Annotated in this window: 106 protein-coding genes, 2 tRNA genes and 4 pseudogenes (1 of these 112 only partly in view); 55 read left to right on the top strand and 57 right to left on the bottom strand. The window is 63.0% G+C overall.

The features are described from left to right. Positions 1-262, top strand: the 3' portion of a protein-coding gene (locus U4Z64_RS27535) for a xanthine dehydrogenase family protein molybdopterin-binding subunit (RefSeq protein WP_321821630.1). It extends 2,021 nt beyond the left edge of the window; 262 of the gene's 2,283 nt are visible here — the last part of the coding sequence; the start codon falls outside the window, past its left edge; its stop codon occupies positions 260-262. 36 nt (positions 263-298) lie between these two features. Here the strand turns inward: U4Z64_RS27535 and U4Z64_RS27530 are convergent, their stop codons facing one another. After that, on the bottom strand, positions 299-745 hold the full coding sequence (locus tag U4Z64_RS27530; protein ID WP_044843888.1) for a MarR family winged helix-turn-helix transcriptional regulator: 447 nt from the start codon (positions 743-745) through the stop codon (positions 299-301). Positions 746-1,279: 534 nt separating this feature from the next. Here U4Z64_RS27530 and U4Z64_RS27525 point away from each other — a divergent pair. Both U4Z64_RS27525 and U4Z64_RS27520 read left to right on the top strand, forming a co-directional pair. Next, the gene (locus U4Z64_RS27525; protein WP_044843887.1) at positions 1,280-2,587 is read left to right on the top strand and encodes an MFS transporter; all 1,308 of its coding nucleotides are present in this window, start codon (positions 1,280-1,282) and stop codon (positions 2,585-2,587) included. Between the two features lie 454 nt (positions 2,588-3,041). Next, positions 3,042-3,806 carry a DUF4397 domain-containing protein gene (locus tag U4Z64_RS27520; protein WP_321821629.1) on the top strand — a complete coding sequence of 255 codons (765 nt, stop codon included), beginning with the start codon at positions 3,042-3,044 and terminating at the stop codon, positions 3,804-3,806. A gap of 59 nt (positions 3,807-3,865) precedes the next feature. Here U4Z64_RS27520 and U4Z64_RS27515 read toward each other — a convergent pair whose 3' ends face one another. Beyond that, a complete protein-coding gene (locus U4Z64_RS27515; RefSeq protein ID WP_044843885.1) occupies positions 3,866-4,432 on the bottom strand; it encodes a DUF3005 domain-containing protein in 567 nt (188 codons plus the stop codon). A 190-nt stretch (positions 4,433-4,622) separates the two neighbouring features. Then, positions 4,623-4,880, bottom strand: a complete 258-nt coding sequence (locus tag U4Z64_RS27510; RefSeq protein WP_082088451.1) for a hypothetical protein — start codon at positions 4,878-4,880, stop codon at positions 4,623-4,625. A gap of 256 nt (positions 4,881-5,136) precedes the next feature. Here U4Z64_RS27510 and U4Z64_RS27505 point away from each other — a divergent pair, with 256 nt between their 5' ends. The 3 genes from U4Z64_RS27505 to U4Z64_RS27495 are packed head-to-tail and all read left to right on the top strand — an operon-like array spanning position 5,137 to position 8,617. Further along, the gene (locus tag U4Z64_RS27505; RefSeq protein WP_321821628.1) at positions 5,137-6,669 is read left to right on the top strand and encodes an NCS1 family nucleobase:cation symporter-1; all 1,533 of its coding nucleotides are present in this window, start codon (positions 5,137-5,139) and stop codon (positions 6,667-6,669) included. Between the two features lie 22 nt (positions 6,670-6,691). After that, the gene (locus U4Z64_RS27500) at positions 6,692-7,420 is read left to right on the top strand and encodes an aspartate/glutamate racemase family protein (protein ID WP_321821627.1); all 729 of its coding nucleotides are present in this window, start codon (positions 6,692-6,694) and stop codon (positions 7,418-7,420) included. A 24-nt stretch (positions 7,421-7,444) separates the two neighbouring features. After that, complete coding sequence (locus U4Z64_RS27495) at positions 7,445-8,617, top strand: LysR family transcriptional regulator (protein ID WP_321821626.1); 1,173 nt, start codon at positions 7,445-7,447, stop codon at positions 8,615-8,617. Positions 8,618-8,707: 90 nt separating this feature from the next. Here the strand turns inward: U4Z64_RS27495 and U4Z64_RS27490 are convergent, their stop codons facing one another. Further along, the gene (locus tag U4Z64_RS27490; RefSeq protein ID WP_321821625.1) at positions 8,708-10,276 is read right to left on the bottom strand and encodes an MFS transporter; all 1,569 of its coding nucleotides are present in this window, start codon (positions 10,274-10,276) and stop codon (positions 8,708-8,710) included. Between the two features lie 100 nt (positions 10,277-10,376). Here U4Z64_RS27490 and U4Z64_RS27485 point away from each other — a divergent pair, with 100 nt between their 5' ends. Together U4Z64_RS27485 and U4Z64_RS27480 are read left to right on the top strand one after the other, a co-directional pair. Continuing rightward, positions 10,377-11,255 carry a LysR family transcriptional regulator gene (locus U4Z64_RS27485; protein ID WP_321821624.1) on the top strand — a complete coding sequence of 293 codons (879 nt, stop codon included), beginning with the start codon at positions 10,377-10,379 and terminating at the stop codon, positions 11,253-11,255. A gap of 131 nt (positions 11,256-11,386) precedes the next feature. After that, entirely contained in the window at positions 11,387-12,376 is a 990-nt protein-coding gene (locus U4Z64_RS27480) for an ABC transporter substrate-binding protein (RefSeq protein WP_321821623.1), read from the top strand. Between the two features lie 30 nt (positions 12,377-12,406). On the opposite strand, the gene U4Z64_RS27475 is transcribed toward U4Z64_RS27480, so the two are convergent. Next, positions 12,407-12,781 (bottom strand): phage protein NinX family protein, encoded by a 375-nt coding sequence (locus U4Z64_RS27475; RefSeq protein WP_321821622.1) that lies wholly within the window; start codon positions 12,779-12,781, stop codon positions 12,407-12,409. Between the two features lie 289 nt (positions 12,782-13,070). Here U4Z64_RS27475 and U4Z64_RS27470 point away from each other — a divergent pair, with 289 nt between their 5' ends. Further along, entirely contained in the window at positions 13,071-14,147 is a 1,077-nt protein-coding gene (locus tag U4Z64_RS27470; protein ID WP_321821621.1) for a glycosyltransferase family 2 protein, read from the top strand. A 16-nt stretch (positions 14,148-14,163) separates the two neighbouring features. Next, a complete protein-coding gene (locus U4Z64_RS27465; protein ID WP_321821620.1) occupies positions 14,164-15,426 on the top strand; it encodes a glycosyltransferase family 87 protein in 1,263 nt (420 codons plus the stop codon). On the opposite strand, the gene U4Z64_RS27460 is transcribed toward U4Z64_RS27465, so the two are convergent. The 12 genes from U4Z64_RS27460 to U4Z64_RS27405 all read right to left on the bottom strand — a co-directional run bounded on the left by U4Z64_RS27460 (position 15,390) and on the right by U4Z64_RS27405 (position 25,895). Then, complete coding sequence (locus U4Z64_RS27460; RefSeq protein ID WP_321821619.1) at positions 15,390-16,430, bottom strand: TadG family pilus assembly protein; 1,041 nt, start codon at positions 16,428-16,430, stop codon at positions 15,390-15,392. The genes U4Z64_RS27465 and U4Z64_RS27460 overlap by 37 nt on opposite strands. Further along, positions 16,423-16,851, bottom strand: a complete 429-nt coding sequence (locus tag U4Z64_RS27455; protein ID WP_321821618.1) for a TadE family protein — start codon at positions 16,849-16,851, stop codon at positions 16,423-16,425. Before U4Z64_RS27455 ends, U4Z64_RS27460 begins: the two co-directional genes overlap by 8 nt. Continuing rightward, positions 16,848-17,705 (bottom strand): tetratricopeptide repeat protein, encoded by an 858-nt coding sequence (locus tag U4Z64_RS27450; RefSeq protein WP_321821617.1) that lies wholly within the window; start codon positions 17,703-17,705, stop codon positions 16,848-16,850. Before U4Z64_RS27450 ends, U4Z64_RS27455 begins: the two co-directional genes overlap by 4 nt. After that, positions 17,702-18,646: a type II secretion system F family protein gene (locus U4Z64_RS27445; RefSeq protein ID WP_124488402.1), complete on the bottom strand. Its 945-nt coding sequence runs from the start codon at positions 18,644-18,646 to the stop codon at positions 17,702-17,704. Before U4Z64_RS27445 ends, U4Z64_RS27450 begins: the two co-directional genes overlap by 4 nt. Then, the gene (locus tag U4Z64_RS27440; protein ID WP_124488401.1) at positions 18,643-19,620 is read right to left on the bottom strand and encodes a type II secretion system F family protein; all 978 of its coding nucleotides are present in this window, start codon (positions 19,618-19,620) and stop codon (positions 18,643-18,645) included. Before U4Z64_RS27440 ends, U4Z64_RS27445 begins: the two co-directional genes overlap by 4 nt. Beyond that, entirely contained in the window at positions 19,617-21,029 is a 1,413-nt protein-coding gene (locus U4Z64_RS27435) for a CpaF family protein (RefSeq protein WP_321821616.1), read from the bottom strand. Before U4Z64_RS27435 ends, U4Z64_RS27440 begins: the two co-directional genes overlap by 4 nt. Then, positions 21,026-22,249: an AAA family ATPase gene (locus U4Z64_RS27430; RefSeq protein WP_321821615.1), complete on the bottom strand. Its 1,224-nt coding sequence runs from the start codon at positions 22,247-22,249 to the stop codon at positions 21,026-21,028. The genes U4Z64_RS27435 and U4Z64_RS27430 overlap by 4 nt, the downstream gene beginning before the upstream one ends. A gap of 22 nt (positions 22,250-22,271) precedes the next feature. Continuing rightward, entirely contained in the window at positions 22,272-22,655 is a 384-nt protein-coding gene (locus U4Z64_RS27425; protein ID WP_044843870.1) for a CpaD family pilus assembly lipoprotein, read from the bottom strand. Positions 22,656-22,669: 14 nt separating this feature from the next. After that, entirely contained in the window at positions 22,670-24,049 is a 1,380-nt protein-coding gene (locus U4Z64_RS27420; protein ID WP_321821614.1) for a type II and III secretion system protein family protein, read from the bottom strand. A gap of 53 nt (positions 24,050-24,102) precedes the next feature. Then, positions 24,103-25,125 carry a Flp pilus assembly protein CpaB gene (gene cpaB, locus U4Z64_RS27415; protein ID WP_321821613.1) on the bottom strand — a complete coding sequence of 341 codons (1,023 nt, stop codon included), beginning with the start codon at positions 25,123-25,125 and terminating at the stop codon, positions 24,103-24,105. A gap of 19 nt (positions 25,126-25,144) precedes the next feature. Further along, entirely contained in the window at positions 25,145-25,624 is a 480-nt protein-coding gene (locus tag U4Z64_RS27410) for a prepilin peptidase (protein WP_321821612.1), read from the bottom strand. A gap of 88 nt (positions 25,625-25,712) precedes the next feature. After that, entirely contained in the window at positions 25,713-25,895 is a 183-nt protein-coding gene (locus U4Z64_RS27405; protein WP_044843866.1) for a Flp family type IVb pilin, read from the bottom strand. Positions 25,896-26,705: 810 nt separating this feature from the next. On the opposite strand from U4Z64_RS27405, the gene U4Z64_RS27400 reads away from it, so the two are divergent. The 6 genes from U4Z64_RS27400 (at position 26,706) to U4Z64_RS27375 (ending at position 32,615) form a co-directional block, all read left to right on the top strand. After that, entirely contained in the window at positions 26,706-27,788 is a 1,083-nt protein-coding gene (locus tag U4Z64_RS27400) for an ABC transporter substrate-binding protein (protein ID WP_124488394.1), read from the top strand. A gap of 15 nt (positions 27,789-27,803) precedes the next feature. After that, the gene (locus U4Z64_RS27395; protein WP_321821611.1) at positions 27,804-28,643 is read left to right on the top strand and encodes an ABC transporter permease; all 840 of its coding nucleotides are present in this window, start codon (positions 27,804-27,806) and stop codon (positions 28,641-28,643) included. Between the two features lie 24 nt (positions 28,644-28,667). Then, positions 28,668-29,492: an ABC transporter permease gene (locus U4Z64_RS27390; RefSeq protein WP_321821610.1), complete on the top strand. Its 825-nt coding sequence runs from the start codon at positions 28,668-28,670 to the stop codon at positions 29,490-29,492. A gap of 35 nt (positions 29,493-29,527) precedes the next feature. Continuing rightward, complete coding sequence (locus U4Z64_RS27385) at positions 29,528-30,379, top strand: ABC transporter ATP-binding protein (RefSeq protein WP_321821609.1); 852 nt, start codon at positions 29,528-29,530, stop codon at positions 30,377-30,379. 162 nt (positions 30,380-30,541) lie between these two features. After that, positions 30,542-31,498, top strand: a complete 957-nt coding sequence (locus tag U4Z64_RS27380) for a TauD/TfdA family dioxygenase (RefSeq protein WP_321821608.1) — start codon at positions 30,542-30,544, stop codon at positions 31,496-31,498. Between the two features lie 169 nt (positions 31,499-31,667). Then, positions 31,668-32,615: a TauD/TfdA dioxygenase family protein gene (locus tag U4Z64_RS27375; RefSeq protein ID WP_124521168.1), complete on the top strand. Its 948-nt coding sequence runs from the start codon at positions 31,668-31,670 to the stop codon at positions 32,613-32,615. A 42-nt stretch (positions 32,616-32,657) separates the two neighbouring features. Here the strand turns inward: U4Z64_RS27375 and U4Z64_RS27370 are convergent, their stop codons facing one another. Beyond that, positions 32,658-34,319, bottom strand: a complete 1,662-nt coding sequence (locus U4Z64_RS27370; RefSeq protein WP_321821607.1) for an ABC transporter substrate-binding protein — start codon at positions 34,317-34,319, stop codon at positions 32,658-32,660. Between the two features lie 360 nt (positions 34,320-34,679). Here U4Z64_RS27370 and U4Z64_RS27365 point away from each other — a divergent pair, with 360 nt between their 5' ends. Both U4Z64_RS27365 and U4Z64_RS27360 read left to right on the top strand, forming a co-directional pair. Beyond that, complete coding sequence (locus U4Z64_RS27365) at positions 34,680-35,087, top strand: DUF427 domain-containing protein (protein WP_257774924.1); 408 nt, start codon at positions 34,680-34,682, stop codon at positions 35,085-35,087. 216 nt (positions 35,088-35,303) lie between these two features. Beyond that, a complete protein-coding gene (locus U4Z64_RS27360) occupies positions 35,304-36,296 on the top strand; it encodes a sulfonate ABC transporter substrate-binding protein (RefSeq protein ID WP_321821606.1) in 993 nt (330 codons plus the stop codon). A 20-nt stretch (positions 36,297-36,316) separates the two neighbouring features. On the opposite strand, the gene U4Z64_RS27355 is transcribed toward U4Z64_RS27360, so the two are convergent. Next, the gene (locus U4Z64_RS27355) at positions 36,317-36,901 is read right to left on the bottom strand and encodes a putative glycolipid-binding domain-containing protein (RefSeq protein WP_321821605.1); all 585 of its coding nucleotides are present in this window, start codon (positions 36,899-36,901) and stop codon (positions 36,317-36,319) included. A gap of 184 nt (positions 36,902-37,085) precedes the next feature. Between U4Z64_RS27355 and U4Z64_RS27350 the strand changes: the two genes are divergently transcribed. Continuing rightward, positions 37,086-37,994: a LysR family transcriptional regulator gene (locus U4Z64_RS27350; protein ID WP_321821604.1), complete on the top strand. Its 909-nt coding sequence runs from the start codon at positions 37,086-37,088 to the stop codon at positions 37,992-37,994. Between the two features lie 164 nt (positions 37,995-38,158). On the opposite strand, the gene U4Z64_RS27345 is transcribed toward U4Z64_RS27350, so the two are convergent. The 3 genes from U4Z64_RS27345 to U4Z64_RS27335 form a co-directional block, all read right to left on the bottom strand. Continuing rightward, on the bottom strand, positions 38,159-39,316 hold the full coding sequence (locus U4Z64_RS27345; protein WP_124668452.1) for an iron-containing alcohol dehydrogenase: 1,158 nt from the start codon (positions 39,314-39,316) through the stop codon (positions 38,159-38,161). Continuing rightward, on the bottom strand, positions 39,313-39,648 hold the full coding sequence (locus U4Z64_RS27340) for a putative quinol monooxygenase (protein ID WP_124488383.1): 336 nt from the start codon (positions 39,646-39,648) through the stop codon (positions 39,313-39,315). Before U4Z64_RS27340 ends, U4Z64_RS27345 begins: the two co-directional genes overlap by 4 nt. 216 nt (positions 39,649-39,864) lie before the next feature. After that, the gene (locus tag U4Z64_RS27335) at positions 39,865-40,266 is read right to left on the bottom strand and encodes an SDR family oxidoreductase (protein ID WP_321821645.1); all 402 of its coding nucleotides are present in this window, start codon (positions 40,264-40,266) and stop codon (positions 39,865-39,867) included. A gap of 119 nt (positions 40,267-40,385) precedes the next feature. Here U4Z64_RS27335 and U4Z64_RS27330 point away from each other — a divergent pair, with 119 nt between their 5' ends. From U4Z64_RS27330 to U4Z64_RS27320, 3 genes are all read left to right on the top strand, one after another. Further along, positions 40,386-41,774, top strand: coding sequence for a uracil-xanthine permease family protein (locus tag U4Z64_RS27330; RefSeq protein ID WP_321821603.1), 1,389 nt, complete (start codon positions 40,386-40,388; stop codon positions 41,772-41,774). Between the two features lie 98 nt (positions 41,775-41,872). Next, positions 41,873-42,295, top strand: a complete 423-nt coding sequence (locus U4Z64_RS27325; RefSeq protein ID WP_321821602.1) for an NUDIX hydrolase — start codon at positions 41,873-41,875, stop codon at positions 42,293-42,295. Positions 42,296-42,381: 86 nt separating this feature from the next. Next, on the top strand, positions 42,382-42,681 hold the full coding sequence (locus U4Z64_RS27320; protein ID WP_321803989.1) for a hydrogenase maturation factor: 300 nt from the start codon (positions 42,382-42,384) through the stop codon (positions 42,679-42,681). A 58-nt stretch (positions 42,682-42,739) separates the two neighbouring features. Here U4Z64_RS27320 and U4Z64_RS27315 read toward each other — a convergent pair whose 3' ends face one another. Continuing rightward, positions 42,740-42,952: a hypothetical protein gene (locus U4Z64_RS27315; RefSeq protein ID WP_044843850.1), complete on the bottom strand. Its 213-nt coding sequence runs from the start codon at positions 42,950-42,952 to the stop codon at positions 42,740-42,742. Positions 42,953-43,315: 363 nt separating this feature from the next. Here U4Z64_RS27315 and U4Z64_RS27310 point away from each other — a divergent pair, with 363 nt between their 5' ends. Then, positions 43,316-44,476: a DUF4382 domain-containing protein gene (locus tag U4Z64_RS27310; protein WP_321821601.1), complete on the top strand. Its 1,161-nt coding sequence runs from the start codon at positions 43,316-43,318 to the stop codon at positions 44,474-44,476. 848 nt (positions 44,477-45,324) lie between these two features. Here U4Z64_RS27310 and U4Z64_RS27305 read toward each other — a convergent pair. The 8 genes from U4Z64_RS27305 to U4Z64_RS27270 form a co-directional block, all read right to left on the bottom strand. Next, positions 45,325-46,224 (bottom strand): MurR/RpiR family transcriptional regulator, encoded by a 900-nt coding sequence (locus tag U4Z64_RS27305; protein ID WP_321821600.1) that lies wholly within the window; start codon positions 46,222-46,224, stop codon positions 45,325-45,327. Next, complete coding sequence (locus U4Z64_RS27300; RefSeq protein WP_321821599.1) at positions 46,196-47,395, bottom strand: Gfo/Idh/MocA family oxidoreductase; 1,200 nt, start codon at positions 47,393-47,395, stop codon at positions 46,196-46,198. Before U4Z64_RS27300 ends, U4Z64_RS27305 begins: the two co-directional genes overlap by 29 nt. A 137-nt stretch (positions 47,396-47,532) precedes the next feature. Beyond that, positions 47,533-48,729, bottom strand: a complete 1,197-nt coding sequence (locus tag U4Z64_RS27295) for a porin (protein ID WP_321821598.1) — start codon at positions 48,727-48,729, stop codon at positions 47,533-47,535. Positions 48,730-48,819: 90 nt separating this feature from the next. Continuing rightward, complete coding sequence (locus U4Z64_RS27290) at positions 48,820-49,815, bottom strand: sugar ABC transporter substrate-binding protein (RefSeq protein ID WP_321821597.1); 996 nt, start codon at positions 49,813-49,815, stop codon at positions 48,820-48,822. A gap of 35 nt (positions 49,816-49,850) precedes the next feature. Further along, positions 49,851-50,870, bottom strand: a complete 1,020-nt coding sequence (locus U4Z64_RS27285; protein ID WP_321821596.1) for an ABC transporter permease — start codon at positions 50,868-50,870, stop codon at positions 49,851-49,853. Continuing rightward, positions 50,870-52,390, bottom strand: a complete 1,521-nt coding sequence (locus U4Z64_RS27280) for a sugar ABC transporter ATP-binding protein (protein ID WP_321821595.1) — start codon at positions 52,388-52,390, stop codon at positions 50,870-50,872. The genes U4Z64_RS27285 and U4Z64_RS27280 overlap by 1 nt, the downstream gene beginning before the upstream one ends. Before the next feature lie 185 nt (positions 52,391-52,575). Next, the gene (locus U4Z64_RS27275; protein WP_321821594.1) at positions 52,576-53,631 is read right to left on the bottom strand and encodes a sugar phosphate isomerase/epimerase; all 1,056 of its coding nucleotides are present in this window, start codon (positions 53,629-53,631) and stop codon (positions 52,576-52,578) included. After that, positions 53,600-54,619 (bottom strand): Gfo/Idh/MocA family oxidoreductase, encoded by a 1,020-nt coding sequence (locus tag U4Z64_RS27270; protein ID WP_321821593.1) that lies wholly within the window; start codon positions 54,617-54,619, stop codon positions 53,600-53,602. The genes U4Z64_RS27275 and U4Z64_RS27270 overlap by 32 nt, the downstream gene beginning before the upstream one ends. Before the next feature lie 571 nt (positions 54,620-55,190). Between U4Z64_RS27270 and iolD the strand changes: the two genes are divergently transcribed. From iolD to iolB, 4 genes are all read left to right on the top strand, one after another. Further along, a complete protein-coding gene (gene iolD / locus U4Z64_RS27265; protein WP_415750604.1) occupies positions 55,191-57,140 on the top strand; it encodes a 3D-(3,5/4)-trihydroxycyclohexane-1,2-dione acylhydrolase (decyclizing) in 1,950 nt (649 codons plus the stop codon). A gap of 72 nt (positions 57,141-57,212) precedes the next feature. Further along, on the top strand, positions 57,213-58,076 hold the full coding sequence (locus U4Z64_RS27260; RefSeq protein WP_043179535.1) for a sugar phosphate isomerase/epimerase family protein: 864 nt from the start codon (positions 57,213-57,215) through the stop codon (positions 58,074-58,076). Between the two features lie 74 nt (positions 58,077-58,150). Further along, positions 58,151-60,073 (top strand): bifunctional 5-dehydro-2-deoxygluconokinase/5-dehydro-2-deoxyphosphogluconate aldolase, encoded by a 1,923-nt coding sequence (locus U4Z64_RS27255; RefSeq protein WP_321821644.1) that lies wholly within the window; start codon positions 58,151-58,153, stop codon positions 60,071-60,073. Beyond that, a complete protein-coding gene (gene iolB / locus U4Z64_RS27250) occupies positions 60,070-60,867 on the top strand; it encodes a 5-deoxy-glucuronate isomerase (protein WP_321821591.1) in 798 nt (265 codons plus the stop codon). Before U4Z64_RS27255 ends, iolB begins: the two co-directional genes overlap by 4 nt. Before the next feature lie 122 nt (positions 60,868-60,989). On the opposite strand, the gene U4Z64_RS27245 is transcribed toward iolB, so the two are convergent. From U4Z64_RS27245 to U4Z64_RS27235, 3 genes and pseudogenes are all read right to left on the bottom strand, one after another. Next, a complete protein-coding gene (locus tag U4Z64_RS27245; RefSeq protein ID WP_321821590.1) occupies positions 60,990-62,066 on the bottom strand; it encodes a LacI family DNA-binding transcriptional regulator in 1,077 nt (358 codons plus the stop codon). Further along, positions 62,063-63,520, bottom strand: a complete 1,458-nt coding sequence (locus U4Z64_RS27240; RefSeq protein ID WP_321821589.1) for a sugar porter family MFS transporter — start codon at positions 63,518-63,520, stop codon at positions 62,063-62,065. Before U4Z64_RS27240 ends, U4Z64_RS27245 begins: the two co-directional genes overlap by 4 nt. A gap of 472 nt (positions 63,521-63,992) precedes the next feature. Then, positions 63,993-64,478 (bottom strand): annotated as a pseudogene (locus U4Z64_RS27235) (tyrosine-type recombinase/integrase); the annotation flags it as partial. Here U4Z64_RS27235 and U4Z64_RS27230 point away from each other — a divergent pair. Then, entirely contained in the window at positions 64,477-64,623 is a 147-nt protein-coding gene (locus tag U4Z64_RS27230) for an ATP-binding protein (RefSeq protein ID WP_321821588.1), read from the top strand. The pseudogene U4Z64_RS27235 and the gene U4Z64_RS27230 sit on opposite strands and share 2 nt — an antisense overlap. Before the next feature lie 472 nt (positions 64,624-65,095). On the opposite strand, the gene U4Z64_RS27225 is transcribed toward U4Z64_RS27230, so the two are convergent. Next, entirely contained in the window at positions 65,096-66,142 is a 1,047-nt protein-coding gene (locus U4Z64_RS27225; RefSeq protein WP_321821587.1) for a LacI family DNA-binding transcriptional regulator, read from the bottom strand. 274 nt (positions 66,143-66,416) lie between these two features. Between U4Z64_RS27225 and U4Z64_RS27220 the strand changes: the two genes are divergently transcribed. From U4Z64_RS27220 to U4Z64_RS27150, 15 genes are all read left to right on the top strand, one after another. Further along, on the top strand, positions 66,417-67,781 hold the full coding sequence (locus tag U4Z64_RS27220; RefSeq protein WP_321821586.1) for an MFS transporter: 1,365 nt from the start codon (positions 66,417-66,419) through the stop codon (positions 67,779-67,781). A 42-nt stretch (positions 67,782-67,823) separates the two neighbouring features. Then, positions 67,824-68,984, top strand: coding sequence for an L-talarate/galactarate dehydratase (locus tag U4Z64_RS27215; RefSeq protein WP_321821585.1), 1,161 nt, complete (start codon positions 67,824-67,826; stop codon positions 68,982-68,984). A gap of 141 nt (positions 68,985-69,125) precedes the next feature. Beyond that, positions 69,126-70,385, top strand: coding sequence for an MFS transporter (locus U4Z64_RS27210; RefSeq protein WP_321821584.1), 1,260 nt, complete (start codon positions 69,126-69,128; stop codon positions 70,383-70,385). A 350-nt stretch (positions 70,386-70,735) separates the two neighbouring features. Beyond that, positions 70,736-71,260 (top strand): amidohydrolase family protein, encoded by a 525-nt coding sequence (locus U4Z64_RS27205; protein WP_321821643.1) that lies wholly within the window; start codon positions 70,736-70,738, stop codon positions 71,258-71,260. A gap of 29 nt (positions 71,261-71,289) precedes the next feature. Then, positions 71,290-71,676: a hypothetical protein gene (locus U4Z64_RS27200; protein ID WP_321821583.1), complete on the top strand. Its 387-nt coding sequence runs from the start codon at positions 71,290-71,292 to the stop codon at positions 71,674-71,676. A 279-nt stretch (positions 71,677-71,955) separates the two neighbouring features. Beyond that, the gene (locus U4Z64_RS27195) at positions 71,956-72,417 is read left to right on the top strand and encodes a nuclear transport factor 2 family protein (RefSeq protein WP_321821582.1); all 462 of its coding nucleotides are present in this window, start codon (positions 71,956-71,958) and stop codon (positions 72,415-72,417) included. Between the two features lie 26 nt (positions 72,418-72,443). Beyond that, the gene (locus U4Z64_RS27190; protein ID WP_321821581.1) at positions 72,444-73,427 is read left to right on the top strand and encodes a hypothetical protein; all 984 of its coding nucleotides are present in this window, start codon (positions 72,444-72,446) and stop codon (positions 73,425-73,427) included. Positions 73,428-73,457: 30 nt separating this feature from the next. Beyond that, positions 73,458-74,165 (top strand): alpha/beta hydrolase, encoded by a 708-nt coding sequence (locus U4Z64_RS27185; RefSeq protein WP_321821580.1) that lies wholly within the window; start codon positions 73,458-73,460, stop codon positions 74,163-74,165. A gap of 59 nt (positions 74,166-74,224) precedes the next feature. Beyond that, positions 74,225-75,283: an aromatic ring-hydroxylating dioxygenase subunit alpha gene (locus U4Z64_RS27180; protein ID WP_321821579.1), complete on the top strand. Its 1,059-nt coding sequence runs from the start codon at positions 74,225-74,227 to the stop codon at positions 75,281-75,283. Between the two features lie 438 nt (positions 75,284-75,721). Continuing rightward, a complete protein-coding gene (locus U4Z64_RS27175; RefSeq protein ID WP_321821578.1) occupies positions 75,722-76,765 on the top strand; it encodes an aromatic ring-hydroxylating dioxygenase subunit alpha in 1,044 nt (347 codons plus the stop codon). A gap of 20 nt (positions 76,766-76,785) precedes the next feature. Next, positions 76,786-77,709 carry a 3-keto-5-aminohexanoate cleavage protein gene (locus U4Z64_RS27170; RefSeq protein WP_321821577.1) on the top strand — a complete coding sequence of 308 codons (924 nt, stop codon included), beginning with the start codon at positions 76,786-76,788 and terminating at the stop codon, positions 77,707-77,709. 52 nt (positions 77,710-77,761) lie between these two features. Beyond that, the gene (locus U4Z64_RS27165; protein ID WP_321821576.1) at positions 77,762-78,730 is read left to right on the top strand and encodes a PDR/VanB family oxidoreductase; all 969 of its coding nucleotides are present in this window, start codon (positions 77,762-77,764) and stop codon (positions 78,728-78,730) included. Between the two features lie 257 nt (positions 78,731-78,987). After that, positions 78,988-80,163: an OmpP1/FadL family transporter gene (locus U4Z64_RS27160; protein WP_321821575.1), complete on the top strand. Its 1,176-nt coding sequence runs from the start codon at positions 78,988-78,990 to the stop codon at positions 80,161-80,163. Between the two features lie 77 nt (positions 80,164-80,240). Next, entirely contained in the window at positions 80,241-80,987 is a 747-nt protein-coding gene (locus U4Z64_RS27155) for an HpcH/HpaI aldolase family protein (RefSeq protein ID WP_321821574.1), read from the top strand. Between the two features lie 16 nt (positions 80,988-81,003). Continuing rightward, entirely contained in the window at positions 81,004-81,900 is an 897-nt protein-coding gene (locus tag U4Z64_RS27150) for a hypothetical protein (RefSeq protein WP_321821573.1), read from the top strand. A gap of 924 nt (positions 81,901-82,824) precedes the next feature. Here U4Z64_RS27150 and U4Z64_RS27145 read toward each other — a convergent pair. After that, positions 82,825-83,481 (bottom strand): TetR/AcrR family transcriptional regulator, encoded by a 657-nt coding sequence (locus U4Z64_RS27145; RefSeq protein ID WP_321821572.1) that lies wholly within the window; start codon positions 83,479-83,481, stop codon positions 82,825-82,827. Between the two features lie 79 nt (positions 83,482-83,560). Between U4Z64_RS27145 and U4Z64_RS37655 the strand changes: the two genes are divergently transcribed. The 3 genes from U4Z64_RS37655 (at position 83,561) to U4Z64_RS27140 (ending at position 84,740) form a co-directional block, all read left to right on the top strand. Then, positions 83,561-83,800 carry an enoyl-CoA hydratase/isomerase family protein gene (locus U4Z64_RS37655; protein WP_415750602.1) on the top strand — a complete coding sequence of 80 codons (240 nt, stop codon included), beginning with the start codon at positions 83,561-83,563 and terminating at the stop codon, positions 83,798-83,800. Beyond that, positions 83,797-84,009, top strand: coding sequence for an enoyl-CoA hydratase-related protein (locus tag U4Z64_RS37650; protein WP_415750601.1), 213 nt, complete (start codon positions 83,797-83,799; stop codon positions 84,007-84,009). The genes U4Z64_RS37655 and U4Z64_RS37650 overlap by 4 nt, the downstream gene beginning before the upstream one ends. A 452-nt stretch (positions 84,010-84,461) precedes the next feature. Next, positions 84,462-84,740 (top strand): hypothetical protein, encoded by a 279-nt coding sequence (locus U4Z64_RS27140; RefSeq protein ID WP_321821571.1) that lies wholly within the window; start codon positions 84,462-84,464, stop codon positions 84,738-84,740. 246 nt (positions 84,741-84,986) lie between these two features. On the opposite strand, the gene U4Z64_RS27135 is transcribed toward U4Z64_RS27140, so the two are convergent. The 4 genes and pseudogenes from U4Z64_RS27135 to U4Z64_RS27120 all read right to left on the bottom strand — a co-directional run. Continuing rightward, positions 84,987-85,063: transfer RNA gene (locus U4Z64_RS27135), tRNA-Ile, on the bottom strand. Positions 85,064-85,067: 4 nt separating this feature from the next. After that, positions 85,068-85,141 (bottom strand) — tRNA-Gly (locus tag U4Z64_RS27130). 143 nt (positions 85,142-85,284) lie between these two features. Continuing rightward, entirely contained in the window at positions 85,285-85,611 is a 327-nt protein-coding gene (locus tag U4Z64_RS27125; RefSeq protein WP_321821570.1) for an H-NS histone family protein, read from the bottom strand. Positions 85,612-85,712: 101 nt separating this feature from the next. Next, positions 85,713-86,021, bottom strand: a pseudogene (locus U4Z64_RS27120) (ProQ/FinO family protein); the annotation flags it as partial. Between the two features lie 932 nt (positions 86,022-86,953). Between U4Z64_RS27120 and U4Z64_RS27115 the strand changes: the two are divergent. Next, positions 86,954-87,229 carry an HU family DNA-binding protein gene (locus tag U4Z64_RS27115; protein ID WP_321821569.1) on the top strand — a complete coding sequence of 92 codons (276 nt, stop codon included), beginning with the start codon at positions 86,954-86,956 and terminating at the stop codon, positions 87,227-87,229. 842 nt (positions 87,230-88,071) lie between these two features. On the opposite strand, the gene U4Z64_RS27110 is transcribed toward U4Z64_RS27115, so the two are convergent. Then, positions 88,072-88,611, bottom strand: a complete 540-nt coding sequence (locus U4Z64_RS27110; RefSeq protein ID WP_415750600.1) for an H-NS histone family protein — start codon at positions 88,609-88,611, stop codon at positions 88,072-88,074. Between the two features lie 1,333 nt (positions 88,612-89,944). Here U4Z64_RS27110 and U4Z64_RS27105 point away from each other — a divergent pair. The 4 genes and pseudogenes from U4Z64_RS27105 (at position 89,945) to U4Z64_RS27090 (ending at position 93,896) form a co-directional block, all read left to right on the top strand. Then, positions 89,945-91,330: a hypothetical protein gene (locus tag U4Z64_RS27105; RefSeq protein WP_321821568.1), complete on the top strand. Its 1,386-nt coding sequence runs from the start codon at positions 89,945-89,947 to the stop codon at positions 91,328-91,330. Positions 91,331-91,981: 651 nt separating this feature from the next. Then, positions 91,982-92,095 (top strand): LysR family transcriptional regulator, encoded by a 114-nt coding sequence (locus U4Z64_RS27100; RefSeq protein ID WP_321821567.1) that lies wholly within the window; start codon positions 91,982-91,984, stop codon positions 92,093-92,095. 85 nt (positions 92,096-92,180) lie between these two features. Next, a pseudogene (locus U4Z64_RS27095) lies at positions 92,181-92,786 on the top strand (LysR substrate-binding domain-containing protein); the annotation flags it as partial. Between the two features lie 126 nt (positions 92,787-92,912). Beyond that, positions 92,913-93,896, top strand: a complete 984-nt coding sequence (locus U4Z64_RS27090) for a GlxA family transcriptional regulator (RefSeq protein ID WP_321821641.1) — start codon at positions 92,913-92,915, stop codon at positions 93,894-93,896. 136 nt (positions 93,897-94,032) lie between these two features. Here the strand turns inward: U4Z64_RS27090 and U4Z64_RS27085 are convergent, their stop codons facing one another. The 3 genes from U4Z64_RS27085 to U4Z64_RS27075 all read right to left on the bottom strand — a co-directional run bounded on the left by U4Z64_RS27085 (position 94,033) and on the right by U4Z64_RS27075 (position 96,493). Further along, positions 94,033-94,416 carry a VOC family protein gene (locus U4Z64_RS27085; protein WP_321821566.1) on the bottom strand — a complete coding sequence of 128 codons (384 nt, stop codon included), beginning with the start codon at positions 94,414-94,416 and terminating at the stop codon, positions 94,033-94,035. Between the two features lie 99 nt (positions 94,417-94,515). Then, a complete protein-coding gene (gene fghA, locus U4Z64_RS27080; protein ID WP_321821565.1) occupies positions 94,516-95,370 on the bottom strand; it encodes an S-formylglutathione hydrolase in 855 nt (284 codons plus the stop codon). A gap of 16 nt (positions 95,371-95,386) precedes the next feature. Continuing rightward, positions 95,387-96,493: an S-(hydroxymethyl)glutathione dehydrogenase/class III alcohol dehydrogenase gene (locus U4Z64_RS27075; protein WP_321821564.1), complete on the bottom strand. Its 1,107-nt coding sequence runs from the start codon at positions 96,491-96,493 to the stop codon at positions 95,387-95,389. Between the two features lie 1,207 nt (positions 96,494-97,700). Between U4Z64_RS27075 and U4Z64_RS27070 the strand changes: the two genes are divergently transcribed. The 4 genes from U4Z64_RS27070 (at position 97,701) to tnpB (ending at position 101,830) form a co-directional block, all read left to right on the top strand. Then, complete coding sequence (locus U4Z64_RS27070) at positions 97,701-99,236, top strand: methyl-accepting chemotaxis protein (RefSeq protein ID WP_321821563.1); 1,536 nt, start codon at positions 97,701-97,703, stop codon at positions 99,234-99,236. Between the two features lie 300 nt (positions 99,237-99,536). Then, complete coding sequence (locus U4Z64_RS27065) at positions 99,537-100,787, top strand: IS256 family transposase (RefSeq protein WP_321821562.1); 1,251 nt, start codon at positions 99,537-99,539, stop codon at positions 100,785-100,787. A 111-nt stretch (positions 100,788-100,898) separates the two neighbouring features. Continuing rightward, positions 100,899-101,273 (top strand): transposase, encoded by a 375-nt coding sequence (locus U4Z64_RS37645; RefSeq protein ID WP_415750599.1) that lies wholly within the window; start codon positions 100,899-100,901, stop codon positions 101,271-101,273. Then, entirely contained in the window at positions 101,273-101,830 is a 558-nt protein-coding gene (gene tnpB, locus U4Z64_RS27060; RefSeq protein ID WP_321821640.1) for an IS66 family insertion sequence element accessory protein TnpB, read from the top strand. The genes U4Z64_RS37645 and tnpB overlap by 1 nt, the downstream gene beginning before the upstream one ends. 909 nt (positions 101,831-102,739) lie before the next feature. Here tnpB and U4Z64_RS27050 read toward each other — a convergent pair. The 13 genes and pseudogenes from U4Z64_RS27050 to U4Z64_RS26990 form a co-directional block, all read right to left on the bottom strand. Continuing rightward, a complete protein-coding gene (locus tag U4Z64_RS27050) occupies positions 102,740-103,030 on the bottom strand; it encodes a DUF1330 domain-containing protein (RefSeq protein WP_321821561.1) in 291 nt (96 codons plus the stop codon). A 177-nt stretch (positions 103,031-103,207) separates the two neighbouring features. Continuing rightward, the gene (locus U4Z64_RS27045; RefSeq protein WP_321821639.1) at positions 103,208-104,698 is read right to left on the bottom strand and encodes an aldehyde dehydrogenase family protein; all 1,491 of its coding nucleotides are present in this window, start codon (positions 104,696-104,698) and stop codon (positions 103,208-103,210) included. Between the two features lie 173 nt (positions 104,699-104,871). Further along, positions 104,872-105,663, bottom strand: a complete 792-nt coding sequence (locus tag U4Z64_RS27040; RefSeq protein WP_321821560.1) for a sulfite exporter TauE/SafE family protein — start codon at positions 105,661-105,663, stop codon at positions 104,872-104,874. Positions 105,664-105,668: 5 nt separating this feature from the next. Beyond that, positions 105,669-106,388, bottom strand: coding sequence for an MBL fold metallo-hydrolase (locus U4Z64_RS27035; RefSeq protein ID WP_321821559.1), 720 nt, complete (start codon positions 106,386-106,388; stop codon positions 105,669-105,671). 158 nt (positions 106,389-106,546) lie between these two features. Further along, positions 106,547-107,512: a 3-hydroxyisobutyrate dehydrogenase gene (mmsB, locus tag U4Z64_RS27030; RefSeq protein WP_321821558.1), complete on the bottom strand. Its 966-nt coding sequence runs from the start codon at positions 107,510-107,512 to the stop codon at positions 106,547-106,549. 9 nt (positions 107,513-107,521) lie between these two features. Further along, a complete protein-coding gene (locus tag U4Z64_RS27025) occupies positions 107,522-108,925 on the bottom strand; it encodes a GntP family permease (RefSeq protein ID WP_321821557.1) in 1,404 nt (467 codons plus the stop codon). Positions 108,926-109,149: 224 nt separating this feature from the next. Then, complete coding sequence (locus U4Z64_RS27020) at positions 109,150-109,497, bottom strand: carboxymuconolactone decarboxylase family protein (RefSeq protein ID WP_321821556.1); 348 nt, start codon at positions 109,495-109,497, stop codon at positions 109,150-109,152. A gap of 119 nt (positions 109,498-109,616) precedes the next feature. Next, positions 109,617-110,471 (bottom strand): 3-mercaptopyruvate sulfurtransferase, encoded by an 855-nt coding sequence (gene sseA, locus U4Z64_RS27015; RefSeq protein WP_321821555.1) that lies wholly within the window; start codon positions 110,469-110,471, stop codon positions 109,617-109,619. 141 nt (positions 110,472-110,612) lie between these two features. Beyond that, the gene (locus U4Z64_RS27010) at positions 110,613-111,464 is read right to left on the bottom strand and encodes a sulfurtransferase (RefSeq protein ID WP_321821554.1); all 852 of its coding nucleotides are present in this window, start codon (positions 111,462-111,464) and stop codon (positions 110,613-110,615) included. A gap of 512 nt (positions 111,465-111,976) precedes the next feature. Beyond that, complete coding sequence (locus U4Z64_RS27005) at positions 111,977-112,636, bottom strand: metalloregulator ArsR/SmtB family transcription factor (protein WP_321821553.1); 660 nt, start codon at positions 112,634-112,636, stop codon at positions 111,977-111,979. Between the two features lie 288 nt (positions 112,637-112,924). Beyond that, positions 112,925-113,694: pseudogene (istB, locus tag U4Z64_RS27000) on the bottom strand (IS21-like element helper ATPase IstB). A gap of 15 nt (positions 113,695-113,709) precedes the next feature. Then, positions 113,710-114,243 carry a hypothetical protein gene (locus tag U4Z64_RS26995; RefSeq protein ID WP_321821552.1) on the bottom strand — a complete coding sequence of 178 codons (534 nt, stop codon included), beginning with the start codon at positions 114,241-114,243 and terminating at the stop codon, positions 113,710-113,712. Then, the coding region (locus U4Z64_RS26990) for a Mu transposase domain-containing protein (RefSeq protein WP_415750598.1) at positions 114,182-114,468 on the bottom strand (287 nt) is incomplete at its 5' end. The genes U4Z64_RS26995 and U4Z64_RS26990, both read right to left, overlap by 62 nt.

The following is a 114,468-nucleotide window of genomic DNA, read 5'->3' as shown; positions in this document are numbered from 1 at the left end:
ATGGGCGAGTTATCCGATCCTGACTTTCGACGAAGTGCCGGACGTCGACGTGGTGCTGATGCCGCGGCAAGGCGAACCGCCGCTCGGCGCGGGCGAATCGGCGTCGGTGCCGGGGCCCGCCGCCGTCGCGAATGCGCTGTTCGATGCGACCGGCGTGCGCTTCTACGCGCCGCCGTTCACGCCCGAGACGGTGCGCGCCGCGCTGCGCGAGGCCGGCCGGCTTCCGGCTACCGAAGCGAGTGTCGCCGCAAGCGCCGCATGAGGCCGGTTTGCATCGAGGGCCGGACGGCGCCGCGCGTCACGCGTCGCCGTCGGCCTCCATCATCTTGCGCAGCAGGTACTGCAATGCGACGCGTTCGCCCGGATTGAGCGGCCCGTACGTGCGCTCGGTCACCTGCCGCGCGAACGGCACCGTGCGGTCGATCAGCGCGAGGCCCGCCGCGGTCGCGCGCACGATCAGCTTGCGGCCGTCGTTCGGGTCGGGCAGCACCTCGACCAGCGCGCGCGTCTTCAAGCGCTCGACGACGCCGCGAATGGTCGCCTGGTCGATCGCGGTCGCCTTCACGATGTCGTTCAGCGAACACGCCTGCTTTTCCTTGACCGCGCACAGCGCGACGAACTGCGCGGCCGTCAGGTCCGAATCGGGGATCGCTTCCTGGAAGATCGCGACGTGCCGCTGATAGGCACGGCGCAGCAGGTGCCCGACCTGGTCGTGAAAGTCGTAGGAATCCTTGGAAGACGCCATGAAGATGAAGGCTCGCGCGGCATGAATGGGAAAGGCAAGCAGTGTACACCCTCAAATCGGTGCATCCGGTCACGCGGCCGCTGCTTCGTTGCGGTGCGTCAGGGTTCTTCGCGCCCTACCCGCGTCGCGCCCGACAAGCGCCCGACTATGTCGGCCTGCTCGCGGACATCGCCGCTGCAACGCCCGCGGCTCGCGCGATCCGGCGGGCTGCCGGACGCGCGCGCTCCGAACGCCGAATCACTGGCGCTCACACACTCCACTTTTGAGCGTATACGCACGAATTTCGTGCATGCCTCCGGGTGGGAAAATCCATGTTGTCATGTGCACATTCCAGATTAATCCCCGAAAAATTCCGGGTTTATCTGGTTTATCGATCGATCCTGGCGCGTTCACTTTCATGCCTGCGCGATTCCGTATTTTATAGTGTGTACGCTATGTAATTGGCGTGCTATACAGACTCCAGCGCGCGGCGAACCTTCGCTCGCGTCGAACGGCCACCCACTTCATCCGTCACATTCGAACAGGGGCAATCCCATGTCTACCGCACACCCGAGCGCCGCCGTCTCCGCCGACGACACGCTGCACGGCGCGCTCTACCGCAAGGTCACGCTGCGCCTGATCACACTGTTCTGCCTGTGCTATTTCGCGGCCTATCTCGACCGCATCAACATCGGGCTCGCGAAGCTGCAGATGCTCGACGCGCTGAAGTTCAGCGACACCGTGTACGGGCTCGGCGCCGGCCTGTTCTTCGCCGGCTACATCCTGTTCGAAGTCCCGAGCAATCTGGTGCTGCAGCGCGTCGGCGCGAAGCTGTGGATCGCACGGATCATGATCACGTGGGGCCTGCTGTCGGGCGCGACGATGTTCGTGCATACGCCGATGCAGTTCTACGTCGTGCGCTTCCTGCTCGGCGCCGCCGAAGCCGGCTTCCTGCCCGGCGTGCTGCTGTACCTGACCCAGTGGTATCCCGATGCGCGCCGCGCACGCATCGTCGCGCTGTTCATGGTCGGGCTGCCGCTGTCGAGCATGATCGGCAGCCCGATCTCCGGCTGGATCATGCGTGCGTTCGACGGCGCCCACGGGCTCGGCGGCTGGCAGTGGCTGTTCCTGCTCGAGGCATTGCCGTCGGTGCTGCTCGGCTTCGCGGTGCTGCGCTGGCTGCCCAACAGCATCGAGACCGCGCGCTGGCTGAACGCGGACGAGCAGCGCACGCTGCGCGCGAACCTCGACGCCGATCCGTCCGGCAACAAGAGCCACGCGCTCGGCCGCGCGTTCTCCGATCCGAAGGTGTGGGCACTCGGCCTCATCGACCTGTGCGTGCTGCTCGGGCTGTATGCGGTGAGCTTCTGGCTGCCGACGATCCTGCGCGACACCGGCGTGAAGGACGCGTATCACATCGGCTGGCTGATGGTGATCCCGAATGCCGCGGCCGTGCTCGCGACGCTGTATTGCGGCGCGAGCTCCGACCGCGCGCGCGAGCGCCGCTGGCATATCGTCGTGCCGTTCCTGGTGTCGGCCGTCGCGCTCGCATTCGCCGCCGCGTCGTCGCACGGCACGCTCGCGACCGTGCTGCTGTTCTCGCTGATCAACGCGGGCGCGGCCGCCGCGATGCCGGTCGTCTGGGCGCTGCCGTCCACGTTCCTGAAGGGCTCGGCCGCCGCCGGCGGGATCGCGTTCGCGTGCTCGATCGCGAACCTCGGCGGCTTCGGCAGCACCTACTTCATTGGCTGGCTGCGCGACACGTTCCATTCGCAAAGCGCGGGGCTGTACGGCTTCGCCGCATGCATGCTGGTCGGATGCGCGCTCGCGCTCGCGTATCCCGCAAAGCTCGTGAACCGCTGATGTGCTCCATGCGCGCGGCGACCCGAGGTCGTCGCGCGCGATTCGTACAATTCGCACGACTCTCCGCGTATCGATGCGTGCCCAACGATATGCGCGCATGCCCCCTCTCGCCCTTCCGCATTCGTCACAGCGCCCCCGGCTGACGGCTTGAACAGCTTTCCTGGGCGCCGCACTCGCGCACGGGTCGCCTCGCGACGTGCCGCACTGCCTTTTTACAAACACGTCACCTCGCGCGCGTGTTCGCGCACGGCATGCCGCACCTCCTCGCGCCGCATCCCGCCACACCGGCGCGTGCGCATGTGCTGCCGTGCAGGCACGTCGTTTGCGATATCAACGCGCCCGCCCCCCCGGGGCGGACGGCAATCCTTCCTTCAACCCGGCGCTGCACACCGCGCGAGTCCTCGCGCGGCGATCCCGCATCGCAAGCAGGGTTCCCCCTGAACGAGAGGACGACATGAAATCCATACGAACGATAGTGGCCCTGTGCTCGGTCATTTCCGTACTCACGGCGTGCGGCGGAGACAGCAACGACGTCGGCACCGTGCTCGGCATCTCGAAGCCGCAGGCGCGCTTCATCAACGCGGTGCCGGCCGGCCCGAATCTCGACTACTACCTGAACGCGAAGCTCGATGCGTCGGGTGTCGCGTACAAGGGTGTGACCCGTTATCACGACATCGATTCGGGCACGCAGACCGCCAGTTACGACGTATCGGGAACGACCGCGACCGTCGCGTCGCAGTCGTTCGGCGCGGCGAACGGTCATCACTACACCACCATCGCGTTGCCGAGCACCTCGTCGGCGATTTCGCTGATCGACGATCCGTTCGACAAGAAGCTGCTGTCCGACAAGGCGCGCGTGCGCAGCTTCAACGCGTCGCCGAACACGCAGAACGTCGACGTGTACGTCGTGCCGCCGGGCACCGACATCAACACGCAAAGCCCGACGCTGGCGGGCGCCGCGTATCAGAACGCCGTGCCGGCATCCACACAGGATTCCATCTACCTGAACGGCGGAACCTACCAGGTGGTCGTCACGACGGCCGGCAGCAAGGCGCCGATCCTGAAGACCGCGCCGGTCGCAATCAACAACAACGCCGACTGGTTGCTGGTGACGATTCCGGCGGGCGGCATCGGCGACGTGACGCCGAACGACATTCACGTGCTCGTCGCGCAGGGCAACGATGCGGACACGTCCGCGCAGGAACTCGGCCCGCAATAACGGATAACGGCTTCGGCGGACCGCCGGCCGGCGGTCCGCCTGGCAGCCCTCGACAGTCCTCAGTCGGTCCGCTCGAGACGGATCACGTGCTCGACCCGCGTGCCGTCGCCGTGCTCGACATCGACATCGCCGACATGCCGGACGCGCCAGCCCGGCCGCGTCGCAATCTGCGGCACGTTGCCGCCCGGCCGGCTGTCGATGCCGCCGAGCCCTTCGTCGGGCGTCTCGACCGCGTCGTCGAGCGACGCATTCGAATAGATCACGTTGTCGTGCCACTCGGTCGCGCCGCTGCGCGCCTCCATGCCCTTGCCGTCGACGTCGACCGTGTTGTCGGTCATCGCCATGTTCGCGTTGTCGAGCGTCACGATCCTGCCGCTGGCGCGACGCACCGGATCGCCGCTGTCGACCGCATGCGCGCCGACGTCGATTGGCGGCAGGCCGGTCGGCGTCTTCGCCGCGACGGCCTCAGGGGTCAGCGCCCGCTTCGTGACCTCGGCGGCTTCGGCGACCTCGGCGGCCTGGGTCGCCGCATCGGGCATGTCGCCGGCCGCCGGCGTCTGCACCGGGCTCTTCGCGATCTGTTCGCGCTGCTGTTTCGGGGTTGGGTTCGATTCCGCGTTGTGCATCGCACCTCCTGTTCCGGACGGCGTGCGCCGGCGGGATGCAGCCGGCGCCGGTCCGGGAATCGCTACAACGGTCGTTGCAAATCTTTCACGCGCACGGCGCCGCCCACGCGTGCCCTGCGACACGCGTGCCGCGCCGACAGCCCCGGCGGCACGCGGGCGACGGGCCCGCGCATGCCGCCCGCGCCGACCGTCAGCCGCCGCTTGCTCCCGCGGGCGCGGAAGCGGCGCCGGGCATGCTCGCCGGGCCGCCGGCCGTGCCGCTGCCCGGCATGCCCGACGGCGCGGTAGACGGCGCCGGCGCCATGCTGCTGGTGGAGCCGGTTGAGCTCCCGCCGGTAGTGGTGTCGCTCTCGCTCTTCTTCTGACAACCCGCACCCACCGCCAGGCCGGCAATCAGGATGCCGGCGAAGACGACCCGCGATACGTGACGAATGGAATATCGCTGCATGACACCTCCGCTGATGTCGACTGGATGGAGACCTGTGGCGAGCAATGCGCGTGCCGTCCATCTCCTCCATCGCCACCGCCGGCGACCCAGCCCCATTCATTTTTCAAATGCCCCCCAGCCGAATATTTAATTTCCCATCGCCGCGACGGCCACCCATACTCGCGAACAAATCCGAGACATCACGTCCACGGCGGCCGGGCCTGCGCTGCGTGCACACGCTGCCGGTTCGCGCCCCGCACATGGAAGGAGACAACGCGTGCAACTGGAAGCCACCCACCGCGCGGGCATCGTGCTCGGCGCGGACGACGCATTGCATCGAACCGGTACCGCCGCGCGCGACCCCGCGCTGAGCCCCCGGCTGCACAACCCCGACCTCGCGCCGACCAAGGCGGAGGGCCGCACCTGGGGCCGGTACAGCATCTTCGCGCTGTGGACCAACGACGTGCACAACATCGCGAACTACTCGTTCGCGATCGGGCTGTTCGCGCTCGGCCTGTCGGGGTGGCAGATGCTCGCATCGCTCGCGATCGGCGCGGTGCTGGTGTACGGCTTCATGAACCTCACCGGCTACATGGGCCAGAAGACCGGCGTGCCGTTCCCGGTGATCAGCCGGATGAGCTTCGGCATCTACGGCGCGCTGTTGCCCGCGATGATCCGCGCGGTGATCGCGATCGCATGGTTCGGCATCCAGACCTATCTCGCGTCGGTCGTGCTGCGCGTGCTGCTCACCGCGATCTGGCCGGGCCTCGCCGCGTTCGACCAGAACGCGATCTGCGGGCTGTCGACGCTCGGCTGGGTGACGTTCGTCGCGATCTGGCTGGTGCAGATCGGCATCCTCACCTACGGGATGGAGATGGTCCGCAAGTACGAAGGGCTCGCCGGCCCGATCATCCTCGTCACGACGCTGTCGCTCGCCGCATGGATGTTCAGCCGCACCGGCGGCCATCTCGCGATGTCGATCGGCAAGCCGATGACCGGCCTGAAGATGTGGACCGAAGTGTTCGCGGGCGGCGCGCTGTGGCTTGCAATCTACGGCACGCTGGTGCTCAACTTCTGCGATTTCGCGCGCGCGTCGCCGAGCGCGAAGACGGTGCGGGTCGGCAACTTCTGGGGCCTGCCGGTGAACATCCTGGTGTTCGCGACGATCAGCTTCGTGCTCGCGGGCGCGCAGTTCAAGCTGAACGGCCAGATCATCCACAGCCCGACGGAAATCATCGCGACGGTGCCGAACAAGCTGTTCCTCGTGCTCGGTTGCCTCGCATTCCTGATCGTGACGGTCGCGGTGAACATCATGGCGAACTTCGTCGCGCCGGCCTTCGTGCTGACGAGCCTCGCGCCCCACCGCCTGACGTTCCGCCGCGCGGGCCTGATCAGCGCGACGGTCGCGGTGCTGATCCTGCCGTGGAACCTGTACAACAGCCCGATCGTGATCGTCTACTTCCTGTCCGGCCTCGGCGCGCTGCTCGGCCCGCTGTACGGGATCATCACGGTCGACTACTGGCTCGTGCGCAAGCAGCGCGTGAACGTGCCCGATCTGTACACCGAAGCACCGACCGGCGCCTATTTCTACACGCGCGGCGTGAACCGCAAGGCGCTCGCGGCGCTCGTGCCGTCCGCGCTGATCTCGATCACGCTCGCCGTCGTGCCGGCCTTCAGCGCGATGACGCCGTTCTCCTGGCTGCTCGGCGCGGCCATCGCGGGCAGCGTGTACTGGCTGACGGCCGATCGCAAACGGCAATACGACGAGCGCTCGGGCGAACCCATCGCGGTCGCCTGCGCCCGACACTGAACGCAGCATACGGAGTGCACCGATGAGAATCCTGGTAGTCAACGTCAACACGACCGCGTCGATCACCGACGCCATCGCCGCGCAGGCGCGGGCCGCCGCGTCGCCGGGCACCGAGATCGTCGGGCTGACGCCGCACTTCGGCGCGGAATCGGTCGAAGGCAATTTCGAGAGCTACCTCGCGGCGATCGCCGTGATGGATCGCGTGTTGAGCTACGACGAGCCATACGACGCGGTGATCCAGGCCGGCTACGGCGAACACGGCCGCGAAGGGCTGCAGGAACTGCTGACGGTGCCGGTCGTCGACATCACCGAAGCGGCCGCGAGCATCGCGATGCTGCTCGGCCACCGCTACTCGGTCGTCACGACGCTCGACCGCACGGTGCCGCTGATCGAGGATCGCCTGAAGCTCGCGGGGCTCGACGCGCGCTGCGCGTCGGTGCGCGCGAGCGGTCTCGCGGTGCTCGAGCTCGAGGAGAACCCTGCCCGCGCGATCGAGTCGATCGTCGACCAGGCCGCGCGCGCGGTGAAGGACGATCGCGCGGAAGTGATCTGCCTCGGCTGCGGCGGGATGGCCGGCCTCGACCGGCAGATCGAGGAATGCACGGGCGTGCCCGTCGTCGACGGCGTGTCGGCCGCGATCGCGCTCGCGGAATCGCTGGTGCGCCTGAAGCTGAAGACGTCGAAGGTCCGCACCTATGCGCCGCCGCGCCCGAAGCGGATCGTCGGCTGGCCGGGCACCTTCGTCAAATGACGGGCCGCGGGAACGCGTAGCGACATGCGGGACGCACCGGCGCCGAACGGCCTGTCCCTCGATGCGTCCGACGCAAGGAGTGCGCTCGACGGTCTGGACGCGCGCCTGATGCGCATCCTGCTCGTGCTGCTCACCGAGCGCACCGTGTCGCGCGCGGCCGTGCGGCTGAACATGTCGCAGCCGGCGACGAGCGCCGCGCTCAAGCGGCTGCGCACGCTGCTCGGCGATCCGCTGCTGGTGCGCAGCCGCTACGGCATGGTGCCGACCGAGTTCGGCGCGCGGCTGATCGAGCCGCTGCGCAACGCGCTGCGCGTGATCGACTTCATCCGCATCCAGCAGCCGAGCTTCGACGCGCGCACGTCGGTGCGCACCTACCGGATCGGTTGCCCCGACTACCTGAACGTGCTGTTCGTGCCGAAGCTCGTCGCGTTGTTCCGCGAACGCGCGCCGAACGCGCAACTCGTGTTCCATCCGCTCGGCGACGGCTACGACGACGAACGCGCGCTCGCCGACGGCGAGCTCGACGTCGTGATCGACAACCGCCCTGCCCGCCTGTCGCGGTTCCGGCAGGACGACCTGTTCGACGATCGCGTCGTATGCCTGATGCGCGCCACGCATCCGCTCGCACGGCGCGGCGCGATGACGGCCGCCGAATTCGCGCGCGCCGCGCAGCTGTGCCCGACACCGTCGTGGCTCGAAGCGTCCGGCGCGATCGACCAGCAGCTCGAACGCGTCGGCCTGCAGCGGCGGATCGTCGTCACGCTGCCGCACTTCGAACTCGCCGCGCATGCGCTCGTGCGCTCCGACCTGATCCTCACCACCACGTACCGGCTCGCGCGCCACTACGCGAAGCTGCTGCCGCTCGGCGCGGTGGCGCTGCCGGCCGAGCCGCCCGCGATCGTGTACCGGATGACGTGGAATGAGTCGGGCGCCTGCGTCGACGGTGTTCGCTGGCTGCGCGGGCTGATCGCGGAGGCGACGCGCGGCTGGCTCGACGCGGAGGCCACGCAGCCGGCTGTCGCGGCGGTTGCCGCGAATGCGAATGCGGATGCGCGGGCGAACGTGCCGATCGCCGAAGCCGCGCCGGAACCGACCCGACGCACGCGCCGCCGGCAGGCGACGCATTGCGGTGCATCGCAACGGCCGCGTGTCGCGCACGCGGCGCGCGTTCATCGCGTCGCGACGAAGTCGCGCTGAATCGATCGCCGACGACAACCTGAACGCGCAAGCCCGGTGGCTCCGTATCGTCGCGCGCAACGAGCGGGGCGTAAACGCCCGCCGAACGCATCACGCGTCGCGCATCGGTTGCGCAAGCAACTTGTATGCGATGACGGCGACGGCAAGCGCGAGCACGCCGCTGACCGTCAGCGCCGCGGCGAATCCGCTCGCGAAGGCCGCGGGTGCCGCATCGGCAAGCGTGCGCGCGGCCGACGGCGGCACGTGCGCGAGCGCCTGCGCGAGATCGCCGGCCAGCAGGCTCGACATGAACGGCGCGTCGACGAACGCGCGCATGCCCGGCGCGGCGGACAGCAGCCGGTCGAGGTGCGCGTGCGTGCTGACGGCCAGCACCGCGCCGAGCACGCCGACGGCCGTCACGATCGCCGAGAAGCGCGTGGTCGTGCTGATGCCCGACGCCATCCCGGTCCGGCTCGGCGGCACGCACGCCATGATCGCCTTCTGCGTGTCGCCGTTCATGATGCCCGCGCCGCAGCCGGTCACGAACATGCCGAGCGCGACGAGCCGGTAGTCGCCGCCGGCCGTCAGCGCCGCGGTCGCGAGATTGCCCGCGCCGATCAGTGCGAGCCCGCCCGCCAGCACGCCGCCGGACGATACGCGCGCGGCGAGCAGGCCGCCGAGCGAGGGCCCGGCGATCATCGCGAACGCGAACGGCAGCATCCCGAGCCCCGCGTCGATCGCGGACATCCCGAACGCGTTCTGCAGGTACAGCGGCAGGAACGTCATCATCACCTGCGCGCACGCCGCATAGCCGAACATCGCGAGCACGGCGCCGACGAAGCGCGGCTGGCGGAACAACGCCAGATCGATCATGGGCCGCGCCTGCCAGCGCTCCGCACCGATGAACGCGGCCAGCAGCGCGGCGGCCAGCGCGAACCGGCCGAGCGTCGCGGTCGACAGCCAGCCATGCGACGGCGCGCCGATCAGCGCCGCGATCGCACCGGCGAGCGCCGTGCCGAACAGCAGGCTGCCGGCGGCATCCACCCGTTTCGCGTGCGGATCGCGCGACTCGTCGATCGCGACGCGCGCGCCGGCCGCGAGCAGCGCGCACACCGGCAGGTTCAGCAGGAACACCCAGCGCCAGCCGATCCACTGCGTGATCGCGCCGCCGACCAGCGGCGCGACGGCCGTCGCGATCCCCATGCACATCCCCCAGATCGCCCACGCACGCGCCCGTTCGCGTCCGTCCGGAAAGCGGTTCGCGATCACCGCGAGCGCGGCCGTCAGCAACAGCGCGGCCCCGCCGCCCTTTGCCGCGCGCGCGGCGATCAGCCAGCCGGCCGACGGCGCGATCCCGCACCCGAGCGACGCGAGCGAAAAAAGCGCGAGCCCCGCGCCGAGCATGCGCTTGCGCCCGAAGCGGTCGGCCAGCCCGCCGGCCGGCAGCAGGCATGCGGCGAACGCGGTCATGTAGGCGCTCACGACCCATTCGATGTCGGCGAAACTCGCATGGAAGCCGCGCGCGATGCTCGGCAGCGACACGGCGACGACGTTCGTGTCGAGCACGATCAGCGAGCATGTCGCCGACGCGACCGCGAGCGTCGCGGCGGCCGGCAGGCGGGTGCCCGTGCGCGCGGCGGCAGGCGCGCCTGCGCGCGGGGCGGGAGAAGACTGGGACATCGACGGCTCCGGAACGAGAGGAACGAGCCGTATGCTAGGCTTGCCCGGTATTACCCGTCATTGACATACCGATGCAGTTTCATTAACGAAAATTGCAATCATGAATCCGCTCGAATTCCGTCACGTGCGCGCGTTCCTGAGCGTCGCGCAGCACCTGCATTTCGCGCGCGCGGCCGACGCGCTCGACATGGCGCCGCCCGCGCTCACGCGGCAGATCCAGGAAGCCGAGCGGCTGCTCGGCGTGCGGCTGTTCCAGCGCTCGCGCCGGGAGGTTTCGCTGACGGCGGCCGGCGTTGCGTTTCTCGCCGAGGCGCGCGCGGCGGTCGAGCATCTGCAGCGCGGCCGCGAACTCGCGACGCTCGCCGAACGCGGCGAACTCGGCCGGATCGAGATCGGCTACGTGTCGTCGGCTGTCTATTCGGGCACGCTGCAGCGCACGGTCGGCGCGTTCCGCGCCGCGCATCCGCGCATCGAGCTGAACCTGCGCGAGGTACCGATGGACGACGTCGCGAAACAACTCGACGCGGGCCGGCTCGACCTCGCGTACGTGCGCCCGCCGTTGCCGCTGCCGGGCGGGCTGCGGATCGTCACGCTGCAGCGCGACGTATTCGTCGCGGCGGTGCCGGCCGATTCGCGTTACGCGGCGATGACCGCCGTGCGTGCCGCCGATCTCGCCGACGCGCGCTTCGCCGTGCCGGAACAGGAGCGCGGCACGCTCGAAGTCGCGCGCCGCGGCCGCTTCGCGCCGGTGATCGCCGCGCGGCCGGGCGGGTTGCTCGCGGTGCTCGCGTGCGTATCGGTAAACGGCTGGGTCGCCGTGATCCCGGACGCGCTCGCCGACTGCGTGTCGTTGCCGGGCGTCGTGTACCGGCCGATCGCCGGCAAGCCGATCATGTCCGAACTCGCGCTCGCGCACCGGCGCTTCGAGAAGGCGCCCGCGGTACGCGCGTTCCTGCGCGCCGTCCCTGCCGCGGGCTAGCGCCTGTCTCGCCGATAACGGACGCGCGAATAAGCATTTCGCGATTCGATGTTTGCCGGCGCGAAACCGATTCCGTAATCTGCCCGGCAGCCGCGCGGCCTCTCGCGCGGATCACCGAGGACCTGCCGCCGATGACTTCGCCCTCCGCCCCGGCCCGCCGCCGCGCACTGCTGCGCGTGGCCGCCCTGGCCGCCGCACCGCTTGCCGGCGCCGCCGCACGGCCCGTCCGCGCGGCCGGCCCCGACCTGTCCAACGTGACGCTGGTGCTCGGCGACCAGGCCGGCGGCCTGCGCGCGCTGGCCGAAGCCGCGCGCGTGCTCGACGGCGTGCCGTACCGGTTTCGCTGGGCGAATTTCCAGGGCGCCGCGCCGCTGTTCGAAGCACAGCGCGCGGGTGCGATCGACCTCGCGCCGGCCGGCGACCTGCCGGTGTTGACGGCCGCGCTCGGCGATCCGGCGCTGCGGATCGTGGCCACGCGCGTCGGCTCGCCGACGTCGCTCGGCATCGTCGTGCAGCCCGATTCGCCGGTGCGCACCGTCGGCGACCTGAAGGGGCGCACCGTCGTCGTGTCGTCGGCGCGCGGCAGCATCTCGCAATACCAGCTCTACGGCGCGCTGCGCGAACACGGCCTCGCGCCGGGCGACGTCGACGTGCGCTTCGTGCTGCCGGTCGACGCGTTCGCCGCATTTGAGGCGAAGCAGATCGGTATCTGGGCGACCTTCGATCCGTATTACGGCAACGTGGTCCGGCGCGGTGCGCGCATCGTGCGCGACGGCAGCGGGATCAATTCCGGGCTCGCGTTCCTCACGTCGCCGGTCGAGACGCTCGACGATCGCGCGAAGCGCGCGGCGCTGTCGGACGTGCTCGCGCGGCTCACCCGAGCCGGCCAGTGGGCGCTCGGGCATCCCGCCGATTACGCGAGCGTCTATGCGTCGCTCACGCGCCTGCCGCGCGAGGCGGCCGCCGACATCGCGCGCCGGGCGGCGCTCGCGCAGCGCGGCGTCACCGACGCGGACATCGACGTGCTGCAGCGCGTCGCCGATCGCGCGGCCGCGGACGCGATCCTGCCGAAGCGCGTCGACGTCGCGTCGATCGCGGTGCGCAACCTGTCGGCCGCGTAACCGGCTGCACGTCGTCGCCTGTGCGGGCGTTCAACGCGGCTTCGCCATGTCGAGATCCGGCACGTCGTCGCCGAACGTCGACGCAACCAGCGTGCGCATCGCGGCGACCAGCAGCGTCGGGCCCGACTGGTTGAACGTGCAGCGCTCGCCGGCCGCCGGCACTGCCCGATGCAGCACCGCGCGCCACGCACCGTGCCCGCCGTCGCGCTCGAACGCGCCGAACGGCAAACGCTCGACGAGCGGCCCGCCGTCTACCCACGACGACGACGGCGCGTACGGCACCGGCGTGCCGCCCGGTTCGCGCAGGACCGTGCATCCCGCGGCGTCGACGCGCGGCGCGCCGAGTGCTTCCGCCATCGCCACCCAGAAATCGAGCGGCGCACCGACCAGATCGTGAACCTGCATCGCGCCCTCCCGCGGTCGTGAAAACGCCATCCTAGCGCTGCCGCGCGCGATGCGCCGGCCACGCCGCGACCGGTGCGTTGCCCGGCAAGCGCGCCCGTCGTGCCAAACCGCCGATACGTGTTACGAATCGGCGATTCCTGCGTACAATGAACGCAACACGTATCGTCCGGGCGGCGGTGGACACGCACCCCGGAACCGCATTCACGCCGAACCGGGCCGGGCCCGTTCGGCGGACGACAACCGGAACCATACGGTGCAGCGCAGGCCGGATCTCTCGGGAGACCGCAGCATGTCCACGCACGCCAGGAAACCGCTGATATCGCTCGTCGTGCCGTTTCATGACGAAGAGGAAGCGATCGACGCGTTCTTTGCCGAAACGCTGCCCGTTCTCGAGTCGGTCGGCGGGGTCCGCTTCGAGATCGTCTGCATCAACGACGGCAGCCGCGATCGCACGCTCGACCGGCTGCTCGCGATCGCCGCCCGCGACGCGCGCGTACACGTCGTGGATCTCACACGCCGCTTCGGCAAGGAAGCCGCGCTCACCGCGGGCCTGGACGAGGCCGCCGGCGCCGCGGTGATCCTGATCGACGCCGACCTGCAGGACCCTCCCGCCCTGATTCCCGCGATGATCGAACACTGGCGCGCCGGTGCCGAAGTCGTCGCCGCGAAACGCACCGACCGGATGTGCGACCCGTACCTGCAGCGCGCGGCGGCGGCGCTCTACTATCGCGTGCACAACGCGCTGTCCGAAGTCGAAATGCCGGAAAACGTCGGCGATTTCCGCCTGATGGATCGCGAGGTCGTCGAAGCGCTGCGCGCGCTGCCGGAGCGGCGGCGGTTCATGAAGGGGCTGTTCGCGTGGGTCGGCTTTCGCACCGCTATCGTCGAATACACGCGTGCGCCGCGCAGCGGCGGCCGCTCGAAGTTCTCCGGATGGCGACGCTGGAACTTCGCGCTCGAGGGCATCACGAGCTTCAGCACCGTGCCGCTGCGCGTGTGGACCTACATCGGTCTCACGTTCGCGATGCTGTCGCTCGCGTATGGCGCCTTCATCGTGGTGCGCACGCTGCTGTACGGCAATCCGGTGCACGGCTACCCGTCGCTGATCTCCGTCGTGCTGTTCGTCGGCGGCATCCAGCTGATCGGCATCGGCGTGATCGGCGAATACCTCGGGCGGATCTATCACGAGTCCAAGCAGCGGCCCGTCTATCTCGTGAGGCGGCGCTACCGAGCCGAGCGCGATGCCGCCGCCCAGCCGGCATCGAAGCTGCTGCAGTTTCCGCTGAAGCGCACGCCCGCGGCCCGCCGCCGGGCGGCGATGCCGGCAGTCGCCGGCGCCGCCTCCCGCAAAGCGTCGTTCAAGTAGAACCGGACCGCCGCAATTGGACATTCCCCGCGAATCGATGCGCTCGGCGGAGCGGCCCGTGCGCGCGTGGCTCACGCTGCGGCGCGTCGTCGTGTACAGCGTGCTGATGCTCGTGCTCGACGCACTGTTCGTCACGATCTGGACGACCGTCGTTCGTCACGGATCCGGAAGCATCGGGGCACGCCCCGGTGCCGACTTCTCGGTATTCTGGTCGGCCTCGTACGTGATGCTGCACGGCTCGCCGGCGCAGGCGTACGACTTCTCAACCTTCTCGCGGCTGACGACCGGGCTGTTCACGCACCTTCGCCGCGACGTCTTCGCCCCGTGGCTGTACCCGCCCACCTATCTGCTGCTCGTGACACCGCTGGCGCTACTGCCCTTCGCGCTCGGTTATCCGTTGTTCGTCACGATCGGCGTCGTCGTGCTCGGCCTCGTCGCGTGGCGCGTTTCGCGTCTCGGCACGATTCCGGGCGCATCGCGCGTCGGCCCGCTCGCGCTGGCCGCCGCGCCTTGCGTGTTCGTCACCGCGACGCTCGGACAAAACGCGTTCCTGACCGCGTCGTGCGCGGCGCTGGCCGTCCACTGGGCCGAACGGCGGCCGATCTGGGCGGGCCTCTGCATCGGCCTGCTGTCGGTCAAGCCGCAGATGGCGCTGCTGTTCCCGTTCGTGCTGGTCGCCGTGCGCGCATGGCGCACGATCGCATGGGCCGCGCTCGCCACCGGCACGTTCGTCGCGCTGAGCGTCCTGATTTGCGGCACCGAGTCGCTGCGCCTGTTCGTCGCCAGCACCGGACTCGCGCGATCGATCGTCCTCGAACACGGTGTCGTGTTCTGGCTCGCGTCGCCGACGCCGTTCGCGGCGTTCCGGCTTGCGGGCGTGCCGCTCGGCGCCGCCTATGCCGCGCAAGCGTGTATTGCGGCAATCGCGATCGCCGCCGCGTGCATCGCATGGACGCAATCGCGCGATACCCGCGTGCGCGCCGCCGTGCTGGCGGTCGCGACGCTCGTGGCGAATCCGTACGTGTGGCACTACGAACTTGCGTGGCTCGCCATCGCGATCGCCTGCATGCTGTCGATCGGCTGGCGCGACGGCTGGCTGCGCGGCGAACAGGCCACGATCGCGCTGATGTGGGCGCTGCCGATCGCCGAATACCTGAACCCGTGGCTGCTGCTGCCGCAGATCGGCCCGGTCGTGACGCTCTTCGCGCTGCTCGTGCTGCTGCGCCGCGCGCGGCACGACGCTCACAACGCGAGCCGCGGCGGCACGTACAGCCCGTAGTACGGCCCGACGCCCGTCGCGACGCCGGTCATCTTCACGCCGGCGACGAAGTGCCCCTGGATGTACTTGTACGTGCCGCCGAGCGACACGTCGATACGGAACGCCGCGAACGCGACGATCGGCACGTAGGTGCTGCTCGCCGTCTGCGTGACGACCGGCAGCACGACCGTCGTGCCGACCGGCACCGACGTGTAGAGCGTCGCCTTCACGCCGGTCGCGAGATAGATGCTGTCGCCGATATTGAGCGTCGTCGGGTTGCCGGTCACCATCAGGCCGCCCATCGTCGTCGTGTCGGTCGCGGTCGACTGGAACGACGTCCACTGGCCGCCCATGCACAGCGTGCCGTAGGTCTGGCCGTTCGTGATCGAGAATTCGTACGGCAGGTTGGTCAGCGGATTGATCAGCGGCTGGTTGGTCAGCGTGTTCCAGTACTGGTTGTACACGCACTGGTCGATCGCGACCGGAAAGAGCCCGCCCGCCGCCACCCCGCCCGGCGCGGCGAGCACCGCGATCGCGGTCGCGCTGCCGGACGCGCCCGGAATGCCGAGCAGCCCGCCGAGCAGCAGCGGAATCGAGCCGCCGTTCACGCCCGGCGCGCGCGACACGGTCACCTGAACCGCCGGCACGTCGTATTGGCCGGGCGTGATGGTCGTCGGCTGCATCGATGCCGGGTTGCGCGTCACGTTCCAGTAGCCGGTCGTCACCGTGCCGGTCGCGAGCGGCGCGCCTGCCGCCGCATTCTGCGCGATCACGCCGTTCGCCGCCGGCGCGGCCTGCGACCAGTTCAGCGCGCCGCCCGTGGGCGACATCATCGCGTCGGCCGCCGCGAGCGCGGCCGCGTCGGCAGCGTTCTGCAACTGGTTGCGCACCGTGGCCACCCACGCGATGTCGATTGCCAGCGCGCCGAACGACAGCAGCGGAATCAGGAACAGCAGGAAGAACAGCGCGACGGAACCGCGCTCGCGCGTGGCGCCGATGCGTGGCGTGCCGACCGCGTCATTCATAGAGCATCACCGAGCTGGCCGAGATCGTCACCGGGCCGGTCAGCGCGCTGAATGCCGACCCCAGCACCAGCCCCGAATACGTGTAGGTCACCGTGACCGTCAGCGCGGTGCCGGCCGTCGTGCCGTTCGCCTGCGTCACGGTGATGGTCGGCGTCGTCGCGGTGCCGCCGGTGATGAGGCTGTTCTGCGTGTAGGTCGACGCGACGTTGGCGATCTGTGTCGGGGTCAGCATCGGCACGCGCAGCATGACGCCCGCACGCGCGGCCTCGCGGCTCGCGTTCGTGATGACGGCCTTGTCGCACAGCAGCAGGCTCGTGTCGATGATGCCGATCAGCACCATCAGCAGGAACGGCAGCATCAGCACGAACTCGAGGGATACGACGCCGCGCGCGTGACGGACGCCCATCGCCTGGCGTGTCATCTTGCCGCCCCCGCGGCGGGCGGCAGCGCGTGCGGGTCGAGCGCGGCCCCCGTCGACGGTCGTGCGGCGGCGGGCGCCGGGCGCGCCGCAAGCTGCGCGCGCACTGCCTCGTAGACGCGCAGATTGTCGGCCACCGCCGATGCGGGCAGATCCGCCGACAACAGCTTCTTCGCCGAATCGGTGTTGCCGAGCACGCCATACGCGAACGCGAGGTTCTGGCGCGCCTGCCACGGCGCATCGGGCAACCCGGCCACGTCGAGCAGCACGTTCACGCCTTCGCGCGGCCGGTTGCTCAGCACAAGCGACAGCCCGAGGTCGACGCGCAAGCCCTGCGCATCCGGATGCGCGCGCAGCGCATCGCGGTATACGGCCTGCGCGTCTTCATGGCGGCCCTGCAGGTCGAGCACCGTACCGAGCCCTTCCGCCGCGAGCGGCAGGTTCGGCTGCGCGGCCAGCAGCTCGCGGTAGCGCTGGGCGGCCTCGTCGAGCCGGCGCTGCCGCAACGCGACGCGCGCGAGCCCGACCTGCGGCCCGGGTTCCGCGGGTGCCTGCTGTCGTGCCTGCTCGTAGAGAATCCGCGCGCGCTCCAGATCGCCCGCGCGGTAGCTGACGTCGCCCAACCCGAGGCGCGCCGGGAGCGAATCGGGATGCCGGGCGAGCACCTTCTCGTACAGCGTCGACGCGAGATCGACGTTGCCGCCGGCGAGCGCGCTGTCGGCAATGCGCAGTTCGGCCTGCGGGTCGTCGCTCTTGTGCGACAACGCCGGCCGCGTCTGGATGCCCGGCGCGCAGCCGCCGGCCAGCACCGGCAACACCGCCGCGAATGCGAACGCACGGATCACGGATCGTGTCATTTGAATACCTCGAGCAGGCGAATCGCCGCCGGGCCCGCCGCGATCAGGCCGACCGTCGGCAGGATGAACAGCATCATCGGCAGCGTGATCTTCGGCGCGAGCTTCGCGGCCTGCTCCTCGAGCGCGACGATCTGCTCGGTGCGCTCGCTGCGCGACAGCGTTCGCAGCGCCTGCGTGATCGGCGTGCCGAAGCGCTGCGATTGCGTGAGCGTCGTGGCAAGCGAGCGCGCCGACGCAAAGTCGACGCGCGTCGCGAAATGCGTGAGCGCTTCGGATACGTTGCCGCTCAACGTCAGCTCGTCTGCGCATACCGTCAACTCGTCGGCGAGCGGCGGGCAGATGCGCTCGAGTTCGCGCGCGACGCGCCGCACGCCCGATACGAGGCTGTTGCCGGCCATCGTGCAGATCACCAGCAGGTCGAGGGCGTCCGGAAAGCACGCGGCGATGATCCGCCGGCGCCGCCGGATCATTGCGCCGAGCACGTATTCCGGCACGATCACGCCGATCACGAACGCGGCGACCATCGCCAGCGCCCGGATCACGACGTATTCGCCGAAGCGCGGAATGTACGGGCTGAACACGATCGCGACGCCCGCGAGCAGCACGCCGCAACTCAGCTTGATGCCGATCATCGACGACACCGCACGCCGCTCGCGAAAGCCCGCGCGCGTCAGCTGCAGCCCGAGCTTCACACGCTGCATCGGGTCGAGCACGGGCAACCGCTCGCCGAGTTGCGCGAGCCGCCGCGTCAGGTCCTGACGTACCTCGCCCGGCTGCAGCCGCCCCGCCACCAGCGACAGCGGACGTTGCCCGGCCGCCTGCTGCACGCGCTCCGCGATCCGCCGGCGCGTGCCGCCGCCGGGCGTCGCGAGCGCCGCCGCGACGCACGCGAGCAGCAGCAACAGTTCGAGGCCGCGGGCGGCCAGCATCGACATCGTCATCGCGCGGTATCCAGTTTCGAGATCTTGTGAATCGTCAGCAGTCCGATCGTCAGCAGCACCGCGGCGATCGTCAGCATCACGCGTCCGGCATGCGTGTCGAACAGCAGCATCACGTACGCGCGGTTCACGAGGAACAGCGCGCCGATCATCACGAACGGCACCGCCGAAATGATCTTCGTCGTGATCCGCCCCTCGGCGGTCAACGCGCGCGTTTTCAGGCGGATGTCGCGGCGCGTGCGGATGATGCTCGACAACTCGTCGAGCGTCTCGCCGAGGCTGCCGCCGGTCTCGCGCTGCAGCAGCAGGTAGACGGTGAAGAACGAGAAATCCGCGATCATCAGCCGGTCTGCCGCGTGCGTCAGCACGTCCTTCAGATCCGCGCCGACGCGCAGGCTGTCGCCCATCGAGCGAAAGGTCGAGCGCACCGGCTCCGCCGCGCTGTCGCCCACCGTGCTGATCGCCTGCGTGACCGGAATGCCCGCGCGCACCGCCCGCACGATCAGGTCGATCGCGTCCGGGAACGCTTCGAGAAAACGCAGCCGGAACCGCTCGACCAGCGCGCGATAGCTGGCGCGCATCGCCACCAGCGGCAGCCCGACGTAGATCAGCGGATGGAGCGCGTGCGGCAACGCGACGAGTTGCACCACCACGATCGCGGCAATCGCGCCGGCGATCGTGCCGGCGACGACGATCCGCATCCCGCGTTCGCCGCCAACCGCGCGCACGCGCGTCACGTAGCGCTGCAGCCACGCGCGCGCGCGGCTTTGCCGCCGCGGCAGGTTGAACAGCGCGATGCCGGGTGCAGCGGCCGCACCGGCTTCCCGACCCGCCAGCGACGGCGCAAGGTGCCGCATCCGCTCGCGAATGCGCTGCTCCGGCGTGTGGCGCGCACGGTCCAGCCACGCGGACAGCGCGAGGCCCGCCGCGAGGATCACGACGAAGGCGCCGAGCGCGAGCAGGTCCGCGGTGCTCATTGCCGGAAGACCTCGGTGAGCGCGTCCTCGACGCCGTAGTACGCGGCGCGCGGCGCGAACGCCGGCCGCAGCGACGACGCCTCGAACACGCCTTTCACCACGTCCCGCGTCGTATCGCCCTCCTGGCGGAACGCGAACAGGTCCTGCGTGATCACCACCTCGCCTTCCATTCCGACGATCTCGGTGATCCGGGTCACGCGGCGCACGCCGTCGCGCATCCGCTCGACCTGCACGAACAGGTGCACGGCGCTCGCGATCTGGCGCCGGATCGACAGCAGCTGCAGGTTCGCGTTCGCCATCATCACCATGCTTTCGAGCCGGCTGATCGCGTCGCGCGGCGAGTTCGCATGGATCGTCGTCATCGAGCCGTCGTGCCCGGTATTCATCGCCTGCAGCACGTCGAACGCTTCCGCGCCGCGGATTTCGCCGAGGATGATGCGGTCGGGCCGCATCCGCAGCGCGTTGCGCACGAGGTCGCGCTGCGAGATCCCGCCGAGCCCTTCCGTATTCTCCGGCCGCGTCTCGAGACTGACGACGTGCGGCTGCAGCAGTTGCAGCTCGGCCGCATCCTCGATCGTCACGATCCGTTCGTGCTCCTCGATGTGTTGCGACAGCGCGTTGAGCAGCGTCGTCTTGCCCGACCCGGTGCCGCCCGAGATCACGATGTTCAGCCGGCACGCGCACGCGATCTTCAGCACCTGCAGCATCCCGTGCGAGATGTTGCCCTGATGCGCCATCCGCGCGAGCGTGATGTCGCGCTTCGCGAACTTGCGGATCGAGATCGACGCGCCGCGCATCGCGATCGGCGGCAGGACCACGTTCACGCGGCTGCCGTCGGCAAGCCGCGCGTCGACCATCGGGCTGCTCTCGTCGACGCGGCGCCCGACCGCCGCCGCGATCCGCTGCGCGACGCTCGTCACGTGCGCGTTGTCGCGAAACTTCAGCGGCGTGAGTTCGAGCCGGCCCGCGCGCTCGACGTACACCTGGTCGGGGCCGTTTACGAGGATGTCGGAAACGGTGTCGTCGGCGAGCAGCGGCTCGATCGGCCCGACGCCGAACATGTCGTTCAGGATCGCGTCGACGATCAGCACCTGCTCGCCCGCCGTTATCTTCAGGCGCTCGCGCTCGACCGTGTGCGCGGCCACCTGCTCGATGCCCGCGCGCACTTCGTCGCGCGTCTTCATCAGCGCCGCCGACATGTTCATCGACGAGAACACCGCGGTGCGAATCGCGTCGAACTTGCCGGAACGAATCAGCGCCTCGTGGGTATCGGCCACCGCAAGCCCGCGCGCGGACGCGGGCGCCTGGCTCGCTGTCGGGACCGGCTCCGGTGCGCCTTCGCGCGGCGCGGCAGGAGTAGCCGCCGGCTCGGGCGCAGGCGTCGGCCGTTTGCGGGTACCGAACGTCACGATCCTTTCCTCCATTTCACGAAGCGCGCGTACCACGACTGCGCGACGGCCATCGATTCGCCGGTGATGCCGTTCGCGAGCAACCGGATCTCGTCCAGGAAGCCGCGGCGTTTCGTGCCTTCGATCGGCTCGCCGAGGTTCTCGGCGACCGCGAGCGTCTGCGGCTCGTGCGGCAGCTCGCGCAGCCGCACGCCGCCGAATGCGTCCTCGAAGTCGGCCTGCGCGACGCGCCCCTTGACCGGCTCGAGCGGGTTGTTCAGCATCATCGACAGCAGCCGCTCGCCGGGCAGCTCCCTCACGAAGCGCGCAAGCCGGGCGGCTTCGTACGCGGCATGCACCGAGCGATCCGCGACGATATAGACGAGATCGGACACCGTCAGCGCATCCTCGAACAGTTTGCCGGCGCGGTTGCCCACGTCGAACAGCACGTAATGGAAGCGGTCCTTCAGCATCTCGACGAGCGACGCGATCGCATCGTCGCGCAGCGGCGCGTCGTCGCCATACGCCAGTTCGGCCGAGAGCACGTGCAGGCGGTCGCCCTTCGTGACGAACATGCGGTCGAACAACGCGTCGTCGGGACGCTGTTCCATGTTCAGCAGTTCGATCAGTCCGTTGTTGCTCGACAGCCCGAGCCGCGAGTTCGCGCCGCCGCCATGCAGGTTCAGGTCGACGTATGCCACGCGGCGGCGCTTCTCGCCCGCCAGGCAGCGCGCGAGACTCACCGCGACCGTCGTCGTGCCGACGCCGCCGCGCGCGCCGACGAAGCTGACGATCTTGCCGGTGCGCACCTGCACGACCGATTCCGTCGCGGTCAACGCGCGCCGCATCAACTCGACGGTCAGCGGCTTCACGATGTAGTCCTGCACACCGATGCCGAGCAGGTTGCGGAACAGCCCGACGTCGTTCTGCGTGCCGATCGCGACCACCCTCACGGACGGATCGCACACGTCGGCGAGCCGCATCAGGTCGGACACCGGCAGCACCGAATCCGACACGTCGACGATCAGCTGGCGCGGCGAGCGCTCGTGCTGCTGCAGCAGCCGGATCGCGTCGTCGCAGTTGCCCGGCTGCACGTGGGCGCGCGTGATCGACAGGTCCTGGGCGACGCGGCGGATCACGTCTTCGCTGCCGGCATCGGACACGACCGCGATGAGATCCGCCGCACCGGCTGCGGCGGCGCGCTTGGCATTCTGGCGATCGAGGACGTTCATGGGCGGCATCGCGATGGGCATCGGGAGCGGGTCAGTGGCCGGGCGAGCCGGTCGTCGTCAGCGTCTTGTCCGGAGCCGGCTGCTTCACGCGATCCTCGACGTAGCGGCGCACCGCGTCGGCGGCGACTTGCGCATCGGCGCCGCCGTACGGCACGGGCGCGACCAGGTCTTCCGGCCGCGCGAGCATCGTCGCGAGATTCGTGTAGGTCGCGCAGCCGAACGGCACGCCGGGCCGTCCGAACCCCGCATCGACGAGATGCGACGGCTGCATCAGCTTCGCGCAGTCGGGCGGCACCGCGTGCACGCCGTCGAAGCCGATCGCGCGCGCATCGGGCAGGTTGAGCGGCGGCGGCGCCGAGAAGCAGCCCGCAAGCACCAGTGGCGGCAAGGCGGCGACGATGGTTCGAACTCGCATGCGCGCTCCTCCGGTCAGTACACGAAGCCCGCGGCGCCGACGAGGCGCGGCGTGTCGCCCGTCAGCAGGTCGAGCCCGAGATTGCGCTGGATCGCGAACTCGAGATCGCTGCTCGGCCGCGCGACGGTGTCGAGCGCCTGCTCGAGCTGGCCGGGGCCGGTCGGCTGCACGATGTACGGCGTCACGATCACGACGACCTCGGTCTTGTTGTCCTGGAAGTTCTTCGACGAAAACAGCCGGCCGATGATCGGCAGCCGGCCGAGCCCCGGCACCTGCGCCACGGTATCCGCCGTCTGGCTCTGCAGCAGCCCGCCGATCGCGAAGCTCTGCCCGCTCGACAGCTCGACCGTCGTCTCGACGCGCCGCACCGAGAGTCCCGGCACCCTGACGCTGCCGGTCGTCACGCTGTTGTTCGAATCGACCTCGCTGACCTCCGGGCGCACCTTCAGGCTGATCCGGTTGTCGGCGAGCACGGTCGGCGTGAAGTCGAGCGACACGCCGAACGGCTTGAACTCGACCGTGATCGCGCCTGTGTTGCCGGCCTGCGCGACCGGAATCGGAATTTCGCCGCCGGCGAGAAAGCTCGCGGTCTGGCCGGACATCGCGGTGAGGTTCGGCTCCGCGAGCATCGTGATCAGGCCTTCCTGATCGAGCGCGTCGAGCACGACGTCGATCGACCAGCGCCCCGCGCGGAAGCCGCCGAGCACCGAATACGCACCGGTCGGCGACAGGTTGAACACCTTGGTCGTCGGATCGAACAGCGTGCGGCCGCTGAGCAAGCCGCCGAAGAAGTTGCCGGCCGAGCCGAGCGAGCTCCAGTTGATGCCGAGCTGCTGCGTGACGTTGCGGCTCACCTCGGTCACGCGCACGCGCAGGTTCACCTGGATCGGGCGCGACAGCGTGAGCCGGTTGACGATCTTTTCCTTGTCGTTGATGTAAGGCGCGAGCGACTGCATCACGGCGTCCGCGTCGGCCGCGCTCGGCACCTTGCCCGCCACCATCAGCGAGCCCGGCGCGCCGGACACCGACAGCTTCAATTGCGGAAAGCGGCTGTCGAGCACCGCCTGCAGCGACGCGGTGTCGACCTGCACGATCACCGTACGGCGCAGGATCGGCCGATGGTTCGCGCCGAGCGCGATCAGCGTGGTGGTGCCCGCCTTCTTGCCGAACACGAACACGGTGCGCGGCGATGGCACCTGGATGTCCGCGATGCTCGGGTCCGCGACGAACATCGCGGTCGCGGGTTCGGACAGCGACAGCATCTCGCCCTTGCCGGTCGCGATCGACAACGCCGCGCCGGCGTCCGTCGCGCCCGCGCGCTGCGCGAGCGCGACGCCCGGCGCGACGATGCAGGCCAGGCACCAGAAAGCCATCCAACGAACCATGCGCACCATGCGTGTTCCCGTCAAATGCCGGCCGCAGGGCGGCCGGCCCGAATCGTCACTGCTCACTGCGGCGCCGCGATCCGTGGCGCCTGCGCCGTCGCATCCGCGGCGACATTGCCGCCCGGGGGCGCCGCCGGCGCAACCAGCGTGCCCATCCAGCCGGACGGCAGCGGCGGCAAGCCCGGCGTGCCGGTGCCGCTGCCGTGCGACCCGTCGTCGACCGACGAGCCGCGATAGATCACGACCGTATTGCCCTGCGGCGCCGGCCGCGTGCCGGCGTCCGTTCTCGCGGGCGGCGCCAGCTGCGCACGGCGCGCCGCGCGCGACACGTCGCCGGCCCACACCGGCGGCGTATCGGGCTCCGCTTCGTCGCCGCCCGCCGCCTGCCGGCGATCGCTCGTCGCGAAGCTGCGCAGCGACAGCGACAGCGAGCCGAGGCGCGTCGCGACCAGCACGACCTGCGCGGTGCGCGGCGCGACCTCGAGCGTGACCGTGCGCGCGCGGGCCGGCACGTCCGGCGCACTCGCAGGCGTCTTGGTACGCTGGAATTCCGAGCCGACCGCGAGCACGCGCGCGCGCCGCACGACCGTCTCCGCTTCGAACGTGCCGGGCGTCGTCGCGGAGCCGCCGATCTCCTGCGTGAGCACCACGTCGACGAAGTCGCCCGGCTGGATCAGCCCCGCGTTGCCCGACACATCGTCGACCGGCACCGAGATCGCGCGCATGCCGGGCTGCAGCGCGGCCGCGAGAAAATCCGGCGCGGCGCCCGGAATCACGTTGTCCGCACGGATCGGCGCGCCGGCGTCGACACGGTTGCGCAGCAGCGCGCCTTTCAGGTCCGCGCCCGGTTGCGACTCGACGAACGCACCGGCCGGCACCTGCGTGCGCGGCATGCGCTTCCATGCGAGATCGTTGTCGCGCAGCAGCAGCCCTTCGGGCAGGTCCGCCGCCGCGACGCGCACGCGCACCTCGGCCGCTTCGCCGGGCACCGGCGGCGTCGACGCGGCGACATACAGCTGGCGCAGGATGAACGCGCCGATCGCGGCAGCGATGATCAGCACGGTCATTCTCAGGGGTTTGGGCATGGCGGCGTGCGTCCCCGGTCTAGGTGAGCGAAACCGCGTGAGGGAACGGCGCCCAGACAGCCAGCGCCCCGCCGAGCGCGAGCGCGATCCCGTATGGCACGCCGCGCGTCGCAATCGTACGCGCCGGCGCGGCGCGACGCTGCCATGCGACGGCCGCGAGCGCGGCGACGCCGCACGCGGCGCCGCTCGCACCGACGATCGTCAACACCGGGAACGCGAGCGCCGGGCCGGCCCACAGGAATACCGCCGCCGCGAGCTTCACGTCGCCGCCGGCGATCCAGCCCGCGTGACGCAGGCCGGCGAACAGCAGCAGCATCGCCACGGCGGTCGCCACGTGACCGGCGACGTGCGCGAGCCCTTCGCGCGCGAGTGCCGCCGCAACGAAATACAGCATCGCGAACGCCAGCACTGCGCGATTGGACAGGTGCCGCGCGCGCACATCCTGCGTCGCGAGCGACACCAGCACGAGCGTCGCCGCCGACTGTACGAGAAAGAGCATCGGAGAGCCGTCCGTCGGCGCGCCCCGGCTGGATACGTCGTACCGCTGCGGATCCGTGTGTTCGTCGGCGGCGCGCGGGTTCAGGAGATCAGATCAGCGCCGTGACCTTGTTGATCAGCGCGGTGAACACGGCCGGCAAGCCGCCGGATGTACTGCTGAGGATCACCCCGACCGCCGCCAGTGCGACCACGACGATGCCGGCCAGAACCGCGTACTCGAGCGAGCTGACGCCGCGTTCATCGCGCAGCAAGGTCTTGACGTATTGCAGCATGACAACCTCCGTGTGACGGGGTCGGTGATCGACCGTTGAGTGAAAAGAAGCGGCGCTGCTTCGGTGGCACGCACGGCGTTTTCGCCCATTCATGACTCATGCGGCAGCCCTGTCGTCGGGCCATGCGCATCCCCCGGAATCCATTCGATCGCTGCAACGCGCGATGGTCGGCAATGGAATCCGCCGCGACATGCGCGCGCTTGTTGCATAACTGCATTGGCACAATGCAATTCACACTGATTCGTCTAGGGTATAGACAATTTTTTCGGCGATTTCAAATTATTTAGCGTCGGAGTGCATTTATGGGCGGCACCCTTCAGCGATGAAATACGCGCATGCCATTTGCCGCTTTTCAGCATGATGCAACAAGCCCGGCGCGGCGTGCAGTAAGAATGTTAATAACGGGATGCATCGTTGCCGACGCCGTTGCAATTCGATGATTTTTATTCAGTTTTCCGATATGCCGCGTGATTTACCTGCCCGACCTTGAAACGAACTCGCGCGTGCGTTTCCCGGCATCTTTTTCGTGCGCGCCGACATGATCCGGAAAATTTTGCGCACCCGATCGCATTGCCCGATCCGGATTGGCGCCGCTATCACCGACGCTCGGTTCGCCGCCGATCGGCGTGCGCGATCCGCACGCCGCGCTCGCCCGTCTCGCCATTTCCAATCGGCGCCACGCGTGATTTGCCAACCCGAAACGCGGCGATAAGCATAGTTCAAATCGTTGCTTGTCCCGCGCCCGAGGCGTCCTCCAGAATGGTTCGACACCCTCCGGCCCGATTTCGACTCCTCACCATCCGACGCACCATGATCGACCGATTCCCGTCTCCACTGCGCCTGCTGCGATCGCTGCTGATCGCGTCCCTCGTCGCGTTGCCCGCTGCCGCCGCGCACGCCGACAAGCCCGCCACGATCCGCATCGGCGTCGCCCAGCAGGGCACCGGCGATCCGCCGACCTTCGGCGGGTCGAGCGCGGCCACCGCGCAGTTGCAGCAACTCGTCGAAAAGGAATTCGCGGCCGACGGCATCAAGGTACAGTGGCTGTTCTTCAAGGGCGCGGGCCCGGCCGTCAACGAGGCGATCGCCAACAAGGCGCTCGACTTCGCCTACCAGGGCGACCTGCCGGCCGTGCTCGCGCGCTCGAACGGCATCAGGACGCGCCTGCTGCTTGCCGCGAGCGTGCGCTCGGGCGTGAAGATCGCGGTGCCGCCCGACTCCGGCATCCGCTCGATCACCGACCTGAAGGACCGCCGCGTGTCGATCTTCCGCGGCACGAACCTGCAGCTCGTCGCCGACAACGCGCTCGCGAAGAACGGCCTCGGCGAACGCGACCTGCGCGTGATCAACCTCGACTCCGCGAGTTCGCTCGCCGCGCTCGCGTCGAAGGGCATCGACGCGTCGGTGGGCGACTATCAGTTGTACAAACTGCGCGACGCGGGCCTCGCGAAAATCATCTACGAATCGCAGAACGACGGCCCGCAATACACGCGGCAGACCCACCTGCTCGTGCTCGACGACTTCGAGCACGCGCATCCGGACATCGTGCAACGCGTCGTCAACGCGCTGGTCAAGGGTGCGCAATGGTCGTCCGACGAAGCGAACCGCGATGCGCTGTTCAGGCTGTGGGAAAAGAGCGGCGTGCCGTATGCGTCGTGGCAGGCCGACTACGCGAACCAGCGCCTGAAGGACCGCCTCTCGCCGCTGATCGATCCGTTCCTCGTCGCGCGCTACAAGGCCGTCGCGCAGGACGCGCTGAAGCTGAAACTGATCCGCCAGCCGGTCGACGTCGACGGCTGGTTCGAGCCGAAGTACCTCGACAACGCGTTGCGCGCGCAGCACCTCGAGCACTACTGGCCGCGCTACGACGCGGCCGGCAAGCCCCTCTCCTGACCCGGACCCGCCCCGATGAGCGACACCGCGATCCCGATTCCGTCGTCCGACCCGCACGCGCTCGCCGTGCCGTCCCGCGCGGCGGCCGCGAAGCGGGTGGCGTGGCTGCTCGCGCCGTGGGCGCTGCCCGCGCTGCTGTTCGTGTTGTGGACCGTCGGCAGCGCGCGCGGCTGGATCGCACCGCAGATCCTGCCGCCGCCCGCACACGTCGCCGACTCGCTCGCCGAGCTCGCGGCCAGCGGCGATCTCGCGCGCCACACGCTGATCAGCCTGCAGCGCGTGCTGGTCGGCTTCGCGGCCGGCACGCTGCTCGGTTTCGCGACCGGCGCGGCGCTCGGCCTGTCGCGCACGCTCGAAGCCTACGTGCTGCCCGGCTTCAACGCGCTCGTGCAGATTCCCGTGCTCGGCTGGCTGCCGTTCCTGCTGCTGCTCGTCGGCGTCGGCGAGCCGCTGAAGTACCTGCTGATCGCGCATGCGGCGCTCGTCCCCGTGACGATGAGCACGCTGCAGGGGTTCCGCCAGGCGCCGCCCGCGCTCGATGAAGCCGCGCGCGTGTTCGGCTATACGCGCCGCCAGCGCATCGTCCACGTCGTGCTGCCGGCCGCGATTCCGACGCTCGCGACCGGCGTGCGGCTCGCATTCACGAAATCGTGGCTCGCGCTCGTCGTCGTCGAACTCGTCGCGTCGTCGGAAGGGCTCGGCTACCTGATCGTGTACGGGCGCCAGCTGTTCCAGCTCGATCTCGTGATGGCGGCGGTGATCGTGGTCGGCGCGGTCGGCCTCGCGATCAACCGACTGCTCGACGCGCTCGAAGCACGACTGCGCCGCGGCGTGCCGTCCGCATTCCGCGGTTGAACCCGATTCAAGGATTCTCTTCCCATGCCGCTTGACGCCACGTCCGCATCGGACGCCCCATCGCCCGCCGTCAGGATCGCCCGTCGCTTTCCCGTGCCCGACTGGCGCGGTTTCGTCCTGCCGCTCGCCACGCTCGCGCTCTGGTGGGCCGTGTCGTCCGCGCACCTCGTCAAGAGCGGGCTGCTGGTCGGCCCGGCCGACGTGCTGCACACCGCGTGGACCCAGACGACCAGCGGCGCGCTGGCGCGTGCATTGTCGGCATCGCTCGCGCGCGAAGCGTGCGGCTTCGCGATCGGCGCGACCGGCGGCCTGCTGCTCGGCACCTCGCTCGGGCTGTCGCGCATCGCCGCGCGCATGGTCGGCCCGAGCTTCGACACGTTCAAGCAGATCTCCCTGTTCGCGTGGATTCCGCTGATTTCCGTCTGGTTCGGCCTCGGCGACGTCGCCAAGGTGGTGTTCCTGTCGCTCGCCGCGCTGCTGCCGGTCGCCGCGCATACGTGCGACGGCATTCATGCGGTGCCGCGCACGTACGTCGACGTGGCCCGCGCGCTGCGTTATTCGCGGCTTCAGCTCGTGCGCCACGTGATCCTGCCCGCCGCGCTGCCGTCGATCTTCACCGGGCTGTATCTCGGCCTCATCTACTCGTGGCTCGCGACGCTCGGCGCCGAGTACCTGCTCGTCGCGGGCGCCGGGATCGGCAACACACTGATCGACGGCAGCGAGCAGTTCCGGATGGATCTCGTGCTGTTCGGGATCATCGTCGTCGGCGTGACCGGCTGGGCGCTGAACGCGGTCGCGCGCGCGATCGAGCGCAAGGTGCTGGCCCGGCGCGGCGAGTTGCGCCGCTGATCGCCCTCTTCCTTCCCGTTGCTTCCCTTTCCGCCATGACGACTCCCGCTTCCGATTCGCTCGATATCCTCCACGTGAGCAAACGCTATGCGCAACGCGGCACGTCGCTCGCCGTGCTCGACGACGTGTCGCTGCACGTGCGTGCCGGCGAGTTCGTCACGATCGTCGGTGCGAGCGGCTGCGGCAAGTCGACTTTGCTGCGCCTGATCGCCGGGCTCGATACCGACTACGCGGGCGAAATCCGCGCCGGCGACGAAACGGTGCGCGACACGTCGCTGCAGCGCGGGATCGTGTTCCAGGATCACCGGCTGTTCCCGTGGCTGACGGTTGCGCAGAACATCGAGGCAGCACTGCGCAATGCGCCGCTCGACGCACCGGCCAAACGGCGCGCGGTAGCCGAGCACATCGCGCTCGTCGGGCTGAACGGCTTCGAGCATGCGTACCCGAACCAGCTGTCGGGCGGCATGGCGCAACGCGTCGCGATCGCGCGCGGCCTCGTGAATCGCCCGCGCGTGCTGCTGCTCGACGAACCGTTCGGCGCACTCGATGCACAGACGCGCGCGCGGATGCAGAACGAACTGCTGCGCATCTGGGAACAGGAACGCATCACGATGGTGCTGGTCACGCACGACGTCGACGAAGCCGTGTATCTCGGCGATCGCGTCGTCACGATGGCGCCGCGCCCGGGGCGCATCGAGCGCATCCTCGACGTCGCGTTGCCGCGGCCGCGCCGGCGCGACTCGCCGGAATTCGCGCGGCTGCGCGACGCGGTGCTCGCCGATTTCGACGATCTCGAACCGCCCGGCAACGGCGGCAGCGGCAGCCGGGCAAACCGTGACGAGGCGCTCGATACGCACCGGATCGGCGAATGGCGGCTCGCGTGGTGATGCGCTCACGCGGCGGGCCCGATGCCGTGCCCGAAACGCTCAGCATGCCGACACATATCGATCATCACGGCGCGCACTAAGGTTGTGACGATTCATCGGTTCCGGTTCCGCGCGGTCCCTGCTTGAATGGAGACTCGATCGACCCGACCCAGGAGACTCCCGATGTCCGAAGTCCAGCACGCCGCTCACCCGTCATCGCATGCTTCGCACGCCGCCGCGCCGCGCACGGCCGCCGTCCCGCTTCAGCTTCGCCAGGTCGCCGGCCGGATCGGCGCCGAGATCGCCGGTGTCCGGCTGTCCGGCACGCTCGACGATGCGACGTTCGACGCGATCCAGGCCGCGCTGCTGCGCCACAAGGTGCTGTTCTTCCGCAACCAGGGCCATCTCGACGACACCGCGCAGGAAGCCTTCGCGCGCCGCTTCGGCGAGACGGTCGCCCACCCGACCGTGCCCTCCGTCGACGGCAGCGCGCACCTGCTCGAACTCGATTCCGCGCACGGTGCGCGCGCCAATTCGTGGCACACCGACGTGACGTTCGTCGACGCGTACCCGAAGGTGTCGATCCTGCGCGCGGTCGTGATTCCGCCATTCGGCGGCGACACCGTGTGGGCCAACACGGCGGCCGCATACACGCATCTTCCCGAGTCGCTGCGCGCGCTCGCCGACACGCTGTGGGCGGTGCACACGAACGCGTACGACTACGCGTCGACGCACGTGCATGCCGACGACACGCAACTGAAGCGCTACCGCGAAGTGTTCACGTCGACCGTCTACGAAACCGAACATCCGGTCGTGCGCGTGCATCCGGAGACCGGCGAGCGCACGCTCGTGCTCGGACACTTCGTGCAGAAGATCAAGGGGCTGTCGTCGCAGGATTCCTCCCATCTGCTGCAGGTGCTGCACGAACACGTGACGCGCCTCGAGAACACCGTGCGCTGGAACTGGCAGCAAGGCGACGTCGCGATCTGGGACAACCGCGCGACGCAGCACTACGCGATCAACGACTACGGCGATGCGCGCCGCGTCGTGCGTCGCGCGACCGTTCACGGCGACGTGCCGGTCGGCATCGACGGCCGCCGCAGCGTCGTGCTGAAGGGGCCGGGCGCGACGCTGCAATGACGTTCGCCGCACGGTGGCGGCTTCGGTTGCCACCGTGCCGGCGCCACCCTGCATTCCCGCCTTCCCGACCGGAGGATCCGACCATGACCTTCCCGCCACCGGGCCGACGCTTGCATGCGCAACGATGTCGCCGTCCGTTCGCCCCGTTCACTTCCTCCAGGAGCGTCGCATGAGCGCCCTACCCGTACCCGCCGCCGAGCCGGTCGACGTGATCCCGCTGTCCGCCCACATCGGCGCCGAGATCCGCGGCATCGACCTCACCCAGCCGTTGACCACGCCGCAGATCGCCGCGATTCGCGCCGCGCTGCTGAAATGGCGCGTGATCTTCTTCCGCGAGCAGTTCCTCACGCACGAGCAGCATGTCGCGTTCTCCGCGCAGTTCGGCGAGCCGACCGTCGGCCACCCGGTGTTCGGCCACGTCGACGGTCATCCGGCCGTCTATTCGATCGCGAAGCATCGCAAGGCGACGCGTTTCGAAGGTGAGCCGGTACGCCGGCCGTGGACGGGCTGGCACACCGACGTGACGGCCGCCGTCAATCCGCCGTGGGCGTCGATCCTGCGCGGCGTGACGATTCCGCCGTACGGCGGCGACACGCACTGGACCAACCTCGTGCGCGCCTATGAAACGCTGTCCGCACCGCTACGCGGCTTCGTCGACGGCTTGCGCGGCATCCATCGCTTCACGCCGCCGCCCGGTGCACGCGCGACCGGCGCATTCGACGAAGCCGTCGAGCGCCGCCCGCTCGTGACCGAGCATCCGCTGGTGCGCGTGCATCCGGAGACCGGCGAACGCGCGCTGTACGTGAGCCCGAGTTTCCTGAAGTCGATCGTCGGGCTGACGCCGCGCGAGAGCCAGGCCCTGCTCGAACTGCTGTGGGAACACGTGACGCGGCCGGAATTCACGATCCGCTTCAAGTGGGAGCCGCGCAGCATCGCGTTCTGGGACAACCGCGCGACCGCGCATCTCGCGCCCGTCGACATCTTCGATCTCGACTTCGATCGCCAGCTCTACCGCACGACGCTCATCGGCGACGTGCCGGTCGGCCCCGACGGCCGGGCGTCCGTCGCGCTCGAGGGCTCGCCGGTCGAGGCAGCGGCCGCGGTCGCGCTGAACTGACCGCCGTGTCGACAGCCGGCGCACCCGCGCCGGCTTCCTGCCTCAATCCAGCCACACGCCGTCGAACCGGTGCCCGCCGAGCGGCGAGAACGTCAGCCCGTGCACGCGCTTCGAGATCGGCAGCGACACGATCGACGTCGCGATCGGCGTGAACGGCACCTGATCCTTGAAGACGACCTGTGCCTGCTCGTAGAGCGACGTGCGTTTCGCGACGTCCGAGTTCGTGCGCGCCGCGCTGACGAGCCGCTCGAAATCCGCGTTGCACCACTTCGCGAGATTGCTGCCGTGCACCGCCTCGCAGCCGAGCAGCGTGCCGAGCCAGTTGTCGGGGTCGCCGTTGTCGCCCGACCAGCCGTACAGGATCGCGTCGTGCTGCCCGTCGCGTTTCGCGCGGCGATTGTATTCGCCCCACTCGTAGCTGACGATCTTCGCGCGCACGCCGATCTTCGCCCAGTCCTGCTGGATCAGTTGCGCCATCAGCTGCGCGTTCGGGTTGTAGGGGCGCTGCACCGGCATCGCCCACAGCGTCAGGTCGAAGCCGTTCGGGAACCCTGCCTGCGCGAGCAGCGCCTTCGCGGTGGCCGGATCGCGCGGCGCATCCTTCAGGCGCGGGTTGTACGACCATTGCGCGGGCGGCATCGGGTTCGTCGCGATCGTCGCGTCGCCGTTGAACACGGTCTTGATGATCGCCGTCTTGTCGATCGCGATGTCGAGCGCGCGCCGCACGTCGACGCGATCGAGCGGCGGATGCTGCGTGTTGTACGCGACGAAGCCGACGTTGAAGCCCGTCCCCGAAAACAGCGTCAGCTTCGGATCGCGCCGCACCGTCTCGAGATCGGCCGGCCGCGGGAACACCGACACCTGGCACTCGCCGGCCGTGAGCTTCTGCAGGCGCGCGGCCGGATCGGGCGTGATCGCGAACACGAGATGCGCGAGCTTCACGTCGTCCGGCTTCCAGTAATCGGGATTCGCGTCGTAGCGGATCACGGCGTCCTTCTGGTACGCGCGCAGCTGGAACGGCCCCGTGCCGACCGGGAGCTGGTTGATGTCGGCTTCGCGATGGCGCGCCGTCAACTGCGACGCATATTCGGCCGACAGGATCGACGCGAACGCCATCGCGAGATTGCGCACGAACACGACGTCGGGCTGCTTCAGCACGAAGCGCACCGTCTCGTCGTCGAGCTTTTCGATGCGCTCGATGTTGCGGTCGAACCCGAGATCGCTGAAGTACGGGAAACTGACCGGGTAGGCCTTGCGGAACGGATCGTCGGGATCCAGCATCCGGCGGAACGTGAACACGACGTCGTCCGCCTGGAACGGACGCGTCGGCGTGAACCACGCGGTCGTCTGGAACTTCACGCCGCGCCGCAGGTGGAACGTGTAGACGCGCTGGTCGGACGACACGTCCCAGCTCGTCGCGAGCGACGGCACGAGATCGAGCGTGCCGCGCTTGAACTGCACGAGCCCGTTGTAGACCGTGTACGTGCTCGCGTCGAAATCGGTGCTGGTCGTGTGCTGGCCCGGATCGAAGCCGGCCGGGCTGCCTTCGGTGCAGTACACGAGCGTCTTGCCGGCCGGCGCCGCGAACGCGTGCGTGACCGTGCCGGCGAGCAGCAGCGATGCGGCCACGCCGCGCAGCACTGCAACGGCAACGGACGTATGCCGCGCACGATGCGCGGCCGATGAAACGAATGGGATCTTCATGGTGGCGGTCAGGAAAGGACTGTCATGCGAATGACGACCGCCGATCTTCGCGCGCCGCCCGCCGATCGCTTACCAATTAATTCCGCGTTGCTTATCGCCGCGGATGCATCCCGCTGCCGCCGCATGGAAACGTCCGCGCGAGCACCGCGGACATGCGTGCGAATGCCGCTGCAGCGGCCCGCCCCACGTCGTGCATCGACGCCGTTCGCGACCCGTCCTTCCGGCCCCCTGCAGGTTCTCCGGAATGGGCGCATCGTATCGGTTGGTCAACGCCGGCAGCGGTGCGCGGGGATACGCCCGGCGCACGCGTTCCGGCGCGGCGTGCCTGCCGGCGCGCCGCCCCTTCCCGGAGGACCCACGATGTCGCTCAACCCCGCTACGCCCTCTCGTCCCGTGAAGTCGCCGGGCCCCGATCATCCGATCACGATCGAACCGCACCCGTCGCGCGTCGTGGTCAAGGTGGCCGGCAAGATCGTCGCCGATACGCGCCGTGCGCTGGCGCTGCGCGAAGCCAGCTATCCAGCCGTGCTGTACGTTCCGCGCGAGGATGCCGACATGGCGCTGCTGCAACGCACCGACCATGCGACGTACTGCCCGTACAAGGGCGATTGCGCGTACTACTCGATTCCCGCCGGCGGCGAACGCTCGACCAACGCGGTGTGGACGTACGAGCATCCGAACCCGGCCGTCGAATCGATCCGCGCGCACCTCGCGTTCTATCCGGATCGTGTCGACGCGATCGAGGAAAGCCCGCTCGGCACCGATTGAGCGCGGCGGCGCGCCGCCGCCCCGGCGTTCACGTATCGTCCGCCCGCTGATTTGCATATGCGGATTCGTTGGTTGGCCGCCGGCCCGCGCGGCCGTATCGTCGTCCATCCGGCGCGGGACGCGGCCGGCCGCGCGCATCGCCCGCATCCGGCTGCGTCCCGTGCCGATCGCGCCGCCAGCCCGCGCAACCCGTGAACCCGCCAGCAGGACGCCTCGATGAACGACCTACCGCACGCAGATCTTGAAACGACCCCGGCAAGCCCGCGCCGCCGCCAGTGGCTGCACGGCGCGGCCGCCGGACTGGCCGGGCTCGCGCTCGGCCCGCTCGCGGGCATGCCTGCACTGGCTCAGGGCAGCGACAAACGGCTGCGCATCGGTTTCCAGAAATACGGCAACTTCGTCATACTCAAGGCGCGCGGCACGCTCGAGAAGCGGCTCGCAAGCCAGGGCGTGGCGGTCCAGTGGCTCGAATTCCCGGCCGGTCCGCAATTGCTCGAGGGGCTGAACGCCGGCGCGATCGACGTCGGCACGGTCGGCGAAACGCCGCCGATCTTCGCGCAGGCCGCGGGCGTCGATTTCGTCTATATCGGCAACGAACCGCCCGCGCCGCACGGCGAGGCGATCGTCGTGCTGCCCGATTCGCCGATCCGCACCGTCGCGCAGCTGCGCGGCAAGAAGGTCGCATTCAACAAGGGTTCGAACGTCCACTACCTGCTCGTGAAGGCGCTGGAGCATGCGGGCCTCACGTATGCCGACATCCAGCCGATCTACCTGACGCCCGCCGACGCGCGCGCCGCGTTCGTGCAGCGCAACGTCGACGCGTGGGTGATCTGGGATCCGTACCTGGCCGCGGCCGAACGGCAGCTCGGCGCGCGCGTGGTCGCGGACGGCGACGGGCTCGTGCGCAACACGCAGTACTACCTCGCCGCGCGCAAGTATGCGACCGCGCAGCCGCAGGTGCTGCGCACGCTGCTCGAGGAAGTCGACGCGGTCGATCGCTGGGGACGCGACCATGTTCCGGAAGTCGCCGCGCAACTGTCGCCGCTCGTCGGCCTCGATGCGCCGACGCTCGAAGTCGCGCTCAAGCGTGCCGGCTACGGCGTGCAGCCCGTCTCCGATGCGACGCTGGCGTACCAGCAGGGCATCGCCGACGCGTTCAGCACGCTGAAGCTGATTCCCGGCAAGGTGACCGTCGCCAACGCGCGCTGACGCACCGCTGCCGCGACGCGTTACGGCGAACGCGTCGCGCCGATCCGCCGCCATTCGTCGTAATCGGTGACGAGACCCGCGTCGTCGACCGCGATATCGGCCGCATACGTGCCGCTCTCGTAGCGATACACGTGCTCCGCCGTGCGCGCATAGCGCTGCTCGCCGCGCACGATCTCGAACGACGGAAAACGCAGCCACGCGGTACGAATGACGGCCGATGCGCCGACCGCCAGCCCGAGACGCCGGATCGGCAGCGTATTGGTCGACGGACTGAAGCCGAGATCGATGTCGGTCGCGCCTGCGAGGGCCGGCGCTGCGCCGCCGTCGATCGTCCAGTGCCCCGCGTCGCATTCGATCGCGAGTTGCCGGGGCGGCGCGGCGCCCAGCCAGTACGTCACGCGCACCGAGCGCGTCAGCCAGTCGGCGCCGCATACGATCGCATAGTCGACGCGAAACGGCGTGCCGTCGAGCGCGCCCGCCACTGCTCCCGACAGGTCGATGCCCGCACGCGTCTCGGCGAGCCGGCACCATTCGGCCGCCTGCCAGGTCTGCGCGATCTGCCATGCGACGCAGCGCGTGCGCGCCGCTTCGTCCCGTTGCGTCATGTCGGCTCCCGTCGATCGCATGAGCCGGATTTTCGCTCACGGCGTCGATGATCTCACGGCCTTTGTCTGGCGCGTGCCTTCGTACCGATACCGAGTATCGGCTCGTCGCGCACCTTCGGTACCGGTCCTGCTTTGGTACTATCACCGCTCGGCATCACCCGAACCTGACAAGGGGCGTGATTTCATGGATTTGCTGGCGACGATGCGCATCTACGTGAGGGTCGTCGAGCGCGGCACGATGTCGGGCGCGGCACGGGATCTGGACATGGGCCAACCGGCCGTCAGCGAGCGCATCGACAAGCTCGAAAAACGTCTCGGCACACGTCTGCTGATGCGCAGTGCACGTACGCTCACGTGCACCGACGAAGGCCGCATTTTCTACGAACACAGCAAGGCGCTGCTCGAAGCGGCCGAAGCGTCGATCGCATCGGTATCGAAAACGGAAAACACGCTCGGCGGCACGATCCGGCTCGCCGCGCCGCAATGCTTCGGCGAGGTCGTGATTCCGCAGGCGCTGATGCATATCCGCACCGCGTATCCGCAACTGCACATCGACCTGGTGCTGAACGACAACATCGTCGATCCGGTCACGGAAGGCGTCGACATCTCGCTCCGCCTCGGCCAGCTCGACGACGGCGGATTCGTCGCGCATCCGCTCGGCCAGGTCGACCGCGTGCTCGTGGCCGCGCCCGCCTATCTCGACCGCTTCGGCCCGATCGAAACGAAGACCGATCTGGCTAACCACCCGTTCATCCGCGTCAAGGGCATCTTCGCGAACGAGCAGTTGCCGCTGCAAAGCGAAGACAAGACGCTCGAATACGCGCGGATCCAGACCGTGATGACGACGAGCCACTGGCGCCCGATGTTCGACACGATCCTGGCCGGCGGCGGCATCGGCGTCGTGCAGGCGCCGGCCTGCGCCCATGCGCTCGCGCACGGCAAGCTCGTCGAGATTCTGCCGCAATACACGATTCCCGCATTCGCGCTCAACGCGCTGGTCCAGGCGCAACGGCCGCTGCCGCCGCGCGTGCGGGTCGTCGTCGATCTGCTGAAGAAGGAGATTCCGGCGCTTTTGGACAGAAGCAAACCCTGAGCGCGCACACCCGCCCGAGTGGTACCGTCTGCTTTCCGGATAACCGAAGCCTCGCCTCGAAACCCGTCCGTCGATTCGATCCGATTCGATTCCATGCGGCCACGCGTTTGCCGGCGCCGTCGCGTCGTTGCCCGTGCAGCCGCCACGCAGTCACGCGCGCCGCATCACCACGCCTGCCGATAGATCGCCAGCGCGTCGGCTTCCGTCACCTCGCGCGGATTGTTCACGAGCAGGCGCGTCTGCAGCATCGCATCCGACGCCATCCTCGGCAGGTCGCCCTCACCGATGCCGACCTCGCGCAGCGTGCGCGGAATGCCCGTCGCGACGATCAGGCGATCGATCTCGTCGATCAGCGCCTGCGTCCTCGCTTCGTCGCTCCCCGCGGCCGACGGCGCGACGATCGCCGCGAGTTCCGCATACAGCGGCGCGGCAGCCGGCGCATTGAAGCGCAGCACGTGCGGCAGCACGAGCGCGTTCGACAGCCCGTGCGGCACGTGGAACATGCCGCCGACCGGATAGGCCAGCGCATGCACGGCCGCGACCGGCGCGTTCGCGAACGCCTGGCCGGCGAACATCGCGCCGACCAGCATCGCTTCGCGCGCGCGGCGATCGTTGCCGTCGTCGCAGGCCTTCAGCAGGTTGCGCGACAGCAGCGTCAATGCGTGCACGGCCAGCATGTCGGACACCGGATTCTTCAGCCGCGACGACGTATAGGCTTCGATCGCGTGCACCATCGCGTCGATGCCCGTCGCGGCGGTTGCCGCGCGCGGCAGCCCGAGCGTCAGCTCGGCGTCGAGGATCGCGACGTCCGCGAACAGCTGCGGCGACACGACGCCCATCTTGCGCGCCTCGCCGACCGTGACGATCGACACGGCCGTCACTTCGGAGCCGGTGCCGGCCGTGGTCGGCATCTGCACGAGCGGCAGCCGCGACGTGGCAACCTTGTCGACGCCGTACATGTCGGCCAGCGCCTGCCGCCCCGGCGCGAGCACCGCGATCAGCTTCGCGACGTCCATCGACGAACCGCCGCCGAGGCCGAGCACGATCTCGGCATCGGCCGCCACCGCCCGCGCGGTCGCCTCGAGCACGACGTGCTCGGGCGGATCGGCGATCACGTCGTCGATCACGGTCACCTGCCAGCCGTGCGCGGCGAGGCTCTCCAGCGCGGGCGCGAGCACGCCGCTGCGATGCAGGAACGCGTCGGTGACGACGCACAGCCGCGCGAGCGCCGGAAAGCGTTCGCGCAACAGCGCGCCGAGCCGGCGCGCGGCGCCGAATTCGACGATCTGCGTCGGCACGGTACGGAATTGAAACGGGTTCATCGGGTGCCTCCCGGTGGCGTCGCCGTGCCGGTGTCCGGCTGCACCATGTACTGCGTCACGTCGCGGCGATCGAGCAACGGAATGATCGCGCCGACACCGAGCCGCTGGAAATGCGGCGTTTCCCGATGCACGTCGAGGCCGTCGGCATCCCGGTAACGCTCGAGGATCACGATGTGGTCGGGATCGACCGGCGAGCGGAAGTACGCATAGTCGAGGTTCTTCGGCTCGGCCCGCGTGGCCGGCGCGAGTTCCGCGAGCAATTCGATCACGCGGTCGCCGTTGCCGGGTTTCGCGAAGAAATGGGCGATGACCTGCAGGTAAGGTTCGTTCATGCTGCGCTCCGTATTCGCCAGCGGCCCGTCATGACGGGTCGTCATTCGACCATGCGCGGTCGCTCGTCGAAGGCGGCAGTCGGCGGCCCGACACGGTGCCGACGCCTCGTCGTCGCATTGTATTGAATCGGTGCCGCTTGCGCCGCGCACGCGTCATGCATGCGACGGCACGCTTCGCGCGAAGGGTTCACGGCAGGGCCGTCGAATGCCCGCGCGTCACACCAGCCGGCCGCCCCCGTCGACATGCAGGATTTCGGCATTCATGAAGCCGTTGCCCAGCAGGAACGCGATCGCTCCGCCGACTTCGTCGGCGCGACCGACGCGTCCGCCGGGCAGCGCCGACGCGGCCTGGCCGAGCATCGCGTCGCGCGCTTCCGGGCCGAATGCGTCGTACAGCGGCGTGTCGGCGAAACCGGGCGCGACGAAGTTCACGCGAATCGGCTTGAGCTCCAGCGCAAGCGACTGCGCCAGTGCTTCGACGCCGCGCACGGCGGCCGCGATGACCGACGTGCCTTGCCCGGACGGACGGTCCGCCAGCTGTCCGCCGGTGAGCACGATCGAGCCGGTCGCGGGCATCAGCGGCAACGCGGCGCGGATCGCATGGACCGGCCCGGCAATACGCTCCTGCAGCGCGGCGAGCAGAATTCCGAATTCCGGCTATTGCATCGCCCCCGGGCGGCGCCGGTGGGCCCTTCGGCTAAAATGCCGCACTTTCCACCTTGTCCGGCCCGCTCGCCATGCAACCCGCTTCCCCCGCCCGCTCCACTGCCCACGGCGCCGACGATGCAGACCTGTCGCACGATCTCGTCTACGGTCCCGACGACCGGCCCGCGCCGATGGTCGCCTTCGTCGCCGCGCTGCAGCACCTGCTGGCGATCATCGTGCCGATCGTCACGCCCGGCCTGCTGATCTGCCAGGCGCTCGGCGTATCGAGCCGGGATACGACCCTTATCGTGTCGATGTCGCTGGTGATTTCCGGCATCGCGACCTTCGTGCAGTGCAAGCGCTTCGGCCCGCTCGGCGCCGGCCTCCTGATCGTGCAGGGCACCAGCTTCAACTTCGTCGGCCCGCTGATCGCCGGCGGCAGCGTGATGGTCAAGCAAGGCACGCCGGTCGAGACCGTGATGGCCGCGATCTTCGGCGTCGTGATCGCCGGTTCGTTCGTCGAGATGGGCGTGTCGCGCATCCTGCCGTTCGTGAAGCGCCTGATCACGCCGCTCGTCACCGGCATCGTCGTGCTGCTGATCGGCCTCACGCTGATCAAGGTCGGCCTCATCAGCATGGGCGGCGGCTACGGCGCGATGGCCAACGGCACGTTCGCGAGCGCCCAGAACCTGACGCTGTCGTGCCTCGTGCTCGGCACCATCATCCTGCTGAACCGCGTGCCGATCGTATGGGTGCGCAGCACCGCACTCGTGATCGCGCTCGTGATCGGCTATGTCGCGGCCGCCGTGCTCGGCCGCCTCGACTTCACCGGCGTGCACCAGGCCGCGCTGTTCCAGGTCCCGACGCCGCTGCACTTCGGTATCGGCTTCTCGTGGTCGCTGTTCGTGCCGATGCTGATCATCTATCTCGTCACGTCGCTCGAAGCGATCGGCGACGTCACCGCCACCAGCAAGATCTCGAAGGAGCCGGTCGAAGGGCCGGTGTGGATGCGGCGGATCAAGGGCGGCGTGCTCGTGAACGGCGCGAACTCGCTGCTGGCCGGCGTCTTCAACACGTTCCCTAGCTCCGTGTTCGCGCAGAACAACGGCGTGATCCAGATCACCGGCGTCGCGAGCCGCTACGTCGGCATCTGGATCGCGGGCATGCTCGTGGTGCTCGGCCTGTTCCCGGTCGTCGCGGGCGCGCTGCAGGCCGTGCCGGAGCCCGTGCTCGGCGGTGCGGCAATGGTGATGTTCGGCGCGGTGGCCGCGTCGGGCATCAACATCCTGTCCGGCGTCCAGCTCGATCGCCGCGCGCTGCTGATCATCGCGGTGTCGCTCGCGCTCGGCCTCGGCGTGTCGCAAGTGCCGGACATCCTGAACAGCCTGCCGCATGCACTGAAGAACGTGCTGGAGTCGGGTGTCGCGACGGGCGGCATCTGCGCGCTCGTGATGAACTGGTTCCTGCCGGAACAGAAGTAACGCTACGGACTCCATGACGACGCGGTCCGGCCGACGGGCCGCGTCGCGCTCGACGAGCCCGGCTTGGCCGGGCGCCCGACTCTCGCTAGAATCGGTTCATGCCTCAAGCCCCCGTCTCCACGAATGCGCCGGAAGCCAGTGCGGTCCCCGTCAAGGAACGCGCGACCGTCGTCTGCTACCGCGAACGGCAGGTCCTGCTCGTCGCGCGCGCATCGTCGCGCTGGGCGCTGCCCGGCGGCACGATCAAGCGCGGCGAAACACCGCTCGAAGCCGCGCATCGGGAGCTGCAGGAAGAGACCGGCATCACCGGCCAGGACCTCGTCTATTCGATGCAGTTCACGGGGCTCGCGAAGGTGCGTCACGTGTTCTTCGCCGAAGTCGACCCGGAGCACACGGCCCAGGCGAGCAACGAGATCGAGAAGTGCAAGTGGTTTCGCATCGACAACGTCGACGAACTGCGCGCGAGCATCCCGACGAAGCGCATCGTCGAGCTCGTCTACGAGCACGAAATCCTGAAGTAGGTAGACACCCCACCCCCGCCGGCTCGTCCGAGCCGATATGATGCGCCCACGGTCCATCACCGCGTTCCCTTCCGAGCGAGCTGCAGATGAACAGTGCGTATGCCTACCGCGGATACACCATCGATGTCCGCTGCGAATTCCGGCTCGACGAACCGCGCGATCATGCGCCGCCCGCCCCGCTGCGGTTCGGGTTCGTCGCGGTCGTGCAGGTGCGCTCGGCCGCCAGCGTGCCGCGCCTGCTCGGACCGATTCGCCTCGCCGACGACGGCGGCCGCCTGTTCGGCAACACCCGCAATGCGTTGCGAGCAGGCCGCGCGGCCGGCGAAATCCTCGTCGACGATCTGCTGGTCGATACGGGCCAGGCAAAAGGACGCGCGCATTCCTGAGCCGTCGATCGGCCCGGGATCATCTTTGCGGCGTTTTGCGGAGCGCGCGTGCCGGCGCTCAGTGCAGGCGCTTTCGTCGTAGTTCGTGTGTGGAATAGACGGCGAGGAAGATACCGAGCATCGCGACGCCGGACGCCAGGAAGTCGTTTGCGGTTCCCGTGCTGTTCAGCGATTTCGGGAAGATGCCGAGACTCAGTCCTGCGGCAGCCAGAAACACGCCTGCCGCCACACCCCACACCGGTCCGGTGGTCTTTTCGATTGTGTTTTTCATACAGCACCCGTCTACAGTCTTTGCCTGAATGGCGGCGGCGCATGGCGCTCGCATCTACCATTCGTGATTCGACTATAGCGGCGAAATAATCAGGGCGGATTTAGTGCTTTCACCGATCAAGTTTTTGCCGATCGCGAGCATGCCGTGTCCCGGCGACTCATGCCCTGCTCGATCCATCCGGACAGGATTCCTTCGCTGTGGGCCTTATTGCCTGCCATTGCGTCGCGAATATCGATCGACGGGCAGCGGTTCTTTACGCTCCGACGCAGAATTTACGGTTCGTTTCAAAGCTGTTCATACTGTGGGCGTTCGCCGCGGCTATGCTTCGTTGCACCCACAATAACCTCGAAGGGGGACAAAACAATGAACAACACATTCTGGAAGGCCGCACTGTGCGCGGCAGCGGTGCCGTTCGCACTCGCAGGATGCGGCGGCGGCGACGATGGCGGCAGCCCGCAAACCGGCACGCTGCATGTCGCGATGACCGATGCACCGTCATGCGGCTTCGATCACGTATTCGTGACCGTTTCTCAGGTCCGCGTCAATGCGAATGGGAATGCTTCCGATAACGACGCCGGCTGGTCGACCATCACGCTGGCGACACCGCAGAAGATCGACCTGCTGTCGCTGACCAACGGCGTGCTCGCCGATATCGGCCAGACCGCCTTGCCGGCCGGCCAGTATCAGCAGATCCGCCTCGTTCTCGCGCCGAACCAGGGCAACACCCTCGCGAACTCGGTCGTCCCGACGGGCGGCACGGAACAGGCGCTCGCGACGCCGAGCGCGACGCAAAGCGGTTACAAGATCATCCAGCCTTTCACGGTCCAGCCGAACACGCTCGTCGATCTCGTGCTCGACTTCAACGCGTGCAAGTCGATCGTCCAGCGCGGCAACGGCACGTATGCGCTGAAGCCGGTCGTCACCGCGATCCCGACCGTCGTGAGCGGCGCGATCTCCGGCTATGTCGCTTCGGCCGAAGCCGGCGCGACCGTGTATGCGGAACAAGGCGGCGAGGTGGTCCGCGGCACGGTTGCCGACAATACCGGGAAATTCGTGCTGTCGCCGCTGATCCAGAGCTCGACGCAGGGCAACTACGACGTCGTGATCGTGCAGAACAACTTCGCGTCCGGCATCGTCCGCTCGGTCCCGGTCGTGGTGAACACGACCACGGCCGTGTCGGCGTCGACTGCCCCGATCACGCTGCCGGCATCGACGATGAGCACGGTCGGCGGCACGGTGACGGCAAGCGCCAACGCGTTCGTGCGCGCGTTGCAGACCGTCGATGCGAACGCGTACGAGATCACGTCGATCAACGCGAATCTGGATACGGGTACGTATGCGCTCAACGTGCCCACGGCCGCGCCGATCGTCGGCACGTACTCGGGCTCGCTGCCGGTCGCGCTGGCCGCGTCGCCGACCGCCGCGGCACAATACACGATCGAAGCGGACGCAGCGTCGGGCGCAACGCAATCGACGAACGTCAACGCGACGACCAGTCAGTCGAACGTCAATTTCAGCTTCTGACGCATCGGCAGCATCATCGAAAGGGCCTCACGGCCCTTTCCTCAATAAACGGGAGAACGAAGTGAAGAAAGGGGTTATCGCATTGCTCGCCGCGGCGAGCGTGGTCGGCGCGCTCAGCGGGTGCGTCGCATACGTGCCGGGTCCGCCGGTCGTCGTGGCACCGCAGGGCGGGCCGGGGAACGGGTTCTGCCCGCCCGGACAGGCGAAGAAAGGCAATTGCTGATTGCACGAGGCCCGCGTATTTTGCGGGCCTTTTTCATGGTCGCTGCAAGACGGGCATGGCGGCGGAATGGCGGAAGGCAGCCGACTACAACTACCGCTCGCACCGCCCCGCCAGGTAAGACTCCCTCAATCACAGATGGCACCCTACCCACGATCCTACCCATACTTGGCTCGGCGCCAATCTAGTATCGTCCGCAATGCGTTGAGGGGCGCCGAGCAAATTCCCGACAAGATATCACCAAAGTCCCGTCAGGGACTCTGTTACGTTTGGGGTCTCCCTACCGTCGCCACGGTCTTGCGAATACGTCCCGCGTGTCGGGGGTGCGGCGGCAAACGCAAAATCGGAGGCAACAGCGGCTTCCACTACCCCGCAAACAACACCTATTGAGCATGTGTTTGTCGAACGAGAATGTTAATAACTATTTCGAATAAGATCGCAATCTTGTAATGACTTTACTACCAGAGCCTGTATCTCGCAGTCTGCAAATCTTCGCGCTAGAGGGATCACGCTCATCAGCTAGAGAAACGCGATCGCCGGTCGCAATCGAATCGCCGGGTTGTTCCGACCGTTTTGATCACGTCATGTCGGAAGCGGAAAAATCCGCGCGTAGGTTGGTAGGCCTGCCCTAATCGCCATACTGCTCGACGTAACGCAACGACATGAACAGAAGCTGCACTGCCGTTGAGGCAGCGGTGATCGAATGGAATCCGAATACAGCACTGTCGTCCAACCGCAGCAAGGCATCGGCATCCCGCGCGAGCGGTGACAGGCGACTGTCGGTCATCAGGACCAGCTGAGCGCCATTGAGCTTCGCGAGTTTGGCAATACGACACGTCTCGTCGCTGTAAGGGGGTAAGTCAAGCGCCACAAAAACGTCGCCGGCCCTCACCAAGCGCACGTGGCCGACATCCATCTCACCGACCGTCAAGAAGAGGGAGACCGTCTTCTCTGTCTGGTGCAAGGCCTGCGCCAAATGAGATGCAACCGGAAACGCCTGACGCGCTCCCATTACCCAGATCGTAGCGGCATCGCGCAGCATGACCAGCGCGCGCGTCCAGTCTTCGGATGCCAGCAATTCACGCAGACGCGCGACCGCTGCCACGCTGGACGCCAACACCGATTCAGTCATTCCTTCTAGTCCATCGGTCGGGGCCTCATCGTGTACGTCCTTAGCGTCCCACCGCATCGGCCGCGGCAACCCGATCCGATGGCGAAACCGCCGCCTCAGGTCCGCGTAGCCGGACAGACCGAAGTACTGAGCAAAGCGCACAACTGCCGACGGATGCACACCGCATTGCTCGGCGACGCTACGAATATCCAGTATGCCAACCTGATCGGCATGGGTATCGATGAAGTGAGCAATCGCTTTAAGCCGTGGACTCAGCGCGTCGTACTCGGAGCGAATTTGCGACAATAGCTGGTCGGCACCGTCGAGCCGCGACTCGTCCGGATTACCCGCCAGTCCGGTGCGGGAAATGCAATCGGGACCCATCGTCTCAGGCGCGGGCCGGTTCGAGCGGTTCATGGCTCAGGTAATCTTGGAACTGCAGCCACATCGGCTCCGGTCGCTCCATCCGGGTTTCAAGTGAATAGGTCACATTGTTAGCCGCCGACTCGAGCATGCCATGCATTATCTCAAGGATATGCAGGGCCATCTCGGCGCTAGCACGGGGCGCACGCCCCTCGGCAATCGACATGGCCATGTCGACAAGTCCGATGCCACGGCTGTTTTCGCGATGGCTCGTCTCGATGAATGGCCGCTCGATCGGTACCTTTTTCCATGGGCGCCGTGCAGCTTCGCCGCGAGGCAGCTCGACCCACCGGTAGTCGTCGCGCGTGCGCAGCAGCAGATCACCGCCGAACAGATTCGGCCCGTCACAGGGATCGATGTCGTTCAGGCACAAGGTGCCGGCCGTACCATACAGTTCCATCCGCGGCAACTCGGAATCCCATACGTCATAGCTTACGATCAGGGTGACGAGTGCGCCCGACACGAACACTAGGTTGGCGGCCACGTGAGTCGGCTCGTCGACCGGAATGCACATGCCGCAACGCGGCCCGCTTTCGACGACACGCTCCGAAGATGCCCGGCCTGCGACCGCCGAGCATTGCCGCACCGGCCCCAACAGGGACACCAGCGCGCTCAGATAATACGGTCCGATATCGAGTAAGGGCCCGCCTCCGCGCCGATACAAGAAAGCGGGATTCGGGTGGAACCACTCCGGGCCTCGGCTCACCGCAAATGCCGTCGCGCCGTGCACAATCCCGATCACACCTTCGTCGATCAATTGACGGCAGGTCTGCAGGCGCCCTCCCAACACCGTGTCGGGTGCGCAACCGAGCGTCAGGCCACGCCGGCGCGCATCCTCGCACAGCGCCTTTCCTTCGGCAAACGTCGTGGCGAGCGGCTTCTCACTATAGACGTGCTTGCCGGCGCGCAGCGCAGCCAGCGTCAGTTCCGCATGCACGTCAGGCGTGGTCAGGTTCAGGACGATATCGATCCCGACATCGTCAATCAGCGAGGCAGCATCCGGATACGCTTTCGGGACGCCGTGTGCCGCCGCCTTCGCACGCGCCTTCTCGAGATCGCGACCGGCCACTGCGGCAAGCTCGACGATCGGGTATTTCGCAAGATTGTGCAGATAGACGTCGCTTATGTCGCCCACGCCCAGTACACCGACTTTAAGCGGTTTCATCGTGCCTCTCATACGGAAGGCCGCCAACGCGCGGCGGCGGCGGGATATTGCTCGGATCTCCTGCGCGCGCCGCGTCGCATGCCGTTTCGGCCGACATGCACGGCCCGCACAAGAGGGTTCCTGCACCGGACAGTGCTTCAGAACTGCGTGGCAATTCCCGCGAACACGCCGAACTGGCTGCGTCCATAGCCTGGATTCAGGTTCGATGCGCTGCCGTTGACCGGATCGTTCACGTTGTTGGCCCCGTAGGTCCCGCCGTTCAGCCCGAGATTCGACGTCGCGCTGTTGCGCAGATAGCCGAACTCCGTATAAAGCCGCGTCTGCTTCGACAGCGAGTAGATGCCGGACAGCGTATACAGCGTGCCGTTGCCATTACCGTGATTGGCGTTGGCGTGATACACGGCACCCATGACGGCGGTCGCCGGCGTCACGGCCCATTGCGCGCCGAACCACTCCTGGTCGACCGTGGTCGGCAAGGAAACGCCGGCGGGCTGTGCCGACGGCGTGCCCGTTCCGTAATACCCGGCATTCGATGCGTCCGGCGCGCTCAGGTGGACGTAGCCCGCATACAGCGTCACCGGTCCGATTCCGTATGACGCCCCGGCGAAGATCGAGCGCGAGGCCAGATAGACGTTGCTGAACTTGCCGTTGCCATCGCGAATCTCGTCATAGATCAGCTGCGCTTCGAGGTTCGACGCCTTGTACTGCAACTTCAGGCCATCCGCCCGGCCTTGCGAGCTACCCAGGCCAGTGGCCGTGCCCAGTTGCCCCGGCGCCGTGCCCGGCGTACCCGCATTCCATTTGGTCGAATTGGTGAGGTTGTACTGACCTTTCACCGTGAAACCACCGAAATCGGGCGATGTATATTCGATGCCGTTCGAGGCCTGCGGGAACATCCGGCCGCGTACCAGCGTGCCGAACGAATATTTCTTGGTCTGCTGCGGATCGAGCTCACCGGTATCCTGCAACAGCTCGCTCGCCCCGAAATTGCCGAGACGAATCGCACCATACGCGTCGTGTCGCAAACCCACGGTCGCCTGCCCCTCGAAGAACGAACCGTTCGCCACCGAGCCGTTCAGCGTGTTCAGGCGCGCTTCCAGGCGGAACGTGGCCTGCAGGCCGCCGCCAAGGTTCTCGTTACCGAGCATGCCGAAGCGCGATTCACCCCAGCCGCCGGATTCGGCCGACAGCCGGTTGCCGCCGGGCAGACCCGTTTCGTACTGCAGGCCGTTATCCACGATTCCATACAACGTAACACTGCTCTGCGCATGCGCGAATGCCGTGACGCCGCACAGCGCCATACCGGCCATGAATCTGAGCAATTTCGTCTCCATAGAAAATCTCCTTTGCATACCTAATCTATTGATGTTTTTTTAGTTCCTCATACACCGGCGCATATCGGGCTACACGCCGGCTTGCCTGCCCTACTTCAGGTAATTTCCTACGTTGCTGCGGGTCACGGATTCGAACGGGACGATCACTTCGGCGGGAGCCGGCTTGCCGCTCTTGAGCGTTTCGACAACCTGGTATGCGGCCTGCGCCTGCCCCTTCGCGTTCTGGAAGATGGTCTGGGACATCTCGCCGGACTTGATCGCCCGCATCGCGTCCGCGGTCCCGTCAACGCCAGAGATCGCCACACCCTTGAGCCGCCCTGCCGTCTTCAGCGCTTCCAGCGCGCCAAGCGCCATCTGGTCGTTCGCGGCGACGATTGCATCGAATTTCGGATATCGCTGAACCCAGTCCTCGGTGACCTTCATGCCCTGTGCGCGATCGTAGTCGGCCGGCAGGTTCGACAGGATCTTGACGTCCGGACGCTTGGCCAGCGTCTGCACGAAGCCGGCCAAGCGTTCCTTGGAGTGGTAAAGGCCCGGCGTACCCTGCAGGTAGAGGATCTGCGCATTCTTCGGCAAAACCGAGTCGAAGTACTCGCCCTGCAGGCGGCCGGCATCGTAGTTCTTCGAACCGACGAACGTATACTTGCCGCTAGCGGACTGGATGCCGAGCGCGATCACCGGGATGCCGGCCTTGTTGGCACGCTCGACACCGGGAACGATGCCGCGATAGTCGACCGGCACGATCATGATCACGTTGACCTTCTGCGCGATGAAGTTGTCGATCTGGTCGAGCTGGCGGCTCACGTCGCCGTTTGCGTCCGTATAGACCACGATCAGGCCTGGGTCCGCCTTGACCGCGTCGGCAAAGGCAGTCTTCCGGCTCATCGTGAACACGTCGGTGTCTGCCAGATTCGTATAGCCGATCACGAACTTCTTGTCGGCCGCGCTGGCCGATGTCGCCAGCGCGGCCAGCCCGAATACCGCTACCGCCGCTTGTTTCCAAACCTTCATATGCTCCTCCGTTGTTGTCTGACCTACTGCGGGTTGAACATCGACTTGCTTTAAGTGTTGTGCTTGCTGCTTCACCGCACGCCGGAGACCCGGCTCGTCCGGTTCCGATCTCAGGCCGGACGCCGTACGCGCTTGCCGCGACCGTTCTTGGTCTTGACGTCCAGAATCACGGCGACCGCGATGATCAGCCCCTTGGCGATCTGCTGCCAGTAGGAGCTGACGTTCAGAAGGTTGAGGATGTTATTGATCACGCCGATGATCAGCGATCCGATCATCGAGCCCATGATCGTGCCGGTCCCGCCCATCAGGCTGGTCCCGCCTACCACCACGGCCGTGATCGCATCGAACTCGTAGCCGACGCCGCCAGCCGGTTGGCCCGAGTTGATCCGCGACATCAGCACGATGCCGGCGATCGCGGTCAGCACACCGCTGTAGACGAAAGCCATCGTCGTCACGCGTCGCGTATTGATACCGGAGGCCAGCGCGGCGCGCGTGTTGCCGCCGGTTGCATAGACATAGCGGCCGAAGCGCGTGCGATTCAGCAGCACCCACGACACCGCGAGCACGGCGATCAAGATCATTACCGAGATCGGCACCGGCCCGACCGAACCCTGGCCGATCACGGCGAAGTCGCCCAGGTCGCTGATGGGTGCGCCGCCGGTATAGAGCAGGATGCCGCCACGCGCCACGGTCGTCATCGCGAGCGTGGTGATGAACGAGGGAATGCCGAAGGTCGTGACGATGAAGCCGTTGACGAACCCGACCACCACGCCCATCGCCAGCCCGGCCGCCACTGCCAGTGGGATACTGCCGGTAAGCGACATTACGCTCGCCGCAATCGTGCCGGTCAGGGCCACGACCGCGCCCAGCGACACGTCGATCTGCCCGAGAATGATGATGAAGGTTACGCCACATGCGAGCAGGCTGACGACCACCACCTGCCGCAACACGTTGGTGAGGTTCGGAACGGTCAGGAACGCATCGCTGACCAGCGAAGCGAGCGCCACGATGCCGATGAAGATCAGCATCGTGCCGTACTTGCGGTAAATCTCTGCCGGGCTCGCGCCCTTCAGCCAGGCCATGATGCCGGCGCGCGGCTGCATTGAATTTTCCTGCATGCTGTTCAACATCATTGACCTCCGGTTGCCAGTTTCATGATTCGTTCCTGCGAGGCCTCACCCCGGCTCAGTTCGCCGGCCACCCTGCCCTCGCGCATCACGATCACGCGGTCGCTCATGCCGAGAATCTCCGGCAGTTCGGACGAGATCATGACGATGGCCAGCCCCTGCTGCGCGAATTGCGACATCAGGCGGTGAATTTCGGATTTCGCGCCGACGTCGATGCCGCGCGTCGGTTCATCGAGGATGAGTACCTTCAGGTCGCGCAGCAGCCATTTCGCAATCGCGATCTTCTGCTGGTTGCCGCCGCTGAGATTGCCGGTGACGGTCTGCAGGTCGGCGGTCTTGATCTTCAGCATCTCGCGCATGCGCGTCGCTTCGCTGCGTTCGCGGCGCGTGTCGAGCAGGCCGCGCCGCGAGAAACCCTTCAGGTTCGCGAGCGAGATGTTTTCCATCACCGATCGGCACAACACGAGCCCTTCGCCCTTGCGGTCCTCGGACACCATCGCAATACCACTGCGGATCGCCGCATCGCTGCCCCTCATCCGCAACGGCACGCCTTCGAGCACGATCTCGCCCTCGTCGAGCGCATCGAGCCCGAAAATCGCGCGCACCACTTCCGTGCGCCCCGCGCCGATCAGTCCGGCCAGCCCGACGACCTCGCCACGTCGCACGCTGAAGCCGATATCCGAGAACACGCCGTGGCGCGTGGCGTTACGGACCTCGAGCACGGTCTCGCCGATCGTCGCATCGAGTTTCGGGAAAATGCTCGAGATCGGCCGACCGACCATCGCTGCGATGAGCCGACTCTCGTCGTATTCGTCGGCCGGGCCCGACTCGACATAGCGGCCGTCGCGGATGATCGTGATGTCGTCCGCGATCTGGAATATCTCGTCCATCTTGTGGCTGATGTAGATGATCGCGACACCGCGCGCCTTCAGGTCTCGGATCTGCTCGAACAGCATGCCGACCTCGGTATCGCTGATCGCCGAAGTCGGCTCGTCCATGATGACGACCGATGCGCCCCGCGAGATCGCCTTGGCGATTTCGATCAGCTGCATGCCGGCCACGCTGAGCTCGCGCATCTTCTGACGGGGCGCATAATCGAGCCCGAGCCGGTCGAGCAACGCCTGAGTATCGCGTTCCATGCTCCTGAAATCGATCATCTGCCGCGACAGCGCACCGAACGCCGAATAGGTCGGCTCGCGCCCGAGAAAGATGTTCTCGGCGATCGACATGTCGAGCACCGGGCTCAATTCCTGGTGGATCATCGCGACGCCGGTTTCGAGCGCGGCCTTGGTGCCGGCGGGACGATACGGCGCACCTTTGAAGCGGACCTCGCCCGAATCGACGCGATGCTCGCCGGACAGGATCTTCATCAGCGTCGATTTGCCAGCGCCATTTTCGCCGACCAGCACGTGAGTAGTGCCCGCGCGCACCCTGAGGCTGACCCGGTCGAGTGCGAGCACGCCCGGGAATGCCTTAGAGACGTCCTGCATCTCCAGCACGTATTGCGATTCTTCGCTATCCATGTGCTTGCTCCTCGTGGGCCGGCCTGGGCCGACCCGATGGCATGCCAGCGATACGCCCGTGCAGCGCCGCGGCAGGGGGGGGGGGATCCCGCCGCCGCGCGCCGGTGGCGCCGTGCATGCCTGTCTCCGTTGTGTTTCTTGATCTCGCCGCGTGAGTCGGCCCGGTCAGGCCGGATCGCGTCGACCTAGCGGCTGATGGTCTGCTTCAATGCGTCGATCGAGGTGGCAATGCCTGCCTCGACCGACATCGTCAGGTCCTCCATCTCGAGGGACACCCAGTCGTTGTAGCCAGTCATGCGCACCACCGAGAAGAACTCCTTCCACCACTGGAGATCCTTGCCGCAACCGACGGCCACATAATTCCAGGCACGCCGGCCGACATCCTCCACCGGCTTGGTTTCGAGCAGACCGTTGACGTCCACCAGCCCGCGTTCGAGACGCGCGTCCTTGCCGTGGACGTGATGGATTGCGTCGCCGAGCGCGCGTGCCGCCGCTATCGGGTCGGCGCCCATCCACATCAGGTGGCTCGGATCGAGATTGAGACCAATCATCGGGCCAACCGCGTCGCGCAACCGGAACAGCGTTTCCGGATTCCACACCAGCATCGCGCTGAAGTTTTCGAGCGCGAACCTTTCGACACCCGACTCGCGCGCCTGCGCGACCAGCGATTTCCAGTACGGAATCGCAACGCCGTTCCATTGATAGTCGAGACAACCCTTAAGTGTCGCCGGCCAGCTCACCGTATAGGTGATCCAGTTCGGCACGCGATCCTCGGGGCTGGCCGGCGGCAGGCCGCTCATCGCGACGATCTTGCGAATACCGAGTTCGCCGGCAAGGCGGATCGCCTTCTCCATGTCTGCCTTGTGCTTGGCGCCGAGTTCGCCCGGATCGAGCGGATTGCCCGACACGTTCAGCGCGGCGATTTCCATGCCACGGCTTTCCAGCGCGGCAAGCAGCGCGCGGCGCTTGCTCGCGTCGGCGAGCAGTTCGTCAGTGCGGAGATGGGGCGCGGACGACCATCCGCCCGAGGTCATTTCCACGCCGAAGACGCCCATTTCACACAGCTTGTCGAGCATCGCTTCGTATGGCAGGTGGCCGAGGCTGTCCGTGCAGAACGAAAGTTTCATAGTGTTATCCAAATGTATTGATGTTGTGCTCAGGCGCCCCCGAACCTGCCGGTGCGCCGCGGGAAGGTGAATCCGCGTGATGTCAGGCGTCGCGGTAAAGCGCCGGTTTTTCATTCAGCACCACGGCAACTTTCTCGCCGCTGCGCTGGGCCGCTACGCCCGCCTCGCAACAGGCCGCCGTCGCATAGCCATCCCAGGCGGACGGACCGTCGATCGTTCCATTGCGCGCGGCATCGACCCAGGTCTGCACTTCGAGGTCGAACGCTGCGCCGAAACGCTCGACAAAGGTCGGGGTGACCGCACCGCCCCACTGCCCGGCACTGCGCACGTACGGGCCACCGTCGTTACCGATGTTGACGATGCCGTCCTCGAACACCGCCTGCGTCGCGACCTGATAGCCGAATCGCGCGTTGACGAAGATCTCGACGTCGGCCAGCACGCCGCTCGCCGTTTCGATCAAGACCTGCTGCGGATCGTGTTGACCCGGATGCGCGTGTCGCGTAGGCCGGCCCAGGCGAACCTGCACTGAAGCGATTTCCTCGCCGGTCAGGAAACGGATGCCGTCGAACTCGTGCACCACGGAATCGTTCACCAGCATCTGGCTCGTAAAGCTCGCCGGCGTGGCAGCGTTGCGATGCGAGAAATGCAGCATCAGCGTTTCGCCGAGCCGACGCGTGGCGATCAGCTCGCGCAACTGCCGGTACTCGGCATCGAAACGACGCATGAAGCCAACCTGAATCAACTTCCGACCGAGCTTCACTTCGGCTTCGACGACCCGCCAGGACGATTGCGCATCGGGCGTCAGCGGCTTCTCGCACAGGATCGGAAGCCCCTCGGACAGCACCTGAAGCAGCGTGGCTTCATGAAGGAAGCCGGGTGTGGCAATGACGACCGCATCGGCCAGGCGATCGGCCAGGACCTGCTCGATCCCCGGCACCGCCACGGCACCTGGCGCCTTGTCGGCGACGGTGCGGGCGCGGGCGGCATCGATATCGACCACGGCCGAGACTTCGGCACCGACTATGCGGCGCGCAATGCGCTCGACATGATCGGATCCCATCAGGCCGGCCCCGACTACAGCGATACGAAGCTTCTTGCTCATATATCGAATTCCTAAGTATTTTCAATTGATCTGCCGGTCGAATTGACTGCATGCGCTGCTCGACCGGCAGAGGTTCAAACGAACGAGGCGAATACGGGAGAGATGTTCAGGGCCAGCGGCGCGCTTGCGTGGCAAGCGGACGGGTCGGTTGTATGTCTCCGGTGGCTCGATCGGTTCTCTCACGGACGTTTCGGACCGTAAGCCTCAAGACCTCATTCGATAGTTCGGTATCGAAGTTTAGAGACGCGCAATGCCGCCGCAACAACATTCGTGACCATAAATGGTCAGGGCGCGCGGCATCGAATCGGCAACAACGCGATGACCATAAATGGTCAATCTTTCTGTTGATGGGCACGCGCCTGACCTCTTAATTTATGGACGAACGCGACGCAGTCCACGCAACGAACCGAGCCGGTCCGCCCTTGCCTGCGTCGCGAAAACAATGCTGGAGACACGTCCCCGCCCGCTACGCATTTGCGCTCGCAGGCGAGGCGATGAGGCGAGCAAATCGCGCCGACATCGCTTCGCGTCGCCTCCTTGCATTCATCCCTTTCCACCGCACGGATCATTCATGGGTCATATCAGGCTAACGATGGCGCAGGCACTCGTACGCTTTCTCGACAATCAGTATGTCGAGATCGACGGCGAGCGCATCAAGTTCGTCAAGGGCATCTTCACGATCTTCGGACACGGCAACGTATTGGGCCTTGGCCAGGCGCTCGAACAGGATCCCGGCCGGCTCGTCGTGCATCAGGGCCGCAACGAACAGGGCATGGCGCACGCGGCGATCGGCTTCGCCAAGCAACGGCGCCGCCGGCAGATCTATGCATGTACTTCTTCGGTCGGCCCGGGCGCGGCCAACATGGTGACGGCTGCCGCGACCGCCAGCGCCAACCGCATTCCGCTGTTGTTACTGCCGGGCGATGTGCATGCCGGACGCCAACCTGACCCGGTGCTTCAGCAGATCGAGCAGACGCACGACCTGTCGATCAGCACCAACGATGCATTCCGTCCGGTCAGCAAATACTGGGATCGCATCGCACGCCCCGAGCAACTGATGAGCGCGTGTCTCAACGCGATGCGCGTGCTGACCGATCCTGCCGAAACCGGCGCGGTGGTCCTGGCGCTGCCGCAGGACGTGCAGGCCCAGGCCTACGACTACCCGGAAACCTTCCTCGCCGAGCGCGTGCACTACGTCGACCGCCGCCCCGCCGCGCCGGCATCGATCGCGCGCGCCGCCGCCCTTATCGCGCCGGCCACGCGCCCGCTGCTGATCTGCGGCGGCGGCGTACGCTACGCCGGCGCGGCCGCCGAGCTGCGCCGCTTCGCCGAGCGCTTCGACATCCCGGTCGCGCATACGCAGGCCGGCAAGGGCGCGCTGCCCTGGGACCATCCGCTCAATCTCGGTGGCATCGGCGAAACGGGCTCGCTGGCCGCCAACGAGATCGCGCGCTGTGCGGATCTCGTGATCGGCGTCGGCACGCGCTACACCGATTTCACGACCGCGTCGAAATGGTTGTTCCAGGATCCCGAGGTGCGGTTCGTCAACATCAACGTCAACGGCTTCGATGCGGGCAAGCTCGACGGTCTGTCGATTCAGGCCGATGCGAAGGCCGGCCTGAGCGCGCTCGGGGCCTCGCTGGACGAGGCGGGCTACCCGACCGGCCACCGGCATGGTTATCGCGAGGAGATCGCGCAGGCGGTCGCACGCCTGCGCGCCGAAGAGGAACGCCTGTTTGCCGTGACCTATGGCACCGACCACTTCGTGCCGGAAATCGACGACCACCTCGACCGCGCGGTACTCGATGAATTCGTACGCGTGACCGGCTCGTCGCTGACCCAGTCACGCGTGCTCGGCGTGCTCGATCGCAAGCTGACCGAACACGACGTGGTGGTCGCCGCCGCGGGCAGCCTTCCCGGCGACCTGCAGCGCATCTGGCGCGCGAAAGGCGAGGACAGCTACCACGTCGAGTACGGCTATTCCTGCATGGGCTACGAAGTCAACGCCGCACTCGGCGTCAAGCTCGCACAGCCCGACAAGGACGTGTTTGCATTCGTCGGCGACGGTTCCTACATGATGCTGCACTCGGAACTCGTCACCTCGATACAGGAAGGCCGCAAGATCAACGTCCTGCTGTTCGACAACATGACCTTCGGCTGTATCAACAACCTGCAGATGGAACACGGGATGGGCAGTTTCGGCACCGAATTCCGGCACCGCAACGCCGACACGGGCCGGCTCGACGGCGTCTTCGTGCCCGTCGATTTCGCCGCCAATGCGGCGGCCTACGGCTGCAAGACCTACACGGCACGCAGCATCGAGGAACTGGAGGCCGCGCTCAATGACGCCCGCACGCAGCGCGTTTCCACCCTTATCGACATCAAGGTCTTGCCGAAGACGATGGTGCACAAGTACGGCTCCTGGTGGCACGTAGGCGTGCCGGAAGTCTCGACCAGCGAGCGTATCGAACGCGCCGCCGAACGCATGAAGGCCGCACTCGCCACCGCCCGCCGCTACTGACCCAACCGAATCGACCCGACGCGGAGCGCGCGCCCTGCCGCCCGCACTCCGTCTCACTCACAAGGAACCGACATGCGTATCGCACTTGACCCCTACATGTACCGCCATCTGCCGCTGCCCAAGATGGTCGAGAAAGTCGCAGAGCTCGGCTACAGCCATATCGAGCTCTCGCCACGCGAAGACTTCCTGCCGTTCTACAAATACCCGCGGGTCGACAAGGCACGCATTCGCGAATTCAAGGCTGCGCTGCTCGATACCGGCGTGCAGTTGTCGTCGCTGCTGCCGCTGTATCACTGGGCCAGTCCGGACGAATCGCTGCGCGAGGCGGCGGTGCGCAACTGGAAGCGCGCGATCCAGGTAGCGGTCGAGATGGAGTGTCCGTTGATGAACACCGAATTCAGCGGCCAGTCCAATCATGCGCTCGCCAGCGAGAACCAGTTCATGCGCTCGATGGAGGAGCTGATGCCCGTGTTCGAACGCGAGCACATCAGCCTCGACATCCAGGCGCATCCCTACGATTTCTGCGAGCGCAACAACGAATCGGTCGACATCATCCGCGGCCTCGACAAACCCTGGCTCAACTATCTGTACGCGGTCCCGCACACCTACTTCTACGACGACGGCGTGGGCGACATCGCCGCGATGCTCGAGTATGCGAAGCCGAAGCTCACGCACCTGATCATCGCCGACACCTACAACCACCGTGCCTCGTCGAACCTGCGCTATATCGTCAATCCCCCCGGCGTGACGGCCACCGTGCACCAGCACCTCGACATTGGCCAGGGTGAAATTGACTGGGACACGTTCTTTTCGAAGGTTCGCGAGATCGGCTTCGACGGCATCGCGACCGTAGCCGTGTTCGCGTGGGAAGACCGGGCCGACGAATCGAGCCGGATGATGCTGGAGACCGTCAAGCGCGGCCTCGGCCTCGCCTGACATCCGGCACCGCCCAACCGCTCATCCGCTCAGACTCAAGACGACAGGAAACCATCGTGCATACACCGACGCTCATGTCCGAACGCCAGTTCGACCTGATCTGCCTGGGACGGCTCGCCGTCGATCTCTACGGCCAACAGGTCGGCGCCCGCCTCGAGGACGTCACCAGCTTCGCCCGCTACCTCGGCGGTTCGTCCGCCAACATTGCCTTCGGCACGGCCCGGCTCGGGCTGAAATCGGCGATGCTTTCGCGAGTCGGCAACGACCACATGGGCCGCTTTCTCCTCGACGCGCTCAAGCAGGAAGGCTGCGACGTCAGCCAGGTCCGCCTCGACCCCGAACGCCTGACCGCGCTGGTCCTGCTCGGCCTCAAGGATCGCGACACGTTTCCGCTGGTGTTCTATCGCGAGAATTGCGCCGACATGGCAGTCGACGAGCAGGACATCGACGAGTCGTTCATCGCGTCGAGCCGGGCCCTGCTGATCACTGGTACGCATTTCTCGACCGAGCGCGTACATCGCGCCAGCATGAAGGCGCTCGAATACGCACGACGTCACGACGTGCGAACGGTGCTCGACATCGACTACCGGCCCGTGCTGTGGGGCCTCACCGGCAAGGCGGACGGCGAAACGCGCTTCATCGCGGACGGCAGCGTCAGCCACCACCTGGGCGGCATCCTGCCGATGTTCGACCTGATCGTCGGCACCGAAGAGGAGTTCCGCATCGCCGGCGGCCATGACGACCTGATGGCTGCACTGCGCGTCGTGCGCGAGGCGACGCCCGCCACCCTGGTGGTCAAGCGCGGTCCGCTCGGTTGCACGATACTCGACGGCGCGATTCCGGCGAGCATCGACGACGGCCGCCTGCACGCCGGCGTGCAGGTCGAGGTGCTGAACGTGCTCGGCGCCGGCGACGCCTTCATCTCCGGCTTTCTCAAGGGCTGGCTGACCGGCGCGGACGAAACCACCTGCTGCGCGTACGCCAACGCTTGCGGCGCGCTGGTGGTCTCGCGCCATGCGTGCGCGCCGGCCATGCCGACGCCGGCCGAGCTTGACTATTTCCTCACGAATTCGGCCCGCATGAGCCGCCCCGACCGTGATCCCGCGCTGAACCGCCTGCATCGTGTCAGCCCGAACCGCAAGTCTTGGGACGAGGTGCTCGGCTTTGCGTTCGACCACCGCGACCAGCTCGCGGAACTGGCGCGGCAAGCCGGTGCTGATGAAAAGCGGATCGGCACGCTCAAGCAGCTCTTCGTCGAAGCCGTCGCCGAGACCGAGGCCCAGATCGGCGGCCAAGGCAAGATGGCCGTGCTGATCGACGATCGCTTCGGACAGGATGCACTCAATACCGCCACCGGCCGCAACTGGTGGATCGGCCGCCCCGTCGAACTGCCGGGCTCGAACCCGCTGCGCTTCGAACACGGACGGTCGACGGGATCAGCGCTCATTTCCTGGCCGCGCGAGCATATCGTGAAGTGCCTCATTCAATATCATCCCGACGATGCTCTCGAGCATCGACTCGAACAGGAAGCGCAACTGCAGGCGCTCCAGCAGGCGGTATCAGTCAGCGGCCACGAACTGCTGCTGGAAGTGATCCCGCCCAAGGATCGCCCTGCATCGGCGGACGTCGTGGTGCGCGCACTGGAACGCCTCTACGATCTCGACATCCAGCCCGACTGGTGGAAGCTCGAATCGATGCCGGCCGATACCTGGCGCCGCATCGACACGCTGATCGAGGCGCGCGACCCGTATTGCCGCGGCGTCGTGCTGCTCGGCCTGAACGCACCGCTCGACACGCTCGCACAAGGCTTCATCGATGCCGCCGCCAGTCGAACCTGCCGCGGCTTCACAGTCGGCCGCTCGATTTTCTACGAGCCGAGTCGCGCCTGGTTCGCCGGCGGAATCGACGACGAAGAACTGATCCGCCGCGTGCGCTCGTCGTTCGAGACGCTGATTCGCCTATGGCGCCAGGGTCGCCCGCAACAGGAGGCAGCATGAGCAAACTGCTGATCAAGGGACGCGCAAGTGGGCGCGATATCGTCACCGTCACGCCGGCCAGTGCCGGCTGGCGCCACGTCGGCTTCGCCGCCAAGCGGCTCGCCGCCGGGGAGCGACTCGCGGTCGACACCGTCAACGACGAACTCTGCATCGTGGTGCTGACCGGCGCCGTGACGATCACGACCGGCGATCGGGTCTGGCGCGACGTCGGCGGACGACGCAGTGTGTTCGAGGACCGCTCGCCCCATGCGGCCTACGTGCCGCCGGGCCGCAGCGTGTCGATCGATGCCGTCGACGCAGCCGAAATCGCGCTCTGCACGGCGCCGGCCACCGGCCGATACGAAGCCCGCCTGATCGAGCCCGCGTCGATCACGCGATCGGTGCGCGGCAGCGGCACCAATACTCGCTACGTCTGCGATATCCTTCCGCAAACGGAACCAGCGGAAGGGCTGCTGGTGGTCGAGGTGGTGACGCCGGCCGGGCACGCGTCCAGCTATCCGCCGCATAAGCATGACGTCGACGCAATCCCGGTCGAAAGCGTGCTGGAAGAGACCTACTACCATCGGCTCGACCCCGAGCAGGGGTTCGCGTTCCAGCGCGTCTACACCGATTCGCGCGACATCGACGAAGCCTATGCGGTCGAGAACCACGACGTGGTGATGGTGCCGCGAGGCTACCACCCGGTGGTCGCGCCGCACGGCTATCGCAGCTACTACCTCAACGTGATGGCGGGACCGAAGCGCGTCTGGCACTTCCGCAACGATCCGGCGCATGAATGGATGCTGGCGAAATAGTCGCCCTGGAAGTGACGCCAGCCCCGCAAGGGGCCGGCTGGAATGCTTGACGGACAACGGCGGGCAGTGACAGGCAAAGCGATTCGGGCGCGCGCAGATCCATGCCCACTTGCCGCCGCCGTTCAATCGTCGGGGGAAAGATAGGGGCTGCGTCGAACGTTCGCTGCACAGAAAACGCCGAACTCGACCGGCCCGATCGGTGGCGTGGTCTCGAGCACCCCGCAACCGTGCAGCAGGTGCTGCAACGCGGAAATCACCTGCGCGTCGGGATTCTGGTCGATCACGATATCCATCGTGCCTTCGTCGATATAGGCGCGATGCTCGTCCAGCATCTCGTGACCGATCCACACCACCTTGCCGGCCACGTCGAATTCCCTGAGCGCCGCGGCGATGCCCGCCGAACCATAACCGCTGTTGTAGATGCCGACCAGATCGCCCTGCTTCAGCGCCGGCAACACGGCGCGATAACACGCATCGGCGTTGTCGAGCGTCTCGATCTCGACGCCCTGATACTCGAGCTCGGTTTCGGCCCCCTCGAGCGCCGCGCGAAAACCGGCGATCCGGTCGCGGTGCGCGCCGAAACTGCGGCTTCCGCAAAGCTTGAGCACGCGCCCGGCCCGCTTGGCGAGCCGCCCGATGAAGTAGCCTGCGGTGCGACCGGCGCCCACGTTGTCGATCCCGGCGAAGTGGGCACGCGAAATCTCGCTGATATCGGTCATCAAGGTGACGACCGTTTCGCCTCGATCGATCGCCTCGCTCAGCGCCGCGCGCACCGGCGCCGTGTCACGCGTCGTGATGATCATCCCGGCGCGGCGGTAGCGGCAGTTGCTGATCACGTCGACCACCGCCCGGTCCGACTCGGGAAGAATCAGCCGATGCAGGACGATGCGCTTGTCGAGGATCTGGGCCGAACGTTGCAGCGCCACATTCAGGCGGCGGAAAAACGGCGTGTCGCCGTGAGAAAGCAGCACGTCGATATGAATCAGGCCATGCCGGCTGTCCGGCAGCACGCGGCGCACGCCTAGCCGGCGTGCCGCCGCGATCACGCGCTCACGTGCCGACTCCGATACGCTGCCCCGTTCGTTGAGGACGCGATTGACCGTTGCCTCGCTGACGCCGGCCTCGGCCGCTATCTCGACAAACCGGGCATCGCGCTTGCGCCTCGTGCCGGCCGGGGCCACGACAGGACCCTCGCTCATCGCGCCTGCTCCGCGCCGCCGTATAGGCCGCAGAAATGCGCTTCGATTTCCTCGAGGCTGCGGCCCCTCGTTTCGGGCAGGTTGCGCCAGATGAACGCAATCGACATCACGCCGATGGCAAAAAATACGAAGAAGGTGCTGGAAATGCCGACATAGGCGACCAGCGAGGGGAAGCTCAGCCCGAGCACGAAATTGACCATCCACAGCACACAACCGGCTACGCCCACTGCGAAGCCGCGAATATGCAGCGGAAACAGTTCGGCCAGCAACACCCAGCATACCGGTGCGATGAGCGCCTGCATGAAGCCGAGGAAGCACGCCATGGAGACCAGAATCAGGCACGCACGCAGGAACGATACCGGCAGGAACTGGGAGAACAGGCCGATCATCAGCAAGGACAGCGTCGTACCGCTCAGGCCGAGCAGGAACATTGGCCGGCGTCCGATCTTACCGAGCACCTGGATGCCGACGAGGGTCGCCACGACCGAGATCACCCCGTTCGCCACATTGCCGATCAGTGCCGTCTCCCGTCCAAAACCGGAATTCGTCAGGATCTGCGTACCGTAGAACATGATCGAATTAACGCCGGTCGCCTGCATGACGATGGCAATCCCGATCCCGACCCAGAAGACATGGCGCACCCAGGGCGCCGACAAGCCCGGCCCGGTGCGAAGGGCAGGATGGGCGTGGCGGTGCTCGGCGTTGCGAATCGAATCGAACTCCTGCTGTGCCGCCGGCATGTCGCGCACCTGCTCCAGTACTTTCCAGGCCGCGTGCAGCTTGCCCTTCGAGGCCAGCCAGCGAGGGCTTTCCGGCATTACCAGCATGCCGAACCACAGCCCGACCGCCGGCAGCGTCGCGACGGCCAGCATCCAGCGCCAGATGCCATGGTCGCTGCCCCACAGGCTGCCCATCGTCGCATTGACGATGAACGCGATCATTTGCCCGGAGACGATCATCAGCTCGTTTTGCGTGATGATCTGCCCGCGACGATGCACGGGCGCCAGTTCGGCCAGGTAGGTCGGCACGCAGATCGATGCCCCCCCAACCGCGATGCCCAGCACGAATCGTGCGGCAATCAGCATCGAAACGGTCGGGGCGAAGGTACACGACAACGCACCTCCCAGGAACAGGACCGCCAGGATCATGATGCTCATCCGGCGCCCGTAGCGGTCCGCTACCAGGCCCGAGGCCACCGAGCCGATCACGGCGCCGAGCAGCAGAGAACTGGTCACGAGCCCCTCGGTCAGCGGCGTGAGCCCGAGATCCTGGGTCATGTATGCCAGCGCGCCATTGATGACCCCGGTGTCATAACCGAACAGCAGGCCACCGAGAGTCGCGATCATTGCGATGAACCGCATCGACCGGCGCGCCTTGGCGGGGTGGGCCGCTGTGGACGGAGTGGGTTCGACGGACGTGAGCGTCTCACAGACTTCCTGCATCAGTGTCTCCATGATTTATATGTTTCATCGCATCGGCCTGCCTGCGATAACTGCCTGCGCCGCGTGTCGGGCAGCGGTCGTGTACCGCACGAAAACGACAACGCCCGCGTCGGTTCGACTGGCCGCCGCCACGCATCGCGCAGGACGGTCATTGTGTTCTCGATCGACGCTCGGGTGACAAGCCCGAAGTCCCGCATTGACGCGCGCGAAATCGCGGTCCCTTGCGTCGTCACGTCATATCAACTGATGTTTGGCCGTGCGACGCGCGTGCTGCGCGATCGCTGCTTGACTGGCTCAAAAGTAGACAAAGCGGGATGGGTGCGCAACGCGAAACTTGACCATTTTTGGTCAAGACCTCCCAGTCTGCTAGCTCGTTGCCCCAATCGGTGGATGAACGAGAGGAGCACAATTGAGCACAATTTTTTCCATAATCCTCGAAGTTATGAAATCTCCTGTATTTATACTCGAATTCACATAATAAAGCCTACTGCTTTAAATCTTGGGAGCGAAACGCTTGATCGAATTGCCGGGCTCGCTGTACCTCGTCGCTGCACAGGTAGGTCGATGTCGTCGAGATCGAGGCGTGCTGCAGGTTGTCGCGCACCATGATCAGCTCAGCACCACGCGCCAACGCGTCTGACGCGTGAGTGTGCCGCATCCAGTGCGGGCTTGCGCGGCGTAGCTATTCGGCAGCCACCGGCCGATCGTCCTGGATTGCATCGACCACCAGCATGAATAACCGTCGCAGCACGTGCCAGAGCCGTTTGGGTTCGATGCCCGCACCATCCTCGTCAAGGCTCGCAACGAGCGGCGCCACCGGGTTCCAGCGTGTTGGCGTGACCGGCAGCCCGCGCTGCACGAGATATTGATCCAGCGCGGTTCGAGCGCGTGACGGTAGCGCCACCTTACCGAGCTTGCCGCCTTTGCCGAGCAAGAGTAGCCAGTGATCATCGTGCTCGTCCCGGCGGATGACAACCGAAAACGGGTTCGGACTCGGCCTAGCGATTGCCACCCGCGCCGTTGCGACCCACGGCGGCACTATGCAGGCCGAAAATCGCGAAGGTGGCGGCTTGATCGTCATGATCTGGTTGCCCATCCCACCAGCCTCTGCATGATCTGCGTGCCGGACGCACCACTGGATGCGACAACGAGGGCCAATAATGGCCAGAGTTGTCGCTTGCACTGCGAGAAGTGTCGTTGGACTATCAATTGATTCATTCCACTACCCTGCTTGGTATTTCATGGCTCTTGAGTACCGCCACCAACGAAAGCACACTGGCCACGGTTACATGCCCCACGCGCCAGCTTGGAGCCGGTCACCGCAATTGGCCTTGCCGCACGGAATCAACCCGTCAATGCAACGCACGCGAAACTGCATAGCATCAAGACGTGTTGCAATGAAACGGAGATGGAGGATTTACTATCCGGTGAGTCAGAAAGCGTTAAGGTGGGAGCGTAGGCGCAAAGTCGAGTCGCTGCAGCAGATCGCCCAGTTTTTTGAGTTGAGCTGCTGTTCGGCATAAGGGATTCTGGTCGAAACGGCAGGCATACGGCCGAAGCAACCGCGCCGCTGAACATTTGCGGCGCTCAGGTGCTTTGCCGCTCAATAATCGTGAAGCCAGTGTCGATCCTCACCCTGGTTCTTGCTGCTTCCGATTGCGAATCGGCAGCAAAGCGTGCGAGCAACGCTTCGGCCGTCTTCATGCCGATCGTCGTGCCGTCGATGCGAACCGTCGACAACGACGGATAGACATGCGCGGCGGTCGACAGGTCGCCAAAACCCATCACCGCAAGGTCGCGCGGCACGTCGAGCCGACGACTCGCGGCTTCGGCGAGCACGCCTTGCGCGAGCGTATCCGAACTGCAGACGACGACATCCGGCGATGCAGCGGCCAGCATCCGGCGGAGGCCTTCGCGGCCGGCCTGCAAGGTCGCGGGCGCGGGCAGGATTTCGAATGCGGGCGGTGCGATGCCTTGCCGGGCCAGTTCACGCTTCAGGCTTTCGCACCGGCGAAGGCCGCGCGGATCGTCGACCGACACGATGCCGAAGCGCTTGTATCCCTTGCCGATCAGATGGCGCGCCACGCCGCAGCCGACCTGCTCGTGCGAGAAGCCGATCATCATGTCGATCGGCTTGTCGGTCAGATCCCAGATTTCGACGACGGGAATGTTGGCTTTCGACAGGCGCGAGATCGTCGCTTTCGTGTGGTTCGTGCCGGCCAGCACGATGCCGTCCGGCCGCCGCCCGAGAATGGCTTCGACCAGCGCCTCTTCCCGTGCCTTCGAGTAGGCGGTGAGGCCGAGCAACGTCTGGTATCCCGCAGTTGCGAGCCCGTCCATGAGTGCCTGCACCGTGTCGGCGAAGATCGAGTTCGCGATCGTCGGCAGCAGGATGGCTACCAGTCGGCTGCGATTGCTGGCGAGGCCACCGGCCAGCAGGTTCGGCACGTAGCCGGTGGCGCGCACCGCATCGAGCACCTTCTTCTGCGTGTCGCTGCGAACCAACTCCGGACGATTGAGTGCACGCGACACGGTCATCGGCGCGACGCCCGCCACGCGTGCCACGTCAATCAGCGTCACGCTGCCGCATGCGTCTGGCGCGACGGCCGATCGGCGTTCGTTCTTCTTTGACATCTCCATACGTCCTGCGGTGATCAGGTTTCACATCGTCCGGTGCGGCGCGCCGGGCCCGGCGAACTTCGGCGGGCGGTGCGGGCAAGTGCCCGGCGCCAGACCGGCATTAGAGCATGAAGCCGGCTGCCGTCGGACAACCGGGCGGGAGTCCGGCGCATGCCGTGTCAGTGTAAACGATGATGATTGCGCAATCATATCCACCTTGAATGATTGCGCAATCATTGTATGATCCTGTTCACCGACACGAGATGCATCGAACATCAAGGAGACGACAGTGGCAACCGACCAGCGCGCCGGCAGGCGAACGAACGTCCGATGGTTCATCCTCGCGATGATCTTCATCGTCACGGTGTTCAACTACGTCGACCGGGCGACGTTGTCCATCGCGGCGCCGAGCATGCGTCACGAACTGGGGTTCGACGCACTCACGATGGGGATCGCATTCTCGGCATTCGGCTGGGCTTACACCGCGCTACAGATTCCGGGCGGACTCGTCCTCGACAGGTTCGGCGCTCGGCTCGTGCTCGGTGCGAGCCTGATCGCCTGGTCGGTGCTCACGTTCCTGCAGGGATACGTTCACCTGTTCGCGTCCGCATTCGCGATGTTGTTCGCGCTGCGCTTCCTGATGGGGGTTGCCGAATCGCCGGCGTTCCCGTGCAACAGCCGTCTCACGGTGATGTGGTTTCCGAACGCGGAGCGCGGGCTCGCCACATCGATCTTCCAGCTGGCGCAATACTTCGCGCTGGCCGTGTTCACGCCAGTGATGACCTACACGGTCAGCCGCTGGGGCTGGCATTACGTGTTCTTCACGACGGGTGCCGTCGGTGTGCTGATCGGGCTCTGGTGGCTGAAGTCGGTGCGCGAGCCGCAGCGCGATCATCGCGTGAATGCAGCGGAACTCGACTACATCGCGGCAGGCGGCGGGCTGCCGACGATGGGCGACAGCCCGCGGCCGTTCAAATGGCGTGAGGCCGGTGCGATCGCGGCCAACCGCATGATGATCGGCATCTACATCGGCCAGTTCTGCCTCACGTCGATCACGTGGTTCTTCCTCACCTGGTTTCCGACCTACCTGATCGAAGCGAAGGGCATGTCGATCCTCAAGGTGGGACTCGTTGCATCGGTGCCGGCCATCGCGGGGTGTGTCGGCGGCCTGATCGGCGGATTGTGGTCCGACTGGATGCTCAAGCGCGGCTTCAGCCTGACGGCCGCGCGCAAGACGCCCATCATCAGCGGCCTCGTGCTGTCCAGCACGATCGTCGCCGCGAACTACGTGCACTCGACCGCGGTCGTCATTCTGGTGATGTCCGTCGCGTTCTTTGCGAAAGGCGTCGGCAACCTGGGGTGGTGCATCGTCGGCGACGTGTCGCCGAAGCACGCGATGGGCATCAGCGGCGGCATTTTCAATTTCTGCGGAAACCTTGCGAGCATCGTCACGCCGCTCGCGATCGGCTGGATGATCAAGCGCACCGGCACGTTCGAAGTCGCGCTCACGTATGTCGCGGCGCTCTCGCTGCTCGGCGCGTTCGCGTATCTCTTCATCGTCGGCAAGCTCGAGCGGATCGAGGGTCCTGCGTTCGATGCGGTCGCTGACGGTGGCGCCGCATCGGTCTCGCTGAAGCCGACGCGCAGCAGCTGAACGACCTTACGTATCGAACTTCTTTCGCCAAAGGGCATCTTCATGACTACCTCAACCTCCCTCGTCTCCGGGGCATCGATCGACCGGATCAAATGGGTTCGCGTCGCGTCGACGTTTCTGCCGCTGGCCAATCCGATCAGCGATGCCAAGGTGCTGACCGGACGACAGAAGCCGATGACGGAAATCGCGATCCTGTTCGTCGAGATCGAAACGGCGGACGGACACCGCGGCCTCGGCTTCAGCTACTCGAAGCGGGCGGGCGGCCCCGGTCAGTTCGCGCATGCAAAGGAGATTGCGCCGACGCTGCTCGGCGAGGATCCGAGCGACATCGCGCGCCTGTGGGACAAGCTTGCCTGGGCAGGCGCGTCGGTCGGGCGCAGCGGCATGGCGGCACAGGCGATCGGTGCGTTCGACGTCGCGCTGTGGGACCTGAAGGCGAAGCGCGCGAACCTGTCGCTGGCCAAATTGCTCGGCGCGCATCGCGATTCGGTACGGTGCTACAACACGTCGGGCGGCTTTCTGCATACGCCGCTCGATCAGTTGCTGACCAATACGGACGCGTCGCGCGAGAAAGGCATCGGCGGCATCAAGCTCAAGGTCGGCCAGCCGGATTGCGCGCTGGACATCCATCGCGTGCAAACCGTGCGCAAGCACCTGGGCGACGCGTTCCCGCTGATGGTCGACGCGAATCAGCAGTGGGACCGGCCCACTGCGCAGCGCATGTGCCGCACGTTCGAGCAGTTCAACCTGGTCTGGATCGAGGAGCCGCTCGACTGCTACGACGCCGAAGGCCATGCGGCGCTCGCCGCGCAATTCGATACGCCGATCGCGACCGGCGAGATGCTGACCAGCGTATCCGAGCATTGGGAATTCATTCGCCTGCGTGCGACCGACTACCTGATGCCGGACGCGCCGCGCGTCGGCGGCATCACGCCGTTCCTGAAGGTCGCGGTGCTCGCCGATCATGCGGGCCTGATGCTAGCCCCCCACTTCGCGATGGAGCTCCATGTGCATCTTGCCGCGTGCTATGCGCGCGACCCGTGGGTCGAGCACTTCGAATGGCTCGAACCACTATTCAACGAAAGACTCGAGACCCGCGACGGCAGGATGATCGTGCCCACGCGTCCGGGGTTGGGGCTGACGCTCAGCGATCGCGTCGCCGGGTGGACGGCTGAGGAAGCGGAAGTCGGGACTCGCGCTTGACATTGCCTCGTCGAGTCCCCGTGCGATGACGGGGACTTCCGAGCCTTGCTGAACATCCACATCACCATAAAAGCGGTGACACGGCATCCATGGCGTCGCCGCTGCCGAGCGCGCCGCCGCAATTGTGTCGAGGAGACGAAAATGAATGCACGTCAGAGATGGTGGGGAATCGGCGGCAGCCTACTTCTTGGTCTCTTTGTGGCATATCTCGATCGTACGGTCCTGTCCGTGGCACTGCCGTCTGTTGCCCGCGACTTGGGCTTTGCCGGGCCGCGCATGGCGATCACGTCCAGTTGGGCGCTCACTGCGTTCCTGATCGGCTACGCCGCGGCCAATGTGTTCGGCGGCATTCTCACGCGAAAGCGGGATCCCAAGCGCGTTGCCATCTGGACATTCACCCTCTGGTCCGTCGCGACCGTGTTCGTGGGCTTCACGAATTCAGTTGCCGTGATGCTTGCGTGCCGCATCGTGCTGGGTATTGGCGAAGGCGTCTACTGGCCACAACAGTCGCGATTCGCAAAGGCATGGTTCGCACCCGAGGAACGCACCAAAGCGAATGCGATGATTCAGTACTACGGTCAGTTCCTTTCGCTCGCGCTCGGCTTTGCGCTCCTGACGCCGATCTATCATGCTTTCGGCTGGCGTGTCTTGTTCTTCCTGACCGGTGGGATGGGGTTGATCCTAGTTGTCCCGCTTTACGTCGCAAAGCTCAAACCGGAGTCGGCGGCGCCGTACCCACCTTCATCCAGCGCCATGGCCGACACGCGCCTTACACTCGCATCGCTCGGCGGCCCAGCCTTCTTCCTGCTTCTCTTCAGTTACGTGATGCAGGGCATGCTCTTCTGGGGCATCACGCTGTGGATCTCTCTCGCCGTCAAGTCCGTTGGCTTTACCGGGTCATCCCAAGGCATTGCAAGCGCACTCCCGTTCGCCGCCGCCGTACTGCTGGCACCGTTCATAGCGTGGATCAGCGATCGCACCGGACGACGGGTGGCGATCGCGGCCATGGGCCTGCTTCTCCCCGGCCTGCTGCTGATGTTGTTGCCCACCGTCTCGAGCGGTTATGCGAAGCTCGCGCTGATCACACTGGCCCTCGGCTATTTCGCGAGCAGCTATACCCCGAATATCTGGTCAATACTGCAAGCGACGGTCGAGCCCCTAGCGGTGGGTCCTGCCGCCGGCATCATGAACGGGATCGGTGCAGGCGGTGGCGGCACACTGGCAGGCTTCCTTGTCGGATTGGTCAATGCCGTGACGGGCTCATATATGGCCGGCTTCGAGATCCTTGGCGTGCTGGCACTCCTCGGCGGCGGATCGCTTCTGCTTTACGGGCGCGTCGTTGCAAACAACAGGGTGCTCAACGCGGCCAACGCCCACACGACCTTGGCACGCACGAACTGAACCATGACCACACGGATTTGCTGCGTCACCAGTCAGACTGCTGCGGCGAAGGCGACACCGCTGCCGATCGATTCACACGTGCCGTCTGGAAAACGGACCCGAAATACCCCGTTTGCCGTGGGAGCGAAATTCCCAACCGGAACCGACGCCAGCGCTGAACGCCTCCTTTGGCTGATGACGGAGAATGGTGTATCGAACACCGTTCTCATCCAGGTGATTCACTACAAGTGGGACAATAGTTACGTTGCGGATGTCCTGAGACGGTATTCGGGAAAATTTCATTCGGTTGCGCGCGTAAATCCGACCGACCCCGCAGCGCTCGAGCACTTGTGTGAACTGACAGCACAAGGATTCAGGGTGTACAACTCAGCCCGTCAGCGACCTCACAAGGGGACTGGATCGACGGGCCGCTGATGCTCCACCGGTGGTCTCGATGTGAGCAACTCAAGGTTCCGATGACTTTGCTTACGCCCGCCGCCCGCCTTCAACAGATCGCCGCACTCATCGAGCGGTACCCCGACCTGACGGTGGTCATCGACCATATGGCAGACGCATCGCTTGACGAGCCGCATCAGATACGCGGTCTTCTGACGATGGCACGTTATCCGAAGGTCTATGTCAAAATTTCCCATCTCTGGTCTCTGTCGAAGCACCCTTATCCATATGCAGACGCGTTTGTCTTGCTGAAAATGGTGTACGACCCATTTGGCCCGAGGCGACTGATGTGGTGTACTGATCATACGGTTTGTCTTCCGTACACGTCGTACTCACAAATAGTCGCCTTGTATCGCGACCATCCGGGCTTTATGCCATTGGCAGTCCGTCGCGAGATTTGGCACGGCACCGTGCACCAAGTCTGGCCGTTCAATCTCTAACGGTCACGCACGGCATTCTCACCGCGCCGATGGCGCACTGGACCAACCGGGCGCAACCACACCACGACAGTGCCCGGCGGCTCTTCGACGGGCCACTCGCGAGTGCACTCGGGCACCAAGCGCCTGGAATTCTCTCGGGCCTGTTCAACTACCTGGCGGCCGCCTGCTACCTCGCCGGCAACCCGCCTGCCCTGCGCCACGGGCGGATCGCGATAACGTCGTGTGCATGGCGGTTCAAGCGCTATCTCGACACCGCGCCCTGGCGCATCATGCTCGAGTCCATGGAGTCTTGGGCCACACACCACTATCCGCTTGTCCATTGTTTGCAAGAGGTCGTGCACCTCGTCCCTCAAAATCCGCACGCCATTGCACTGAAGGTGGTCCGCATAGCCGGCAAGACTAGGACTTTCCCGTAAGGACAAAGGTCGCCCCAACGAGTTGCGTCGGCCGGGAAGCCTTATACCGAAGGGATTGGCGGACAATACATCATATGCCGTCTACTGCACTGCCGCAAAAACCATCCCTTGACGATAGGTCACGAAATGCATACCGTGATAAAAAATGAACACATCGTAAATAAACAGGCACTATGTAAAATTTGACGCGGCGGGTGTGACAGTGCGTGACATGACACCTGCAGACCAACTGCGCGTCCTGGTATCTGGCGAGCTGGTACCCACAATTGAAGGCGCACGATGTCTAACATTTCACCCATTTCATTCGCCGATTATCAGGCGCTGACAAACCTTGACGCCAGCTACTGGGCTATTGCAGACGGTCGGCACCACATCGGCGCCGAGAAACTTTTCATCGCAGAAGGCGTGTTGACCCTCGGAAACCTTGAGCTGCAAGGTCGTGACGCAATTGCAAAGTTTTTTGCCGACCGCGAGACACAAAACAAGGCATCTGGTCGAGTAACACGTCATGTCGCCGGCCCCCGCACGGTCGAACTGACGGGTGCCGAGTCGGCAGTGCTTCGCTCCGTCGTGCTCGTATTCGCTGGCTCGGGAGAGTTGCCGCTGGAAGCTGGCGTACCGTCGACCATCGCCGACGTGACGGACCATTGTGTGAAGCACGACAAAAACTCCTGGCTCTTTCAAAGCCGTATCGTCAAGCCGGTTTTCGTTGGTGCCGGCGCCGCCAAATTCGCGCGTTAAGCGCGTCACTCCGTCAGAGGCAACAAATGTCAAACACATCGAACACCACTAACCAGACCAATCGCGCGTACCTTGCCTGCGTCCCCCATGTGCCGCTCACATCGGTTCAGGAGCGCGAGGATAACCCCGATTTCTGGCGCGCCTACGACGAGCGCGTCCAGGAGTTTCGCGAGTTCGACCCCGACCTCGTTATCGTGTTTGGCGGTGACCACTACGACGGCATGCACCTGAAACTCAGCCCCCAGTTCGTGGTTGGTCAGGTAGCGGAGGCGCTGAACGACTGCGGTGGCTACCCGGGGGCGCTCAACATCCCTTTGGATATCGCCGGTCGCGCCGTCAATCACCTGGTGGAACACGAATTCGATGTCGCAGTGTCCTATGCGATGGAAGTCGACCATGGATTTTCCAACGTGCTGCACTGGTTCCTCGGCGAGCTGGATGCGAAGCCCGTCCTTCCGATTCACATCAACTCACTCGTCGACCCGAGGCCGACGTTCCGCCGCTGCCGCCTTCTGGGGGCAGAAATCGGTCGCTTTGCACGCACGCTCGGAAAGAAAGTCGCGTTTCTGGGCTCGGGCGGACTGTCGCATCAAACGGACTTCATTTTTCCGCAGTTCCACAACGCGCCCAACGAATACGTCAAAGAGTACATCGTTCACGGCGGTGTACGTGGCGGAGCCATTTCGCGGGACAAGTGGATGCAGGACATTCGCGAAGGCATGGACAAACTCAGCGGCGAGTTGCTGGATGGCAGCTTCCATGCATCGTGGATTAACGAGGCTTGGGACCGTCAATTTCTCGAAGTCCTGGCAAGCGGGAACCTCGAGTGCTTTGACGTCTGGACTGACGCGGACGTGCTCAAGGCGGCGGGTTATGGCGGCAGCGAGGTCCGCCAATGGATTGCTGCTGCGGCTGCTCACCAAGCGTGCGACCGTAACGCAACGCTTCACGTCGACTACTACTCGCCCGACACGACCCTCGCTGTCGGCGTGGGCGTCGTGCACGCCTGACGGTCAGCAACCATTTAGGACGAGGCCGGCATGAACTCCCAACAAACCAACAAGGTCGTGCTCCTGCACGGATGGGGCGGCAATTCTCAATCTGTCTGGGCGGCGAACGGATGGTACGAAGCACTTGACGCTTGCGGGTTTGCTCCCATGCCCATCGACCTTCCGGGCCACGGCGCGGCGAGCGCGTCGCACGACGCGCTCGACTACGCGGACCTTGCCGCTTATGTGCTCGATGAACTGGGAGACACGGGGCCGGTGTCGGCCATCGGTTATTCGCTCGGCTCCAAGGTGCTGCTTGAACTTGCGATACGGCGGCCGGAAATGTTCAGACGCCTCGTCATTGGTGGCCTGGGAGCGAATGCCTTCGCACCTGAGCGCGCCGGAGAACTCGTTGCCAAGTGTCTGGTAAACGGGCCGACGGATGACACCCCACCTGCGGTTCAGACGCTTGCGCAGTACGGAATTGCTGCAGGCAACGACCCGCTTGCAATTGCCGCGGTCCTTCGACGTCCACCCAATCCGATGTTGTCACGAGAGCGAGTCTCGGCTGTCTCATGTCCGGTGCTTCTCGTTAGTGGCGACGCGGACCAGATAGCGACACCGGTATCCCCTTTGGCAGAAGCACTGCCCAACGGCGAAGTGGTGATGCTCGAGGGTGTTGACCATCTTTCGCTCCCAGCGGCCGATGGCTTCCAGGACGCAGCACTGAGGTTTTTGTCGAGCCGTAACGAGCTTTGATGAATGTACCTGTACATCGACAACACGCGAAGTGTCGACATTGAGACCGTGAGGAAAACATGAAATTTGTGAAGAACGCTTGGTATGCGGCTGCCTGGAGCGAAGAAATTGGCCGGGAGCTTTTCCAACGGAAGATGCTTAACGAGCCGGTGCTGCTCTATCGCACGGAAGATGGATGCGCCATCGCGATGTCGGACTACTGCCCACACCGGTTTGCCCCGCTGCACCTGGGCAAGCTCGTCGGGGACACGGTCGAATGCCCGTATCACGGGCTTCAGTTCGACTGCACCGGCAAGTGCGTCGACAACCCGCACGGCGACGGTGCTATTCCGAAAGCGGCTCATGTGCGCACGTATCTCGTCGAAGAGCGGTACGGCTTGGTATGGGTGTGGATGGGCAACCCGGCGATGGCAGACGTGTCCAAGATTGCCGACTATTCGTGCTTGACGGATACGTCGAAATTCAAGGCCGTTCACGGCTACATCAAGCTCAATGCCAATTACCAGCTGGTGATGGACAACCTGACCGACCTTAGTCACGCGTCCTTCGTTCACGAAACCACGCTTGAGCCGCGCGAGACCGCAAAACACAAGTTCCACGTAACCGAAGAGAACGGAACCATCTTCACCAGACAGTGGTGCGCGAACAATCCGATTACCCCGTTGTTCAAGGCCGCTCTCGGTATGGACGGTCCGGTGGACCACTGGCTCGAGATGCGCTTCATTCCGCCCGCGAACATGATGACGTACTACGGAATTACGCGGCCGGGCGCGACTCGCGAAGAGGGTTGGGATACCCACAACCCGAACATCATCACGCCCGAGACCGAGACGACCACGCACTACTTCTGGGGCACGGCCCGGACCTTCGACCTGGAGAACGAGCAGCTGACCGCGATGTTCCGCGAAGGCGCACGCAACGCATTCGAAAACGAAGACCGGCCGATGCTCGAATCCCAGCAGGCGCTGATTGGCTCCACCGACCTGATGACGCTTAAACCGGTGCTGCTGGTGAACGACGCCGGTTCCGTGCGTGTGCGACGCATGTTGAAAAGGATGATTGACGAAGAAGCGACCCAGCCCGAGGTGATTCCGATTGCATCGGTGAGCCCCACCTGAACCGACACCTCCTAGTGTCGTGAGTGAGGAATTCGCATATGAACATCTGGTAGTCGATTTGTAGTCTTTGGCAAAGCAAGGGAAGGTAGCTGTATCAGCGAGATGCGAAGTTGAGGGAGGACTCCATGAACGGGATGAACAGCTCTTTACGTTTGTTGGTCGATAAGTGGCTTGGGTCGACTCCGGCCATGACGGTCCGCGTGACACAGTTCGGCCGCACGAGCTCCAATCAGCGACGCTTTGTATGTGTTGAGGCATTGCGGCCAGCAGGCAAGCTGGCAATATATTTCTTTCTCCATGACGACGGTGAGTGGTGCGTGTTTCCGCCTGCTGTCAAACGTCCTGCGATGAGCGTTCATTGATTTGAACTGGGATTACGGCCCGCTAATTATCAAGCGAAGTTGTAACTCATGACACTAGAAAACCAGGAGACAAAGCATGCAATTCGTCCGTAATGTCTGGTATCCGTTTGCGTGGGACGAAGAGGTCGGAACGGGCCTCTTCACTCGCACGCTCCTTGGAGAGCCGATTGTCGCTTACCGGAAGCAGGACGGTCAGCCAGTCGCGCTCGGAGACACCTGCCCGCATCGATTCGCGCCCTTGCATATGGGCAAACTGGTTGACGACTGCGTGCAGTGCCCGTACCACGGGCTCAAGTTCGAGAGCAGCGGTGCGTGCGTTCACAACCCGCATGGCGACGGGAAGATTCCCACCGCCGCGAAAGTGAAAACCTATCCGCTCGTCGAACGCGATACCCTGCTCTGGATTTGGATGGGGAAGCCCGAAGAAGCAAAATCCGACGTCATCCCTGACTTCAGCTTCCTCAATAACGTGGAGGAGTTCGACTACACCGGTGGCCACGTCATGCGCATGCGGCTGAAGCTCGAACTTATCACCGACAACCTGATGGACCTGACACACGCGGCCTATCTCCATCCGACCAATCTCGGCAGCGCGGCGGTAGCCCACGGAAAAATGACGGTCACGCAGACGGGCAACACCGTCCTGTCGCAAAACCTTTATCCGGATGGTCTTCCGGCCGCGGTCTTCTCGATGACAGGCGCGTGCCCGCCGGACAAGAACGTCGACTACTGGGTGGATGTGCGCTGGGACCCGCCCGGGGCCATGTACTTCTACGCTGGCGTCACGCCGGCCGGTCGTCCCCGTACCGAAGGTGCGCAGCTTTCTAGCGCGCAGTTGCTCGCACCCGAATCCGAGTCGACCACTCACTATTTCTGGAAGATGTACCGGAACTATCAGCGCAATCAGCCGGAGTTGACCGCGGGTATCGAGGCGGCGGTCGCACAGGCCTTCGGGACGGAAGACGAACCGATGATTGCGGCTGTCCAGGAGCGGATGCGCGGACGCGATTTGTGGGCCATGAAGCCGGTGTTACTGAGTACCGATGGCGGTGCTGTGCGCGTGCGGCGACTGCTTGAGCAGATGGTGCAGGCGGAGAACGCCCAATCCGCAACGACCTGAAAGAAAGGTACAGACAGGCCATGAGTAAAGTCATCGTCACCTGCGCCATCACCGGCTCGACTCACACGCCGTCGATGTCACCCTATCTGCCCGTCACGGCAGACGAAATTGCCACTGCAGCTATTGGGGCTGCCGAAGCTGGCGCATCCATGGTGCATCTGCATGCCCGTGACCCGAAGGACGGACGGCCGTCACAGGACCTGGATCTGTTCCGCGAGTTTCTTCCCCGTATCCGGGAAAATTCGAACGTCGTGATTAACCTCACGACGGGTGGCTCGCCGGCGATGTCGGTCGAGGAACGGCTGCAGCCAGCCCTGCAGCTCAAGCCTGAGGTCGCATCGTTGAACATGGGCTCAATGAACTTCGGCCTCTACCCCATGCTCGGGCGCTTCAAGGAGTTCAAGCACGACTGGGAGCGGCCGTACCTCGAAGGAAGCGCCGAGCGCATCTTCAAGAACACGTTCAAGGACATCGAGTACATCCTCACGTCCTGCCGCGAGAACGACACCCGATTCGAGATTGAATGCTACGACATCGGCCATCTGTACACGGCGGCGCATTTTCTTGAACGCGGTCTCGTCAAGCCTCCCTTGTTCATCCAGTCGGTGTTCGGCATTCTCGGCGGCATCGGACCTCATCCTGAAGATGTGCTTCAGATGAAGCGCACTGCGGACCGGCTGTTCGGGAACGACTATGTGTGGTCCGTGCTCGGCGCAGGCGCGAACCAGATGCGCATCTGCACAATGGCCGCCACGCTCGGCGGTAATGTGCGCGTTGGCCTTGAGGATTCGCTCTGGTCCGGTCGTAGCCGACTGGCCGAGACCAATGCAGAACAGGTGCGAAGGATTCGAACCGTGCTTGACGCACTTTCCCTCGAAGTGGCAACGCCAGACGAAGCCAGAGATATTCTGGTGCTCAAAGGCGGAGCCAACGTGGCTTTCTAAAGTAGTAGTTCAATTTCTTGCTGGAAGTCACACAGTGATTTAGGACAACAAAATGCAACATGCTACTCTAGATGTCAAAGTCCTGCGCAAGCGATTCGAAGCTGAAGGTATAGCCAGCTTCGAACTGGGTTCACCCGACGGTACGCATCTGCCGTCGTTTAGCGCAGGCGCGCACATTGACGTGTTTCTGCCGAACGGCATGATCCGACAGTATTCTCTGTGCAACGCCGCAGGCCAGAAAGATATTTACCAGATAGCTGTGTTGCGCGACCAGAACAGCAGAGGAGGGTCAGTCTGCATTCATGACGTGGTGCAGGAAGGCCAGGTCCTCAAGATAAGCGAGCCACGCAATCATTTTCCTCTTGCCAACGGCGCGTCCCACTCGGTCCTGATTGCCGGCGGGATTGGCGTGACCCCCATCCTCTCCATGGCAGAGCGGCTCTCACACGCTGGAGCCTCGTTCGAATTCCACTATTGCACCCGCAATCGTGAGCGGACGGCGTTCCTGGACCGAATCTCTGAGTCGCTCTATGCCTCGCGCGTTCGGTTTCATTTCGACGACGGCCCAGAGGACCAGCGGTTTAATGCAGACGAAGTGCTACGCGCGTCACTGGCCCTGAACGCACATCTTTACGTCTGTGGGCCAGGAGGCTTCCTCGACTTCGTTCTGGAGCGCGCACGTGACGCCGGCTGGTCAGGAAGCCACCTTCACCGGGAGTATTTCACGGCTGCCCCGGTCGATTGCTCGCAAGCGGGTGAATTCGAGGTCGAGCTTGCCAGCACCGGGAAAGTCATTCCGATATTGCCCGAACAAACCGTCGTCGAGGTCCTTGCAACGCATGGCGTAGAAATACCCGTCTCGTGTGAACAGGGCGTGTGCGGCACCTGCATCACGCGGGTCCTGTCTGGCGAACCTGACCATCGCGACATGTTCATGACTGACGAGGAGCACGCCCGAAACGACCAGTTCACCCCGTGTTGCTCGCGGTCGAAATCTGGGCGGCTGGTACTCGACCTATAGGCGCAAATTCGAAGGAGGCAAGGTGGATTTCATACACGCAACCATTGCGCTGCTGCGAACGCTTACTGAGTGCATGAGCGTTGCCGAGGTTGGCCGCCGGTGGGCGGAGCTGGGCGAGTTCCTGTGTTCAGCTCTGGATTGGCAAGAAGGAAACCGGTAGTCATCGGACTATCGGTGCAGGAATTAGTCGCAGGATGACAGAGCAGACGGGCTGAACCCGCTCATCCCGACAGAAATAAGCCATATCGGAGACACAAATGAAGATGACGATTCATCGTATCACCCTGCTGTGTGTGCTCAGCGCGGCAGCCGTATCAGGCAGTGCATGGGCGACAAACGGTTCTTACCTTACTGGGTACGGTTCGTATGCATCGGGCATGGGCGGTGTCGATATCGCATTGCCTCAGGATGCTCTGGTGGCGGCGGACAACCCGGCGGGTATGGCGATGGTCGGCAATCGCTTCGACGTTTACGGCATCTTGCTGGTGACCCAGTCGGACTCGACGTTCGCATCCTATCAGAACCACTTCTACTCCAGGGCTATCGTCCCTGCGCTAGGCCTCGGATTCAACTACCAGATTTCGCCGCAGTGGACCGTCGGCGTATCTGTAACCGGAGTGGGCATCTCCGACAATTATGGGAAATCGGTCCTGCCGGTTCCAGGCGCCGGGCCCGCCAAATCCAGTCTCATCGGCATCAACACAATGCCTACTGTCACCTACAAGCCCCTGCCGAATCTCGCAGTGGGCGTGTCTCTCGTGCTTGGGCTCGAGCAATTTCGCAGCAATGGCGCGGTCGGGGCTACTCATGACGGGGTCCCATTTGCGCTGCCAAGTCATGGGACACGATACGCGATGGGCATTGGCGCAGGTGTCGGGGTGCTGTGGACGCCAATCCCGTTGGTCGATTTGGGCGCGTCGTATTACACGAAGACGTGGTTTTCGGCTCTTCCGGGCTATCGGGACGACCTGCTGGCAGCAAGTGACGGTCACTTGGATGGGCCGTCTCGTTACGGCGTGGGCATCGCGCTGCATCCCCTGCCGAAGCTGACTATCGCGGCCGACTACATGCGCATTCAATGGTCTGGCGCCTCGGGCTACAACATCGCGAACAGTTTCAATTGGCACGACCAGAACGTCGTTCGCGTTGGTGCTTCGTATGACATCTCGAGCAAATGGACCGTGCGGGCTGGCTATAGCATTGCCAACAGTCACTTCGACTCGGACCATACCCTTGCGAACTTCTACGCCTCAGGTATCAACGACCGGGCGGTGACTGCTGGCGTCACCTATTCATTCGACGCGAAAAACTCTATCACGGCGGCGGTCGAGTACGACATACCACGGTCGGTTCGAGGCACGGGCCCGAGCATCGGTACGAGCATTAGTACGAACTTCCAAGTGTACACGATTGGCTACACCCACAAGTTCTGAAAAGACGCATGGAAGTGCGTGTAACAAAAGGAGGTCTTATGCTTGACGCAACTCGTCGGCCAAGCTTACGAAGCAGATTGTCGAATACCGGACAGCCTCTTCTTGGCACTTTCATCAAAACGCCGTCGGTCCACGTTGTCGAGATACTTGGTGCTGCCGGCTTCGATTTTCTCGTCATCGATGCCGAGCACGCTGCGTTCGACCGACACTCGATAGACCTCGCGTTGCTCGCGGCGCGTGCTGCCGGCGTACACGCTGTGGTGCGCGTGCGCAACTACGACGCAACCGAAATCCTTGCGGCACTCGACGACGGAGCGGACGGAGTGCTCGTACCTCACATCTCGAGTCGCGAGCAGGCGAAAGCCTTGGTGCGAGCTTGCCGCTACTCGAGTGGACGCGGGTTTTCCAATTCACCACGTGCAGGAGCCTACGGCGCCACCGCGATGTGGCGACATGTTGACAATGAGGACGAGCGTGTCGCGGTCATCGCAATGATTGAGGACCCTTCAGCCGTCGAATCTATCGAAGAAATTCTCTCGGTCGACGGCATAGACGCCATCTTCATTGGACGCGGTGATTTGACCGTTGCCATGGCTGACCGGGAAGCTGGGGCACCTTCTGTTCAAGCTGCAGCCAATCGAGTCATTGAGGCTGCGGTTCGACATGCCAAACCGGTCTGGTTGCTCCCCTCATCAGCGGAGGAAGCAGTGACCCTCACGAAGCAGCAAGTTAAGGGTTTCATCGTTTCCTCGGACCAAGGACTTCTGCGCTCAGTGGCGCTCAAGACCTTGCGAGAGTTCAGAGCACCGTTCGACAAGATGTGAGCGTAAGGGAGGCAACATGTACGACAAGAACGACCCGCGCGCCGGCTTGCAACCGGGCGCTTCTGCTGCTACGGAATTTGCTGGCGCCGAGTACGCAAGGTTCTACGATTCGCCGCCGCAGGAACAATCAGCGCAGATGAAGGCGTGGATAGCGCGGGGCCAGAACTTCGTGACCGTATTTATTGAAGCCGATGAAGGCGCAATCTTAGCGCGTGAATCACAGCCGGACGAATACGTCGTGCTGGTTCCGGACGCGACCGGCGCCGCGCAGGTCCAGTGGGACGGCAAAACTTCGGCGTTGCCCGGGGCGTCGATTACCTTCGTGCCCAAGGGCGCAAGCGAGGTTACTTTTTCCAAACCGGGCCGCTATCTGCTGCTGTTTAGCTCTCAGAGCGAGGATATGGCTGCGGCTAGCGTCAACGCTGCGTCGTACACGAATCCGCATCCGAATATTCAAGAGTGGCAACCCTGGCCGGACCCGGTCAACGGCTGGAAAGTTCGCAGCTACAGCCTCGATGTGCCGGATAAACCGGGACGCTTCGGCCGCATCTGGCGCTGTTCCACCTTCATGGTCAACTTCCTGCCTGCACAGTTGGGACCGCGCGATGTGACGAAGCTTTCACCCCATTCTCATGACTCGTTCGAGCAAGGTTCATTTGCTCTCGATGGAGAGTTTACTCACCATATCCGATGGCCGTGGACGCCAAACTTACACAAATGGCGACCGGACGACCATGAATTTTGCGCTGCGCCTTCCCTCGCCGTTATCCCACCTCCAGCGATACATACGTCCCGTGGAATGGACCAGAAGGTCAATCAGCTCATCGACATCTTTGCGCCCCCTCGGGTCGATTTCTCGTTGAAAGATGGTTGGGTGCTCAACGCTACCGACTACCCCATGCCTAAAACCTAACCCAGCGCTACCCATTGTTAAAGCGTCGTCGGGCGGGCACTAGCCAGCGCTACCCACGACACGACCGCAACCATATTGGCGTGCGGCCGTCGCGATTGCGGCCAAGAATGCAAGGATGGCCTGGGCGGTCCTGAAATACGGAGAGGACTTCAAGCCCGAGCCGGTTGCTTGCTGCATAAAGCCTGCAGTGCACCAACCGGTTGCCACTTCGAAAATGACAACAGCCATGACCAGATAGAAGATCACTTTGCACTGCCAGCGGTGACGTGAAGCGGGTTGGACCCGCGTGGGGCGTACCTGGGATAGCACGGGGGATTTAACTCCCGAACAGCGAACGAGGTCCTCGCGCGCGTCTTTCATCAGGGTCCGGACCATTGGTCCAATATGACCGGTTGTAGTACAGCAGTCCTTCACCTTCTCACACGCACCAGTACGGCATTGCATCAATGCATCAACCGAAAACCACGCTCGAGCTTGCGCTCAACGGGAAAGCCCTTGTAGTGCTATCGTGTTCCATGCTGGCCTCCGTGCGGGAAAGTGCCGGGTGTGGCACCGTCCACACCGTGCGGCTCTGGCAGCAATGCTAACCCGCGTTTGCTTCCCCACCGCAGGCCAGCCCTCTACCCCACGCGAAGTCATACTGCCTACATTGAAGTGCTTCGCGACAGGCCGGTCTTCGAAATCGATGTATTCGCGCCGGTACGAGAAGACTATGCACACCTGCTTGACCATCAACGAGACGAATGGACTCCTTCATCGAACTGATGGATATCGAGCGGACGGTGCAGACTGCGCACTCGCGACGGCAGGTGCAAGAGTCTCTGGCGGGCGTCATTTGGTTTCGACGTCCGCGCCTCTGTTGCCAGACACAGCAGTTGACCAATTGCAGCCTCGCTCTTTAGTTCACCGCGCCCGATGCGAGCGTTAATGTGACACGGTCCACGCTTCACCTGTAAACGGGGCGGCGAATGGCGGCAACGGTGGCAACGGAGCGGTGGCGATTTTCTTGGCCTTCTGCGACGAGACGCCTAACCCTCTCAGGATGATGGCTGTGATTTCGCTTGCGTAAGACGGGTCCGGGTTTCTGTGCAGGATGTGCAGAAACGCCGTAAGTATCGTACCGAGGAGCAGGTCCCGACCAGTCTCAGGGTCGTCAAGGGCAAAGGCTCCCGAAGCGACGCCGTCGACAATTGTCTTGCTTGCCTCGTTGAAGGTCTCTTCGCCGAAGAGTTTGGGGCCGTTCAGACTCACGTTGACCATCGCCCAAGCCCACTTCGTGTCCTGCTGAGCCTTATTCAAGTAATAACGGGTTGCGATGCCCGCGCGACGTGCGGCGTCAGATTCTGCGTTCACGATTGGAAGAAGCGCGGAGTTGAAGTGGTGGCTCAGTTCGTACGCGACGATATCGAAGATGTCCTCGCGGCTCACGAAGTAGTTGTAGAACGTTGTCCTCGTCATGCCAACGCTCAGAACGATGTCTTCAACGCGAGCTAGGCGCCCGTCCTCATGCCCAAGCAAGTCGACAGCGGCGCGAAGAAGCGCCAGTCGCGTGCGGGCTTTTTTGGGTAGCTGCTGGGACACGGGTTTCGTTCTTGCGAGCACGGATGGTCACCTCTGGTGAAGATGTCTGATGGTACCAGTTTCACATCATGGAGGGTAAATGACAGATAGCCGAAGTAACGACGTAACCCTCTGCCGCAGGCTTGATATCGTCTTCAATCGTCCTACTCGGAAAAACGCCTTGACCGATGAGATGTACCGAACGGTCGTCGCTGCACTGGAACAGGCAGAGAGTGCGAAGAACGTGAAGGTTGTCGTTCTATCATGTGAGGGCGGCGATTTTTCGGCTGGACATGACCTTGAAGGCTTCCTCTCGGAGCCCCGCTGCTTGCGTTCGTGAGCACGCTAAGTCGGTTTAGCAAGCCAATCATTGCTTCAGTCGAGGGCCTTGCAGTCGCGATTGGTACCACGTCGCTCTTGCATTGCGACCTTGTCTACGCAGGAGAGAACCCGCGCTTCCGACTTCCGTTCGTCAGCCCCTGGGCTTGGTGTCGGAGGCGGGCTCAAGAATGCTGCCTACTGCCGCGGCGGACATCAAAACGCTTCTGAGCGCCTGCTTTGAGGTGAGACATTCTCGGCAACCGTCGCCACTGCCTGCGGAGTCGTCAATCGAATTCTGGCTGACGGAAGCGTGTAGAAATTCGCGATTGCCCAAGAGAAATCAGCGGCGTGCAGCAAGGCTCGATACAAGGGACGAGGGCACTCCTGCGATGCCGCAGAAAGGCAACTGGATGGGAGCCAGTTTTTGAGCAGACGCAGCAGGAGGTGGAGAGGTTCTCGGAACGACTTGACGGTCCAGCCCTGAGGGAGGCCGTCAGTGCCTTCCGGGAAAAACGAGCCGCGGATTTCTCTGAATTTGACTAGACGTATCCGGCTCTACGCTCAAGACGGTACCTGGCCATCGCAGACATTCTGCTAGGTAATATCGTCAACTGCCGTCAAGTCCTCGCTCTGTTGGCAAGGGTGGTCCCTTGATAAACCGCGAGACACGGGATAACCGGATGCCGGACCGCGAAATCCGCAAGGCCCTTCAACGTGCCTTGCAAGAAAGCCCCGGGGTTGATGCGACGCAACTGGCTCACGAACTCGGCGTGTCGACGAGACAAGTAATGGCGAAGTTTCCAGATGAGAACGCGGCAATTGCCGCCGCGCCGCCAAACGTCGAAAAGCAAAGTCTTTCCACCAGCGGTAGCCTTTCATCAACGAATACTACCGCGCGCATCGAGCGATCGAGCACAACGGGCAGCACGCAAGCCGACGACGAGTGCTCGAGAACATGACCTCCTTCCCGTCCGGCGACCGGGAAGACCATCAAACAGCGTAACGCGTTGTCCACGCATGAACCAACCGGTGAGCAGCACGATCTGCATCGCGATCAAGGGCCCAAGGTCGCCTCCGGCAGCGGGAAGCTCAAACAAGTCATTCCAGCTTGGATGATTTGTACGCCCCCTGCATCGACAGTTGTCGATTACGACATCTATAGGGTAACGTCAAAAGTGCCGACCACAGCCAACATGCGCACTCGATGGTGGGCCCGGCCGGACTTGAACCGGCGACCAATCGATTATGAGTCGACTGCTCTAACCAGCTGAGCTACAGGCCCACGATGGAGCGGGTGAGGGAAATCGAACCCCCGTCGTAAGCTTGGAAGGCTTCTGCTCTACCATTGAGCTACACCCGCGGCGGCACGCATTTTCGCACAATTTGGGGCGCCAACAGGATACAGGTTTACGTTGACTTCTTGCCGCGCGTGACCTCGATCGTTTTGCCGAATGTTTGTCATCCACGTGCTTTGCATGTGAATGATCAATAGGCCTGACTCGATCAATCCTCTCCTGGCCACCAAGGTTTCGCAGGCGGCCGAATCAGGTAATCGTCCAGGTTCTTGTCGACTAGCCATTTCGGACGGGCGCCGTGCCCCGACCACGATTTGCCCGATGATGGATCGTAGTATTTGGCGGGGCGCTTCTTCAGTTTTTCCTTCAAAAATCCGGCCGCCCGCAGCAGTTCCAGCTCCGTGATGCCGTACTGTTTGACCTGCTCACGTATCGCTGCCAGTACGGCCGCTTTTTCCTTCTTTCGCGCGTCGTCAAGGAGCAAGTTGACGTGACCAAGTTGCTCCTGTAGTGCTTGAATTTTACTGGTTGTCATAGGAAGTCGTGTTCATCGCGAGCGTGAGCGCCTGCTCGCCGGGCAGGCGAGCTCAGCTTACTAAATTGCTGTCTGTTCGACCGTTACGATGGTGATGGTGCCTGGGCAGGACGACATGCCTTCAGCATCATTGCACACGCGGCATCTGCCGGCCGATACCCGCCCTGCTTCGCTGCCCGTCAGATCGACTCGTTTGGCGCCGGCAGCGAGGCGGGTCCAGTAACGATGTCCTCGACACCAAGTCTTCCCCTCAGCTCGGTCTCGCTCGAGCGGAGTTCTTGGGCCCGATGGATCAAGTCCTCGAGAATGCCGACCCTGAGGGGAATCTTGGACGCCGGATTTCGCGGGAAGGCCTGGGAAAGCTGCTTCTGGAGCCTCGCGATCGACAACACCACCGGGTCCGGGGTGCTCGACGATGGCGGTTGCGAAGCAACCTGCTTTCTCCGCGTATTGGCCGCCTGCTCCCGCGCTCACAAGTCCGTCGCGCAACATCGCAAGTTGGTCGAAGCCCATCCCGTCGCACCCGTTGAAAAATAGTCGGGGATTGTAGCAGTCGGCGGTTCGGAGACGTTACACGCAATCCAGCAGGCCTTCTGCGACTGGCCTTAACGGGGTACCCCGGCATTGGACGTGACTGGTGTCTGGAACCGACGTCACGCGTCGCTTTGCATCGGAAATGTGCGAACGCATGTTGCTTTAACCGCCCTGCTCGCTGGCACGATGCTCAGCAGGCCGGATCATGGGGCGGCAACCGAAGACAATGCGGCGCAGTGGCCGCAGCATAGTCGACTGAATGCTCGCTTGTCAGATGAGACAGGTTACGGACTCGGATCCGTCCGCGTCGATCCTGGAACAGTTGCGCATCGACCCGACGGCCGCCCGCCACGAGGATCGCCCGTCCGCCGCCGCACTTCCAGCGTCCGGACTTCGCATCAACTGACCGTCGTGGATACGCCAATCACTTGCGGCCATCGCCGTTTGCGACTTGCCAGAGCGATTGCGAGGCTCGCCCAGCTGCAGCGGTCACGATAAGTGTAAAGCCATCGGCCATTGCGTCGTGCTGAGGGGAGTCGCATCATCGTGCGCGACACGGTCAACCCGTCCGCGGTCTTTGCGGGTGGGAACGTTCGCTGCTCGAGTCGGCGATCCGCGAAGACCCATTCGGCAGATGTTCACGATGTGATCTGGCCGCCGGCGCGGTCGCCGTTAAGGTTGCCCTGCGGGTCAAGGGCGATAGCGAACCCCGTGACGGTCGAAGGCGCAGAGGTTGCGTGGTCGGCAGTGAATGTTATAGGGTAGTGGCCGAGCCAGCCTCTGGCGGACCTGATCGAGGAATTGACGAATGAACAAGCACGAACTGATCGACGCCGTTTCTGCCGCCACGGGCGACAGCAAAGCCAGCACTGGGACCACTATTGATGCCATTCTCGAGACGGTGACGCTAGCGGTCACGTATGGGGATACGGTGCAGCTGATCGGATTTGGTTCCTTTTCGAGCGTCACGCGCGCCGAACGAAACGGACGCAATCCATCTACAGGGGTATCCATCACGATCCCGGCAGCCAAGACGGTCAAGTTTACTGCGGGCAAAGCATTCAAAGATGCCGTGAACGGATGATGGACGGCTTTTCAACGACCGAGCCAGTCGAAACAATTTCCCCGGGAGTGCGATTTCACGCAAAAAGAGTTCGAAGCACAGTTGCGGGCCGGCTTCCCAGCACCGACGCACCCTGACAGTGACGGTGTTGTTGCCGACGGACAGAACGTCCGGACGAGATCAGCTTTGCCCTATCGCCCTGCCCTGGCTGTCTGCCGCTACGGCAACAGGGACCTTTATCTGTTCAACGAGCCGATTCGTGCCGCGTCCATGTACGTGGTTTCTGCAGCTGGCAGGTCTCGGTGACGATTCCATCGAATGCTACAAAACGGTCGAGCACGCAGTCGAGGCCGCGTACACGCACACTGATTAGTCGAATGATTGGCTCCTTGTAGAGGATGCGGTGCCAGTCTTCGAATGACTGCAGATACTCCACGACTGGCAGCTGGATGTCGCGCCACTACATGAGGTGATCGACGCCGAGCGCCAGCTCAAGCGCTTTGTTGCCGAAATAGCTGCGCTCCCTATGAATGGTCGGGATTGGCCGGACCGGCCCAGCGGTCTTGCCACGGCGATCGCCCAATCGACACGCCCACTGGTGTACTTGAGGAGCACTTTATCCGCGTCAAAATCGCGGGGTACGCGGAAGCTGCGGCTATAAGTAGGAGAGCGTCGCACAACGACGCGGGCTGAGTGAGGGGATGCGAGGCGCGTGATCATCGTATGAAGCGAGTTCAAGTCGCACCTACCTCGCACTTCGAGCGCAGCACGGGGAGTCAAAGATAACTATAGCAACGGCGCAAACATGAGCATAGGCGGTCGGTATCCACGTCTCGTGACCGATCGCCCACCCGACCCGGACGTTACTCGCCCGCGGCTTCCCTGACGACTTCCGGTGTGACAACCTCATCAGTCTTTCTAGTCGTTTTTTTTGCGCCGACCAGCTGTCGGCTTCTCGTCTCTTTTGCGGTAACACGACTCGATGGACGGCCCTGCTTACGAGCCGAAGTTGCACGTGCCGATTTCACTGGTTTCGATTCAGCTTTAAGGGTCTTCGGAGCCACCCTCTTGGCTGCAACCCCGTTCTCGACGTCTGTGGCAGAGCTTTTTCTCTCGGTCGCTGCCTCAATCAGGAAGCGGGAACGGTCTTTCACGTCCTTGATCCATGCCGGAGCGCGGCCCCGACCACTCCACGTTTCACCAGTCTTCGGATTGAAATATTTATCCGGCACGACGCGTTTTGTCTGATTGGCGGCGCCCGTCTTTTTCACCGCTGCGGTCGTGCAAGCTCCCCGACCTCGCTTCCGACCGATGAAGTTTTCGACGTCCGCGATCGTCAATCCATGCTTCGCCATCAACTCGCCGATCTTTTCCAGGCCGGCCGCCGCCTGTTTCGCGACCACGGCCTCGGCTTGCTTTTGCAGTTTCGCGATCTTCGACTGAATGAGACTTCCAACGTTGCCATTACTATCTCCCTATCGGATTTTTTCTTTGCTCGTCGCGCTTCTGCCGCCCGCAATATCACTCGCGTCGGTGCGCGCGCGAAAGCGAAGAATACACAAAGCATAGATCATTTTTCAATACAAGTGGACTGAGATGCGCAAGCCGTGACCGAAACATAGACTGCATCCGACTATTTCAGGAAAAACAGCACCCCAAAACATCTCCCCGACACGAAAAAGACACTTTTGCGAAGCAATTCCAGTCTCAAAGTCAACGGCTCGAGCCGGCCTCGGCACGGGTGAGTTCTCAATGATTGCAACACTACACCCCTTCGCGAGCGAGCACTCAGAACGTACGCCCCTTCTCCCAATCGTTTCGCTCTCGCGATCGCGCATCCCGTCGGGTATGTACATGGAAGCGTCGCCTGCCGTAATCGAACCTAATCTGTCTGCGCTAGCGCGGAATAGTCGCATGCTTTCGCCGTGGTTGCGACTTTCGAGAGGCGGCGATGCTGCGCATTTCGAAGAGTTGCGCAGAACAGTCTCTGGGCACGCCTTACTGCGGATATGGAGGTGTGCGACACTTATCGAGTGATTGTTGATTCTCGCCGTCAAACCTCGGAACCCGAGACGAACGCACACGTACCGGACATAATTGCTCAGGCTAGTGACGAGTCGTAGGGATGGACGCGCAATTCTTCATCGTGGTGGGCCATCCGAGCCGAAAGGACCAATCAGCTGAGCGTAAATGGGGTCTCGAGGTCAATCGCTACAGAATCTCGGACTGTCATATCGACTTTACGCGTAAGACCGCGAGATAATCATCTATATATGGCTGCCGCCGCATGTTCAGGCGTGGCAGCGTTCGCAACGGCTGTTTCCGACGTCACCATCTCTAGAAGGATCGTGACTGGCTGCATGAACAGGGGAGGACGTCGCCATATTGGCGCGCGAGCACTCCGGAAAGCTGTCGCGCAGTGCCACGATTCCGCGATGAATCGAAAACAATCACTATCTCTTGCTCCCGAGTTGAACGTGGACCGCCGCACATCGACAGGTTGAATCCGCCTCCTGTTACGGGCAGAACAAGAGACTATGGGTTACCGTACAGGCGACGCTTTTCCGGATCGCAGCGGAGTCGCGAGCGCTGACGCCATACATTGCTGCGACCGGACCACGCTGCTGAACTCGACCAGGGCGCACATTTCGCCACATAGAGCGATTGATGTGCGAAATCCCAACATCACCTCGTCTATAATGGAACATTCAGAATGATCGCACGGAGCCCTACTTTATGAGTCAAGCCCGCGGGCGATATGCGGGATCACGGGACAGCGGCCAACGCCAGCCCCGTCACTTAAAAAAATCCCCGTCCAACCGGCAAGGACAACCGTATGTGAAGACGCCTCCTCGAGATTCCAACGAGACAGCCTCCATTTTCAAAACACGATCGTTTCAGTTTTTGGTCAATGCGGTGGGCGCAGAGAATATCGCGATAGCTCTTGAATCGAACATGACGCGAGTGGCCGAACTGATGAAGGGCGAGAGATTCACACCTGAGACCGCCTTTCACATGGAAACCACGCTTGGGTTGCCGCATGGATTTTTTGACCACCCGAATCCTGCACTCTCGGCCGAGACCATCGTTCGTCTGAAGTCACCGCTTGACTACATTCAAACGGACGACGGACCAGGAGTAGAGTCTGAAGCACTTGAACCGGCTTCTGCCCTAAACGTAGATCACCAACCACTTCTCAAAGATAGTTTGTTCGAGGAAGCGCAAATGCCAAAGAAAGCAGTTCGGGAGGCGCCCAGAGCCGTCAAGAACAGTCGAGGCGAAATCGCCGAGCAACCGAAACCCCATGCACGGCTAAAAACATCGTCGTCGATACACAAAAGGTCTCCTAAAGCACCCGGACAACAATCGCTGGCATTAAGCGACAGCGCTGAGGTAGAAAACATCCGACGCGCTAACCTCCACGTCCTCACCAGTCGCAACGGATCGAAAGTAAGACTTGGTGTGGTCATGGCGATGAGTGGATCCAACTTGGCCCATCGGTTACATGGCAAGAAACGCATGGACGGTGTCGAAGCACACCGATTCACGGAGCGGCTTGGATTGCCAGAAGGCTGGTTGGACACCCCGCGCTCCGAAGCCGAGATTCCAGCGTCGGTGTCGCAAATGCTTACGCCTGCTCCGCGCGGGCGCGTATCCGCTCAACAACACACGCCGATTGCGGTCGCAACAAGCGATGACGTGCTCGGGAAGCTCGCCGATGAGACGGCGCACACGGCGTGCGCGCGGGCAGGTGCCCTAGACGACTCGGAAAACCCCTCACCTGTCTCAGATGATATCGCATGCGAGAAAGAGACGACCGTCGTCAGCCGACACGATCATACAAGTGATTTCTCCGATAACCTTGCCGATCGTACACCAGAAGAAAGCGATGGCGAGGCCCCGGCAGACAAACCGGCAACTGTTGAGTCGTTGCCAACCTCCGCAGTATCGCGGCGAAACTTAGTACCACTCCCCTTCGCTTCTGTGACTAGCCTCGACAATCTTCACGGTATTGAACCGGTAGCGGAAGCATTGATCAAGACGCTTGCCGGTAAAGCCCGCATGGGTCGATTGGACGAATTGAAAGCCCTGGAACTTTTACAGCAAGCGATCCTGCTGTGAGTCGGTGGCAGGCTTCCCCTTGATTTTCGTACCGTTCACCGGGGTAACCCGATCTAGATGCGACAAGGAGAGGCCGACAGGTTGCGGCGTAAGCGAGGACGACCGTCAACTGGTCGTTTGTTGCGATGCACAATGGAATTCGGCATAGCTTCGAGTTATCCATTCTACGTGCACCACAATCTGCGAGAGGCATTCCGGAGTCGAATGTCCGTGCGCCACCCTACGATTTCGTTCACCTTCCCCGCGACGATCGTCGGTAAACCTATCGAGGCTAATGTATCGACAAACCCAAGTCGCGACAATTCAGCATCCCGAGTGATTGCGATCACGTCAAAGACCGCCTGCTGCGTTCCGAAAGGAAAGGCCCGGGGCGTCGTAACTCCTCGGGATATCACGTCGTCCGCGCACCAGGACGAGGAGCGCCAACGCCAGATGCTCGCGCTGATCGCGCTAGACCGTATAAGCTCAGGGGATTGCCCCCGTGGGCGAGTGCGCTCCTGGATCGGCTCATCGCTATGTCCCCCACGTTGTTCCGGTGCTTTTCTGGAAATCATCGTAGGTACTGAATATGCTCCCGTATACTTATCTTTTGTGGCGTAATACATTAAATATTCTGTTTTAATAGCTCGCTCTTTCCCAAGGATAAACTCAATGGAAGTCGGGCGCCTTCGGGCGCTGCTGGAACTGGCGCGGTGCGGCACGATTGCGGTAGCCGCGGAAGCGCTCTTCCTGACGCCATCGGTCGTCTCGCCGCAAATCACATAACTCTGGGAGGAGGCCAGCATCAAGCTCACGGAAAAGTCAGCATGGGCATGCCGCGTCACGGTTGGTGGAATACGCGGAACGGGTCATGGTCGTTTTGGTGGAGGCCCGCTCAGAGCTGGCGGTCCTGCGGCGAGAGATCGTCGGCGAGTTGCGCTTTTCCGCCTTTCGGTCGATCGCATCGGCTGTGTTGCCCGACATGGGCAAGGCTGTGCAGCGAGTTCTTCCGCGCCTTGGGAACATTCTCGAAGAGATAGAACCGATCGACGGACTTGCGGCGCTGAGGTCTTGGCACCCGGATATCACCCTGAAGGACGATCTCTCAGTCCTGGTGTGGGACATGCAGGAAATCGTCGGTGCCGCACAACTGGCCGGGAATATGCTGTACGTAGCACTCGCGGCCAATCATGCGTTGAGCAAAAGGCCGCCCCTGAACATGTCCGACATGAGGAATGAAACCTGGGCAACCGATTCAACGTCATGCGTATTTGGCGACTTCATCACTAGCTTGTGCCGCCGCACTGGGTACGATCCGCCCATCAACGCCAAATACCGCGGCTTAGAGCCGGTAGGATTCCTGGTGGCTTCCGGCTTCTCGTTGTCGGTTGTTCTCGCGCTCAGGCATGCGCAACCGCTGGCCGGTGCCGCATGGGTCAAGGTGAGGCCGGAGGTTCGCCGCACGATTTACGTCGCTTATCGCCGTGGAGAGCACAGTCATCCTGCGATCAAAGTATTCGTCGAGTATATTGTCCGAACTACACCGAGCCTACTCAGCTATCTCCGATTCGGAGTTGAGCAGGCCCGCGCAAAGGAAAGAAGCATGCACGTGACGGTCGACATAATCATTTACAACGGTTTTAAGGCGCTCGAAGCGATCGGTTCACTGAGCGTCTTTACCTACGCGAACATCCACTTGGAGCGTCGTGGCCTCAGGGGCCGCTATGATGTCAAGCTCGCTTCGACACGTCGCGGCGAGATCCAGTCCGACACGGGCGTTTCGTTGAGGGCCGAGAAACGCCTTGACACGCTGTCGTTGCCACATACCGCGATCATTGTGGGTGCCTGGCAAATCGAGCGGGCTGTCGACGATGCGTCTGACATCGTGACATGGGTTGAATCCGCAGCTAGCCGGATGGCGCGTACCGCTGCGCTTTGCTCCGGTGCGTTCTTTTTGGCTGCCGCAGGAATTCTGGACGGAAAGCGCGCAACTACTCATTGGGCCGTAGCGGAGGCACTGAAGCAGAAATATCCGGCCATTCGCGTCAATACGGATTCCATCTTTATTCGTGATGGCTCCACGTGGACCTCAGCCGGTGTCACTGCCGGAATCGATCTTGCGCTCGCGCTCGTTGAAGAAGATTTTGGTCTGGACGTCGCGCTCGATGTGGCACGAGACCTTGTGGTCTACTTGAAGCGCCCCGGCGGACAGTCCCAATTCAGCTCTCATCTCATCAGCCAGGCGACACGCAATCCAAGCATCAGAGAGATCCAGGACTGGATCCTCGCGAACATTCAAAAAGACATTTGCCCCGCAGAGATGGCTGAACGTCTTGCAATGAGCGTGCGAAACTTCAATCGCTGTTTCAAACGTGAAACCGGCACGACACCGTCAACCTTCCTGACACGCGTGCGTATTGAAGCAGCGCGGCGAATGCTGGAAGAAGGAAATCTGCCAGCGAAAACCATCGCTGCAAATAGCGGTTTCAAGACTTATGAAGCGATGAGAAAGGCATTTCAACACGCGCTCGGCATCACGCCGCTGACATACCGCGAACGCTTTGGCGTGCCGCATTCTCACGACTAGTGCCGTGTTGGGCTGGTTCGCGAACACAGTTCCTGGAGGCGGGCGGCCGAATCGCTCGGCCGCCTCGCCAACACAGAGCTCTGTATTTATTGCGCGAAGCAATTAGATGTGTATTCGCTCACATCGGATCGAGCGGTCATTTAGACGTGAAACAATAGACTGCCAGCTTGTTCCCATCGAGATCACGGACGTACGCGGCGTATGCGTTGGGGGCCCAGTCGCGTGGGCCAGCCGCTCCTTCATCCTTAGCCCCCGCCGCTAGAGCCGAGTCATGAAAGGCGTGAATCGACGCGCGGTCAGGCGCTTCGAATGACACGGTCACACCATTGCCTACAGTCGCAGGCTGGCCGTTTGCAGGCTTCAAGACGAAAAATGATGGGGAATCAACGCCCCAGATCGAGCCATTATCGCCGAGATCGGCCAGTCGCTTCAGTCCGATCTTGTCGAGAATGTTGTCGTAGAACGTGCGCGCTTTCTCGAGATTGTTTGTGCCGACAGTCACATGGGTAAAAGCAGTCATACTTCCTCCTTTCAAGTACGTGGGATGGCCCGCTCGGCCAGGGTGTGTCCTTCGTCTTCCAAGCGGTGCCTTGTGCAGAAATAAATACAGTCGCCGGAGTCAGCCAATACGGTTGAGTATCCGGGCGTGATGCTCGATGTGATCGGCGATGAACGTCGAGATGAAGTAGTAGCCGTGGTCGTAGCCCGTATGACGGCGCAGCGTTAGCGGCTGGCCGGCCTGCGCGCACGCGGCTTCGAATACGTCGGGGTTCAGCTGGTTGGCGAGGAACTGGTCGGCGAGGCCCTGGTCGACGAGGATGCCGTCCGCGAACTTCGGCGCATCGGCGCGCGCGACGAGCTCGCTCGCGTCGTACTGTTTCCACGCGTCGCGGTCGGCACCCAGGTAGCCCGAGAACGCCTTCTCGCCCCACGGGCAGCGAGTCGGCGCGGCAATCGGCGCGAACGCCGACACCGACTGGTACAGGTCGGGATGACGCAGCGCAAGCGTCAGCGCACCGTGCCCGCCCATCGAGTGGCCGAAGATCCCGAGCCGCGCGCCGTCGATCGGCAGCTCGGCCGCGACGCATTCCCGCAGCTCGCCCGTCACGTACGACTCCATCCGGTAATGCGTCGACCACGGCGCTTGCGTCGCGTCGACATAGAAGCCCGCGCCGACGCCGAAATCCCATGCATCAGTCTCGCCCGGTACGCCCGCGCCGCGCGGGCTCGTATCGGGCATCACGAGCGCGAGGCCGTGCTGCGCCGCGTACCGCTGCGCGCCACCCTTGATCGCGAACGTCTCCTCGGTGCACGTGAGCCCCACGAGATAGAACAGCGCCGGCACGCGGCCGTGCGCGGCCTGCGGCGGCAGGTACACCGAGAACTTCATCGGCAGGCCGATCGCCGCCGAATCGTGGCGATAGAAGCGCTGCTCGCCGCCGTGGCACGCATGCGAAGAAACGAGTTCGAGCATGACGGTGCGCTCCCGGTCAGTACAGCACAACCGAGCGGATCGACTCGCCCTGCTTCATCAGGTCGAAGCCTTCGTTGATTCGCTCGAGCGGCAGCGTGTGCGTGATCAGGTCGTCGATGTTGATCTTGCCTTCCATGTACCAGTCGACGATCTTCGGCACGTCGGTGCGGCCGCGCGCGCCGCCGAACGCCGAGCCCTTCCACTCGCGGCCCGTCACGAGCTGGAACGGACGCGTGCTGATTTCCTCGCCGGCCGCCGCCACGCCGATGATGAACGACTGGCCCCAGCCCTTGTGCGTGCACTCGAGCGCCTGGCGCATCAGCTTCACGTTGCCGACGCATTCGAACGAGTAGTCGGCGCCGCCGTCGGTCAGTTGCACGATGTCGTCGACGACGTTCTCGACTTCGTTCGGGTTGATGAAGTGCGTCATCCCGAACTTCTTCGCGAGCTCGACGCGCTTCGGGTTGATGTCGACGCCGATGATCTTGTCCGCGCCGACCATCTTCGCGCCCTGGATCACGTTCAGGCCGATCCCGCCGAGGCCGAACACGACGACGTTCGCACCGGCCTCGACCTTCGCCGAGTAGACGACCGCGCCGACGCCCGTCGTCACGCCGCAGCCGATGTAGCAGATCTTGTCGAACGGCGCGTCCTCGCGCACCTTCGCGACCGCGATCTCCGGCACCACGATGTAGTTCGAGAACGTCGATGTGCCCATGTAGTGGAATAGCGGCTTGCCGTCGAGCGAGAAGCGCGACGTCGCGTCGGGCATCAGGCCATTGCCCTGCGTCGCGCGAATCTTCTGGCACAGGTTGGTCTTGCGCGACAGGCAGAACTTGCACTCGCGGCATTCCGGCGTGTAGAGCGGAATCACGTGGTCGCCCTTCCTGACGGTGCCGACGCCGGGGCCGACGTCGACCACCACGCCCGCTCCTTCATGGCCGAGGATCGCCGGGAAGATCCCTTCCGGATCGGCACCCGACAGCGTGTAGTAGTCGGTGTGGCAGATGCCCGTCGCCTTCACTTCGATCAGCACTTCGCCTGCGCGCGGCCCTTCGAGATCGACTTCCTCGATCGTCAGCGGCGCACCCGCCTTCCATGCCACGGCTGCTCGTGTCTTCATGTTTCTTCACCAATCACGTTTCGATTGGCTGATATCTTCACCTAGCGTCGTCAGCGACGCGGTTGTTTCAGCTCGCACTGGCGAAAATGCAGTGCATGTTGGCCAAAGATAGATATCCGCTGAAGGGGCCCCCTGCTGTTCCCACAGAAATATGAAGTAATCGATCCCGAGCGATCGCCTAGGAGTGTCGGCTGCGAAGAGGCGCTGCTTTGTGGAACAGAGCCGACGTTTGAATGTGTGCTTCTACACACTGGTAAAGGGTTGGAGATAGCGGATAGCACCGATTCGATGAGCGTGCTGCGTAGTGGATTCTGGAATCCTCAACGGCTCCTATACGGCGACTCGTCTGACGATGTGCTAGTGGTCGATAGTGTTGAAACACTCGAATCAGACGACGCACGTAACGCGGCTTCGCTTATGGTATGGCGCGTTTGTTCAACGCCTCCAAGCTTCGAAGAGGCTTCCTTCCTCCTCGTAGGATAAAGGCATCCAAGTGCTGCTTCCGAGCGCAGGTGCGGCCGAGGATCACGACACCCGTGCGTTGCGGCGTGGCCCGAGCAGGAGATTTCGATCGACACCGGCGTGTCCAGCCTCGCACTCGTCACAGACGCTCAAGGTACTCCACTAGCATTACGGTCATCGGCGCCAATTGGGACGACTCGATGGCCCTTGAGCCGACGCTTGACGCGCTTCCAGCAGTCCACGGGTTGAATGGTCGGCCGAGCAAGCGCTCCGACAAGCTGCATGCAGACAGAGGCAATAATGGCGGTCGATTTAAACGCTACCTGAAACAACACGACATCACTACGCGAATCGGCAATAAGGGGATCGAGAGCAAAGAGCAACTGAGAGGTCATCAGTGGGTTTCGAGCGCGCGCATGCCTGGTTTGCTGGTTTCGGCAAGCTGCACATTTTCCCTAAGCGGCGGCCCAATATTCATCCCGCGCTCCTTCCGCTTGCCGCTGCGACCATCTGTTCTCGATTCAGTGATGACGTGTGTTAGTGACTCCAACTTTCCACTGTTCGGATGATCCACGCGGTGCACGGCCTAAGCACAACAAGACGCAAATCGCACGAGAAATTTTTATGCCGAATACTTGCTGAATTCATCGCGCAACCGAGGGTTTACTTGGACAAAAAGTCGCTCAAGGCGAGGCCTGGTCTGCCGTTAAATGGATCGAATTGTTACTCACTACATGGCATCGACATGAAACTGTCCACGAAGCTGCTTGCCCTTGTCGTCGCGGCACTGCTCGGCGTTGTGCTGCTTGCGGCCACTGCGCTGCAAACGCTGCGAAGTTCGCTAATTGAAAGCCGTCGTGAAGAAATCGTCATCCTGCTGACGAAGGCCGAACATCTTGTCAACTACTACCGCGACTTGCAGATTCGCGGCGCGCTGACCCGCGAACAAGCGCAGCAGGCCGCGAAGGATGCGCTGTCGCAGCAGAACACAGACACGAAGAGCTACTATTGGTTGACGACCGCCGACGGGCTCATCCTTGTGCATCCTAACGCGAATTTCATCGGCACGAAGGCGAAAGGCAATCGGACAACGAGCGGTCAAACCGACCGCGATGCATATCGCTCAGGCATGGCGCAATCGCATTTCGCGCTCGTCGACTTGCTCGTGAGGCGCAGCCCCGACGCGGACGTGGAGCCCAAATTGCAGGGCGTCGTTGCAATTCCGGACTGGGACTGGTGGATCGGGACCGGGTTCTTCTACGACGACATCAATGCTACGTACATTCGTCTCGCCGTCGTGCTCGGTGCGATCGCGGTGGCAATAGCGGCGATGGTGGTAGCGATCGCGTGGGCGGTAACGCGCAGCGTTCGGCGCACGCTCGGCGGTGAGCCGGCGTATGCGACGGAGATCGCGCGTGAAATCGCACAGGGTAATCTGGGCGTGCAGTTCGATACAGCGCGCGCGGTGCCAGGCAGCCTGCTCGAGGCGCTCGCGGAGATGAAGACGCGGCTCGCCGGGATGATCTCCGAGATTCAGTCCGCGACGCACTCGATAACGCTGGGTTCGGGAGAGATCGCTCAAGGGAATCTCGACCTGTCCCAACGCACCGAAGAACAGGCGGCGTCGCTGCAGCAGACAGCGGCGAGCATGGAGCAGATGACGGCGACAGTGAAACAGAACGCCGACAGTGCGCGTCATGCGAACGAACTCGTCGGGCGAGCTGCGGAAGCGACCGAGCGCGGCGGGGCTGCAGTGCAGGAGGTGGTCGCAACGATGCAGCGGATCGCGGAGGAATCTGGGAAGATCGCCGATATTACGTCGGTAATCGAGAGCATCTCGTTTCAGACCAATATTCTTGCGCTGAATGCGGCGGTCGAGGCCGCGCGGGCGGGAGAGGACGGCAGAGGGTTCGCGGTGGTCGCGTCCGAGGTGCGGTCGCTTGCACAACGAAGTGCCTCGGCCGCGAAGGATATCAAGACGCTAATCCAGGCTTCGGCCGGAAGAGTGGTTGACGGGAGCCGGATTGTCGGAGTGGCCGGCGAGCGGATGGACGAAATTGTCGGGTCGATCCGGCAGGTTGCCAGCATTATCGGAGAGATCTCGGCGGCGTCGGATGAGCAGAGTACCGGGATCGAACAGGTCAGCCGGGCGGTGACGCAGATGGATCAGGTTACTCAGCAGAATGCGGCGCTGGTGGAGGAGGCAGCGGCGGCTTCAGCTTCGCTTGATGAGCAGGCGGGGAGATTGAGGACGGCGGTATGGGTGTTTCGGGTGGCTTGAGAAAGCTAGCTGTTGTGGTGGTGGGATGAAGGGGTTGCAGGCGCAAGCTTGAACCCCTTTTTGTTCGATTGGATGAAGACAGACGACTTGTAAGCATGACATTAACGCCGTCTTAACATCGTAGAAGAGCGACTAGGAATGGGCAGGACAGTTTAGCCGAAACGTTCTACGGAATCAGATCATCGATGCGAATACCAAAATGTTCGGCGACGCGTGCAAGGACGTGGCGCAGATAGGCGGTAAGCATGGGCCTGTCAGGAATTTCGTGTTTAAGGCATAACATGCTCTCAAGGAGAGTGTATGCCTCGCAAACCGAAAGCCCAGCCGGCGGCTCTGCCGGCGATTCCGGCCGAGCTGCTTGAGCAGTTCGGCAACGGTCCGATGACCGCTGAAGCCATCAATGCCGCGACACTGGCACTCAAGAAGGCGCTGATCGAACGGGCGTTGGGCGGCGAGATGAGCCATCATCTCGGCTACCCTGCCGGTGCGGCCAAGCCGACCAATGCCACGAATCAGCGCAACGGCAAAGGTGCCAAGACGGTCCTGACCGAAGACGGTCCGATTCGCATCGAGGTGCCTCGCGACCGCGACGGCAGCTTCGAACCCATCCTGATTCCCAAGCACGAACGGCGCTTTACTGGCTTCGACGACAAGATCGTCGCTATGTATGCCCGGGGCATGACCGTGCGCGAGATTCAAGGTTTCCTGCTGGAGCAATACGGCACCGAGGTTTCGCCGGACTTCATCAGCTCCGTGACCGATGAAGTCATGGCCGAGGTGACGGCCTGGCAGGCCCGACCGCTTGAGCCGATGTATCCGGTGGTGTTCTTCGACGCGCTGCGGGTCAAGATTCGCGAAGACGCCGTCGTGCGCAACAAGGCGGTGTATCTGGCGCTGGGCGTGCTGCCCGACGGCACCCGGGAGATCCTGGGTCTGTGGATCGAGAACACCGAGGGCGCCAAGTTCTGGATGAGGGTGTTCAACGATCTGAAGACGCGCGGCGTTCACGACATCCTGATCGCCGTGACCGACGGTCTGAAGGGCATGCCCGAGGCCTTGGCGGCAGTATTTCCGGCGACGACGCTGCAAACCTGCATCGTCCACCTGATCCGCAATAGCCTGGATTACGCCAGTTGGAAAGACCGCCGCGGGTTGGCTGCGGCGATCAAACCGATCTACGCAGCCCCCAGTGCAGAAGCCGCTCAGGCTGAACTCGATGCATTTGCTGCGGGTCCCTGGGGCCAGAAATTCCCGACCGTCAGTGGCGCATGGCGCAGCGCCTGGGATCGCGTCATCCCGTTCTTCGCGTTTCCTCCGGGCGTGCGCAAGATCATCTACACGACGAACGCGATTGAAAATATCAACTCGCAACTGCGCAAGATCATCAAGACCCGTGGCCACTTCCCGACCGACGAGGCAGCCACCAAACTCATCTGGCTGGCCCTGCGCAACATCACGGCGAATTGGGGCAGTGCCGCTCATGACTGGAAGACGGCCATGAACCAGTTCGCTATCCTTTACGCAGATCGATTCGTTCGACCTTCCGTGTAGTTACTCAACCCGCCTTGAACACGGAAATCCTGACACCCCCGTAAGCTTTCTCCAACACCGTCTGTTCATGAAGTGCCATAGGGGGCAATCCGGTTCCCACCAAAACGTGGTGTGAGACAGAAGAAATCAAAATCAAGATACGGGGTCACCGAGCGAGGCTCGACGAATTGCACGAAGGAATTCTGCGCGCAAGTCGTGGCGGAAGTGCCAGAGCCGGCATACTCACTAGCAGAAGTGGGGCACTCGCATGGTCTCAGCGCGAATCCCGTGTCGAAGTGGCGGCGGGATTATGAGCGAGCCGCGCCGTCCGCACCCGGGCTAGCCGAATCATGCTTGCCAGTTCAGATAGACCCGCCGCCGACGCCAGATCCAATCAGTTCATCCGGGCTCAACATCGAATGTCACTGTATGCGAGTGCATTTCGAAGGCAAGCCTGAGTCTGATGTCCTGCGGCTGGTGCTGACGAGCGTGCTAGCCGCGGGTTAATAACGCTGGGTCTTCCCGCTGGCACGTGGGCGCGGCCTGCAACTGGCGCGACGGACATGGGCTCCGGCTTTAACAGCCCATCCGCGAATGTGCGGACCGTGTTTGACCGGAACCCGTTCACGGGGCACGCGTATGTGTTTCGTGGCCGACGCGGCAATCTCATCAAGCTCCAATGGTGGACCGGCATTGGCATGTACCTACTGATGAAACGCCTTGCGCGCGGAAGCTTCGTCTCATCGGGGTGTTGTCAGCATAAGCTAGGCGACGTTGTCCGTGCTGTCGGAAGGTATCGACTGACGGCAGCCGGTGCACACAGCAGCGCCGACCTCGGCGTTGCATCCCCCACCGGAGTTTTGATCGCGGGTATCACGACGGCTAGCTCGTACTCGGACGACAACGAAGCGCTCATGCCCTTACTGCTCAAGCGCGATGCCCGCATCGGGCATCTGGAAGACACGATCGAATCGCACAAGGCAGCAACGGCAACCGACAAGCAGAGATCGAAGATCTCAATGCTATTCGCACAGCCATGTCGCACGCAGTTCGGTCGCCGCTAGGAGGAGCCGGACCGCCGGATCGAACAGCATATTGAACAACTCGATGCCGAAGAAGGTGCTGCCCCCATTCCTCGCCGTTGCGGACAGTCGGGGCGGCGGAAAGCTGGTCCCAACGGCACGAACCGCACACGCCGCGGTTCCAAGCCCCGCATCCTCGTAGGCGCCGGCGGCGTGCCGGTCAGCGCGATTCTGACCGGCGCGGATACCAACGACGTCACGCAGTTGCTGTAGCTCGCCGGTGCAATCTCGCTGCTCCGCGATATGCTCGGACGTCCGCTTCAAACGCCAAAATTGTCTATTCCAATCGCGAATCGCTACCAAGAACACAATGGGCCGCGCCAATATTGTAGGATTGTCGAACAAACTCCCCCGCCCCCACATCTTCCCTCGCCTTTGTGTTCGCTGCGAGCTATGTGCCGACGTAAATGAGCGCATTTTGATAATCGGCTGCCCTCTCGTTTGTTCGAAAATCGTCGAACGCGCAGCCCACGATATTTTAACCCATTCAACATCACTCAAGCAGTGCATTTTTACACAAACAAAAAACATCACGCATCAAGACAAAACGCACCAATAAATCTTGACCCAAAGAAAAAATTCTAGTCGCGAGAATCAAAAAAAACCCGGCATGGCCGGGCAAAAACCTCACACGATGAATGAGCTGACGCATTGAATTTCACGACTCACGACATTTATTAATATCGATCTAAAACTCAATCAACCAGCGCAATTTTAAATCCTATACGAATCAGATTCTAGCCACGAGAGAATTCAGAGTCAACTTTATGAGAGCGAGTATCAACAGCACCTGCATCAAGTGCAAACCCATCAAGCTCGTCGCGACACCTCCCAAGTCTCGATCTTAAGCATCACAACCGGAGCGAAAATAATTCCGCTTTTCCAGATTTTCTATTGCCCTTCCACAATTCTGAAGTCGCGTTCAGCGCCTCCGTCCAATGCAGCAACAGCCGCGCGGTATCCCTCCGATTCCCGTGCGGCGATCGCCTTTTCAAGGCTATCAAATTCGACAATTGCGGTACGCTCCGCGACGCCAGATTCATATGCCGCAGCAGCAACGCCGCGCGCAAGCACGCGTCCTCCGCCGGCACTAATTGCCTCTCCTGCAAGCTTCGAGTAAGCCGCGAGTTTTTCGTCGTCTGAAACTGAACGATAGGCACTTACCCAGTATGCTTTCGCCATTATCCACATCTCCAGAGTAAAATTATTTACCACGAACATCAACTGGCACGATATTTATGTCTTACTGCCATGACCCAACACAACTCATATACGCACCACCTTCGCGGCGAATTTCGCACACGACAGTTGATTTACTCATAACATCAACTATAAACATGCACCCGCAGGCATCTATTTTCAAAATATCCCAAGCGGCTTTTCACTATAACTTACCAAGACGTTTTTGACCCGCTGGTAGTTCCTGAGCATCTCCATGTGCGATTCACGATCGAGTCCGAATTGTGCTCTCCCTCCGAAAACTGCGTGCGCGGGATACCCGTGATAGCAGTTCGTCCATACACGCCCTGCCTGGATTGCCCGTCCGAATCTGTAAGCCCGCATCGCATCGCGCGTCCAGACGCTGGCGCCATGCCCATATAGCGCCGCGTTTGCAATCTCGATGACCTCGTCTTCGTCCTTAAACGTAGCTACTGAGACCACCGGCCCGAAGGCATCCTCCTGAAAGATGCGCATGCCAATGTGGCCGCGAAACACTGTCGGTTTAACGTAGTACCCGTTTGCCAGTGCACCGCCCAAATAGTTGCGTTCGCCACCAATCAAGCACTCAGCGTGTTCCCGCTTCCCGATATCAATATATTTTATAATCTTCTCAAGCTGCTCTTGCGACACCTGGGCTCCAATCATGGTCGATAGATCAAGAGGATGACCTTGACGGATCGCCGCAACGCGTGGCAACGCTCGTTCCATGAATCGATCGTAGATTTTCTCTTCGATGAGCACAAGGGACGGACAAGTGCATGCTTCACCTTGATTCAAGGCGAACGTCAAGAAACTTTCTAGGGCCTTCGCAAAAAACGCATCATCGCGCTCAAGGACATCAGCAAAGAATACGTTTGGTATCTTTCCCACGATTTCCGAAGAAAACGGGGAAATATTCGAGCCCGTGTATTCCAAACTCAACGCTGCAAGTGGAGCCTCACTGGTAAGCTCAATTCTCGAAAGTCGCGTATCCGACGCGAGCGATTTACACGCTTCAGCCACAACTCCATTCACAACATTGAGAACTCCGGGAGGCAGCAAATCCTGAATCAGCTGTACAAAGACAAGCAACGAAGCAGGTGTTTGCTCCGCAGGCTTAACGACAACACAATTCCCTGCAGCAAGTGCCGGGGCAAGTTTTCGTGCGGCCGCCAAGAGAGGGAAATCCCACGGAAGCATCTGGCCTACAACACCAAGCGGCTCATGGAACTGGTATGCTACTGTATTGCTATCGACATCAGAAGTTATTCCTTTCGGTTCCTGGACGCATTCCCCAAAATAGCGAAAATAATCTATTGCAATTGGAATATCGGAAGCAAGCGTTTCACGCAAAGGCTTACCATTATCGATGGTCTCCGCAACTGCAAGGCGCTGCAGATTGTTTTCCATTCGATCCGCAATTATATTTAACAGTCTTGCCCTTTCTTTCGGCGAAGTTTTACCCCACGTGTCTTTCGCACTATCCGCGGCGCTCAGCGCTAGCTCAACATCGGCCTCCTCAGAACGAGGAACGATCGTAAATAGTTCTCCGGATATGGGTGAGACGTTGAATAAATACTCCCCTCCCAGAGGCTCAACCCATTCTCCACCAATAAAATTGGCGTACTGCTTTCTATACGGAAATTCCATATCTATGGATTGGTAATCTACGCTACTCACCCTAACCCTCCACGCCGGCGCCCCTCTACAAGAGGCACTTTAATAAACCATGCCGCATCAGTATAATTAAATATCGTCCCGCTATCCACCTATCGAATTCCGCATCGCAATCGCAGTTCGTCGACGTAATCACCGGCAAGTTTTTACCGAAGCGCCGAATGGTAAGATTGATAAAGCATGTAAACAGCAACCACGACAATCATGGTCGAAAACGCAATATTCAATGCTCCCCGCTTTTGAGCGAGACGACCGGCCGATCGCGCGCCCAATTGCCCCCCCAGCAATCCACCGATTACAAATTCGATCGCAACAAGCAAGTTTACTTGTCCTGCAAGCGAATAATTAATCGCCGTGGTTAGACCAAATGATCCGACTGCGAATAGTGAGGAACCTATTGCGTCCAAGATTCGCATCCTCGTTGCCAACATTAGCCCCGGCACTACCAGAAACCCACCGCCGATACCAAAGAAACCCGACAGTCCGCCAGCCCCGAGCCCGGTTCCACAAACCCGCCAAAGCTCACTTCGAGGACGCAATTGTTCTGAATCCGACGGTTCAGTCCGTGGTTTTAACATTAAAAGCGCGACAACAAACATCAGCAACGCGAAAACGACTAGCAGTTTTTGACCGTCGACCTGCTTCCCCACACTTGAGCCGAGCGCAGCACCTACGACACCAAACCCGGCGAACACCAGCGCAGACCTCCAGCGTACATTTCCGGCTTTAGCGTGCGGAATCATGTTCAGATAGGCCGTAATTGCGACCGCAAGCGCGGCTGTCCCGATCGCCGCGTGTGCATTTGGAAGCCCAACAATGTAAAGCATCATCGGTACCGCAAGAATTGATCCCCCGCCACCAACCAATGCAAGGAAGAAGCTCACTGCGGCCCCACACAAAACTGATGCAAGGCCATGAAGAATCAACAGGCTTGCCACGTTTATCATCCTTTGTATTTATGCAATGTGTCAGCCTGACCACAAGCAAGATTTGCGGGAACTGCAATATCCATCATTTTCGGATGTGGCAAGTTAAGAGAATCCATGATTTTCACGTATTCCATCTTCGTCTTTCCAGCAAGTCGTGGATTGAACATTTTTTCTTCCCCAATCGTGCTCGCGCCCCACCCTTTGTAATCATGCGCGGGATATACGACCGTGTTATCTGGAAGTCGAAATAATTTGTTGACGATCGAATCCCAAGATTGGGAGGCATCTCCACCTTGGAAATCGGTCCGACCGCTTCCGCGAATGAGCAATACATCTCCCGTAAATACGGCATTCAAACTATGATGATCAAGAACGAAGCTAAACGATTCATCCGTATGTCCTGGTGTGTAAACCGCTCGCAGAGACAGGTTATCAATCACGATTAACTCATCGTCTTGCACCCGCCTCACTACACATTGAGCTTTTGAGCGTTCACCCATAATCGTAATGCATTCTGTAGCATCCCGGAGATCACCCAATGCAGTTACATGGTCAGCGTGTGTATGAGTATCGATCGCGTGCACAAGGCACAGATTGAGTTCACGAAGAAACTTCAGGTACTGATTGATCTGCTCCTTTACAGGATCAATAATCAATGCCTCTCCACCTTGCCGTGACGCGAGAACATATGTGAAAGTGCTAGATGCCGAATCAAAAAACTGCCGGAACAGCATTGCGACCACCTCCGAAAACTCTACTAGGACGGCTACGAAGACTTCTAGTGATCTATATAGATCTATCTATCATTTAGTTGTACATATTAACTTATCCAGCCACTCCAACATGAAACGTTGTTACTCACACCAAGTTGGAGTGGCTGTTGGATCTAGGGTCAGACGTCCGAGCTGCCGCCGCTGCTCAGCTCGCGGATGTAGCGGATAACTGCCGAAAAATCTTCCTGTGCGTGCCCCGCGCCAGCAAATGTCGAAAAAATTTCCACGGCATGTTCGGCAAGCGGCGTAATGGCACCCGAAATTTCAGCCGCGTTTCGTGCGAGGTTGAGATCCTTCAACAACATCGTGACGGGGGCGCCTGGCCGGTAGTCGTTATTGGCAGGCGAGGTCGGAACCAAGCCGGGAACGGGGCAATAGGTTGTCAATGCCCAGCACTGGCCAGTCGACGTTGACGCGACATCGAACAGCGCCTTTGCGGAAAGGCCAAGCTTCTCAGCCAACACGAAAGCTTCGGATACCGCGATGATCGAGATTCCGAGAATCAAATTGTTGCAAATCTTCGCTGCTTGACCAGCTCCCGCAGCTCCGCAAGCAACGACTTTCCGACCCATCGCCTCCAAGACTGGCGTCGCCCGGGCGATCGCTTCGTCAGCCCCCCCGACCATGAATGTCAGCGTCCCTGCACCGGCCCCGCCAACCCCACCAGAAACCGGCGCGTCGAGACTCAACATTCCGGCATTACCGGCTAGCTCATGGATCAGCGCCGCAGTTTTGACGTCGATCGTAGAACAGTCGATGATCACGCTGTTCTTCGTCATGACCGGGACAATCTCGCGCCAAACATTGAGCACATACTCACCTGCTGGCAACATGGTAACGACGACATCGGCATTGGCTGCCGCAGCCTGTGCGGACATAGCGGGAATAATCCCGGCACTGGCGGCAGCATCGAGATTGGCTGCCAAAACATCAAAACCCGTTACGTTATAACCACGCTTTACCAGGTTGGAGGCCATCGGCCGCCCCATGTTTCCAAGACCGATGAATGCAATTCTTTCGCCAGACATATGATTTCTCCTGTTAAATCGCGAAAATATTTCCCACGCGACATCAAATAAATACAATTGTATTTTTTAATGAATTCCAGTCATGTAATAGAACAAAATTACAACCACAACCACCATTGCCTTAATACATGTAATAGCAAAAATGTCTTTATACGATTGTCTATGAGTCAACCCAGTGACCGCGAGCAACGTGATGACCGCACCATTGTGCGGAAGTGTATCGAACCCCCCCGCTGCCATAGCACCGATTCGATGCAAAACTTCCATGGGGATGTTTGCCATACGCGCACTCTCAATGAATGACTTTCCCATTGCACCCAGTGCGATACTCAAGCCGCCTGTCGCGGAACCAGTTATACCTGCCAAGGTTGTGATACTAACTGCTTCACGCATCAATGGATTTTGAATAACGCTCAAAGAATTGGAGACAAGTGCGAAACCAGGTAACGACGCTATGACGGCCCCATACCCATACTCTGACGCAGTATTTAATGACGCCAACAAAGCGCCACTCACTGCCACCTTGCTCGTCTCCGCAAATCGAGTGAATACCTGACGCCAAGCGAACATCAACACCGTTACGATTCCCAACACGAGAGCTGCCTCGACTGCCCAAACGGCGACGACTTTGTCGATGCTAGTCGTTATAACGTCGCCATTTTGTGTCAGCGCCACCGTATGCATCTTCCCATAGATGCGAGGAATCCACATGCTCAGCAGTTTATTGCTCAGGCAGACCACGACCAGTGGCAATACCGCGACGAAGAAGCTGATTTTCCTTCCACCATGCTCATGGGTGTCCGGTTCATTCACTAAATGAACCCCGTCCGTCGAGTAACCTTCACCCTTTGCTTCGGCGCGCGCCCGCATTAGGTTAAGATAAAAAATTCCAAGCACAAGAATGAGCAATGAGCCGATGATTCCAAGTACGGGAGCTGCCCATGTGTCGGTTCCGAAGAAGGTGGTAGGAATAATATTTTGAACCTGCGGAGAGCCTGGCAGCGCGTCGATAGCAAAGGTAAATGCGCCGAGGCCAATTGTTCCCGGTATCAATCTCTTCGGTATATTGCATTCCCGGAACATCTGCGCGGCGAACCCATAGACCGCAAATACCACCACAAATACGGATACCCCGCCATATGTCAGCAACGCAGAAACAATCGCGACAGACAGTATTGCATTTCTTGCCCCAGCAAATCTAACCGTCGATTCAACAATAGATTTTGAAAATCCCGAGCATTCCACCACCTTCCCGAAAAGTGCCCCAAGCATGAACACCGGGAAATAGCTCTTCACGAACTCCGCTGTCTTTGCCATAAACAAATTGGTGTACACCGGCGCGACGGCTGCTGGGTGGAATGCCATGACAGCAAGAAGTGCAGCTATGGGAGCAAAGAGAATTACGCTATATCCGCGATATGCCGCAATTATCAAGAACGCCAAAGATAAAATGATAATGATAATGCTCATCGCCCCCCCCTTATCGTCGCACCTTCACTGCGAAACTGATTCCGGTTATTAGCTCGACTCACTGATAATGCTGGCTGGCGGCTCTGAATTATACGAAACATCGTGTCTCCTCCGATACGCGCGACATCTAGCAGCGCAATACGGCCCACTAATTTGGCGGAGTCCTAATTTTCTATAATCTATGGACCCGCCCGAATCGATTTTCTGCCTGCAATGAAAAGGCGTTACGCCCCTTCGCCAAACTGATCAAATGCCTCCAGCACACGAAGCGAATAGACGTATGCCGCGCCAGCGTTCAAAGTAACAGCAACAGCGAGCGCATCACCAACCTCCTGAACCGTTGCCCCCGCCTTTCGAGCAGCCTGAACATGCCCGGCGATGCAACTGTCGCAATGTGTAGTAACTGCGACAGCGATAGAGATCAGCTCACGCGTCTTCGCATCAATAGCTTTACCAGCGTGCTCGGCCTCACGAAGGCCGACGAAAGCCCCCGCAAATTCCTGATTCGCTTTTCTCAAAAGCGTATGGGCCTGACGCGTAGATGCCAACTGTTCTTTCCAATCATTCATCATTTCTGTCTCCGTTGTGTTATCTATTTAATGCACGTATTTTAATAGCTGGAGCGCCACTCGCCCATCAGGCCACGGTACGTAACCGAGGACTGAGAAGGCGAATGCACTCCTTGTAACGGTCAGCCGACCGCACTTTCGATCGGAAGATCGTGACGGCGCCCCCATTCGTCCCACGATCCATCATAGACGCGCCATTCATTCATCCCGGCCACGGTGAGCCCCAATGCCAAAATGCATGCAGTAAGGCCCGATCCACATGTAACGGTAACCGGATGGTTCCACGTGATCCCCGACTGCGTGAATTTCATTCTGATCTCGTCCGCGGACAACAGTTTCCGCGTCGAATTATCCAGCAAATCGGCCCAGTACAAATTCAGGCTTCGAGGAATGTGACCAGGCCGCGTACCGGGATAGCGGTCCTGTTCCGTACCGGAAAAACGGCCTGGCGTACGCGCGTCAATCAGTTGCTCATCTTTGCTCTGGGATGTTCTGAGTACGTCATCCCAACGAGCAAGCAGCGGCCTTGCCTCGGGCACATGAAATTTCTTAGCTGTCGCAGAGCAGCTTCCGCTTTCAACCGAGTAACCATCCGCTTTCCATGCCTTCATGCCACCATCGAGAATAGACACTCGATCGTATCCATAAAGCCTGAATAGCCACCAAACCCGAGCAGCACTGTAAAGCCCTGGTGTGTCATAGGCAACAACGTGCGTTTCGTTATCGATACCCAAATTACCAACGCGTTCCGCAAACAATTCCGCAGACGGCACTTTTCGGGGAAGTGGATTATCGGGATCTGCGATTTCATCCAGATCGAAAAACAACGCTCCCGGAATATGCTCTTGCACATATTCCTCGCGTGCCACACGCCCAGTATCGGGCAGATGCACGCTGGCATCCACGATAACGATATTTGACTTCCCAAGTCGTTCGTGCAGCCAAGACGCGCTTACAACTGGTCCCGGATATTCCATGGCATTCTCCTTGAAGTGATGCGTGTTTGGTTCAGACCTGCGTGCCTATCCAACGCTGTCGAACCGTCCTGAAAAACACGATCTGAAGCAGCTCGATCCTAGTGTTTCGAATAATCGCAAAGAGCGCTTCAGGCCAACCGATCACACCGATGTTTCAATAGGTAAATCGGGGTTACTTGACCATTCGCTCCATGAGCCTGGATAAAGGCGCGCCCCATCGGCCAATCCGGCAATTTCGAGCGCGAGCAAGTTGTGACATGCGCTTACACCGGATCCGCAAGTGGAAATGAGATTCCGAACTTCTCGGTGACCGAGCAATGCACGCCATTCTATAGCCAATACTTCTTTTATCTTAAAACAACCATCTGCGGCGAGGTTTTCCGTATACGGCCTGTTGATGGCCCCTGGAATATGCCCCCCTCGAGAATCAAGAGTTTCACCGATGCCGGCGAACCTACTAGTGCTTCGGGCATCGACAAGTATGAGTGAAGGGTCGCGAAGAGACATTTCGATAAACGTTGCATCAACGGTCATTTGTCTATCGGGTCGCGGAGTAAAGAGCGTCGGCGTCGGAACGTGGAGTTCAACAGTCCCTACGCCTTCGCGAGCCTTCCACTCTGCAAAACCTCCATCGAGCACAGAAACAGAATCGTGACCCAACCATCGGAGGGTCCACCAAAAGCGTGACGCAAACAATCCTCCAGACCGGTCATAGGCAACGACTCGATCGTTCTGGCCGACACCAAAGCGAGAGAGGACTGCTGCCACATCCTCCGGATCCGGCAACGGATGACGCCCATTGCGACCCGTTTTTCGCCCCGATAAGACTTCGTCCAGGTTAATGTGAAGCGCGCCAGGAATGTGCTCTTCGAGAAATTGCCTCTCCCCAGCCGTACCATCGGAAACATCATGACTACAGTCAAAGATCTTCCAGCCTGACGCGCCCCTCATTTCGTCAGCAGAAACAAGGGCTGAATACTTCGGGCTACTCATAGATTTCTCCGATGCCTTTCAATATTTTGTTGTCCGAATCTATATCATTGATACATGCCCGCCTATTCGCCACGCATCAGACTCGATCAGCAACCATTCATCTGCTTCATTGACGCTAACCTTCAATACGCGCAGCCATCAGGCAATCGCCGACGTCACTACAGTTCGTTCAGACCGATCCTGGCCGGCACTTCCTGACGCGCTTTGCACTGGCCATGATAGACATACTAACATTCAATAGAGTTTTTGAATGATTAGGGCAAACCCCATCCCAGACACCTCTCGAACCCGCGCGCGCAGGAGGGATGGCGTTCTATTTCGAATCGACGCCATATGAGAACGAGCCTCCGCTCGGCACGGCAGCGCGACGGGAAGCATAATCAAGGCGGCGTCGCAGCCCGAACTTAAGTCCTGCGGCCCAGCCGCGGCGAGCCAAGAAAGATGGCGCAAATTGTTGTAGCGCCTTCTGACCATGTAGCATTAGGACGCACAGGCCAATATCAATTTGGCGTCTACTGGGTCGACTCAACCTTCAGTCCTGCCTCCTTCCACTCAGGGAAACCATCCTCTAGACGTCGGACGGAGAAGCCGAGCTCACGCAACTTCGCAACGGCGCGGAACGACTGTAGACAATAGGTTCCCCGGCAATATGCGACTATCTCCTGATTTTTCGGGAGAGCCGATAGGTGCACCTCCAGCTCTTTCTCTGGCACATTCACCGCACCTGCCACATGACCCGCCGCGTACTCCTCGGGCGGGCGGACGTCGAGGAGCATCACCTCTCCGCGCCGCAAACGATCGACAAGCTCATTACGCGAAATCGGTTCTAGATCATCGAGCCGGCTAAAGTTCGCAGCTACCAACTCTCTCAACGTCGAGAGATTCTGCTCGCCAAGGACGCGTAGTGCCGATAGCAATGAGACGATTGGTCCATCACCAAGCGCGTACAACACACGCTTGCCATCTCGACGCGATCGGACAAGATTTACCCGTCGGAGCTGCTGCAAGTGCTGTGAGACGTTTGCGAAGGTCAAGCCGGTTACATCAGCGAGTCGCTCGACAGATCGTTCACCTTGGGCCACATGATCCAAAAGGTCTAGTCTGTGCGCGTTCCCCAGCACACGAGCCAGTTCGGCAAGTTGCTCGAGGATTTCGAGCCTTGGATTCGTCATATCAGACCACCACATATCAATCAATTGATAAATTGAAGCATTCTACGTCGAAGGGAAACACTCCGCAAATCAGCCGGTGTAACCGGCTTTATGCAGCCAAGGAGCTTCTTGCAAGAACACCTCGGTCTTGCTCAAGACTCCGGAGTGGCACTCGCACCTGTGCACGTCAATACTCCGAAGACGTGCTTGTTGTCACCTTCCGGCATAAAGGAGCCGGGTATTTCCGGCATATAGGCGCCAGCGGAAGTGGTCAGAAACGAGCATCGTGGGAGGTTCAAGAATGGGGGGTTAGCTGCCGTTTGCAAGGTTCAAATGGTGGTCCGGAAGGTGCCGCGGGCTGCGATAGGAGTGGTCGTCGAGCACGAGGCAATAAGCGTTGTGACGCAGGCGGTCGAGCGTGGCGGAAGCCCGCAGGCGATTGGAAGGAAACGCCTGATCCCATTCGGTCAGATCGAGATTGCTGGTGACGATCGTGGAGGCGGCCTCGTAGCGCTCGGCGATCAACTCGTGCAAATCCTCGTCGGCGGGCGGACGAAGTGGTTTGAGCCCGAAGTCGTCGATGGTGAGCAATTCGACACGCATCAGGCTGGCGAGCCGGCGCTCGTAGGCGCCGGTGGCGCGCGCGGCGTTCAGGCTGGCCGTGAGCTGGGTGCAGGTGGTGAACAGCACATCCACGCCCTGGCGCACGGCACAATGGCCGAGTGCCTGGGCCAGACGGCTCTTGCCGGTGCTGCACGGCCCGACGATGAGCACGGGCGCGTGTTCGCCGAGGTAACGGCCGCCGGCCAGATCGTGCACGAGTGCGCGGTTCAGTTGCGGTAGTCGATCGAAGTCGAATTGCTCAAGTGTCTTGCTGGTGCGAAACGCGGCGCGGCGCATGCGTAACGCGAACTTCTTCTGCTGCGCCGGGCGACTTCGTCTTCGATGAGCAGCGCCAGGAAGTCGACGTAGGAGAGCTTCGCATCGATGGCCTGGCGATTGCGCGCTTCGAGCGAGTCGAGAATGCCGGACAGGCGCAGTTGCTTCAGATGCGGGGTCAAGGCAGGCATGGGTTGCATGACAGGCTCCTTGGATCAGTGACGCACATCGGCGTCGGGGGTGAACAGCGATTGCGCGTTGCGGGCGAAGCGCGCGCCGGGAGCGTGAACGTGTTCGCCCGGATCGCTCGGTGGATGTCGATCGAAGCCGCCGGCGAGGATGGTCTTGACGGTCCGATAGAACGGGCTGCAGTGTGCCAAGGCGCGCGCGCAGGCGGCTTCCAGGCGTGGAGCTCCGTAGGTGCGCTGCAAACGCATGACGCCTTGCGCGGCGCGCAAGCGCTCGAGAATGTGATCGGCCAGCAGTCGCTCGATGAGTTCGGCGCAGGCGGGGCCCACGCGCTGGGCCTGTTCGAGGCACCACTGACGGTCATGAGCGAGAAACGCACGAGCTTCCGGTGGCAAATGATCACGCACGGTGAGCCGATCACCGGGACGGCGGCCCCGCACATGCGAGGCGACCAGTCGGTAATCGTCGTAGAGGCTGATCGAGGCGTCGGTCGCGCAATCATGGGGTCTTGCCGACCAACGCGAACGGCACGGAATACAGCACGCGCTGATGCGCGACATGACAGTCGCGATGGACCGATACCTTGTGCCAGGTGCCCAGATCGGGCGCGACGGCGGACAGTGCGCGCATCAACGGCCGTTCGATCTCGAACAGCTCGAGCGGCGCTTTGCGCGTCGTGCCGTGAACGCGGCGTCCGGCTTCCTGCATGACCCAGTGGCACGCCTGAACATTGAGGTCGGTGAAGTCGCGGAACTGGCGCAATGGCAGGAAGTTGCCCTTCACGT

It is taken from the genome of Burkholderia sp. BCC1996 (genome assembly GCF_905339955.1).
Taxonomy (GTDB): domain Bacteria; phylum Pseudomonadota; class Gammaproteobacteria; order Burkholderiales; family Burkholderiaceae; genus Burkholderia.
Note: the sequence above shows the minus strand (reverse complement) of the source record. Positions and strands in the feature narration are given on the sequence as shown.

Excerpts from the sequence above, each read along its gene's own strand:
- U4Z64_RS27010 (WP_321821554.1), bottom strand. The coding sequence starts at position 111,464 with ATGAGTAGCCCGAAGTATTCAGCCCTTGTTTCTGCTGACGAAATGAGG.
- U4Z64_RS27180 (WP_321821579.1), top strand. The coding sequence starts at position 74,225 with ATGAAATTTGTGAAGAACGCTTGGTATGCGGCTGCCTGGAGCGAAGAA.
- U4Z64_RS27175 (WP_321821578.1), top strand. The coding sequence starts at position 75,722 with ATGCAATTCGTCCGTAATGTCTGGTATCCGTTTGCGTGGGACGAAGAG.
- U4Z64_RS27170 (WP_321821577.1), top strand. The coding sequence starts at position 76,786 with ATGAGTAAAGTCATCGTCACCTGCGCCATCACCGGCTCGACTCACACG.
- U4Z64_RS27500 (WP_321821627.1), top strand. The coding sequence starts at position 6,692 with ATGAGAATCCTGGTAGTCAACGTCAACACGACCGCGTCGATCACCGAC.
- U4Z64_RS27480 (WP_321821623.1), top strand. The coding sequence starts at position 11,387 with ATGACTTCGCCCTCCGCCCCGGCCCGCCGCCGCGCACTGCTGCGCGTG.
- U4Z64_RS27240 (WP_321821589.1), bottom strand. The coding sequence starts at position 63,520 with ATGGAGACACTGATGCAGGAAGTCTGTGAGACGCTCACGTCCGTCGAA.
- U4Z64_RS27385 (WP_321821609.1), top strand. The coding sequence starts at position 29,528 with ATGACGACTCCCGCTTCCGATTCGCTCGATATCCTCCACGTGAGCAAA.
- U4Z64_RS27400 (WP_124488394.1), top strand. The coding sequence starts at position 26,706 with ATGATCGACCGATTCCCGTCTCCACTGCGCCTGCTGCGATCGCTGCTG.
- U4Z64_RS27495 (WP_321821626.1), top strand. The coding sequence starts at position 7,445 with ATGCGGGACGCACCGGCGCCGAACGGCCTGTCCCTCGATGCGTCCGAC.
- U4Z64_RS27325 (WP_321821602.1), top strand. The coding sequence starts at position 41,873 with ATGCCTCAAGCCCCCGTCTCCACGAATGCGCCGGAAGCCAGTGCGGTC.
- U4Z64_RS27300 (WP_321821599.1), bottom strand. The coding sequence starts at position 47,395 with ATGAAACCGCTTAAAGTCGGTGTACTGGGCGTGGGCGACATAAGCGAC.
- U4Z64_RS27355 (WP_321821605.1), bottom strand. The coding sequence starts at position 36,901 with ATGACGCAACGGGACGAAGCGGCGCGCACGCGCTGCGTCGCATGGCAG.
- U4Z64_RS27075 (WP_321821564.1), bottom strand. The coding sequence starts at position 96,493 with ATGAAGACACGAGCAGCCGTGGCATGGAAGGCGGGTGCGCCGCTGACG.
- U4Z64_RS27330 (WP_321821603.1), top strand. The coding sequence starts at position 40,386 with ATGCAACCCGCTTCCCCCGCCCGCTCCACTGCCCACGGCGCCGACGAT.
- U4Z64_RS27360 (WP_321821606.1), top strand. The coding sequence starts at position 35,304 with ATGAACGACCTACCGCACGCAGATCTTGAAACGACCCCGGCAAGCCCG.
- U4Z64_RS27105 (WP_321821568.1), top strand. The coding sequence starts at position 89,945 with ATGAGTCAAGCCCGCGGGCGATATGCGGGATCACGGGACAGCGGCCAA.
- U4Z64_RS27200 (WP_321821583.1), top strand. The coding sequence starts at position 71,290 with ATGGCGCACTGGACCAACCGGGCGCAACCACACCACGACAGTGCCCGG.
- U4Z64_RS27515 (WP_044843885.1), bottom strand. The coding sequence starts at position 4,432 with ATGCACAACGCGGAATCGAACCCAACCCCGAAACAGCAGCGCGAACAG.
- U4Z64_RS27430 (WP_321821615.1), bottom strand. The coding sequence starts at position 22,249 with ATGCCGCCCATGAACGTCCTCGATCGCCAGAATGCCAAGCGCGCCGCC.
- iolB (WP_321821591.1), top strand. The coding sequence starts at position 60,070 with ATGAGCAAACTGCTGATCAAGGGACGCGCAAGTGGGCGCGATATCGTC.
- U4Z64_RS27490 (WP_321821625.1), bottom strand. The coding sequence starts at position 10,276 with ATGTCCCAGTCTTCTCCCGCCCCGCGCGCAGGCGCGCCTGCCGCCGCG.
- U4Z64_RS27005 (WP_321821553.1), bottom strand. The coding sequence starts at position 112,636 with ATGACGAATCCAAGGCTCGAAATCCTCGAGCAACTTGCCGAACTGGCT.
- U4Z64_RS27275 (WP_321821594.1), bottom strand. The coding sequence starts at position 53,631 with ATGAAAAACCGGCGCTTTACCGCGACGCCTGACATCACGCGGATTCAC.
- U4Z64_RS27420 (WP_321821614.1), bottom strand. The coding sequence starts at position 24,049 with ATGGTGCGCATGGTTCGTTGGATGGCTTTCTGGTGCCTGGCCTGCATC.
- U4Z64_RS27225 (WP_321821587.1), bottom strand. The coding sequence starts at position 66,142 with ATGTCAAAGAAGAACGAACGCCGATCGGCCGTCGCGCCAGACGCATGC.
- U4Z64_RS27065 (WP_321821562.1), top strand. The coding sequence starts at position 99,537 with ATGCCTCGCAAACCGAAAGCCCAGCCGGCGGCTCTGCCGGCGATTCCG.
- U4Z64_RS27520 (WP_321821629.1), top strand. The coding sequence starts at position 3,042 with ATGAAATCCATACGAACGATAGTGGCCCTGTGCTCGGTCATTTCCGTA.
- U4Z64_RS27440 (WP_124488401.1), bottom strand. The coding sequence starts at position 19,620 with ATGAGCACCGCGGACCTGCTCGCGCTCGGCGCCTTCGTCGTGATCCTC.
- U4Z64_RS27305 (WP_321821600.1), bottom strand. The coding sequence starts at position 46,224 with ATGAACCGCTCGAACCGGCCCGCGCCTGAGACGATGGGTCCCGATTGC.
- U4Z64_RS27295 (WP_321821598.1), bottom strand. The coding sequence starts at position 48,729 with ATGGAGACGAAATTGCTCAGATTCATGGCCGGTATGGCGCTGTGCGGC.
- U4Z64_RS27270 (WP_321821593.1), bottom strand. The coding sequence starts at position 54,619 with ATGAGCAAGAAGCTTCGTATCGCTGTAGTCGGGGCCGGCCTGATGGGA.
- U4Z64_RS27160 (WP_321821575.1), top strand. The coding sequence starts at position 78,988 with ATGAAGATGACGATTCATCGTATCACCCTGCTGTGTGTGCTCAGCGCG.
- U4Z64_RS27050 (WP_321821561.1), bottom strand. The coding sequence starts at position 103,030 with ATGGCGAAAGCATACTGGGTAAGTGCCTATCGTTCAGTTTCAGACGAC.
- fghA (WP_321821565.1), bottom strand. The coding sequence starts at position 95,370 with ATGCTCGAACTCGTTTCTTCGCATGCGTGCCACGGCGGCGAGCAGCGC.
- U4Z64_RS27375 (WP_124521168.1), top strand. The coding sequence starts at position 31,668 with ATGAGCGCCCTACCCGTACCCGCCGCCGAGCCGGTCGACGTGATCCCG.
- U4Z64_RS27340 (WP_124488383.1), bottom strand. The coding sequence starts at position 39,648 with ATGAACGAACCTTACCTGCAGGTCATCGCCCATTTCTTCGCGAAACCC.
- U4Z64_RS27035 (WP_321821559.1), bottom strand. The coding sequence starts at position 106,388 with ATGCTGTTCCGGCAGTTTTTTGATTCGGCATCTAGCACTTTCACATAT.
- U4Z64_RS27190 (WP_321821581.1), top strand. The coding sequence starts at position 72,444 with ATGTCAAACACATCGAACACCACTAACCAGACCAATCGCGCGTACCTT.
- U4Z64_RS27320 (WP_321803989.1), top strand. The coding sequence starts at position 42,382 with ATGAACAGTGCGTATGCCTACCGCGGATACACCATCGATGTCCGCTGC.
- U4Z64_RS27390 (WP_321821610.1), top strand. The coding sequence starts at position 28,668 with ATGCCGCTTGACGCCACGTCCGCATCGGACGCCCCATCGCCCGCCGTC.
- U4Z64_RS27370 (WP_321821607.1), bottom strand. The coding sequence starts at position 34,319 with ATGAAGATCCCATTCGTTTCATCGGCCGCGCATCGTGCGCGGCATACG.
- U4Z64_RS27510 (WP_082088451.1), bottom strand. The coding sequence starts at position 4,880 with ATGCAGCGATATTCCATTCGTCACGTATCGCGGGTCGTCTTCGCCGGC.
- U4Z64_RS27285 (WP_321821596.1), bottom strand. The coding sequence starts at position 50,870 with ATGTTGAACAGCATGCAGGAAAATTCAATGCAGCCGCGCGCCGGCATC.
- U4Z64_RS27085 (WP_321821566.1), bottom strand. The coding sequence starts at position 94,416 with ATGACTGCTTTTACCCATGTGACTGTCGGCACAAACAATCTCGAGAAA.
- U4Z64_RS27230 (WP_321821588.1), top strand. The coding sequence starts at position 64,477 with ATGACAACCGAAAACGGGTTCGGACTCGGCCTAGCGATTGCCACCCGC.
- U4Z64_RS27395 (WP_321821611.1), top strand. The coding sequence starts at position 27,804 with ATGAGCGACACCGCGATCCCGATTCCGTCGTCCGACCCGCACGCGCTC.
- U4Z64_RS27410 (WP_321821612.1), bottom strand. The coding sequence starts at position 25,624 with ATGCTCTTTCTCGTACAGTCGGCGGCGACGCTCGTGCTGGTGTCGCTC.
- U4Z64_RS27530 (WP_044843888.1), bottom strand. The coding sequence starts at position 745 with ATGGCGTCTTCCAAGGATTCCTACGACTTTCACGACCAGGTCGGGCAC.
- U4Z64_RS27210 (WP_321821584.1), top strand. The coding sequence starts at position 69,126 with ATGAATGCACGTCAGAGATGGTGGGGAATCGGCGGCAGCCTACTTCTT.
- iolD (WP_415750604.1), top strand. The coding sequence starts at position 55,191 with ATGGGTCATATCAGGCTAACGATGGCGCAGGCACTCGTACGCTTTCTC.
- U4Z64_RS27140 (WP_321821571.1), top strand. The coding sequence starts at position 84,462 with ATGCCGGACCGCGAAATCCGCAAGGCCCTTCAACGTGCCTTGCAAGAA.
- U4Z64_RS27045 (WP_321821639.1), bottom strand. The coding sequence starts at position 104,698 with ATGGAATTTCCGTATAGAAAGCAGTACGCCAATTTTATTGGTGGAGAA.
- U4Z64_RS27315 (WP_044843850.1), bottom strand. The coding sequence starts at position 42,952 with ATGAAAAACACAATCGAAAAGACCACCGGACCGGTGTGGGGTGTGGCG.
- U4Z64_RS37655 (WP_415750602.1), top strand. The coding sequence starts at position 83,561 with ATGACAGATAGCCGAAGTAACGACGTAACCCTCTGCCGCAGGCTTGAT.
- U4Z64_RS27025 (WP_321821557.1), bottom strand. The coding sequence starts at position 108,925 with ATGAGCATTATCATTATCATTTTATCTTTGGCGTTCTTGATAATTGCG.
- U4Z64_RS27450 (WP_321821617.1), bottom strand. The coding sequence starts at position 17,705 with ATGACACGATCCGTGATCCGTGCGTTCGCATTCGCGGCGGTGTTGCCG.
- U4Z64_RS27215 (WP_321821585.1), top strand. The coding sequence starts at position 67,824 with ATGACTACCTCAACCTCCCTCGTCTCCGGGGCATCGATCGACCGGATC.
- U4Z64_RS27255 (WP_321821644.1), top strand. The coding sequence starts at position 58,151 with ATGTCCGAACGCCAGTTCGACCTGATCTGCCTGGGACGGCTCGCCGTC.
- U4Z64_RS27310 (WP_321821601.1), top strand. The coding sequence starts at position 43,316 with ATGAACAACACATTCTGGAAGGCCGCACTGTGCGCGGCAGCGGTGCCG.
- U4Z64_RS27345 (WP_124668452.1), bottom strand. The coding sequence starts at position 39,316 with ATGAACCCGTTTCAATTCCGTACCGTGCCGACGCAGATCGTCGAATTC.
- U4Z64_RS27100 (WP_321821567.1), top strand. The coding sequence starts at position 91,982 with ATGGAAGTCGGGCGCCTTCGGGCGCTGCTGGAACTGGCGCGGTGCGGC.
- U4Z64_RS27365 (WP_257774924.1), top strand. The coding sequence starts at position 34,680 with ATGTCGCTCAACCCCGCTACGCCCTCTCGTCCCGTGAAGTCGCCGGGC.
- U4Z64_RS27380 (WP_321821608.1), top strand. The coding sequence starts at position 30,542 with ATGTCCGAAGTCCAGCACGCCGCTCACCCGTCATCGCATGCTTCGCAC.
- U4Z64_RS27195 (WP_321821582.1), top strand. The coding sequence starts at position 71,956 with ATGTCTAACATTTCACCCATTTCATTCGCCGATTATCAGGCGCTGACA.
- U4Z64_RS27425 (WP_044843870.1), bottom strand. The coding sequence starts at position 22,655 with ATGCGAGTTCGAACCATCGTCGCCGCCTTGCCGCCACTGGTGCTTGCG.
- U4Z64_RS27125 (WP_321821570.1), bottom strand. The coding sequence starts at position 85,611 with ATGACAACCAGTAAAATTCAAGCACTACAGGAGCAACTTGGTCACGTC.
- cpaB (WP_321821613.1), bottom strand. The coding sequence starts at position 25,125 with ATGCCCAAACCCCTGAGAATGACCGTGCTGATCATCGCTGCCGCGATC.
- U4Z64_RS27245 (WP_321821590.1), bottom strand. The coding sequence starts at position 62,066 with ATGAGCGAGGGTCCTGTCGTGGCCCCGGCCGGCACGAGGCGCAAGCGC.
- U4Z64_RS27485 (WP_321821624.1), top strand. The coding sequence starts at position 10,377 with ATGAATCCGCTCGAATTCCGTCACGTGCGCGCGTTCCTGAGCGTCGCG.
- sseA (WP_321821555.1), bottom strand. The coding sequence starts at position 110,471 with ATGGAATATCCGGGACCAGTTGTAAGCGCGTCTTGGCTGCACGAACGA.
- U4Z64_RS27070 (WP_321821563.1), top strand. The coding sequence starts at position 97,701 with ATGAAACTGTCCACGAAGCTGCTTGCCCTTGTCGTCGCGGCACTGCTC.
- U4Z64_RS27260 (WP_043179535.1), top strand. The coding sequence starts at position 57,213 with ATGCGTATCGCACTTGACCCCTACATGTACCGCCATCTGCCGCTGCCC.
- U4Z64_RS27185 (WP_321821580.1), top strand. The coding sequence starts at position 73,458 with ATGAACTCCCAACAAACCAACAAGGTCGTGCTCCTGCACGGATGGGGC.
- U4Z64_RS27460 (WP_321821619.1), bottom strand. The coding sequence starts at position 16,430 with ATGAATGACGCGGTCGGCACGCCACGCATCGGCGCCACGCGCGAGCGC.
- U4Z64_RS27150 (WP_321821573.1), top strand. The coding sequence starts at position 81,004 with ATGTACGACAAGAACGACCCGCGCGCCGGCTTGCAACCGGGCGCTTCT.
- U4Z64_RS27020 (WP_321821556.1), bottom strand. The coding sequence starts at position 109,497 with ATGATGAATGATTGGAAAGAACAGTTGGCATCTACGCGTCAGGCCCAT.
- U4Z64_RS27350 (WP_321821604.1), top strand. The coding sequence starts at position 37,086 with ATGGATTTGCTGGCGACGATGCGCATCTACGTGAGGGTCGTCGAGCGC.
- U4Z64_RS27470 (WP_321821621.1), top strand. The coding sequence starts at position 13,071 with ATGTCCACGCACGCCAGGAAACCGCTGATATCGCTCGTCGTGCCGTTT.
- U4Z64_RS27455 (WP_321821618.1), bottom strand. The coding sequence starts at position 16,851 with ATGACACGCCAGGCGATGGGCGTCCGTCACGCGCGCGGCGTCGTATCC.
- U4Z64_RS27090 (WP_321821641.1), top strand. The coding sequence starts at position 92,913 with ATGCACGTGACGGTCGACATAATCATTTACAACGGTTTTAAGGCGCTC.
- U4Z64_RS27115 (WP_321821569.1), top strand. The coding sequence starts at position 86,954 with ATGAACAAGCACGAACTGATCGACGCCGTTTCTGCCGCCACGGGCGAC.
- U4Z64_RS27405 (WP_044843866.1), bottom strand. The coding sequence starts at position 25,895 with ATGCTGCAATACGTCAAGACCTTGCTGCGCGATGAACGCGGCGTCAGC.
- U4Z64_RS27280 (WP_321821595.1), bottom strand. The coding sequence starts at position 52,390 with ATGGATAGCGAAGAATCGCAATACGTGCTGGAGATGCAGGACGTCTCT.
- U4Z64_RS27445 (WP_124488402.1), bottom strand. The coding sequence starts at position 18,646 with ATGACGATGTCGATGCTGGCCGCCCGCGGCCTCGAACTGTTGCTGCTG.
- U4Z64_RS27475 (WP_321821622.1), bottom strand. The coding sequence starts at position 12,781 with ATGCAGGTTCACGATCTGGTCGGTGCGCCGCTCGATTTCTGGGTGGCG.
- U4Z64_RS27165 (WP_321821576.1), top strand. The coding sequence starts at position 77,762 with ATGCAACATGCTACTCTAGATGTCAAAGTCCTGCGCAAGCGATTCGAA.
- U4Z64_RS26995 (WP_321821552.1), bottom strand. The coding sequence starts at position 114,243 with ATGTCGCGCATCAGCGCGTGCTGTATTCCGTGCCGTTCGCGTTGGTCG.
- U4Z64_RS27525 (WP_044843887.1), top strand. The coding sequence starts at position 1,280 with ATGTCTACCGCACACCCGAGCGCCGCCGTCTCCGCCGACGACACGCTG.